Below are 112443 nucleotides of genomic sequence, written 5' to 3' on the forward strand. Positions count from 1 at the left end.
CGGGGCGATCAGCGCCCACGACTCATCCGTCAGTTCATGTCGACGCACCACAACTGGAGTAACGACCCACCGACTTTACGGACACCGCCTAGGACCGGCCCCCACCGCCGTGGGGAGGGTTTGCGTTTTGCGTTCATGAAACGGATGTGCGAACCGGTACGGCTCACGAGGCCCTTTTACCATCTGTTGTGACTTGAGTCACAGAGCGCGATATTTGTTGACCCTGTGTACCGGGTGCACAGCTCACTGTGATTCAGTGGCCGTGACACTGCAGTAAGTACGTCAAGTGCGTCGATATGACATCTGGAGTGCTGTCGAGGTCTCGGGGAGTGCGAGCAATGGAGGCCGAGTCGGAGCCGTACGTCCGTCTTGCGACGATGCGGCAGCTGCACCAGGTCGTGACCGATCTCAACACGGCACGGAGCCTGGCCGACACGCTGCAGACCGTGGCCGACGGAATCGTCGCCGGTCTCGGATACGAGCTTGCCTGCGTCAACCTCGTCCGCCCCGACGGGGATCTCGTCGTCGCCGCCTTCGCGGGCAACGCCGCCGCCGAGGCCCTGATCACCGGCCGCGTCGGCTCCCGCGCCTCCTGGGAGCGCCGGCTGGCCATGGGCGAGGTCTGGGACGAACTGCGGTTCATCCCCCACACCGACGGCTGGGTGCTCCTGGACGACGACGTCCCGCAGTGGCACACCGAGGGCCCCGAACCCCGCTTCGAGGACGAGTGGCACCCCCAGGACCGGCTCTACGCCCCGATGTACGCCACGGGCAGCGGCGTGGACCTCCTGGGCGTCATATCCGTCGACCGCCCCCGCAACGGACGACGCCCCGGAGCCTGGGGCCGCGAGGCCCTCCAGATGTACGCGTCCCAGTCCGCCATTGCGATCAGCAACGCCAAGCTCCGAGCAAACATGCAGCGCGCCCTGGTCCGCCTGGAGCGCGAACAGCAGGCGCTGCGGGCCAGCGAGGAATCCTTCCGCCAGGCCTTCGAGTACGCCCCCAGCGGCATGGCCATCGCCGAACTCGGCGGCGACCAGCACGGCCGGCTGCTGCGCACCAACGACGCCCTGTGCCGGCTGCTGGGCCGCCCCGCCTCCGTACTGCGGCGCTACTCCTTCGCCGATCTGGTCCACCCCGAGGACATCGGCACCCTGCTCCGCACCTCCGCCGAGGGCGGCCGGGCCGAACTGCGGCTGGGCCGCCGGGACGGCACCTACCTGTGGGTCTCGCTGCGCAACTCGGTGGTCGCGGACACGGCGGACGGGCCGCGCTTCCTGCTCACGCACGTCGAGGACATCGAGGAGCGCAAGCGCCACGAGCTGAACCTCGCCCACCGGGCCTCGCACGACGCCCTGACCGGGCTGCCCAACAGCGCGGAGCTGCGGTCCCGGCTCGGCGCCCGGCTCTGCGAGCGCCCGCACGCGTCGATGTCCTCGGACGTGGAGGCGCTGGACGCCGCGTACGGGGACGTGGACGAGGCCCGCGCGCACGGCTTCCCGTCCGACGGTTTCGACCCGGCCCGGGGCGTGGCCCCCTACGACCACCATGTGCACACCGTCGCGCCCGACCCGGACCACGACGACGGGGCCAAGGGGCTCGCGGTGCTCTTCTGCGATCTGGACGGCTTCAAGTCGATCAACGACCGGTTCGGGCACCACACGGGTGACGCGGTTCTCATCGAGGTCGCCCGCCGGCTGACCACCTGTGTCCGCGACGGCGACACCGTCGCCCGGCTGGGGGGTGACGAATTCGTCGTTCTCGCGGACGGGCTGGGGTCGGCGGACGCCGCCGACCTGGCCGTTCGGCTGCGGAACGCCATCATTCCGCCCATTCGGGTCGACGGCCGCGCGGTCCGGGTCGGGGCGAGTTTCGGGATCGGCTGGGCGGCCTGCGGGATGACCGCCGAAGAGGTGCTGCGCTCCGCCGACCAGCGGATGTACGTGGAGAAGCGGTCCCGGTCGAAGGTTCACCGGAGGGCCGGCTGACGTTCGCCGGGGCGTCGGTCGCGGCCATGGGGCCGCACCCTCCGGCAATTCTTGACGTGGGCCGTTCGAGGTAGGCTCGGCCGGTCGGCGACGGCTGGCGAGATTCGGCGACGGCTGGCGACATGGTGAGGAGTGACCCAGGGATGGCCGGGAACAACGGCGCGAGCACACCCGAGGACGACGATCCGTTCGGCTACCTCTACGAGGACGGCCAGGCGGCCGGCGCACAGCCGCCGGGCGGCCAGGGCGGCTACGGCTACCCCGGGCCCGCCGCGCAGCCGGGACGGCCCCGGACCTCGTACAACCAGGTCCGGACCGTCGGTGAGCGCCAGTACGGCCAGGTGCCGCAGCAGCAGGCGTACGGGCAGCAGCAGGCGTACGGCCAGCCTCAGCAGCCCTACGGCCAGCCGAATCCGCAGTACGCGGCCCCGGAGACGTACGCCGGCGGCGGCACGCAGGGCCCACGCCAGGGCGGCGGACACGGCGGTCCCGGCGGCAAGGGCGGTCCGAACACCAAGGGTCTGCTGATCGGCGCGGTCGCCGTGGTCGCGGTCGTGCTCATCGGCATCGGCGCGGCGCTGATGACGGACGACGGCGACAAGGGCAAGAAGGACGAGGCGGGGTCCTCGTCCACGGAGGGGCCGGCCGGTGAGGTCGAGGAGTCCCCGACGCCCGAGGCGAGCACCAGCTCCTCCGCCCCGCCGGAGCTGCCGAAGCAGGACGCGGCGGCGCTGAAGCTCGGCGGCGACGCGGCGCTGGACAACTCGGTCAAGGGCGCCAAGAGCAACAACGGGCAGTACATCAACCTCAACGCGGTGGGCCGTTCGGCGACCTGGTCCGTGGACGTGCCGGAGGCCGGCGAGTACACGCTGTTCGTGACCTACGGCGTGCCGGGCAAGGACGCCAAGACGTCCCTGACGGTCAACGCCGAGGAGCCGCGCTCCATCAACATGAAGAACTTCGCCAACGCCCCCGAGGGCGATCTGGAGAAGGGGTGGACGACGACCTACGCGTACGTCAACCTCACCAAGGGTCCGAACACCCTGATGATCTCCTGCAACGAGGGCGACCAGTGCGACGCCAACCTGGACCAGCTGTCGCTGAAGGCCGGTCACCAGACGCGCTGATCCGCGCCGGTACGTACGCCGACGGCCCCCGCACCTCCCGAGGAGGGTGCGGGGGCCGTCGGCGTTCCGGCGCGGGGTCTCAGCCCATCAGGGCGAGGAAGCCGGCGACCGTGGCGGCCATGGCCTCGCGGCCGGGGGCGAGGTAGCCGCGGGGGTCGACCGCGGTGGTGTGCTCGGCGAGGTGGGCGCGGACGGCCGCGGTGAACGCGGTGTTCAGCGCGGTGCCGACGTTGACCTTGACCATGCCGGAGGAGGCGACGGCCCGGCGGATCTCGTCGTCCGGGACGCCGCTGGAGCCGTGCAGGACGAGCGGGACGGGGACGGCGGCGCGCAGCCGGCCGATCAGCTCGTGGTCGAGCGCGGCGGTGCGCTCGGTCATGGCGTGGGAGGAGCCGACGGCGACGGCCAGCGCGTCGACCCCGGTGGCCGCGACGTACGCGGCGGCCTCGTCCGGGTCGGTGCGGACGCCGGGGGCGTGGGCGTCGAGCGGGGCATCGCCCTCCTTGCCGCCGACCCGGCCCAGCTCGGCCTCGATCCAGATGCCGTGGTCGTGGCCCCAGGCGACGGCGGCGGCGGTGGCCCGTACGTTCTCCTCGTAGCCGAGCTTCGAGGCGTCGAACATCACCGAGCCGAAGCCCGTCTCGTGGGCCCGGTGGAGCAGTTCCACGGATTCGACGTGGTCGAGGTGGAGGGCGAGCGGGGCGGTGGAGGCGCGGGCGACGGCGGCGGCCGCGGCGGCGACGGGGGCGAGCCGGCCGCCGTGGAACTTCACGGCGTTCTCGGAGATCTGGAGGACGGCCGGGGCCCCGGCGCGCTCGGCCCCGGTGGCGATGGCCTCCGCGTGCTCCAGCGTGATGACGTTGAAGGCGGCGATCCCGTGGCCCCGTGCCTGGGCGGCGGAGACGAGTTCACCGGTGCTGACGAGCGGCATGCTGGACCTCTGTGTTTTTCTCCGGGCCCGGGGGCCCGGCGCGGCGTTCAGGCGGCTCCTGGTGCGTGCCGCTCGACGGTGACGCGCGGCAGCAGCTCCTCGTACGCCGCGCGGTCGAAGTCGCCGGCGGCGGGGGCGAGCACGGTCGCCGTCGACAGTGCCACCGCCCTGCGCAGCCGGTCGGGCCAGGCCAGTCCCTCGACGAGTCCGGACAGCAGTCCGGCCACCGCGGAATCGCCGGCCCCGGTCGGGTTGCCCTTGACGGGGGCGGGCGGGGACGCCTGCCAGCCGCCGTCCGGGGTGACCGCCAGCAGGCCCTCGGGGCCCAGCGAGGCGATCACGGTGTGCGCGCCCCGGCGGCGGGCGTCCCGGGTGGCGCGCAGGGGTTCGCGGGAGCCGGTGAGCTGGGCCAGCTCGTCGGCGTTGGGCTTGATCAGGTCGGGGCGGGCGGCGATGCCCCGGCGGAGCGGTTCGCCGCTGGTGTCCAGCAGGGCCGGGACGCCGGCGGCGCGGGCGAGCCGGACCAGTTCGGCGTAGGCGCCGACGTGGATGCCGGGCGGCAGGCTGCCGCAGAGCGCGACGGCGTCGGCGCCGGCCAGCAGCTCGCGGTAGGTGCCCAGGAAGGCGGTCCACTCCTCGACGGTGATGTGCGGTCCGGGCTCGTTGAACTGGGTGGTGTCCCCGGTGGCGCGGTCGACGACGGCCAGGGTGCGGCGGGTGTCGCCGGAGACGGGGACGAGGGCGTCGGTGAGGGTCGCGCGGGGCGCGGGGGGCCCGGTGGTCGTTCCGGGGGCCGCGTCCGGTGCGGTGGCGGCGAGGCGTTCGCGCAGGACGGCTCCGGTGCGGCCGCCGGCGAAGCCGGTGACGACGGTGTCGTGGCCGAGGGCGGCGAGCACCCGGGCGACGTTGACGCCCTTGCCGCCGGGGCGTTCGGCGGGGGCGGTGACGCGGTGGGTGGTGTGCGGGACGAGGGCCGGTACGGCGTAGGTCAGGTCGAGTGCCGTGTTCAGCGTGACCGTGAGGATCACCTCGGCCGCCCCCTCCCGATTCCTTGCCGGAACGCGCTTTCCCCCGCTCGTTTCCCAGGCGGGCCCGTCTTCCGGGTGATCATGCCAAAGGGAAGGCGGTTTCTGGGTGATCATGCCAAAGGGAAGGCGGTCGGCCCAGTCCCGCAGGCCAACCGCCGTCTCTTCGTTACGTACGCCCGTCCGCGCGCCCGGGTGTCAGGCGTTCTTGGGCCGGACGATCCACTCGCCCTTGCGCATGACTCCGGCGAGGCGGAACTCTTCGTCGAGCACGACGAGGTCGGCGTCCTTGCCGGGCTCCAGGGAGCCGACGCGGTCGTAGACGCCGAGGAGCCGGGCGGGGTTGGCGGAGATGGACTGCACCACGTCGCCGACCGGAATCCGGTCGACGGTGACGGCCCGGTGGAAGGCGGTGTCCAGGGTGAGGGTGGAACCGGCGATGGAGCCGCCCTCGACGAGCCGGGCCACGCCATCCTTGACCTCGACGGCGAGCGGGCCGAGCTGGTACTGGCCGTCCCCGAAGCCGGCCGCGTCCATGGCGTCGGTGATGAGGGCGACGCGGTGGGCGCCCGCGTGGTGGTAGGCGAGCTCCAGCGCGGCGGGGTGCAGATGCGTCCCGTCGTTGATCAGCTCGACCGTGATCCGCTCGTCCTCCAGGAGCGCGGCGATCGGGCCGGGCGCGCGGTGGCCGAGGCCGGGCATCGCGTTGTAGAGGTGCGTGGCGACGGTGGCGCCCGCGTCGATGGCCTCGACGGTCTGCTCGTACGTGGCGTCGGTGTGGCCGATGGCCGCGATGACGCCGTGCTCGGCGAGCAGCCGTACGGAGTCGATGCCGCCGGGCAGTTCGGTGGCGAGGGTGAACATCCTGGCGGTGCCGCGCGCGGCGTCCATCAGCTTGCGGACCTCGGCGGGGTCCGGGTGGCGCAGCAGGCCCTCGCTGTGGGCGCCCTTGCGGCACGGCGAGATGAAGGGGCCCTCGAAGTGGATGCCGGCCAGGTCGCCCTGTTCGACGAGTTCGGAGAGGATCCCGGCCCGTTCGGCGAGGAAGTCCATCTCGCCCGTGACGGTGGAGGCGACCAGGGTGGTGGTGCCGTGCTCGCGGTGGGTGCGGACACCGGTGAGGACCTCGTCCACGGTGCCGGAGGTGAAGGAGGCCCCGCCGCCGCCGTGGTTGTGCATGTCCACGAAGCCGGGGACGATCCAGTGGCCCGACAGGTCGACACGGGGTGCGTCGTCCGCGACGCTGCCGGCGATGCGGGTGCCCTCGACGATCACCCGGCCGTTGTCGACGGTGCCGGTGGGCAGTACCACCCGGGCACCGGCGAGAACGGTGCTGTCTGCGCGTCCGGCCATCAGGCGGATACCTCCGTGGAGAGAAGATCCCAGGCGAGCAGCCCTGCGCCCAGGCATCCGGCGGTGTCCCCGAGGGCCGCCGGGACGATGTGGGGCAGCTTCTGGAACGAGACGCGTTCCTCGACGGCCGCACGGAGTGGTGTGAACAAGGTTTCCCCGGCCTCGGCGAGCCCGCCACCGATGATGATCGTGCGGGGGTCCAGCAGGGTGAGGGCGGTGACCAGCCCCGCGGAGAGCGCGTCGACGGCGTCGAGCCAGACCGCGACGGCCTTCGGGTCGCCGGATTCGACGGCCTTGGCGCAGTCGGCGGCGTCGGCCTCGGGATCGCCGGACGCCGCGGCCCAGGCCCGGCTGACGGCGGACGCGGAGGCCAGGGTCTCCAGGCAGCCGCGCTGGCCGCAGGCGCAGTCCGGGCCGTCCGGCCGGACCACGACGTGGCCGATCTCGCCCGCGTAGCCGTGGGCGCCCTCCTCGATGGTGTCGCCGATCCCGATGGCGCCGGCGATGCCGGTGCCCAGGGGGACGAAGAGGAAGCGGTCGGCGCCCTTGCCCGCGCCGATCCGGCCCTCGGCGAGTCCGCCGCTCCTGACGTCGTGGCCGAGGGCGACGGGAACGTCACCGAGCCGTTCGCCGAGCAGCCGGCGGAGGGGGACGTCGCGCCAGCCCAGGTTGGCGGCGTAGACGGCGATGCCGTTGGCCGCGTCCACGATGCCGGGGACGGCGACGCCCGCCGCGAGGGCGCTCTGGCCGAAGTGCTCCTGGCCGTAGGCGCGCAGATCCGCGGCGAAGGTGAGGATGGACTCGACCACGGCGTCGGCGCCGCGCTTTCTGCCGGTCGCCCGCCGTGCCTCGTGGAGCAGGGCGCCGTCGGCCCCGACCAGTGCGGCCTTCATTCCGGTGCCGCCCACATCGAGGGCGATGACGTGTTTCACGGGAAACAGTTTCGCCCGAGGGACCCCAAAAGGTCTAGTCCACTAGCGCTGTTTGTTGCGCGTCCATACAAAACAGTCGCGTCACCCGCTGTGATCACCCCATGTGAGCGCCCGTGCGTGGGCGTGTGCGGCTCGGGCCGGCCGGGACCCCGTTTGCGGAAGCGAGACCCAAGTGGTGTAGACCTCCTGGGGCGGGGTGGTGCAAAATCGCAGCTCATCCGGAGGGCCCCACGACGACGTGGATGCCGCGGGTGGCGTGATCCCGTGGGATGGCGCGAACAATGAGGACGGACTGAGCTGTGCAGCGGCGTTATACGGGACTGACGGCGGCGGTCGCCGCACTGGGGATGGCGGCCACCCTGACGAGCTGCTCCGGCGGCGGCGGTGGGGACGGGGACGTCACGCTGAAGGTGGTCGCGGCCGACTACGGCACCGGCGAGGCGGACAAGTCCGATACGTACTGGAACGGCGTCGCCCGGAGCTTCGAGGCGTCCCACCCCGGCATCAAGGTCCAGGTGACCGTCCTGCCGTGGACGGACATCGACCGCAAGGTGTCCGAGATGGTGGCGTCCGGCCAGGCCCCCGACATCGCCCAGATCGGCGCGTACGCCGACTACGCCAAGGCCGGGAAGCTCTACTCCGCCGACCAGATGCTCTCCATCCCCACCCAGGCGAACTTCCTGCCCAAGCTCGCCGACGCCGGCCGGGTCGACCGCGTCCAGTACGGACTGCCGTTCGTCGCCAGCACCCGGCTGCTCTTCTACAACAAGGACCTCTTCTCCCAGGCCGGGCTGACCGCCCCGAAGACCTGGGGCGACATCGCCGCCGACGCCGCCGCGCTCAAGCAGCGCGGGGTGCGCTACCCCTTCGCCCTGCCGCTCGGCCCGGAGGAGTCTCAGGCCGAGACCTTGCAGTGGATGCTCAGCGGCGGCGGTGGCTACACCGACGACGTCGGCACGTACACCCTCGACTCGCCGGAGAACGTCCGCACCTTCACCTGGCTGAAGGACAGCCTGGTCGACAAGGGCCTCACCGGCCCCGTCGCCCCCCGCAAGCTCAACCGCGCCAAGGCGTTCGAAGCCTTCGGCAAGGGCCAGGTCGGCATGCTCAACGGCCACCCCACGCTGATGGAGGACGCCGAGAGGAAGGGCGTGCACGTCGGCATGGTGAGGCTGCCCGGCGCCAACGGGCCCACCAAGACCTCGATGGGCGTCGCCGACTGGATCATGGGGTTCAAGCAGAACGACCACCGGGTCGAGATCGGGAAGTTCTTCGACTACCTGTTCACCGACAGGAACGTCATCGAGTTCGCGGACACGTACGACATGCTGCCGGTCACCGACAGCGCCTCGGCCGCGATGGAGGACGACCCCCGGTACAAGCCGCTGCACCAGTTCCTGGCCACGCTGTCCAGCGCCGAGTTCTACCCCTTCGGCAAGACGTCCTGGGCGAAGGCCAGCGAGTCCATCAAGGAGAACATCGGCAAGGCGGTGGACCCCGGAGCCACCCCCGGACTGGTTCTCGAACACATCGCGCAGGAGGCGACCGCCGCCGAGAAGGCGGAGTAGGCGGAGCGGGAAGGCGGAGCAGAGGTTCCTTCCGGCCCCCTTCCGAACCCCTCCGGCCGCCGTGGCGGTGTCCGTGCCGCGCAATATATTGGCTGATATGACCGCTCTCCCCCCGAACGGCCCCGACGAGCCCGCGGACGCGCTCTCCGACCGCGAGCGCGCGGTGCTCGCGGTCGAGCGGCGCTCCTGGGCGGGGCCGGGGGCCAAGGAGCGGGCGATCAGGGAGCAGCTCGGCATCTCCCCGACCCGCTACTACCAACTGCTCAACGCGCTCCTGGACGACCGCCGCGCCCTGGAGGCCGACCCGGTGACGGTGAACCGGCTGCGCCGGGTCCGCGAGGCCCGCCGCGGACGCCGCTGACGACACCGCACCCGAGGGTGCGCGTCGGACAGCACCCGACGGCATCCGGCTCCCCTCCGGCGACCGCCACGTGCCCGCCCGGGAACGGCCCCCGCCGCGCACCCCACCGGGGACGGCCCCCGCCGCGCACCCCGCCCGCACACAGGTCCCGAACCCCGGCACCCGGGCCCTCCCAGGCCCTAAGCTCGAAGCATGGGCAGCCACCCGCACACCCCGCCTCTGCCGACCCCCGTCACCGCCGCCGGGCAGGAGGGCCTCGACGCGCTCCTGGCCCGGCCCGACCGCGCGGTCGTCGCGCTCGACTTCGACGGCACGCTCGCGGACATCGTCCCGGACCCGGAACAGGCCCGCGCCCACCCCGGCGCCGTCGAGGCCCTGGTCGCGCTCTCCCCGCTGGTCGCCTCCGTCGCCGTGATCACCGGCCGGCAGGCCGGCATCGCGGTCCGGCGCGGCGGCTTCGCCGGGGTCCCCGGGCTGGACCACCTCGTGGTCCTCGGCCACTACGGCGCCGAACGCTGGGACGCCGCCACCGGCACCGTCACCACCCCGGCCCCGCACCCCGGCGTCGCCGCCGCACGGGCCGAACTCCCCGGCGTGCTCGACCGGTTCGACGCCTGGCACGGCACTTGGACCGAGGAGAAGGGCCAGGCCGTCGCCGTCCACACCCGCCGCGCCGCCGACCCGCAGGGCGCCTTCGAGGCGCTGCGCGGCCCGCTGGGCGAACTCGCCGCCCGGCACGGCCTGATCGTCGAACCGGGCCGCCTCGTCCTGGAGCTGCGCCCGCCCGGCATGGACAAGGGCGTCGCCCTCACCCGCTACCTGCGCGAGGTGGGCGCCGAGTCCGTGCTCTACGCCGGCGACGACCTCGGCGACCTCGCCGCGTACGCCGCCGTGGAGAAGCTCCGCGCCGGCGGCCCCGACGGCGGCACCCCCGGTCTCCTGATCTGCAGCGGCAGCACCGAGGTCACCGAACTGGCCGAGCGCGCCGACCTGTCGCTGCCCGGCCCGGAGGCGGTCGTGGGCTTCCTGCGGGCGCTCGCGGGCCAACTGGCAGCGAATTCAGGCTGATTGGCGATATCGCCCTTCGTCGCCACGCGCCCCTGTGGCACCCTGTCCCCACGCGGCCGAGGACAGGGGGAATCCGTGCGTGAGGGTGAGCACCCGACGGCGGGCGACGGACTCGATCTGACGGAGGCCGTACGGCTGCTGCGCAGGCAGCTGACCGCGGCCCAGCGCGAAGCCGACGGCTCCGATGTCCGCTTCAAGGTCGGCGAGGTCACCGTCGAACTCGCGGTCGAGCTGACCCGTGCCGCCTCGGCCGGCGGCGGCCTCCGCTTCGGCGTGGCCGCGGTCGACGCCAAGCGCGACCGCACCCGGCACACCACCCACCGCATCCAGCTCACCCTGCACCCCCGCGACGGTTCGGGCGGGGACCTGGAGATCGGCGACCGGGACGACTGAGCGGGAGCGACGGCCCCGGGGAGCCCCCCGGCGCGGGGGTGACGGGTGAATCTCAGACGTGTGGTGCAGGTGCGCGGCCGCGACGGGACGGGCTCGGACGCGTTCGGAACGGGGTATCTGATCGGCCCCGGGCTGGTCCTCACCGCCGGGCACGTGCTGGAGACGGAGGACGGCCGCCGCCGCGTTCCGTCCGTCCGGTTCCCCGCCGAGACCGCCGACCAGGGCCCCTGGCGGGCCCGGGTGCTGTGGCTCCGGCACGACGACGTGGTGGACGCCGCCCTGCTCCGGGTCGACGGCCCCGTCGCCGAACGCGCGGCGGGCACCGCGCCGCAGCGCTGGGGCGACCTGGTCACCGGCGTCGCCCGCCACCGGGTCGTCTCCTGCGGCTACCCGAGGAGCCAGCGTGCCGAGCGGGCGGGGGAGCGCCCGCTCCGGTCCGAGGAACACCTCGCCGGACACATCAGCCCCGGCACGGGCGCGTCCGCGCGCCGCTGGGAGGTGCTGAGCCGGGACCCGCTGCCCGCCGTCGACCCGCACGCGGCGGCGTGGTCCGGGATGTCCGGTGCCTGCGTGTTCGGCGGGAAACTCCTCCTGGGCGTGATCCGCAAGGACCGGCGCGCGGCGTCCGGCAGCCGGCTCACGGCCACCCGCGCCGCGGAGATCCTCGCCGACCGCGACTTCCGCACGGCCCTGCGCGCGGCGACCGGCCGCCGCACCCCCGTCGCCGAGCCCGCCGAACTGGCCCCGCTCCTCGACCCGGCGACCCGCGCCCATGAGCTGCGCTCCCCGGCGATGCTGCTGCGCGCCGACGTGGAGGCCATCGCGTTCCGGGGCCGGGCCAGGATCTGGGAAGACCTGTGGGACTGGTGCACCGGCCCGGCGGGTCCACTCGCGCGTACCGCCGCACCCGCCGGCAACCTGGCCCTCCGGGTGCTCACCGGACTCGGCGGCCAGGGCAAGAGCCGGCTGGCCCGCCGCCTGGTCGAGGTCGTCGGCCGGCGGCCGGGCTGGGTCGCGGGTCTGTTCCACGGCGAACTCGCCGACGGCGAATGGACCGCCGACGAGAACGCCGCGCTGCACGCCCTCGGCGACTGCGCGCGCGATCTGCTGCTCGTCGTCGACTACGCCGAGACCCGCCCGCGCTCGATCCGCCACCTGATCGACCGGGCCCGCGAAGCGGCGGCCTCGGGGCAGACCGTGCGGGTGCTGCTGGTCGCGCGCTCCTCCGGCGGCTGGCAGCACGACGCCTACGGCAGCGGCGCCGCCACCCACGATCTGCTGGCCGAAGCCCCCGTCACCGAACTCGGCCCGCTGGACGCCACGTCGGACGACCGCCGCGAGACCTTCGCCGCGGCGCTGCGCGGACTGGCCGGGCACCTGCAACGGACCGAGGGCTACGAGCACCACGACTGGAGTGCCGTGGCGGCGGGGCTGTCCGCCCCGGCCGACATGTCCGGAAGCCGCTACGCCACCGCCCTCAACGTCCAGATGGAGGCCCTGGTCACCCTGCTCCAGGCCGGGCCCTCCCCGCAGGCCGCCGACGACGGCGAGGCGGTGGAGAAGACACTGCTGCGCCACGAGGAGCGCTACTGGGACCGCACCCTCGCCACCGCCGTCGACCGGCCGCCGGCGATGCCCCTGGTACGCCGGGTGGTCGCCGCCGCGACCCTCTGCGGGGCCGCCGACGAGGGCGAGGCGATGGCCGTCGTCGCCCGTGTCCCGGCGCTCGCCGCCGGCCGGGAGTGGGAGCTGGCCACGGCCATCCGCACGCTGTACCCCGGCGTCGGCGAGACCTACTGGGGCGCGCTCCAGCCCGACCGCGTCGCCGAGTTCCAGGCATCAAGCCTGGTGGTCGAAACGGCCGGCCTGCTGCCCGCGCTGCTCAAGGGCGCCACGCCCGCCCAGCAGACCCAGGCGCTCACCGTTCTCACCCGCTCCGTGGTCGCGCACGCGAACGCGGGGCGGACGGGCGAGCGCGACAAGGTGCTGGGACAGCTCGACGCCCTGCTGGCCGCCGGCCCGCTCCCCACCGAGGTCCTGCGCGCCGCCGTCGCCGCGCTGCCGGAGGCATCCGACGCACTCATCCGGTTCGGGGCGCGGCTCACCCGGCTGCTCGTCGAGCGGTACCGGGAGTCCGGAGCCGGGGAGACGGACCCTGAGGGTCTCGCGTGGGCCCTGGGGGAGTGGGCCAAGCGCGCGGCGCGGGCGGGGGACTGGCGGACCGCCGTGGAGGCGGGGGAGGCGGCGGTGGGCGTGCGGCGGGCGCGGCCGGACCAGCGGAGAGCACTCGCCGGGGCGGTCATCCACCTGGCCGCGTACCAGTGGAACGCGGACCGCCGGAGCGTTTCCCTCACCCTCGCCGAGGAGGCCGTCACGCTGTGCCGCGAGGGGGAGCGTACGGGCGCGGAGCCGGACCCGGAGCTGCTGGCCGAGGCACTGAACTCCCTCGCCGTGTCCTACGAGGAGGCCGTCCGGCTGGACGAGGCGGTGGCGGCGGCCGAGGAGTCGGTGGCGATCCGGGCGGAACTGGCCGCACGCGATCCCGCCGGAGCGGCGGCCCACGCCGTCTCCCTGCGCAGCCTGGCCAGTTGCCGCTCGGAGGCGGGCGACACGGAGGAGGGCGTCCGCCTCATGGAGGAGGCGCTGCGCATCGAGCGCAGGCTGGCCGCCCAGAACCCCGACGCCCATCACGACACCCTGTCGGACACGCTCAACTCGCTTTCCTGGGCCTACTGGCGCGCGGGAGGAGACCCGGACCGCATCCGGGCCGTCAGCGAGGAGGCGGTCGCCCTGCGCCGTCGGCTGGCCGCCGACAACCCGGACCGGTACAAGGCCCGCCTCGCGCTGTCGCTGGTCAACATGTCCACCGAGCAGCCGTACGACCAGGCCCTGGAGACCCTGACCGAGGCCCGCGGGCTCTACGACGCGCTCGCCGGGAGTCCGCCTCTGGTCCGGTCGGAACGCCTGCGGCTGCCGCTCAGCAACCGGGCCTGGATCCTCGGCGAGCTCCAGCGGGCCGACGAGGCCGTCGCGACGATCGAAGAGGCACTCGTCCACTCCCGGCGGCTCTACCGCGACAACCGGGTGGCGAACGGCACCGACCTGGCCAACGACCTGTCCAAAGCGGCCCGGCTCCACCGGAAAGCCGGGGACGAGGACACCGCGCTCGCCCGCACCGAGGAGGAGATCGAGGTGTGGCGCACCCTGGCCCGGCTGCGGACCGGACCGCACGACGACCGGCTGGCCGAAACCCTGCACGACTACGCGTCGGCGCTCGTACGCGTCGAACGGAACGAGGAGGCGCTGGCCGCGGGCGACGAGGCGCTGGAGCTGTACGAACGGCGTCTGCGTGAGCATCCGCACCGGAGAGAGGAGGCGTCGGCGTGTGCGCGCGGCAACAGCCTGGTGGCCTGGCTGCGGGGCACCACCGGGGTCGGCGACCCGGTGCCGTTCAGAAAACGGGCGGTCGAGCTGTTGAGGCCCGTGGCCGGTGACCACGTCTCGGACCGGACGCTGCTGGCCGAGGAGCTGGTGCGACTGGCCGAGCACGCCGCCGGACCGGGCTCCATGCGTGTCCTGCTGCGCGCGCTCCCCCTCGCCGGCGAGGCCACCGGGCACTACGCGTCGCTGTGCGCGCGCCGGCCGTCGCCGAGCGCCGAACTGACGAGCACCGCGGCCTCCTGGGCGCGGCTGCTGGAACGGTGCGGGCGCCGTGGCGAGGCGCTTGAGGTGCGCCGTCGCTACGGGCTGTCGCCGCACTGAGGACCGACTCCACGCAACCGAGAGGAAGGGCGGCCGGATGTCGCGAGAGCAGGAAGTGCCGGACACCCCCGACGGGACGGCGGACGGCGCGGACGCCGTGGTCCGGGGCGAGGCACCGCCGATGGAGACCGACGACGGCTCCGGGCTGGTCTTCAGGTCACTGGAGGCCTTCTACACCGATTACCTGTCCGTGGTGGTGCGGCGCCGGGTCGACGGCACCCATCTGGCCTGGTGCCCCGACTGGTGGACCCACCCCGAGGCCATCGCCCGGCTGGCCTCCCTGTGGCGCGCCTTCGAGTACCTGCGCACGGACGAGTCGTTCGGGCTGTCGAACTGGTGGCTGCATCACGCCGATCCGCACCTCGCCGCGCTGATGGACCCGCGCACCGGTCCGTTCGCGCTCTGCGCCGGACCCGGGGGCCACAGCGACGGGATCGGCCCGCTGCCGAGCAATCCGGTACCGCCCGGCCTGCTCCACGACCCGGCGTTCTCGCTCGACGCGGCGGAGGAGGCCGAGGCGGCAGCGGCGGACGCCGAGGGCCGCGCTCGGGCCACCTGAACGCCCCCGGCCCCTACTCCTGCCGCAGCGCCTCCAGCTGGTCCAGGAACCAGCGCTGCGGCGGGAGTGCCGTGCCCGCCTCGGCGAGTCGGCGGGTGCGCTCCGCGCGGTCGTCGTCGGCCATGGTCAGGGCCGCGTGGAGGGCGTCGGCCGTGGCGGAGACGTCGTACGGGTTGACCACGAGGGCGTCCTCGCCCAGCTCCTCGTACGCGCCCGCTTCCCGGGACAGGACCAGCGCGCAGCCCTCGTCGGAGACGACCGGGACCTCCTTGGCGACCAGGTTCATGCCGTCCCGGATCGGGTTGACGAGGGCCACGTCGGCCAGCCGGTACGCGGCGAGGGAGCGGGCGAAGTCGTCCTTGACGTGCAGGACGACCGGCGTCCAGTCCGCCGTGCCGTACGCCTCGTTGACGGCGTCGGCGACGCGGCGCACCTCCTCGGTGTACTCCCGGTAGACGGCCAGGTCCTGGCGGGAGGGGTAGGCGAACGCGATGTGCACGACCCGGCCGCGCCATTCGGGCCGGGTGTCGAGCAGGGCGCGGTAGGCGTGGAGCCCGCGGACGATGTTCTTCGACAGTTCCGTGCGGTCCACGCGGACGATCGTCTTCCGGTCGGGGCCCACCTGTTCGCGCAGGGCCGCCATCCGTTCGTCCACGTCCGGTTCGTGCGCGCGGCGGCGCAGGAAGTCGCCGTCGGCGCCCAGCCCGTGCACCCCGACGCGGGTGTGGCCGGTGCCGCCCAGCAGGTCCGTGCAGCAGGCGAGGAACGCGTCGGCCCAGCGGCGGGTCAGGAACGCCGCCCGGTCGGCCCCGAGGATGCCGCGCAGCACCTGTTCGGCGATGTCGTCGGGCAGCAGCCGGAAGTAGTCGACGGGGGCCCACGGGGTGTGCGAGAAGTGCCCGATCCGCAGATCGGGGCGGAGCGCCCGGAGCATCCCGGGCACCAGGGCCAGGTGGTAGTCCTGCACGAGGACCGCCGCGCCGTTCCCGGCCTCCTCGGCGAGGGCGTCGGCGAAAGCCTGGTTGTAGCGCTCGTAGGACGCCCACTGCCGCCGGAACTCCGCGTCGAAGACGGGCTCGACGGGGGTCTGGTAGAGCAGGTGGTGGATGAACCAGAGGACCGAGTTGGCGATGCCGTTGTACGCGTCGGCGTGCACGTCCGCGTCGATGTCGAGCATCCGGACGCCCGGCTCCGACACCCCTCTGCGGACCGCCTCGCGGTCGCCGTCGCCCAGCGCGGCGCAGACCCAGATCTTGTCGTCGACGGCGCTCAGCCCGGAGACCAGCCCGCCGCCGCCGCGCTTGGCGTCGAGCGTGCCGTCGTCACGGAGCGTGTACGAGACCGGGCCGCGGTTGGACGCGACGAGGACCTGGGCAGCGGGCTGCGGGGCGTGCTCGGAGACCATGTTGCGGAATCTAGCCCGATCACGAACCGCCCAAACGTGCGATGTCAGGCCGCGCGGCCTGAAACGTACTCCTCGATCTCGCGCATCGGCGGACGCTCCTCGGTGTCCACCGGGTAGGTGTGCGGGACGAAGCCGTGCTCGCCGCGTTCGAACTGGGTCAGATGGGGGCGGACCAGATGGCCCCGGGAGAGCCGCAGCTGCGCGGTGCGGTAGATCGCGGCCGCCATCCGGCCGAGCGCCTGGCCGTCCTGGTGGCGGTGGCGGCGGACCCCGACGTCCACCTGCGCGAGGGCGTCCAGGCCCACGGTGTGCAGGGCGTCGACCAGCAGGCCCAGCTCCACTCCGTAACCGACCGGGAACGGCAGCCGCTCCAGCAGCGAGCGGCGCACCGCGTACTCGCCGCCCAGCGGCTGGACGAAGCCGGCCAGCTGCGGCCAGTGCAGATTGAGCAGCGGGCGCGCCACCATCTCGGTGACCCGGCCGCCCTGGCTCGCGGTGCCGCCGAACGGGCGGTCGTACATCGCCTTGACGAACTGCACCGAGGGGTCGGTCAGCAGCGGTCCCACGATGCCCGAGACGAAGTCCGCGGAGAACTCCCTCAGGTCCGCGTCCACGAAGCAGACGATGTCCCCGCCGGTCACCAGGAGTGACCGCCACAGCACCTCGCCCTTGCCGGGGACGGCGGGCAGCCGGGGCAGGATCGCGTCCCGGTGGATCACCCGGGCGCCCGCCCGGCGGGCCACCTCGGCGGTGTCGTCCGTCGAACCGGAGTCGATCACCACCAGCTCGTCGACCAGCTCGACCTTCTCCATCAGCTCGCGCCGGACCGTCGCGACGATGTCGCCGACGGTCTCCGCCTCGTTCAGCGCCGGCAGCACCACGCTCACGCTGCCGCCGTGCGGGTCCCCGGCCCCCAGGCCGGCCCTGGCGGCCAGCAGACGGTCCAGCGGACGGTCGGCGGCCGACCAGGAACGCCTGGTCAGCCAGCGTTCGACCTCTTCCAGCACGGTCGGCACTCCCTGTATGTGATCCATCTCGCGGACCGGACGACTATCTCAACCCTCCGGTGCTTCGGTTACAGTCTTGAACAACGCAGATGGCCATCGCATGCCGGGGTCCGTCCGCCGATAAACGCCCGGATCCATGGCGCGCCCATGATCCGGTGCCACAGCGCTCATCCAGAGGGACAGAGGGAACGGCCCGTTGAAGTCCCGGCAACCCTCCTGCCGACCGCGAGGTTCGGTGGGGAAGGTGCCAATTCCGTCTCGTGGCGAAACGCGCCATGAGGAAGATGAGGAGAAAGGGCCTCGCCATCATGGCTGTTGAGACTGTCGCAGTTCACACCGATTCCTCCCCCGACCTGGGACCCGCCGCCGCGCTTTCCTGCCGCGAATGCGGCGAGCGATTCGCCCTCGGCCCGATCTTCGCCTGCGCGTCGTGTTTCGGGCCGCTCGAAGTGGCGTACGACCTCCCGAGCGGCTCTCCCGAGGAGCTGAAGAAGCGCATCGAGGCCGGTCCGGACAACATCTGGCGTTACGCGCCGCTGCTGCCGGTCCCCGCCGACGTCGCCGAGAAGCCCAACCTCAACCCCGGCTTCACCAAGCTGGTCAAGGCCGACAACCTCGCCCGCGAACTGGGCGTCACCGGCGGCCTGTACGTCAAGGACGACTCCGGCAACCCGACGCACTCCTTCAAGGACCGCGTCGTCGCGATCGCCGTCGAGGCCGCCCGCGCCTTCGGATTCACCACCCTGTCCTGCTCCTCCACCGGCAACCTGGCCGGCGCCGTCGGCGCCGCCGCCGCCCGCGCCGGCCTGCGCTCCTGCGTCTTCATCCCGCACGACCTGGAGCAGGGCAAGGTCGTCATGGCCGCGGTGTACGGCGGCGAGCTGGTCGGCATCGAGGGCAACTACGACGACGTCAACCGCTTCTGCTCCGAGCTCATCGGCGACCCGCTGGGCGAGGGCTGGGGCTTCGTCAACGTCAACCTGCGCCCGTACTACGGCGAGGGCTCCAAGACCCTGGCGTACGAGATCTGCGAGCAGCTCGGCTGGCGGCTGCCCGACCAGATCGTCATCCCGATCGCGTCCGGCTCCCAGCTCACCAAGATCGACAAGGGGCTGCGCGAGCTGATCAAGCTCGGCCTGGTCGAGGACAAGCCCTACAAGATCTTCGGCGCCCAGGCCGAGGGCTGCTCCCCGGTCTCCGCCGCCTTCAAGGCCGGTCACGACGTGGTCCGCCCGCAGAAGCCGAACACGATCGCCAAGTCCCTCGCGATCGGCAACCCGGCCGACGGCCCGTACGTCCTGGACATCGCCCGCCGCACCGGCGGAGCGGTGGAGGACGTGAACGACGAGCAGATCGTCGACGCGATCAAGCTGCTGGCCCGTACCGAGGGCATCTTCGCCGAGACCGCGGGCGGCGTGACCGTCGGCGTGACGAAGAAGCTCATCGAGGACGGCCTGCTGGACCCGGCGCTCACCACCGTCGTCCTGAACACCGGAGACGGCCTCAAGACGCTGGACGCGGTGGCCGACACCTCGCAGGCGACGGCTACGATCCGGCCGAACCTCGACGCGTTCCGCGCCGCCGGACTCGCCGGTAACTGAGTAGCTTTCGACCACCCGAGACTTCAGGAAGGGCACACCATGAGCGTCAAGGTCCGCATCCCCACCATCCTCCGCACCTACACCGGCGGCCAGGCCGAGGTCCCCGCCGAGGGCGCCGTCCTCTCCGAGGTCATCGCATCCCTGGAGAAGAACCACCCGGGCATCGCCGCCCGCGTCCTGGACGACCAGGGCAAGCTGCGCCGCTTCGTCAACGTGTACGTCAACGACGACGACGTCCGCTTCGAGGGCGGCCTGGACACGGCCACCCCGGACGGCGCCGGCATCTCGATCATCCCGGCCGTCGCCGGCGGCTGCTGAGCCCGGGGCCGCGGTCCGGCCCCGACTCCACCGCGTCACCGGTATTGCCCCCTCCGCGAGAGAAGCGGAGGGGGCAATTCTGCATGGTTGAGCGCGGTAGAGTGTGGGAAGTCCCCTCCGCTGCCCGTGCCGCCCGCATATGAGAATGCGCCCGGCCACGACAAGATGCAGCCAAAGTGTCCGAGCACCTTGCGCCATAAGTCGCCTTTGCCTGGCCCGACTTGCCCAGGATTCTCGTGAATTCCCCCTATTCGGGCGGTCGGGGCCGCTCAGAATTCTCGTCCGATTGACCTGTTGCAGAGGGCAGTTGGGCAGATACATTCAGCCGCGGTCGACGCGTTCCGGCGCACGCACCCTCTCCTGACGGAGGGTGGGTTCTGACCCGGGCCCGCGAAGTGCGGTCCTGTGAAAGGGCCAGTAATAGGGGAGTTAGGCATGGCTCAGGGCACCGTCAAGTGGTTCAACGCGGAGAAGGGGTACGGCTTCATCGCGGTCGACGGTGGTGCGGATGTTTTCGTCCACTACAGCGCGATCCAGATGGACGGCTACCGCACCCTCGAAGAGGGTCAGCGAGTTGAGTTCGAGATCTCGCAGGGCCAGAAGGGGCCGCAGGCGGACATGGTCAAGCTCGCCGTCGGCTGAGCCGGCCGGACACGACGCAGTCGGTCAACGACGCCACTCAGGCACGGAGGGCCCGTATCCCGGGGGACACATCCCGGGTACGGGCCCTCCGCGCGTGTGCGTCCACCCCCGCGGGCGTGCAGTCCCCGTCCCTCCGCGCGTGTGCGTCCGTCCCTCCGGTTGTCCACACTCCGGAGGGAGGCGCTTGCACTCAAGGGGGTCGAGTGCTAATCATTGGGCTTAGCACTCTCCAGGTGAGAGTGACAGAATTTGGACCGGGCCGGTGAGGCCCGCAGGTCCGGTGGGGCAAGGAACCACCGGCACGCAGGCCGTCCGTCGCGGGCGCCACTCGGTCCGGAGCAATCCACCCCTGTCCGGGAGGACCACTTCACATGGCCAAGATCATCGCGTTCGACGAGGAGGCCCGGCGCGGTCTCGAGCGCGGCATGAACCAGCTCGCCGACGCCGTCAAGGTCACCCTTGGCCCCAAGGGTCGCAACGTCGTCCTCGAGAAGAAGTGGGGCGCCCCCACGATCACCAACGATGGTGTCTCCATCGCCAAGGAGATCGAGCTGGAGGACCCGTACGAGAAGATCGGTGCGGAGCTGGTCAAGGAGGTCGCCAAGAAGACGGACGACGTCGCCGGCGACGGTACGACCACCGCCACCGTTCTCGCCCAGGCGCTCGTCCGCGAGGGTCTGCGCAACGTGGCCGCGGGTGCGAACCCGATGGCTCTCAAGCGGGGCATCGAGAAGGCCGTCGAGGCCGTCTCCGCCGCCCTCCTGGAGCAGGCCAAGGACGTGGAGACCAAGGAGCAGATCGCTTCGACCGCCTCCATCTCCGCCGCCGACACCCAGATCGGCGAGCTCATCGCCGAGGCCATGGACAAGGTCGGCAAGGAAGGCGTCATCACCGTCGAGGAGTCCCAGACCTTCGGTCTGGAGCTGGAGCTCACCGAGGGTATGCGCTTCGACAAGGGCTACATCTCGGCGTACTTCGCCACCGACATGGAGCGCATGGAGTCGTCCCTGGACGACCCGTACATCCTGATCGTCAACTCCAAGGTCAGCAACGTGAAGGACCTCCTTCCGCTGCTGGAGAAGGTCATGCAGTCCGGCAAGCCGCTGCTGATCATCGCCGAGGACGTCGAGGGCGAGGCCCTGTCGACCCTGGTCGTCAACAAGATCCGTGGCACCTTCAAGTCCGTCGCCGTCAAGGCCCCGGGCTTCGGTGACCGCCGCAAGGCCATGCTCGGCGACATCGCCATCCTCACCGGTGGCACCGTCATCTCCGAGGAGGTCGGCCTCAAGCTGGAGAACGCCGGTCTCGACCTGCTCGGCCGCGCCCGCAAGGTCGTCATCACCAAGGACGAGACGACGATCGTCGACGGCGCCGGTGACAGCGACCAGGTCCAGGGCCGCGTCAACCAGATCCGTGCCGAGATCGAGAACTCCGACTCGGACTACGACCGCGAGAAGCTCCAGGAGCGTCTGGCGAAGCTGGCCGGCGGCGTGGCCGTCATCAAGGCCGGTGCCGCCACCGAGGTCGAGCTGAAGGAGCGCAAGCACCGCATCGAGGACGCGGTGCGCAACGCCAAGGCCGCCGTCGAGGAGGGCATCGTCGCCGGTGGTGGCGTGGCTCTGCTCCAGGCCTCGGCCGTCTTCGAGAAGCTGGAGCTCTCGGGTGACGAGGCGACCGGCGCCAACGCCGTCAAGCTGGCGCTGGAGGCCCCGCTGAAGCAGATCGCCGTCAACGGTGGTCTCGAGGGCGGCGTCGTCGTCGAAAAGGTGCGCAACCTGGCCGTCGGCCACGGTCTGAACGCCGCGACCGGCGAGTACGTCGACATGATCGCCGAGGGCATTCTCGACCCGGCGAAGGTCACGCGCTCCGCCCTGCAGAACGCCGCGTCCATCGCCGCGCTCTTCCTCACCACCGAGGCCGTCATCGCCGACAAGCCGGAGAAGGCCGCTGCCGCGGGCGCCCCGGGCGGCATGCCGGGCGGTGACATGGACTTCTGATCCCACCAGGGATCGGCAGCTCCTGCACGGCTGTGACGACAGACGGGCACCGGCCCCCGGGGATCACTCCCCGGGGGCCGGTGCCGTCGTGCGTGGCGGAGCCCACGGACACGGCCGGGCACCTCCGGACACGGCCGGATGACCTACGGGCACAGGGGGAGACCATGGTGGCGTTCCACGCGTCGGCGCTGGAGGGGCTCGCGCGCAACCCCGCGCTTCCCCTGCCCCTGCTGCTGCGCGTGCTGGCCTTCGACGACCGGGGCGGTGGACCGCCCCGCCAGGCGCTGCGGCGGCCCGGACTCCCCGGGCCGGCCGTCGCCGTGATCCTGGCCCACCCGGACCCGCGTGTGCGGTCAGGGTTCGCCGGGAGCGACGGCGCGACGCCCGCGCAGCGGGCCCGGCTCGTGGCCGACCCCTCCCCGAAGGTGCGGGCGGCCCTCGCGTACGGGCCCGAGTACCCCGACCCCCGGACGACGGTCGCCCCGCTCCCGGACGAGGTGTGCGCCCGCCTGGCGGACGACGCCGACCCCTCCGTGCGCGCGGCGCTGCTCGAATCGCCGTATCTGACACCGACGTTCGTGGCCTCCCTGGCCGCGCACCCCGCACCGGAGGCCCGCCGGACCGCGGTGCGCGCGTGGACGCTGCTGACGCCGGGGGAACGGGCGGCGCTGGCCGCCGATCCGGATTCCGGCGTACGGCGGGCCGCCGCGCTGTGGCGGTGCCGGGCGGACGCCCGGATCACGGCCGCACTCCTGGACGACTCGGCATCGGCGGCCGAGGCCCGGCGCCGGGGCCTGCTCGACCGCGCCCTGGCCGAACGCTGCCTCGCCGAGGGCGCGCACCTGGCCGCCCTCGCGGCGAACCCCTCGCTGCCCGCCGACCTCGTGGACCGGCTCGCCCACGATCCCGACGAGGCGGTCCGCGTCGAGGTCTCCGTGCGGCCCGAACTGGACGAGGCGCGGCGCGCGGCGATCGACATCACGGTCCCGGACCTCGACCGGCGCGGTGTGGAGTGGGTGGAGGACGGGATCGACCAACCGGACGTGCTGCACCGGGCCGCCACCTCCGCCCACCCGCTGCTCCGCCGGGCCGCCGCGCGCAGCCCCCATCTTCCGCCCGACCTGCTGCGGCTCCTCGCCCGCGACGGCGACCCCGTCGTGGACGCCAACCTGGCCCGAAACCATCCGGACACGCCCGAGGACGTCCTGATGCGGGTGTACGCGCGGCTCGGCGGAACGTTCTCCGCATGGATGGCCGAGACCCACCCCCGCTTCCCCCGCGCGGGCCTGGCCGCGCGGTACGCCGACCACCCCGACGGAACCTATCGGCGGCTGGCCGTCCGCGACCCCGCCGCCACCCCCGCCCTGATCGAGCGGCTCAGCCACGACTCCGAGACATGGACGCGCCAGGCGGCGGCCAGTGACCCGCGCCTTCCGCTCCACCGCCTGTGCGAAGCGCTCCACGAACCGGATCTGGCCTCCAGCGCCGGCGCCAACCCCGCCCTCCCCGAGGCCGAGATGGCCGCCGTCCTGGACCGGGCGGGCGTACCGCTCGGGGCCGCGCCCGGCGAGGAGGCGGGGGCCGATGACGGTGAGGGGGGCGCGGGACGATCACGGTGACGGGGGCTGACCTGCCCGGTGACCGTCGCCCGGCCGGGCAGGAAATAAGGTCGCGTCTCCGGTGGGCCCGGTGGCAGGGTGCGGCGCATGACGCCTCCGTACGAGATTCGGGCCGACTACGACGCGCGGACGATCGTGGTCTACCAGGCGTACGCGCCCGCCGTCGCCGACGCGGCGCTGCGGGCGGGCCGGTTCGTGGAGCCGTTCTCGTTCCGGCGGATGACGTGGATCAAGCCGTCGTTCCTGTGGCTGATGCACCGGAGCAACTGGGCCCGGAAACCGGGGCAGGAGCGGGTGCTCGCGGTGCGGATCACGCGCGAGGGGTGGGAGGAGGCGCTGTCACGGGCCGTGCTGACGACGGGGGACCCGGCGGCGGTGGCCGACGCGCCGGTCCACGTGCAGTGGGACCCGGAACGGTCGCCGCGCGGGGCGGCGCTGAACCACTACAGCATCCAGGTCGGCATCGGTCGCCATCTGATTCGTACGTACGCCGAGGACTGGACCGTCGGTCTCACTGACCTGACCCCGCAGGTCCGCAAGGCCGCAGAGCTGATCCGGGCCGGCCAGGCGGCCAGGGCGCGGCGGCTGTTCCCGGTGGAGCGGGTCTACCCGGTGCCGGACGCGTTGCGCGGGGTCGTCGTTCCGGGCGGATGACGGGGAAGTCCCGCACCCGGACGGGGGAGTTGGTGAGGCGGCGGGTGACGCGGCCGCGCTCACAGGCGCTGGCGTCGCTTCTTCCGGGCCGCCGGGGGTGACCGGCGCACCAGCCCCTCCCGTACGGCGTTCATCCGCTCCCGTACGAGCCGCGCGGGCACGGCGCCCGCCGGGCCGCCGCTCGGGATGTCGGCGTCCACGTCGCCGCGGCACGCCCCGCAGAGCCCGCCGCGAAGGGCTTCGGGGCTGCCGGGGGCGCGGCACTCGCCGCATTCCAGGGCCCGCAGGAGGACGGTGGGGCGGGAGGGGGCGGTGCGGGCGGGCGGGAGCTTGTCGCGGAGGCGAGCGGCGACGAGGTGGAAGGCGCTGTGGACGGGGACGGGCAGGCCCTGGGTGAGCGCGTTCAGGATCTCGGCCTCGGTGGCGCCCCGCTCGAACCATTCGGTCACGCGCGGCTCCAGTGCCGCACAGTGCGCGGAGGACAGCGTGAGGGTGGGAGCGGTGCGGCCGAGTGCGGCCAGCAGGACGAACGCCCGGGAGCGGGTGGGGCGTTGGGGGGTTTCCGGGGGGACGTCGCCCTGGGCGAACGCGGTCCACCACGCGTCATCGCGTGCCGTACGGGAGAAGAACGTACGCGTCACCCACAGGAGCACGCCGTCCGCCTCGACGCACTCGCGGCCCCGCCGCAGATGCCCGGCCTCCTGGAGCCGGTTCAGCGTCGTGCGCAGCGCGCACTGGCCGTACGGCAGCACCTTGGCGAGCGTCTTCACGGAGATGTCGGCCCCGTCGCACAGCCCGTCGATATAGGCGGCGACGGCCGCGTCGCGCGGGCGGAGATGGGCGAAGTCACGGCCGGTGGACCGGAGTTGGCCGGGGGCGGAGTGCTTGCCGTAGCCGGGGTTCGCCATTGGGTGGCGTTCCGGGACGTGCGGGTGGGAGCCGGGCGGGGTCTCCTGCGCGGAGCCGGGCGTGGGGTCCTGCGCGGGGCCGGGCGGCGCGTCTTGCGCGGAGCCGGGCGGTGCGTCCTGCGCGGAGCCGGGCGGGGAGAAGGGGGCAGCACTAAACTCGTCGATAGCCATGAGATCGCTCGATTCGATCAGAACTGGTCAGGCCCCTGCTCGGTGTTTCTGCACCGGTGGGGGCCGTCTTGGTCGAGGCTGACGCTAGAGCGAGATTACGGCAGGTTGCAAGCCGATCGCGGAAAGTCAACCCCCTGGGTGGAGAACGCTCTTCGGGCCGGGCGAGGGCCGTCGGCCACCGGGGGAGGGCGGGAGGGTGGGCACAGGCCCTCCACCCATTCCTCGGAAAGAGCGCCCGTATCTCGCGGCTTGAGCTTCGGACCCTGGCGTACCGAACGCGCCGCCGCGGTGGCCCCTACCGCCTGCGGCCACCCGTGAACGAGGTGACGATCCACACCACCAGGAGCACGAGGAAGACGATGACGATGAGCGTCGGAATGACGGTTCCCATGGCGTGATCCCCCGGGATGCGTAGGCGTGTCGGGCTCAATAAGCCTGTGACGGAAGGGCCTTGAGGGTATGGGGTGACTCGGCCGTGGGGCCATGGCCGAGATGCATCCTGCATCGGATCTTCACCGAAGACGCGTGACGGGTACGGGCCGCAGGGGGAAGGGGCCCGTACCCGTCAGCGGGGGCAACGACCGACGTCAGCAGGTGATGGTGCGCGTGTAGTTACCGATGATGCCGTGGTAGTAGAACATCTTGCTGGTGCCCTTCGACATCACGTAACACGGGCTGTCCGGGGCCAGCGAGACGTCGACCTTCACGGAGACCGTGTAGCCGCACTTGTTCGAGAGCAGCACGTCGAAGCCGTCGGTCGTCTGCGTGACCATGCGGCCGACACAGGACGGTGCCAGCGTCGCCGCCATGGCCGGGGTCGCCGTGACGATCATGGATCCGCCGAGGACGGCTGCGGTCAGAGCGGCCTGCGCGGCTCTCCGGGACATACGCATCGCATTACTCCTAGGTGAGTGCTTGCTCGCAACAAGCGGAACGCTAAGCTGACCAGCGCATATTCTGCGTACAGCGCGCGTACAACGAGGCGTTGGCTCGCGCGGTGAGCCGATGCCCTGCGGTGGGGTGATGGGGAATGCGTTTCGCTCTTCTCGGTTCACTGGCGGCCTACCGCGGTGACATGCGCGTGGAGTTGGGCTCCGTCAAACAGCGACTAGTTCTGGCCACTCTGCTGAGTCGTCCCTCCGAGGCCGTGCCCGCGGCCGTTCTGGACGCGGCGCTGTGGGGAGAGGACCCGCCGCCCTCGGCCGCCGCCAACCGGCGTACGTACGTGAGGGGGCTGCGCAGCGTCCTGGGCGAGGGCCTGGTGCGCGCCCCCGGCGGCTATCTGCTCCTGGTCGGAGCGGGGCAGCGGGACATCGACCTCTTCGACCAGGCCGCCGCGCACGGCAGACGGGCCCTGGCCCAGGGGGACACCGCGCTCGCCTGCCAGGAGCTGAACCTCGCCCTGGAGCTGTGGCGCGGCCCGGTCCTCGACGGACTGCCGGTCCCGGACGTCCTGACCCGCTGGGCGGCCCGGCTGGAGGAGCGCCGCTGCCACGCCGAGGAGGACTTCGCGGCGGCCCTGCTCGCCGAGGACCGCTGTGCGGAGGTGGTCCGCCGCATGCGGGACCTCGTCGAAGCCCATCCGCTGCGGCAGCGGGCCTGGGCCCGGCTGATGCTCGGCCTGCACCGCACCGGCGACCTCTCCGGTGCGCTGGAGGCATACCGCCGGGCGCGCGACGAACTGGTCCGCGAGACGGGCCTCGAACCGGGCCCGGAGCTCAGACGCCTCCACGAGGACATCCTCCGGCAGCGGGGCGGACCGGAGCCCACGGAGTCGCCACAGGCCGGGCAGGCGCGGGGGGTCCCGGAGGGCCTGGGGGGCCCGGAGTCCGCGCAGACCTCGTTGGCCCCGCAGAAAACCCCTTCCTCGGGCACGCCACCGCCCTCGGAACCACCGCCCCCCTCGCAAGCACCACGCCTCTCGGAAGCACCACCCCCCTCCGAAACGCCGTCCGTCGTCCCCCGGCAACTGCCGCCCGTCACCCCCGACTTCGTCGGCCGGGGCGCGGAGCTCTCCGCGCTCGACGCCTGTCTGGCTGCGGGGCCGCCCGACCGCCCGCCCACCGCGACGATCATCGCCGTGACGGGCATGGCAGGGGTCGGGAAGACCACGCTCGTGCTGCACTGGGCGCACCGGATCGCGGACCGCTTCCCCGACGGGCAGCTCCACGTGAACCTGCGCGGGTACGACGAGGAGGGCGCCCTGTCCGCCGCCGACGCGCTCCAGGGGTTCATCGAGGCGCTGGGCGTACCGCAGTCCCGGATTCCGGCCGGGGAGGAGGCCAGGTCGGGGCTGTTCCGGAGCCTGCTGGCCGCGCGGCGGATGCTCGTCGTCCTGGACAACGCGCGGGACTCCGCGCACGTACGGCCGCTGCTGCCCGGCGCCGGGCACAGCGCGGTCGTGGTCACCAGCCGCGAGCGGCTGGGCGGGCTGGTGGCGGGGGAGGGGGCGCGGCCGGTCGGTCTGGGCGTGCTGACGGAGGCGGAGTCCATCGGGGTCCTGGTCCGGCACCTCGGGAACCGGGTGGCGGCCGAGCCGGCGGCCGCGGCGGAGATCGTGGCGGCGACCGGGCGGCTGCCGCTGGCCCTCGCGGTGGTCGCCGGGCGCGTGGCGGGCCATCCGGCGTTCCCCCTGCACGCCTTTGCCGCCGAACTGCGGCCCGCCGGGGCGGTGTTGGACGCGCTGGAGGACGCCGACGCGCGGTGGGCGATGACCTGGTCGTGCCGCGCCCTCACCGACGACGGGGCCCGGCTGTTCCGGCTGCTCGGGCTGCATCCCGGGCCGGAGCTGACCCCGGGCGCGGCGGCCGCGCTGGCGGGCGGCCCGGAACGGGACGTACGGTCGCTGCTGCGGGAGCTGACCCGGCTGCATCTGCTGACGGAGCAGACGCCGGGGCGGTACGTCTTCCACGACCTGGTGCGGGCGCACGCCGCCGAACTCGCCCGTACGCGGGAGACGCGCGAGGAGCGCAACGCCGCCCGCGAACGGCTCTACGACCACCTGCTGCACCGGGCCCACCGCGCGGCCGTCCTCGTACAGCCGCAGTGGAACGCCATCACCCCCGTACCGAGGCTCGGGCACGCCGACGGGGACCAGGCGCGGGAGGCCGATGCCGACGCCGATGCCGCGCTGGCCTGGTTCGCCGCCGAACTCCAGGTGCTGCTGCGGGCGGCGGCCCAGGCGGCGCGGCACGGATTCGAGACGTACTGCTGGCAGCTCGCCTGGGCGATCACCGCCTACCTCGCCCCGCACGGGCTGTGGCAGGACCAGCGCACGGTGCAGGAGACCGCGCTCGCCGCCGCCGAACGGGCGGGCGACCCGGCAGGCCAGGCCATGGCCTGCCGCCTCCTGGCCCGCGCCAACTCCCGCCTCGGCGGCGCCGACGCGGCCGAGGCGCAGCTGCGCCGGGCCCTCGACCTCTACACCGCACTCGACGACACCGCCGGCCGGGCCCAGACCCTCCACAACTACGTCGAACTCTGCTTCATGGGCGGCCGCCCGGCCGAGGCCCTGCGCCACGGCAACGAAGCCCTCCGCCTCCACCGCCTCTCCGGCAACCGCGACGGCGAGGCCCGCACCCTCAACGCCATCGGCTGGCTCCACGCCTCCGAGGGCGACTACGCCCGCGCCATCGTGAGCTGCACGCAGGCCCTCGCCCACCAGCGCCGTACCGGCGACCACAACGGCCAGGCCGCCACCCTCGACAGCCTCGGCTACGCCTACCACCGCCTCGCCCACTACGACCGCGCCCTCGCCAGCTACGACGAGGCCCTCACCCTCTTCCGCGCCACCGCCGACCGCTACCACGAGGCCGAAACCCTCGTCCGCCTCGGCGAGACCTACGAAGCCACCGGCCGCACCCCCGAAGCCCGGCAGGCGTGGCACGCCGCCGCCACCCTCTTCGACGCCCTCCACGACCGGGAGGCCGACGCCGTACGGGAACGGCTGGCGCGGGTCCGGGACGTCTGACTCCCGGCCCGTGCCGTTGTGCTCACCGCCTGAGCAGTTCGGCAAGCAGCGCCGCCGTCGCCTCGTCCGCCGGCAGGAACGCCTCCAGGCGCAGTTCGGCGACCGTGACATCCGTGGCGGTGCCGAAGTGCGTGAGCGTCGTGACGAGGGTGAGTTCCCTGGTGTCGACCGGATCGGGGGTGCGCAGCCGCAGCGGTACGGCGAAGCCGAGGTGGTGCGGTGCCGCGCGCGGCCGGGGCGGCACCAGCTCGGTGAGTTCGTCGGCCAGACGCCGGAGCCGGTCGTCCGGGTTGCGTATGCTCTCGGCCCGTACGTGGTCGATGACGTGCCAGGCCCAGGTGTCGAGGTTGACGATCCGGGGGGCGAGGCCCTGCGGATGCAGGAGCACCCGCGGGACGTTCACCGGGGGCGCGAGCAGGTGCGGGGCGGCGCCGGCGGTGAGGGCGTCGAACGCGGCGTTGGCCGAGACGAGGTCGCCGTACCGGTCCACCGCGACGGCGGGGTAGGGCAGATGGCCGCGCAGGATCTGTTCGAGGGCGGTACGGATCGGTGCGAGCCGGGGGTCGTCCAGCGGGGTCTGCGGGTAGACCGGCGCGAACCCGGCGGTGAGAAGCAGGTCGTTGCGCTCGCGGATCGGCACCTCCAGGGACTCCGCCAGCCGGATGATCATCGCGCGGCCCGGAACGGACCGTCCGCTCTCGATGAAACTGACGTGCCGCTGTGTCGTACCGGCCCGTACGGCGAGTTCCAACTGGCTGACGCGGCGCCGGACGCGCCACTGCCGCAACGCTCCCGCGAGTCCGGCCCCCGCCGATTCACTGATCACCCCTCCTGTGTAGCCGGGCCGGGTGTCCGTGCGCGATTCCCTGCGGGGAATTGCCGGTGGCCGAGGGACGCAAGCAGGGTCGGTGCCGCACACACCGGACACTGCGCAAGCGCCGACGAGGAGCCCCCTCCATGACCGACACCGACACCGACACCGACACCCACGAGCTGGCCGAACGCTACGTCGCCGTATGGAACGAACCCGACGCGGAGCGCCGCCGCGCCGCCGTGCGCGCGCTGTGGGCGGCCGACGCGGTCCATCTGCTCCAGCCGCCCCAGGAGATGCGCCGGAGCGCTCACGCGCTGGGCTTCGACCGTCTCGTCCTGGAGGCGCGCGGGCATCGGGCCCTGGACTTCCGGGTGACGCGGGCGCACGAGGAGTTCGTCGCGCCGGGCACGTACGTCTTCAGGTCGCGCGGCGACGCCGACCGGCTCGACGACGTCGTCAAGTTCACCTGGGAGATGGTGGCCCGCGACGGCGGCGGGGTCGTCGGCGCCGGGCTGGAGATCCTGGTGCTGGGCCCCGACGGCCGTATCGTCCGCGATCACCAGTTCATCGAGGGATGACCACGGCTCACGCGGCCCTCGCAGCACTCGTACGCCGAGGCCGCCGCCCTGCCCTGCGCCGCCGTCACGGCCTGGAACGCCCTCACCGGCGACGGCCGGGGCATCCGGCCCGGACAGACCGTCCTCGTCACCGGCTCCGGCGGCGTGTCCCTCTTCGCGGCGCAGTCCGCCAGGGCCCTGGGGGCGTACGTGATCGCCACCACCGGCCGACCGGAGAAGGAAGGCCCCCTCCGCGCCCTGGGCGCCGACGAGGTCATCAACTACCGCACCACCCCCGACTGGCCCGACCACGCGCGCGCCTTCACCGCCGGACGCGGAGTCGACCGCGTCGTCCACACCGCCGGACCGCTGGAGCAATCCCTCACCTCCCTGACCGTCGACGGCCACCTTGCCCTGGTCGGCTCCGTCACCGGCGACTGGCCACCCCTGGACCCCCGCCTCCTCTTCGCCGGCGCCGCCACCGTCCGCGCCCTCGCCGTCGGTAGCCGGGCCCAGTTCCTCGCCATGAACGACCTCATCACCGCCCACCGCCTCCGCCCGGTCCTCGACCGGACCTTCCCCTTCGAAGAGGCCGTCGCCGCGTACCGGCACTACGAATCGGCCGGCCCGTTCGGCAAGGTCGTCATCGAGATCGGGCCGTAGGGTGCGCCGCCCGAGCGCACGAAGCCAGCGGTCCCGGACGCCGCGACGGACGGGATCAGCCGCCGTCCCCGTCACCTCGCATACGTGCCAACTCCGCCTCCCCCAGCGGCGGATCGAACCCCTCCGGGAACAACAGCATCTTCGGCTGCGGCTCCATGTTCTCCAACCCGTGCTCCTGGCACTCCAGCGCGATGAGGTGTGCCCCATCCCCACACATCCCGCGCCCATAGGCCCGCCCATGCGTCCGGCAGACGTACCCGAACACCCAGCAGTCGTCACCCTCCCCGGGTTCGTAGAACGCCGGATCGCGCACGATCACGGTCACCGGCTCCTGCGGGTCCAAGGGCGGAATGGGCCGGGGGTCACGCCAGACGAGCCGGTCGGGAAGCATGCGGCCAGTGTGCACGGGGGTCGGGGGCCCGGTGCACACACCGCCCGTACGGTCTCCGCGCTACGCGGCGCCGCGTCCGCAGCCGCATCATGGGCGGCACGCGAAGCGATCCTGTGCGGGTGGCCCGTGGGGTACCAAATTCGTGGAAGAGGACCTTCCGCGTTGGTCAGTGGCTACTGTCCACGAGATGACGCATCTAAGGAACATACGGACGCGACGCATGGCAGTGGCGCTGGCCGCTGCGGCAGCCGCAGTGGTACTCGGCGTGGGCGGGGCGATGGCGGCAGCGGACGACGACGGCGGATCGTCCGGCCCGACTCCCGTGCCCACGGAGACCTCCGACACGGGAGGCGCCGTCGGCGGCGGCGACAGTGGCGGCGTGGACAGCGGCGGCGGAGACAGCGGCTCCGTCAGCGGTTCGGGCGGCACCGACGGCGGTGGTTCCGTCGGTGCCGATACGGGTGGAGGGGGCGATCCCGAGTCCCCGTCCCCGACGGACGTGCCCACGTCTCAGCCCACGACCCCCGCAACCCTGGACGAACTGGCGGAACGCATCGACGGCCTGGAGAAGAAGGTGGACCAGCTGCCCACCAAGAAGGAGCTGGCCGATGCGCTCCGGGCCTTCGCGGACACCCTGGATCAGCAGGACTCATCCGGCGGAACCCCCTCCCCGACCCCCGCGCCGTGACCCGGTGACACCGCTCGCATAAGACCGGTCCCCACGGGACCCGACCGTTCCCAGACATGATCAAGGGCCGGTTTCGGATGCCTCCGAAACCGGCCCTTGACGGCGGCGGCGCGGTGTCTCAGGTGCGTCCACGGCGAATCACCCCGGCACGCCGTGTCACGGAGCGCCCAAGGGTTTCGCCCCGCGCGGGAGGTCACGGCTCCACCGATGAGTTCTCCGCTTCCGGACGGTCTGATCAGCGCCCCAACCGTTCCCGACAGGAGACTCCCATGTCCACCATCCAGCCCGTGATCGTGACCGCTCATCTCGACCTCATGCGCGACTTCTACACCCAGCTCTTCGGCGCCGAACAGATCTTCCGCGTGCCCGAGAAGGGCCCCGTCTTCTACCTCGGCCTCCGCATCGGCGACACCGACCTCGGGCTCGTCTCCCCCAAGGAGGACCTCGCCCTCGACGGTGCCGCACCGCGCGTCCTGCTCAGCATCGCCGTGGACGACGTCGACGAGACCGTCGGCCGCGTGGAGGCCCTGGGCGGTACGGTCGGCGGCGCCCCGAACGACATGCCCTGGGGCCAGCGCGTCGCCCACATCAAGGACCCCGACGGGAACGCGGTGAACCTCACCCAGCCGGTGGGGTGAGGGGTGGGCAGGGGAGCTCATGGGAGGAGGGTCATACGGAGACCGTCGGCGTCGTGCCAGTGCCCTTCCGGGCGCCGGTGCTTTCGATGATCTCGGTGAAGTCGAGCTCACCGGCGTCCATGGCGTCGAAGCCCTCCTGCCGCAGCTGACGCTTGAGGGCATCCGCACGGTGAAGCACGGACACCGCGCCGGGATGCGTGTGCTTCAGTGTTGTGACGAACGCCGACCAGGCCCCTGTCCGGAAGACCAGTTCCGGTCCGTCGGTCACCTTGGAGTCGCGGACGGGGACGATGTCGGGGTTGCCGTCGCGGACTTCGAGGCAGTCGCCGCCGCTCGGTCCGCTGTAGGTGGACTTGCGCCAGGTGCCCATCTCGACGCAGTTGCCGCCGTCGCCGCCGCTGTACGAGGACTTGTGCCAAGTGGCCTTGGACAGGTCGAAGTCATAGCTGTTCAGCTTCATGTTCGTAATCCTCCGCCACCGATTCGATCAAGGCCGGGGATGCAATGGGCGACATAGCGCTGGCCATGACCAGATCGTAGGTCCTTTCGTACTCGCGGACGGTGGCCGGATCGTCCTCCAACTTGCCGATGCCCAGGTCGTCCACGTAGGCGAGCGGAGGTGCGTCCGAGAAGGACATCAGCTTGAGGGCGCCGGTGAGCGCGGCATGGGCGCCTTCGGAGAACGGCAGCACCTGAGCGACGATCCGGTGTTCACGGATCAGCCCGGCGACGTGGCGGAGTGCTTCCGCCATCACCCTCGGTCCTGCCACGGCCCGGCGCAGCACGGCCTCGTCCCGGACGACCCACAACAGCGGTGCTGTTGGATCCGAGAGGATCTGGGCGCGTTCCAGTCGGGCCGCCACTAGTTCGTCAATGGCGTGTTCCGTAGCCATGGGTTGGTATGCGCGGAACACCGCCCGCGCATACGCCTCCGTCTGCAACAACCCCGGAATGAGCTGCGGCGCGTACTCCTTGATCTCGGTCGCCCGCGCCTCCGCCTCGGCCGCCTCCGCGAAGTGATCCGGGTACTTCGACTTCTTCAGCGCCCGGCAGTTCCGTACGAAGAAGCCGTCCGCGCCTAACAGTTCGTCGAACTTCACCGCCTGGTCCATCTGCATGCGGCGCACGCCGGATTCCAGTTGGCCGATGAAGGAGCCGCTGACGAAGAGCGGGGCGTCGAGTTCGGCCTGGGAGAGGCCGGCGGCCTCGCGGTGGTGGCGGAGTTCGCCGCCGAGGAGGGCGCGAGGGGAGGAGGCGGGGTCGAGTTTCCTGGGACCCGGCATGACAACTCCTGGTGGCACACGTGCGGTTGTTGGAGCCGTAGTCCTTCCAGGCTATCGAGGAAATGGCCACGCTGGGTATGCGTTGGAACTACTCAGAGTGGAAGGAATGGATCATGACGACTACGGAGCGGCGCAAAGCGGTGTCAGGCACGGTGCGGACGGCGGAGGAGCTGGTGGCGCGGTTGAAGGGCGGGTTCGCGGGGGTCGGGGTCGTGCTGCCGTCCCTGCGGGTGGACCCCGTCTCGTACGCCGTCGAGGAGCCCGTGCCCCTGGTCGACCTGGGGCGCTGCAACCTCGACACGGCGCTGCGGCTGAGTGAGGCGCTGGAAGGGCTGGGGAGGTCCGGTCGTGACGTGTGAACCGGGTGAGGCGGGGGCCGAGGGGGCCGAGGCGGTGGTGCCGGAGCCGGGGGCGTACGTGGTGGACGTCCGGGACGGGCGGATCGGGCGGGTGATGGGGCACGTGGGGCCGGATGTGCAGCTACGGCCGCCCGGGGGCGGGGCCGAGTGGGACTGTCCGCCGGACTGCGTGCGGCCGGCCTCGCGGGGGATGGTGCTGAGAGCGCGGGTGACGGAGGTCAACCGGGAGGGGCAGCTGCCGCGTTGAGGGGTGCGGGCGGTGTGTCGGCAGGTACGCAACCGCCCGCAAGTGATGCAAGCACGGGCCGTTGTTACGCAAGAACATGATGGACTGGCGCATTAGTGCGTCAGGGACATGGAATCTTCTGGCATGGGCCTTGTGGGTGGCGTCGCGCGCGCCCTACTGTCGCTCGTCACCACCCCTCCCCTCGCAGAGAGACGGGCCCCGCCATGCCACGAAGACCCCGCCGGACACGCGGTACGGGGCTGTACGCCTCCGCCGTCGCCGCCCTGACCGCCGCCGCCCTCGGGGCGGGCGTGCTCGCCGCCGCACCGGCCGGGGCGCGGCCCACCGCAACGGCGGCCGGGCCCGTCGTCACCCGGGCCGCGCTCGATCCCGCGCTCGTCGCGGGCCGGGGCGCGAAGGTACCGTTCGTGGAGCAGGAGGCGGAGAACGCGGCCACCACCGGGACCGTCATCGGCCCCGACCGCACCGCCTACACGCTGCCGTCGGAGGCGTCCGGGCGCCGGGCGGTGCGGCTGGAGCCGGGGCAGCACGTGGAGTTCACGCTGCCCGCCGCCGCCAACGCGATCACCGTGCGCTACAGCGTCCCGGACGCGCCGGGAGGCGGCGGGATCACCGCACCGCTGGACGTCGCGGTGAACGGGGCCAAGCGCTCCACGATGACGCTGACCTCGCAGTACTCCTGGCTGTACAACCAGTACCCGTTCTCCAACGACCCGGGCGCCGGGCTGCTCCACCCCGACTGGTGGATCACCGAATGCTCCTGCGTACCCGCCGCCACGACCCCCGCGCCGGAGATCGCGAAGCCCTTCCGGCCCTCCCACTTCTACGACGAGCGGCGGCTGCTCCTGGGTCGTACGTACCGGGCGGGCGACACCGTGCGGCTCACCGTCCCCGCCGGGGCCCGGGGCGGCGTGTCCACCGTCGTGGACCTGCTGGACTCCGAACGCGTCGGCGCGCCGCACGTCGAACTCCTCGCCGCCAACGTCCTCGCCTTCGGCGCCGACCCGACCGGGCGGCGCGACGCGGCCGGGGCGATCGAGAAGGCCATCGCCTTCGCCCGCCGCGCCCACCTCACGGTCTACATCCCGCCGGGCACGTACCGCGTCGACCGCCACATCGTCGTCGACGACGTCACGATCACCGGAGCGGGCAACTGGTACACGAAGATCAAGGGCCGCGAGGTCGCCCTCGACCGACCGGCCGCCGACGGGTCCGTCCACACCGGGGTCGGGTTCTACGGGAAGCCCGCCGCCGAGGGCGGCAGCCGCAACGTCCACCTCTCCGGCTTCGCCATCGAGGGCGATGTCCGCGAACGCGTCGACACCGACCAGGTCAACGCCATCGGCGGCGCCATGAGCGATTCGACCCTCACCGGACTCCACATCAGCCACACCAAGGTCGGCATGTGGTTCGACGGGCCGATGACCAACCTGCGGATCAGCGACAGCGTGATCGTCGACCAGATCGCCGACGCCATCAACTTCCACACCGGCGTGACCGATTCACGGGTGACGAACACGTTCGTCCGCAACTCCGGCGACGACGGACTGGCCATGTGGTCCGAGAAGACCGCGAACGCGCGCAACACCTTCGACCACAACACCGTCCAGACGCCCGTCCTCGCCAACGGCATCGCGATCTACGGCGGCACCGACACCACCGTCTCGCACAACCTCGTCGCCGACCCCGTCCGCGAGGGCAGTGCCCTGCACCTCGGTGCCCGCTTCGGCGCGGAACCGTTCGCGGGGCGGATCGACCTCACCGACAACACGGCCGTCCGCGCCGGTACGTACGAACTGAACTGGAACATCGGCCTCGGCGCCCTCTGGGTCTTCGCCCTCGACCGCACCATCGACGCCGACATCCGCGTCACCGGCGACCACTACCTCGACAGCACCTACAACGCGATCATGCTGGTCTCCGACTGGGCCGTGAAGGACCAGTACGAGATCAAGGGCCTCCGCTTCAAGGACATCCGCGTCGACGGCACCGGCACCTCCGTGCTCAGCGCCCGCGCCGCCGGCGCCGCGAGTTTCGAGAACGTGGACGCCCGCCACGTCGGCGCCGTCGGCGTCAACAACTGCGGCTCCTTCCACTTCCCCGCCACCGGCTCCGAGTTCACCCTCACCGACCTCGGCGGCAACGGCGGCGACTGGCTCGCCCCCTGGCTCCTCCCCAACACGATCACCTGCGCCGACCGCCCGGAGGTGACCCCGCCACCCGCCCCGGGGGCCTGGTGATCGTCCGCACCTGGCGTCTGCCCCGGGGGTCCGCCCCGGGCCCGGTGATCGCCCGCGTCCGCCGATGCGCCGTACTCCCGGCATCCGCTTGCTCCCCGTGGCACGATGCCACCGTGAGCAGCAGAACCGATCCCGCACAGCACCTGAGCGACCTCGCGCGGCTGCGCCGGGTCAAGGACCGGATCGACCGGGAGTACGCGCAGCCGCTCGACGTGGAGGCGCTGGCCCGGGGGGTGCACATGTCGGCCGGGCATCTGAGCCGGGAGTTCCGGCGGGCTTACGGCGAGCCGCCGTACGGCTATCTCATGACGCGGCGCATCGAGCGGGCCATGGCCCTGCTGCGGCGGGGGGACCTGAGCGTCACCGAGGTGTGCTTCGAGGTCGGGTGCGCGTCGCTGGGCACGTTCAGCACCCGGTTCACGGAGCTGGTCGGGGTGTCGCCCGGTGTCTACAAGAAGGAGGCCGACGACAGCCGCGCCGGCCTCCCGTCCTGTGTCGAGAAGCAGGTCTCGCGACCGGTCAGGAATCGAGAAGCGCCCTCCCGGAACCCGGATTAGCGTGACGGACATGGACATCAACATTCACTCCACGTTCCTCCCGCACGACGACCCGGACGCCTCGGTGGCCTTCTACCGCGACGTTCTCGGCTTCGAGGTGCGCAACGACGTCGGGCAGGGCACCATGCGCTGGATCACGGTCGGACCGGTCGGCCGGCCCGAGACGTCGATCGTGCTGGAGCCGCCGTACGCCGACCCGTCCGTCTCCGACGAGGAGCGCGCCACCATCACCGGGATGATGGCCAAGGGCACCTTCGCCCGGGTGCTGCTCGCCACCGACGATCTGGACGCCGCCTTCGAGAAGGCGCAGTCCGGCACCGCCGAGATCGTCCAGGAACCGGCCGACCAGCCGTGGGGCGTCCGCGATTTCGCGCTCCGTGACCCGGCGGGCAACCTGATCCGCGTCCAGGCGCGCTGAAACACCGGGCCGGACCCCACCGGCCGTTCGCGACACCGACGGGGCCGCGGGGGCGGCCCCGCCCACGGATGGAGACTCATGACCAGGGCCACGAGCACGCAGACCCCGGCAGCCGCCGCGCACGCGGGTGACAGCCACGATCTGATCCGGGTGCACGGCGCACGGGTGAACAACCTCAAGGACGTCAGCGTCGACATCCCCAAGCGCCGGCTGACGGTGTTCACCGGGGTCTCCGGCTCCGGGAAGAGCTCCCTGGTCTTCGGCACGATCGCCGCCGAGTCCCAGCGGTTGATCAACGAGACGTATCCCGCGTTCGTGCAGGGCTTCATGCCGACCCTGGCCCGCCCGGACGTGGACGTGCTCGAAGGGATCACCACCGCCATCAGCGTCGACCAGCAGCGCATGGGCTCCGACCCGCGCTCCACGGTCGGCACCGCGACCGACGCCCACGCGATGCTGCGGATCCTCTTCAGCCGGCTCGGCTCACCGCACATCGGCCCGCCCAGCGCGTACTCCTTCAACACCGCGTCCGTGCGCGCGGCCGGTGCGATCACCGTCGAGCGTGGCAGCAAGAAGACGGTGAAGGCGACGTTCAACCGGACCGGCGGCATGTGCACGCGGTGCGAGGGGCGCGGCAAGGTCTCCGACATCGACCTCACCCAGTTGTACGACGACTCCAAGTCGCTTTCGGAGGGCGCGTTCACGATCCCCGGCTGGAAGTCGGACAGCCAGTGGACCGTTCAGGTGTACGCGCAGTCCGGTTTCGTCGACCCGGACAAGCCGATCGCGAAGTACACCAAGAAGGAAATCCAGGCCTTCCTTTACGGGGAGCCGGTCAAGGTCAAGGTGAACGGTGTCAACCTCACCTACGAGGGACTGATCCCGAAGATCCAGAAGTCCTTCCTGTCCAAGGACAAGGAGGCGATGCAGCCGCACATCCGGGCGTTCGTGGAGCGCGCTGTCACGTTCACGGTCTGCCCGGAGTGCGACGGCACCCGCCTCAGCGAGGGGGCCCGCTCCTCCAAGATCAAGGGGGTCTCGATCGCCGACGCCTGCGCCATGGAGATCCGGGACCTGGCCGCATGGGTCGCCGGGCTCGACGAGCCGTCCGTGGGACCGCTGCTCGACGCGCTGCGCCAGACGCTCGACTCGTTCGTGGAGATCGGCCTCGGCTATCTCTCGCTCGACCGGGCCGCGGGCACGCTCTCCGGCGGCGAGGCGCAGCGCGTCAAGATGATCCGCCATCTGGGTTCCTCGCTGACGGACGTCACGTACGTGTTCGACGAGCCGACGATCGGCATGCACCCGCACGACATCGAGCGCATGAACAAGCTGCTGCTGCGGCTGCGCGACAAGGGCAACACCGTGCTCGTGGTCGAGCACAAGCCGGAGACCATCGCGATCGCGGACCATGTGGTGGACCTGGGGCCGGGCGCCGGTACGAGCGGAGGCACGGTCTGCTTCGAGGGCACCGTGGAGGGGCTGAGGGCCGGGGACACCATCACCGGCCGGCACTTCGACGACCGTTCCACCGTCAAGGACACCGTCCGCGAGGCGACCGGGGCGCTGGAGATCCGCGGCGCGTCCGCGAACAACCTGCGCGACGTCGACGTGGACATCCCGCTCGGCGTCCTCACCGTCATCACGGGCGTCGCCGGTTCCGGCAAGAGCTCCCTCGTCCACGGCTCGATCCCGCAGGACGAGGGCGTCGTCTCGGTCGACCAGAGCCCGATCCGCGGTTCCCGGCGCAGCAACCCGGCGACGTACACCGGCCTCCTCGACCCGATCCGGAAGGCCTTCGCGAAGGAGAACGGGGTCAAGCCCGCCCTGTTCTCCGCCAACTCCGAGGGCGCCTGCCCCACCTGCAACGGGGCCGGGGTCATCTACATGGACCTGGCGATGATGGCCGGGGTCTCCACCCCGTGCGAGGACTGCGAGGGCAAGCGGTTCGAGCCCTCCGTACTGGAGTACAAGCTCGGCGGGCGCGACATCAGCGACGTCCTCGCCATGTCCGTGGCCGAGGCCGAGGAGTTCTTCGGCGCGGGCGACGCGAAGCTTCCCGCCGCCCACCGCATCCTGGAACGCCTGGCCGACGTCGGCCTCGGTTATGTGAAGCTCGGCCAGCCGCTCACCACGCTCTCCGGCGGCGAACGCCAGCGCCTCAAGCTCGCCACCCACATGGGGGAGAAGGCCGGCATCTACCTCCTGGACGAGCCCACCACCGGCCTCCACCTCGCGGACGTCGAGCAGCTCCTGGGCCTCCTCGACCGCCTCGTCGACTCCGGCAAGTCCGTCATCGTCGTCGAACACCACCAGGCCGTCATGGCCCACGCCGACTGGATCATCGACCTGGGCCCCGGCGCCGGCCACGACGGCGGCACGATCGTCTTCGAGGGCACCCCGGCCGACCTGGTGAAGAGCCGCGCGACGCTTACGGGGGAGCATCTGGCGGCGTACGTGGGGGCGTGAGACGGCGAGGGCCCCCTCGTTAGCCTGTGGGCATGACAAGCATGAGTGCGGATGTGCCCACAGGCGCCGGTGCCGAGAGCGATGCCGAACTGGCCGTACGCGCCGCCCTCGCCGGTGCCGCCGTGGTCCGGGAGATGTACGGCACCGCGCTGCGGAGGATCGACAAGTCCGGCGGCGACTTCGCGACGAGCGCCGACCTCGCGGCGGAGCGGGCGATCCTCGATGTGCTGCGGGCGGCCCGGCCGGACGACGCGGTGACGGGGGAGGAGGGCGGTGCCACCGGGGCGGCGGGGGCGCGGCGGCGGTGGCTCGTCGATCCGCTGTGCGGGACGCTCAACTACGCGGTGCGGAACATGCTGGTCGCGGTGAACGTGGCGCTGCGGGTGGGCGGCACGACCACCGTCGCCGCGTCCGCCGACCCGTTCAACGACGAGGTGTTCTGGACCGACGGCGTACGGGCCCGGGTCCGCAGGGACGGGGTGGACGAGGAGCTGTCGCCCTCGCCGTCCTCCGCGCTCGTCGACGTCAACCTCGACCCGCCGTTCCCGCACGCCCCGGAGTTCCGCGCCGTGGACCTCCTGGCCGCCCCCGGCTTCGCCGCACGCTTCCGTCCCCGTGTCGTCTCCAGCACCCTGGCCGTCGCCTGGGTCGCCGCCGGCCGCCGTGCCGCGTACGTCACCGACGGCGGCACCGGGCTGCGCGAGAGCGTCCACTTCGCCGCCGGGATCGCGCTGTGCGAGGCCGCCGGCTGCGTCGTCACCGGCATCGACGGCGGCCCCGTCCACACCGGCGCGGGCGGACTGATCGCGGCGGCCGACCTTGAGACGCACGCGGCGCTGCTGGCCCTGGCGGGGACGGCCACGCCGGATGCCGTTCCGGTCGAGGGCTCTGTTCCGGCGGTGGGTGGTGCCGTTCCGGCGGTGGGCTCTGTTCCGGCGGTGGGTGGTGCCGTTCCGGCGGTGGGCGCTGCTCCGGCGGTGGGTGCCGTTCCGGCGGAGGGCGCTGTTCCGGCGGTGGGCGCTGTTCCGGCCGAGGACGCGACCTCGTCCGTCCGCTGACCCCCGGCCCGTTCACCCTCCCGGAAGGCGGCCCCGCGTTGCCGGTCGTTCTCGTGCTGCTGCTCGCCGGCACCTGGCTGCTCTCGGGCGCCCTGGTCACCGGAACGGAACCGCTGACCGTCGCGGTGGGCCGTACGGCCGTGTGCTGCCTGGTCCTGACGGCCGTCGCCGCCTCGTCGGCGGCCGGCCGGGCGGACCTGCGACGGGTCGCGGCGCGACCGGGGAGCGTCTGGCTGCTGGGCCTGCTCGGCTTCGCCGGGTACGCGGCCGGCACGCTCCTGTCCATCGCCCGGGTCGGCACCTCGCTCGCCAACCTCGTCGTCGCCCTCCTGCCCTGTGCGTCGGTCGCCGTCGGCGCGCTGTTCTTCGGCGAACGGGCCGGGCCGCGCGGGACGGCGGGCGCGGCGCTGGCCTGCGCGGCGGGCGTCGGATACGCGGCGCTGGGGGTGGACGCGAGCGACGTGGACCTCGTGGGCCTGCTGCCGGTCGCCGCCGCCACCGTCGCGTTCGCCGTCTACGGCTTCCTCTACCGGCGACGCCTGCCGGAGCTGCCGCCCCTGGCCGTCCTGCCGGTGCTCCTGGGGGCCGCCACCTGTCTGCTCCTCCCGATCTCCCTGCCCGCCCTGATCGCGCACCCGCCCACCTGGGCGGCGGTGGGCGGCATCGTCCTGCTGGGCGGTGTGGTGTACGCCCCCGCCTACCTCGTCCAGCACCGGCTGATCCTCCTCCGGGGCCCCGTCTTCACCGCCGCCGTCCAACTGGCCGTCCCCTTCACCGTCCGCCTCGGCGACTGGGCCCTCCACACCGCCCCCGCCCCCTCCGCCCCCGAACTCCTCCTCCTGGCGGTCTGCTGCGCGGGCATCGCCCTCGTCACCCTCCGCCCGGCGCGGACGACGGAACCGGAACCGGAGCCGTCGGAACGGTGAGCCCCGGGCGGCGATCGGTGCGCGGCTCACACGATCGTGGGACGCTGGTCCGTGCGGCCCCGCGCCGCGCAACCGTCGATCTACGCAACCCCGACAGGCTTCAGACGAAGGGACCCGCGATGACCGCCGCGATGGTCGAGCACCAGCAGGACTCTGAAGGCCGCCCGTGGGACTACCTGCTTCATACCTGGCAGGAACTGGACGTGCCCGAGGGGTGGCGCGCCGAGATCGACGAAGGGCAGATCGTCTTGGTACCGCCGCCGCATGCGCATCACAACGGCATCACCGACAGGGTGCAGCGTTGCCTTTACAAGAACCTGCCCGATGAGCTGGGGATCTACCAGACTCTGGGCCTGCATGTGGCACCGCTCGACAAGCTGTACATTCCTGATCTCGTGGTCATGCCGGCCGCCCTGGTCAACGACACGGACCCCGAGGTGAACAACCCGATGGACGCCGCCGACGCGCTCCTCGTCGCTGAGATCACCTCCCAGGGCAACGCCCGCGACGACCGTACGAAGAAGTACCGCGCCTATGCCCGCGCGGGTGTGCCCGTGTATCTGCTGATCGACCGGTTCGACACTCGGGGCCCGATGTCCACGCTGTTCACGGAGCCCAACGAGGACGGCACGTACAAGCGCTCCGACGCGGTGCCGTTCGGCAAGCCGCTCGTGCTGCCGGGGCCCTTCGACGCCACGCTCGACACGGAGGCGTTCCCCCGCTGAGGACGGCACCGGGCCCGGGGCGGCGATCGCCGGAACGGAGAAACGGCGGCACCCCCCTGACCGGGGATGCCGCCGTTTCGGTGTGCGGGGTGTCCGACGCCGTCAGACGCCGGCGGGGGACTGTGCGGGGGTCGCCGCGGGGGTGTCCGGGGCGGGGTGGGGGCGGGTGTCGGACGGGGCTTCCTGGGAGACGTTGAACTCGGCCAGGAGGTCCTTGCTGAAGCCGAAGAAGTACGTGGCGAGGAAGCCCGCGAGGTAGCCGACGAGGAGGCCGCCCGCGTAGATGGCGATCGTGGCGCCGAGGCCGTGGTTGCCGTCCAGGAGGGGGAACAGGGCCCAGCCGGAGGGGCCGATGGCGGTGGAGCCGACCGCGTCGCCGAGCTGGTTGAAGAAGCCGATGAACGCACCGCCGAAGGCGCCGCCCACGCAGGCGGTGACGAAGGGGCGGCCCAGGGGCAGCGAGACACCGTAGATCAGGGGCTCACCGACGCCGAGGAAACCGGCGGGGAGGGCCGACTTGATGGTCCGGCGGATCGACTCGTTGCGCGGGAGGCGGAAGTAGACCGCGAGGGCCGCGCCGACCTGGCCCGCCCCGGCCATGGCCAGGATGGGGAGGAGCACCGTGTAGCCCTGCTGCTCGATCAGCGTGGTGTGGATCGGGATCAGCGCCTGGTGCAGGCCCAGCATGACCAGCGGGAGGAAGAAGCCGCCCAGGACCAGGCCCGCGCCGGCGCCGCCGTTGGACAGCAGCCAGTCGGCGAAGTCGCCGATCGCGGTGGATACCTCGCCCGCCACGTACATCAGGCCGAAGATCGTCACCAGGCCGGAGATCAGGACCGTCAGCGTCGGTGTGACCAGCACGTCCAGGGCCTCCGGCACCCAGCGCCGGCACCACTTCTCCACGTACACCGCGAGCACCGCGGCGCCCAGCGCGCCGAGGACGCCGCCCTGGCCGGGGGAGAGCTTCTGGCCGAACGCCTCGATGTTCGCGACGCCCGGGAAGACGATGATGGCCGCGACCGCGCCGCCGAGGATCGGCGTGCCGCCGAACTCCTTCGCCGTGTTGTAGCCGACGAAGACCGCGATCAGCGCCATGAAGCCGGAGGCCATCGCGGCGAGGGCCGGGGTGACGGAAGGCAGCCACTCCAGGTTGACCAGCAGCCCGTTGAGACCGGCGATGATGCCGCAGCCGATCAGGGCGGGGATCAGCGGCACGAAGATGTTGGCGATCCTGCGCAGGAACAGCTTGAACGGCGTGGCGTTCTTCGCCTTGCGGGCCGCCTTCATCGCGGCGCCCTGTGCGGCCAGCTCCTCCGCCGTGAGCGGGGCGGCGGGCTCGCCGCCCGCCGGGGCCGGGGCGGGCGCCTCGGCCTTCCCGTCCTCGACGAGCTTCTCGAACTCCGGGGTGACCCGGGCGACCGTGCCGGGGCCGAGCACGATCTGGTACGTGTCGTCCTCGACCACGCCCATCACGGCGGGGACCGCCTTCAGCGCCTCGTCCTGGACGAGCGAGCGGTCGTGCAGCCCGAGCCGGAGCCGGGTCATGCAGTGGGCGATGGAGCGGACGTTCGCGGCGCCACCGACGAGCGGAAGGATCGCGGCGGCGGTGGCGCGGTTCTTGTCTTCTGTAGCCATGGTGCGTGGTGCCTTGCTGTGCGGGAGGTGCGGAGGTGGAGCGGTCAGGTCGTACGGGGGGTGGCGGCGGCGAGCGCGGCGCGCAGATGGCCGTCCGACGCGGTCAGCAGCGTGGCCGCGGTGGGACCGTCGACCTGGCCCAGGATCGTGAGGATGGCGTTCTTCACCTCGCCGTCCGTCGCGGCGAGCGCGGCCTCGATCTCCTCGTCGGAGGCACCGGTGGCCAGGGAGACGATCCGCCGCGAGCGGGCCCGCAGCTTCTCGTTGGAGGCGCGGACGTCGACCATCAGATTCCCGTACGTCTTGCCGAGCCGGATCATCGTGATGGTCGAGAGCATGTTGAGGACGAGCTTCTGGGCCGTGCCCGCCTTGAGCCGGGTCGAACCGGTCAGCAGCTCCGGTCCGACGACGACCTCGACCGGGTGCTCGGCGGCGGCGCCCAGCGCGGAGTCCGCGTTGCAGGACAGGCCGATGGTCAGCGCGCCCTTCGCGCGGGCGTGCTCGACCGCGCCGACCGCGTACGGCGTGCGGCCGGAGGCCGAGATGCCGACCACCGTGTCGTCGGCGGTCAGACCCAGACCTTCGAGGTCGGCGGCGGCCAGCTCCTTGCTGTCCTCCGCACCCTCGACGGCGGTGACCATCGCGGACGGGCCGCCCGCGATCAGCCCGATCACCTCGGCCGGGTCCGTGTTGAACGTGGGCGGGCACTCGCTGGCGTCCAGCACCCCGAGCCGGCCCGCCGTGCCCGCGCCCGCGTAGATCAGCCGGCCGCCCCGGGCCATCCGCTCCGCGACGGCGTCGATCGCCGCGGCGATCTCGGGCAGCCGCTCACCCACGGCGGCGGGCACCGAGCGGTCCTCGCCGTTCATGATCCGGGCGATCTCCGCCGTGCCGAGCCGGTCGATCTCGGCCAGCTCGGGGCGGAACGCCTCGGTGGTGAGGGTGTCGAGCTGGGCGCGCAGCTCGCCGTATGCGTCGGAACCCGGTCCGTCGGAGCCGGACCGGTCGGAGCCGTATCCGTCGGAGGGGGTGGCGCCGGTGTCGGTGAGGGAGGTCATGGAGAGCGGCTCTGCTTTCTTGAACTCGTACGTACGGTTCCGCGGGTGCGGGTGCGGGTGCGGGTGCGGGTGCGGGTGCCGGAGGGCTGGGCTGTGGGTCAGCGGGTGCGCGGGGTGTGGCGGTGTGCCAGGGCCTCGTACGACGCGGCGAGCGCGGGGGCGGCCGTCTCGTACGTCCGCTGGGCGACCCCTATGAAGAGGCAGTCGACCACCAGCAACTGGCTGGTGCGGCTGGACATGGCGGCCGGGCGCAGCTCGCTCTCGCGGGCGGTGGACGTGGTCAGCACGTGGTCGGCGTACTGCGTCACGGGCCCGTCCGGGCGGCCGGTGATCGCGATCGTCGTCGCGCCCCGGTCGAAGGCGACCCGCAGCGGCTCTATGACGTCGCCCGTCGAGCCGGAGTGCGTGATCGCGATGGCCACGTCGCCGGAGCGCAACTGCACGGCGTTGGTCACCGCGAGGTGCGGGTCGGTGTGGGAGTGGGCGATCAGGCCGATGCGGGCGAGCTTCTGCGCGAGGTCCTGGCCGACCAGCGAGGAGGCGCCCACCCCGTAGATGTCGATCCGGCGCGCGGTCGCCGCGGCGGCCACGGCGGCGCCCAACTGCACCGTGTCGAGCCCGGCGGCGGTGTCCGCGAGGGTCTGCTGCTCGTCGTAGGCCAGCTTGGCGACCACGTCGGCGATCGGGTCGTCCACCGCTATGTCCGCCGTGACGGCGGGGGCCCGGCCGGACTGCTGGTGGGCGGCGAGACCGGCCAGCGCGAGGCGCAGATCCCGGTAGCCGGGGTAGCCGAGGAGGCGGGCCGTGCGGACCACGGTGGCCTCGCTCGTGCCCGTCAGCTCGGCGAGACCGGTGACCGTGAGGGCGGCGCAGCCGGCCGGGTCACCGGCGACGGCCTCGGCGACCCGCTGCATCGAACGGGTCATGGACGGTGCGAGGGTCCGCACCTTGGCCGCCAGCGCGGCGGGCGCGGGCGGCGAATCCGGGCTGAAACTTTCCTTCAGGTCATGGGTCACCTTTGAAAGATATTTTCAACCCTCCTGTCCGTCAACCCCCCTTTTCGCCGGGGCGTCCGGGCGCCGGGTGGACAATGGCTGCATGGAGATGAACCCCCTGGAGCAGGCGCTGCACACCGCCCGCGCACTGGTCATGGCCGATCTCGCCGCCGGAGACGTGGCGGAGGCGCAGATCGTCTCGCTGGTCGAGGACGCGGTGACGCACCGGCGCTGGTGGGTCGAGCAGTGGCCGGAAGGGGTGGAGTTCGTCACGGGTCTCATCGCCCAGGACGTCCAGGACGCCCTGCTGGAGCGGTACGGCCGCTGGCCGCTCTGCCCGGTCTGCGACGCGGGCGACCCGCACGCCCTGGACGTCGAGCCCGAGCTGGGCGCCGACCCGCACTGGGTCTGCGCGAAGGCGGCCGTGGCCGTCGCCCCGGTCGGCGGACTGGCGGGGATACCGCGGCCGTGACCGTCTACATCGACCCCCCGGACTGGCCCGGACACGGCCGGTTCTGGTCGCACCTCGTCAGTGACGTGTCCTTCGAGGAGCTGCACGCCTTCGCCGCGTCCATCGGCTGCCCGCCCCGCGCCTTCGAACGCGACCACTACGACGTGCCGGCCGCCCGGTACGAGGACGCGGTGCGGGCCGGTGCCCGCCAGATCGGCTCCAAGGAGCTGGTGCGCCGCATCACCGAGGCCGGACTCCGCCGCCCCAAGGGCCGCCCGGCCCCCGGACCGGGCGCTCCCGGACCGGCCGCTCCCGGACCGGCCGCTCCCGGACCGGCCGCTCCCGGCCGGCTTCCGCCCGCCTGAGCCGCCGCCCCCTCACCCGCCCGACGTGGGCGCGCACACCTCCGCCGTCGTGTCCTTCGACACCGCCGCAGGGGCCCCCGTCACCCGCCGGGACGCCGAGGGGCGGCGGCGCTGGAGCCGTAGCGAGACCACCACCGTGGCCAGGGCCAGGACGGTCATCGCCGCACCCGCCCACGCGGTCGCCGCGTACCCGAAGTCCAGGTCGATCACCGTGCCGCCGAGCCACGGGCCACCGGTGTTGCCGAGGTTGAACGCGGCCGTGGTCGTCGCCCCGGCCAGCGTGGGGGCCGCGCCCGCGACGTTGAACATCCGGGCGTTCAGCGCCGGAGCGGTGTAGAACGCGGAGACGCCCAGCAGGAACGACAGGACGATCACCGCCGCCTGGTTCGCCCCGAACAGGGCCAGCGCCGCCAGGAACACGGTCGACGCCGCGATCCCGCTCAGCAGCACCCCGAAGAGGTGCGCGTCGGCGACCCGGCCGCCGATCGTCGTGCCGACCAGCGCCCCGACGCCGAACAGTCCCAGCACCGTCGGCACCCAGCCCGAGTCCAGCCCCGCCACGTCCGTCAGCAGCGGCGCCAGATAGCTGAACGCGCAGAACACCCCGCCCGCCGCCAGTGCCGTGATCACGATCGACAGCCACACCTGGCGGTCCCGGTAGATCGCCACCTCCCGCCTGAGCTGCGGCTTCTCCTCGGGCAGCGGAATCCTGGGGATCAGCGTCGACACCCCGACGAGGGCCACCGCCGAGGCCGCGCCGACCGCCCAGAACGCCGAGCGCCAGCCCAGGTTCTCGCCCAGGAAGGCGCCCAGCGGCACCCCGAGCACATTGGCGATGGAGAGCCCGCCGATCATCACGGCCATCGCGCGGGCCCGCGCGTTCACCGGCACCATCGCGATGGCGACGGCCGCGCCGACCGCCCAGAACCCGGCGCACGCGAACGCGCTGACCACCCGGGACACGAAGAGCACCTCGTACGTCGGCGCCAGCGCCCCCGCGACCTGGCCCAGGCCGAACACGGAGATCAGCGCGATGAGCGTGGTGCGGCGGGGCAGCCGGAGCGTCGCCACGGCGAGCAGCGGGGCGCCGATCACCATGCCGATCGCGAAGGCGGAGATGAGGAGACCGGCGCGCGGGATCGACACGTCCATGTCGTCGGCGATCGGGGGCAGCAGCCCGGAGAGCATGAACTCGCTCGTGCCGAGTGCGAAGACCGAGAGGCCGAGTATGTATACGGCGAGGGGCATACGGGTGCGGCTGGCGGTGGAGTCGGGCATGACACCTCGCAACAGCGCGACCGTGCCCCGCATTCCCCCGCGCGCCGCCTTCGTGCCCGTACACGTACGGGTACGCGTACGTTTTCAGCCGGCGAGCAGGCCCAGTTCCGTGGCCAGATTGTGGCGGGCCCGGTCCTCCCACCGCGCCGACCCCTCCGGCGTACGGAACAGCCTCGGCAGCCCGAGCAACTGCCGGAGCACCGCCGCCCGGCCCTCCCGGAAGGCGTCCTCCGGCACGAAGCCGTACTCCTCGCGGACCTGCGCCGCGTACCGCGCGTACTCCTCCGGCGACCCCGCCAGGACCGCCAGGTCCGCGTCGCACAGCACCTCGCCGTTGCGGTCGCCGGGGGCCGGGTCGTGGGAGACGGTCAGCCGGACCAGCCGGGCCACCTCGGCCGTCGTCGCCGGGGCCACGCCCGCCTCGGCCAGGGCGCGCTCGGCGAGGACGGCGCTGCGCTCCTCGTTCTCCGAACGGTCGGGCCGGTAGACCGCGTCGTGGAACCAGGCCGCCAGCCGGACCGCGTCCGCGTCCTCGGCGTGGGCGGCCAGGGTGTCGACGTGGTCGAGGACCGCCGCCAGATGAGCGGTGGTGTGGTAGCGGCGCTGGGGCTCGTCCCACCGCGCCAGGAGGTTGTCGGCGTACGGAAGCGGATCGGGCCCCTCCGCGCCGCCCCGGGCGGCGACGAGGGTGTCCTGCCAGCGGACGCGGAGACTCTGCGCGCTCTCGGTCATGACGGCGACTCTAAGGGCTGCCCGCAGCCTCACGTGTCCCTCGTGTCAGTCCGGGCGCTGTCGCCAGGGCCTGCCCGCCGCGTCCCGGCCCCGGTGTCAGTCCGGGGGGCTGTCGCCCGGCCGGTCCACGCAGGACAGGGCCATGACCTCGTCCTCGGTGGGCCGGGCCTCGTCACGGGTCGCCTTGGGGACGGCCGGAAGGTTGTTCCGGAAGTCGTTCTCCCAGGCGGTCGCCTTGCTGAGGTACTGGACGAGCTTGTCGCGCAGCCGGACGCAGTCCTTGCGATGGCCCTTGGCCATCGCGATGCCGTAGTCGTTGGGCTCACCGAACTTGATGCCGTCCACGACCCGCAGCGACGGATTGGCGTCCATGAACCCGTACAGGATGAGCTGGTCCGTGGAGACCGCGTCGACCTCCTTGTTCTTCAGGGCGTTCACGCAGTAGTTCGCGTCCTCCTCGACCCTCTTCACGATCTTGTCGTGGGCCGGTTTGCTCAGCTCGTTCGCCGACGTGGTGCCCTTCCAGACACAGACGACCTTGCCGCTGAGATCGGCCAGCGAGCGGATGCTCCGGTCCGCGTCCCGGATCAGGAAGCCCTGCTGGGTGGAGGCGTACGGACCGACGAAGTCGAGGTCGTCGCCGCCCTTGTCCTTGGGCGCCATCCGGGACGGGGTGATGGAGAAGGTCGCCGCCACCAGTTGCACGTCGCCGTCGTGCAGCAGCTTCGCGCGGTTCTTGGACAGCACGCCACTGAAGCGCGGGGTCTCGTAGCCGAGCATGTTCATGAGCGTGCCGACCACGGCGATGTCGAAGCCGTTGTACTCGCCGTCGTGCGGCGAAAAGCTCGTACCTGGCTGGTCGCTCTTGGCCCCGACCTCCGTGTCGTTGTCGAGGATCGACGGAGGGTCGGAATCGCAGCCGGTCGTGGACATATACAGAACGGCTGCCGCGAGGGCCGCCGCGACGGCCCTCGCCCGGCGGTGCCGGGCTGCTCCTGCCATCTCTCCTGCCTCGTTCCCTGGTTGAGTGGTCCGTCAGTCGTTGTGCATGACGCCCTGCCGGTCCACCAGCCGCAGGGTGCAGCCCTCATCGGTCCGCACCCGCAGTTCGAAGGAGGCCCCGGCCCGGTCGGCGAGGTCACCGAGGGCGAAGTCGGTGGTGGAACGGGCAGGCAGGTCGGAGTGGCGCGGGGTGACTCCCTCGGTGACCGCGGTGAGCAGGACGCGCGTCTTGTGGGAGCAGGCCGGCGCGGCCGGGTCGTCCTCGCCGATCTCCAGGGTCAGCCGGAGCCGGTCCCGCCGGTCGGCCCGGTCCGGCTGCGGCATCGTCAGCGTGAGCACACTTCCCGGCGCGCCGGTCAGCGGCTGCTCCCCGCGCACCTGGATCGCCGTCGTCACCTCGCCGCCGCGCACGACGTTCTGGAACGACCACCAGCTGACCAGCGAGAAGACGAGCGAGGCGATGAGCAGCAGATCCGGCAGCAGGGGCCGCGCGCCCTCCGGGGAAGCCGGCCGCGCCCCGGCACCGGCCCGGCCCCGCTCCGGCGCGCGGATGCCGATGTGGGCGACGGCGGCGAGGAAGGCGAGCAGCAGGAAGACGAAGAAGACGGCGTACTGCCCGCGCGAACCACCGGGCCAGTTCCACACGGCGTACGCGGCGAGGGCGACGGACAGGACGAGGAACAGCCAGCCCGTGACGAAGGAGGCCCGCCGGCTGAAGACCTGCAACAGCACGCCGATCGATCCGACGAGCGTGTTCCCGCTCCCCTCCGACCGGACGTTGATCCCCTGCCCGCCACCGGGGTGCTGACTCATGGCCGGTCGGCTCTCGGAGCCGGATTGACGTTCTCGATCCGGTCGATATGGCCGATCAGCGTGTTGTTGTCGCCGGTCGACGTCATGGTGATGGCCGGCGCGGCGGGGGAGGGGGCAGGGGCGGGCTGCCGGCCGCCCACGAGCGCGACGAGATCGGCTTGGCCATCATCGGCGCCGTCCAGCCAGATGCGCAGCGCCTCGACGAGCCGGGCGCGGTCGGCGGGACCCAGCCCCTCGAAGCCGCGGACCAGCTCGTCGGCGGTCCCGGGCGGGAGCGCGGCCCGGCCGTCGTCGGCCGGTGCGTCCCGCCGGACGAGGCCGCGGAAGAGGTCCTCACCGGCGTCGACCGTCCGGTCGGAGGCGCGCTGAAGGGCACCCTCCGCCACCCGGGAGGCGAAGAAGGAGAAGTGGGGGGCAAGTTGGCCGGCCAGATCGATCAACAGGGACACGACGGCTCCAGGAGTCTCCGGGTGACTGCCAACACTCTTGATACTCAGGGTAATTGAGTATGCGCGTTTCCGGTATCACGGGCGAGTGCCCCGGGGGCCCGGTGATTGGATGGGCGCGTGACTGACACACGTGATCCCGAGCTTCCCGGTCTCCTCCTCCGTACCGAGCGGGACCTCCTCGTTCCGCTGCTCCGGTCCGCCCCGGCCGCCGACTTCGAGCTGCGGACCGCCTGCCCCGGCTGGACGGTGCGCGATCTGCTCGCGCACTGCGGTTCGGCGCTGAACCGGGTGGTGGAGAGCCGGTTCGGACCGGACGTCTTCAGCCCGGAGTGCAACGAGCGGGACATCGCCGAGCGTGCCGACTGGACCCGCGAGCAGGTGATCGACGAGCTGGAGCACGGGATGACCGAGGCCGGTGCGGCGATCGCCGCCGCGGGCGGGGTGCTGGACGCGGTCGCCCTGGGCGAGTGGATCCACGCGGGCGACGTCCGTGCCGCCTGGGGCCTGCCCGGCGCGTACGAGGGACCGGGCCTCCCGTACGCGCTGCGGCTGATCGGACCGCGCGCCCGGCAGGTCAAGGCCGTGCCGTACGTTGCCGAACTCATCGGCTCCGGGGAGGAGCTGAGCGTCGGCGCCGCGCGGGAGGACCGCGAGGCCGGCCGCTACCGGGGCGACGGCGCCACCCTCGTCCGGCTCGTCTCGGGCCGGCCGCTGGTGGGGACGCGGTACGCGTTGGAGGGCGTGCGAGAGGCGGAGATGAACCTCTTCGGCTGAGACACCCGGGCCGCCGGCCCGGCGCGGGCGCTACGGTGCGCCCGTGACGAATCCGACGCAACTCACGGACGGACCGGGCGCCGACGAGCGGCCGGGCCCCGTCGTGGTCATGGACCTCAACGCGGACCTCGGCGAGGGCTTCGGGCGATGGACGCTCACCGACGACGAAGCCCTCCTCGCCTGCGTGACCAGCGCCAATGTCGCCTGCGGATTCCACGCGGGCGACGCGTCCGTGATGCGGCGGGTCTGCGCGGCGGCGGCCGAGCGCGGCGTACGCATCGGCGCCCAGGTCTCCTACCGCGACCTGGCGGGCTTCGGCCGCCGCGCCATGGACGTGCCCGCCGCCGAACTGGCCGCCGAGGTCGCGTACCAGATCGGCGCGTTGCGGGTGTTCGCCGAGGCCGCCGGCTCCCGCGTCTCGTACGTCAAACCGCACGGCGCCCTCTACAACCGCACCGTCCGCGACGACGAGCAGGCCGCCGCCGTGATCGAGGGCGTACGGCTGGCCGGCGGCGGGCTCGCCGTCCTCGGGCTCCCCGGCTCCCGGCTGCTCGCCCGCGCCGCCGACGCCGGACTGCCCGCCGTCGAGGAGGCCTTCGCGGACCGCGCCTACACCCCGCAGGGCACCCTCGTCCCGCGAACTGAACCCGGCGCGGTGGTGCACGACGCGGACGAGGTCGTACGCCGGGGCGTCGCCTTCGCCGTCGAGCGCTCCGTGACCGGGGCCGACGGGGTCCGGATACCGGTCGCCGCCCGCTCCCTGTGCGTCCACGGCGACACCCCCGGCGCGGCGGCCCTCGCCCGGCGCGTGCGGACCGCGCTGGAGGAAGCGGGCGTCGCCGTACGGGCGTTCACGTCATGAGCGCGGGGGAGGAGACCGCGAACGGGCGGAGCGCCACGCCCACCGGGCCCACCGCACCCCGCACCACCCGGCCCGCCGTCCGGCCCGGGAGGCCGCCCACCGCCCTGCCCGGGAGGCCGCCCACCGCCCCGCCCACCGTCCTGCCCGCCGGGCCGGACGCGCTGCTCGTGGAGCTGGCGCACCGGGAGGACGCGGACGCCTTCCACACGGAGGTGCTGCGCCGGCGCGCGGCCGGTGAGCTGCCGCAGGTGCGGGACATCGTGCCCGGTGAGCGGACGGTGCTCCTCGACGGGATCGCCGGGAGCGGCGCCGCCGCGCTCGCCCGGGAGGTGCGGGGCTGGACGGTTCCGCCGCCGCGACCCGGAAGCGGTGCGGTGGTCGAACTCGCGGTCGTCTACGACGGGCCGGACCTGGCCGAGGTGGCGGAGGTCTGGGGCGTGGCGGCCGAGGACGTGGCCCGCATCCACGCCGGTACGGAATTCCGGGTCGCCTTCTGCGGATTCGCCCCCGGCTTCGGCTATCTCACCGGTCTGCCCGGCCACCTCCACCTGCCGCGCCGGGCCACGCCCCGGACCAGGGTCCCGGCGGGCGCGGTGGCGCTGGCCGGCCCGTACACCGGGGTCTACCCGCGCCCGTCCCCGGGCGGCTGGCAGCTCATCGGCCGGCTGCCGGACCCCGGCCCCCTCTGGGACCCGGACCGCGAACCGGCCGCGCTCCTGACCCCCGGGACCCGCGTCCGCTTCGTGGAGGCCGTGCGATGACGCCGTACGGAGGAGAGGCGCCCGGTGCGGTGGAGGGCGGGTACGCGGCGACGCCGTACGAGGGCGAGCGGCGCGGGGCGGTGCTGCCGGCGCCCCGGGACGCGGCGACGGGCGGGGGCGCGGCGACGCCGTACGCGTTCCTCCGCGTCGTCCGGGCCGGTGCGCTGACCAGCGTGCAGGACGAGGGGCGGCCGGGCTTCGCGCATCTGGGCGTCGGACGGGCCGGCGCCCTGGACGCGCCGGCCGCGCGGCTGGCCAACCGGCTGGCCGGAAACCCGGCCGGGGCCGCGCTCCTGGAGACGACCGCCACCGGGTGCGCGGTGCGCCCGGACCGCGCGGTGCGCGTGGTCGTGGGCGGGGCGCCGTGCCGGGTGACGGTGGACGGGCGGCCGGTGGCGTGGGGCGCCCCGGTCCGGGTGCCGGGCGGTGCGGTGCTGGACGTGGGGCACGCGGAGCACGGACTGCGCGGCTATGTGGCGTTCGCGGGCGGCGTCGCCGTGCCCCCGGTGCTCGGCAGCAGGTCGGCGGACCTGCTCTCCGGGCTGGGCCCGGCGCCCCTGCGCGACGGGGACGTCCTGCCCCTCGGGCGGCCGGCGCCGGCCGGTGCCCCGGCGGGCGACGCGTGGCCGTGGGGCGGGGTGCCCGAGGCGCTCGTCCTGCCGCTGCGCCTCGGGCCCCGCCACACCTGGTTCACCCCGGCCGCCCTCCGTACGCTCACCACAGCGCTCTACCGTGTCGGCCCGCAGAGCAACCGCATCGGCCTGCGCACCGAGGGACCGCCCCTCGCGCGCGAGCGGGCGGGCGAGCTGCCCAGCGAGGGCATGGTGCTCGGCGCGGTCCAGGTCCCGCCGGACGGCCGCCCGGTCGTCTTCCTCAACGACCACCCGACGACCGGGGGGTATCCGGTCGTCGGCGTCGTGACCGCACCGGCGCTCGCGGCCGCCGCCCAGGCGGTCCCGGGCACCCCGCTCCGCTTCGTCCGCGCCCCCGGCTGACCGGTCGCCTCACCCGGATCACCCGGATCAGCCGTCCCGCCGCCCGGCCGCCTCAGCCGGGTCAGCGGTCACACAGTCGCGGGCAGCCCGAAGTGGTCGGCGATGAGGCGCAGCGTCAGGGCGCCGTCGGCGTTGAAGGCGGGGTCGGCATACGCCGGGGTCTCCCGGCCGACGATCCCGGCGGCCAGCAGCTCACCGACCAGCAGATCCCCGTGGCGCCGCGACTCCCGGCCCCCGCCGACGTTGAAGTACGTCCGCCCGAAGCCGCCCCGGCTGTTCACGAAGTGGAACGGGTGGTCCGCGCAGTGCTGAATGGAGCGGTTCCGCCCGTTCGGGCAGTCGCAGGCGGGGACACCCGACAGGAACACCGTCTCGACCCGGCCCGGCCCGCCGAAGCGCTCGTCGTAACGGAAGCCGGTCAGGAAGCCCGCCAGATCGGAGACCCCGTCGCCGGGCACGGCCGCCGCGTCCCACGTCACCCAGGCCCAGCCGCCCGCCTCGCCCCGCGTACGGGCCGGGTACCCGGCCTCGGCGCAGACGGCGGTCAGCTCGGCCTCGTCGATGCCCCGGGCGTACAGGGCGTACGTCCCGGGGGCGATGACCGCGTCGGCCTCGCCCGCCGCGCTTATCGGTTGCGCGGCCACGGCGGGCGCGTCGAACGGCGGGGGGTCGAGCGGAGGGGCGTCCAGGGGCGCGGAGGGCAGACCGAAGGCGTCGGCGATGGTCCGCACCAGCCGCATCTCGTCGGCGTCCGCGTGCTCGTAGCAGTCGTGCGCGTCGTTCGTCCTCCACTCCTCGCACTCCGCCGAGGGGCCTATCAGCCCTGCGGCGAACAGCTCGGCCGAGAGGTAGTCGGGGTTGTCGCCCACGCGCTGCTGGCGGAAGTCCTCGAAGCTGAAGAAGAGCGTCGTGCGCCCGTCGCGGTAGTACGTGAAGTGGGGGCCGTGCGCCTTCGCGCTGCACGGCTCGGTGACGAAGACGGCGATCTCCGCGCCCTCCGGGCAGATACGCCCGTAATCCGTCAACTCGTAGTCGTCGTCCTCCTCGTCGATCATGTCGTGCACGGCCCACGCCCAGCCGTCCGCCTCCCCGTGGGCGAGCGGCGGGCGGCCCTGCGCGCGCAGCCCCTCGAAGAAGGTCTCGGCGGGCAGGCCCCGGGTGAAGGCGAGATTCACCTCGTGGCCGGGGAACGTGTCGTGCAGCCAGGTCGTCATGGTCCCGAGCGTAGGCGCGGCCACTGACAACGCCGCAGGCCCAGGGGTGCGTTGAGGGTTCGCTGCCCGCCCAAAACCGCACGACAGGGCCGCGCGGCCTCTGGAAGGCTGCGCACGACATCCCGTACGGCGACTGGGCAGGTGGACGATGGCTTTCGTGTTGGAGGGACCGGTTCTGGAGGGCGGCCGGGTACGCCTGGAACCCCTGGGGCACCACCACATGGAGGATCTGGCGGTCGCCGCGGAAGTGGACCGGAGTTCGTACCGGTTCACGTGGGTGCCCCGCGCCCACGAGGTCGAGGAGTACTTCGAAGCCCAGTTCGTCCGTACCGCCACCGGGAAGCTGTTCCCCTACGCGCAGATCGACCGGGCGTCCGGCCGGGCGGTCGGTGTCACGGCGTACTGGGAGCCCCGGTACTGGCTGGACGAGGACACCCTGAGCGCGATCGAGGTCGGGTTCACCTGGCTCGCCGCCTCCGCTCAGGGCACCGGAATCAATGCCGAAGCCAAGTACCTGCTGTTCCGGCACGCGTTCGAGACCTGGCGGGTGGCCCGGGTCGATCTGAAGACCGACGCCCGCAACAGCCGCTCCCGGGCCGCGATCGAGTCGGTCGGCGGGCGCTTCGAGGGCGTCCTGCGCAACTGGTCGCGCTCCTGGGCGCCCGGCGAGGACGGGCTGCTCCGCGATTCGGCGATCTTCTCGATCACGGCCGAGGAGTGGCCGGAACGCCGCGCCGCCCTCGAAGCGCGCCTCGCGCGGTAGGACGCGGCCCGGTTCCGGCGGACGGCCGGACCGCTCTTCCCGTACACGCCGCACGACGGCCGGGCCCGGCTCCCTCGGAGGAGCCGGGCCCGGCCGTCGTCCGCGGTGACGCGGTCACTCAGGTGCTACGAGCCCGCGCGGAACCCCCGCAGCCGCAGCGAGTTGCCGACGACGAACACCGACGAGAACGCCATCGCGGCCCCGGCGATCATCGGGTTCAGCAGCCCCATCGCGGCCAGCGGCAGCGCGGCCACGTTGTACGCGAAGGCCCAGAACAGGTTCGTACGGATGGTGCCGAGCGTCCGGCGCGAGAGCCGGATCGCGTCCGCGGCGGCCCGCAGGTCCCCGCGTACCAGGGTCAGGTCACCGGCCTCGATGGCCGCGTCGGTGCCGGTGCCCATGGCCAGGCCCAGATCGGCCTGGGCGAGCGCGGCGGCGTCGTTGACGCCGTCCCCGACCATCGCGACCGAGCGGCCCTCCGCCTGGAGGCGCTTGACGACGTCCACCTTGTCCTGCGGCATGACCTCCGCGTACACCTCGTCGATGCCGACCTCGGCGGCGACGGACTCGGCGACCGCCCGGTTGTCCCCGGTCAGCAGGATCGGCTTCAGGCCCAGGCGGCGCAGCCGCCCGATGGCCTCGGCGCTGGTCTCCTTGACCGCGTCGGCCACCTCGACCACCGCGCGCGCCTGGCCGTCCCAGGCGACCGCGATCGCCGTGCGGCCCGCGGCCTCCGCCTCCGCCTTGCGGAGCGCCAGCTCCTCGGGCAGCCGGATCTCCCACTCGGCCAGCAACTGCTCCCGGCCGACGAGGACGGCGTGGCCCTCGACGATGCCCTGGACACCCAGCCCGGGGACGTTCGCGAAGTCCTCGGGGGTGGGGAGCGGGGTTCCGGTGCGTTCGGCGGCTCCGGTGGCGACGGCTTGGGCGATGGGGTGTTCGGAGGCGTGTTCGAGGGCTCCGGCGAGGCGGAGGACGTCGGTTTCGGTGGTGCCGGGGGTGGTGTGGACGGTCTGGAGGGTCATGCGGCCGGTGGTGACGGTGCCGGTCTTGTCGAGGACGATGGTGTCGACGCGGCGGGTGGTCTCCAGGACTTCGGGGCCCTTGATGAGGATGCCGAGCTGGGCGCCGCGTCCGGTGCCGACCATGAGGGCGGTCGGGGTGGCGAGGCCCAGAGCACACGGGCAGGCGATGATCAGGACGGCCACGGCCGCCGTGAACGCGGCCGTCAGGCCCTCCCCGGTGCCCAGCCAGTAGCCGAGCGTGCCCAGCGCCAGTGCGATGACGACGGGGACGAAGACCGCCGAGATCCGGTCGGCCAGCCGCTGCGCGGACGCCTTGCCGTTCTGCGCGTCCTCCACGAGCTGGGCCATCCGGGCGAGCTGGGTGTCGGCGCCGACCCGGGTCGCCTCCACGACGAGCCGGCCGCCCGCGTTCAGCGTCGCTCCGGTCACCTGGTCGCCCACGGCGACCTCGACGGGCACGGACTCGCCGGTCAGCATCGACGCGTCCACCGCCGAACTGCCCTCCACCACCGTGCCGTCCGTGGCGATCTTCTCGCCCGGCCGGACCAGGAAGCGGTCCCCGACCACCAGGTCCGCCGTGTCCACGATGACCTCGCGGCCGTCGCGCAGGACGGTGACCTCCTTCGCACCCAGTTCGAGCAGGGCCTTCAGTGCGGCGCCCGCCTTCCGCTTGGAACGGGCCTCGAAGTAGCGCCCGGCCAGGATGAACGCGGTGACGCCGGCGGCGGCCTCCAGATAGATGTTCCCGGAGCCGTCGCTGCGGCCGATGGTCAGCTCGAAGGGGTGCGTCATGCCGGTCATCCCGGCGGTGCCGAAGAACAGCGCCCACAGCGACCACAGGAACGCGGCCGAGGTGCCGACCGAGATCAGCGTGTCCATGGTGGCCGCGCCGTGCCGGGCGTTGGTCCACGCGGCCCGGTGGAACGGCCAGGCGGCGTAGGTGACGACCGGGGCGGTCAGCGTGAGGGAGAGCCACTGCCAGTTGTCGAACTGGAGCGCCGGGACCATCGACATGGCGATGACCGGCACGGCGAGCAGCACCGCCGTGATGAGCCGCTGCCGCAGCGGGCGCAGTTCGTCGGCCCCCTCCGCGTCCTTCGCGCCCCCGGCCGCCGTCGCGGCGTCGGAGGAGGAAGAGGCGGAGGAGGAGCGGGTGGCCGGGGGAGCGGGCCGGTGCGCGGTGTAGCCGGTCTTCTCGACGGTGGCGATCAGGTCCTCGACGGTGAGGTCCGCGCCCCGGTAGCTGACCTTGGCCTTCTCGGTGGCGTAGTTGACGGTGGCCTCGACCCCGTCCATCCGGTTGAGCTTCTTCTCGATCCGGGCCGCGCACGAGGCACAGGTCATTCCGCCGATGGCGAGTTCGACCTCTGTCGCGACGCCGGTACCTGCGGTGTCACCGGATGCGGTGACGCCGATGGTGTCTGCGGTCTGCGCGGACACGGTGCCTCCTTGCTCGTAGGGACCTTGCCGGCCGGCGGTTCCCGGACCGGGTGTCGTCCCGGTCGTTCCCCTGGTGGCCTTCATACCCCTGGGGGGTATCTCTTACGTCTTCAGGTATACCCCCTCCCCCTATGTAAACGCAAGAGTGATCCGGTACCGAATCCGGGGTCGCGCGCGTGCGGTCGCGGGTCCGCCGGCCCGCCTCGCGTATCTTCACGTTCGCGGTGAGGCTGTGCCCCGGGCCTACCGCCCCGTAGGCTGGCATTGGACTAGACCTATAGCTGCTTCCTGGAAGATTGGGTTCCCATGAGCAACCGTGCAGTCCTGGAGGTGATCGCTCTCGACGCGGAGGACGCGGTCGCCGCCCAGGCGGGTGGTGCTGACCGGCTTGAGCTGGTCACCGACATGGCGGCCGACGGCCTCACCCCGTCCTGTGCCACCTTCGCGGCGATCCGCGCCGCGGTGGACATTCCGCTGCGGGTGATGCTCAGGGTGGCCGACGGCTTCGCGGCCGGCGACATCGACGTCCTCGTGCGCAAGGCCCGCGAGCTGCGGGCGGAGGGCGCGGACGAGTTCGTGCTGGGCTTCCTGGACGCGGAGGGCCGCCCGGACCTGGTGGCCGTGGAGCGGATCGTGGCGGAGCTGGACGGCTGCCACTGGACCTTCCACCGCGCGATCGACCGCGCCGCCGACCGGGACGCGCTGCGCAAGGACCTCGCGGACCTGCCGGGCCTGGACACCTATCTCACCGCCGGTTCGCCCGCCGGGGTCGACGAGGGCATTCCGACACTGGTGGTCGAGGCCGCGCGCATGGGCGAGCCGGGGTACGAACCGCAGATCCTCGTCGGCGGCGGACTGCGCCTGGATCATCTGCCGGAGCTGCTGGACGCCGGCCTCGACGCCTTCCACATCGGCGGCGCCGCCCGCCGCGGCGGCTGGTCGGGGCCGGTCGACACGGCGGCGGTACGCGAATGGCGCGACGTGCTCGACGCGTAGCCCTCCGGGCCGGGGCGGGGTGCGCTGTCTGTCCGGTGGGTGGTGGGTGGGGTCCCTCCGGGGAGACTCCTCAGAAATGGCGTGTGCACCCGGGTAGTAAGGGGACCCGGGTCGTACGCCATTTCCTGCGGGGACTCCCCTGCGCGCCCCCACCCGGCCGTCGTGCGTCTTTCCCCCGGTGGAACCCGAGGCCACGAACGCGCCCCGCCGGTTACCGTCCCCCCCGCCGGCGAATCCCGGGCCGCAGACGCGCGACGGCCGGGTTCGGGGGCGTGCAGGGGCGTCCCCGCAGAACGGCGAACACGGACCGGGACGCCCTTACGAGGTCCCCGCACGTTCGTCGTTCGAGGAGTCGCCCCGGAGGGACCCCGGACCCCGCACGGCGAACACCAGGCGCACCCGGGTCCCGCGAGGCACTCCTGTCATGACCCTGGCGCAACAAACGCCCCGGCGTTCACAATGGCGTCACGGCGGTGTGGGAACGCTCCCACAGTGCCTCCCCGGCGCTGTTCGCATGCCGTGGGAGCGTTCCCACATCGCTGGGTTTGTCGTGTTGCCGGAACGTGCCCCCACCCCTACCGAAAGGCTCCCGGTGAACGCCTCCACACCCCCGCCCCCCACGGGCCGCGCCCGCGCCCGTCGCAGGCGTCGCGTCCTCGCCGCGCTCGCCCTCGCCGCGCTCGCCGGCGGCGCCCTCACCGCCCCCGGGGCGGCCGCCGCGGACGACGATCCGGCGCCCGAACAGATCACCAACGGCGACTTCTCCGCCGGGACCGCCCCGTGGTGGTGGACCGCCAACACCGCCGCCGCCGTCACCGACGGCAGACTCTGCGCCGACGTGCCGGCCGGGACCGCCAACCCGTGGGACGTGATCATCGGCCAGAACGACATCCCGCTCGTCGCGGGGGAGACGTACACCCTCACCTACACGGCCACCTCCACCGCCCCGCTGGCCATCCACACCAACGTCCAGATGGCCACCGAGCCGTACACCACCGACCTTTCCGCGACCGACACCATCGGCACGGAGGCGGTCCCGGTCACCCACGTCTTCACCGCGACGACCGACCGCGACGCCGCCCAGGTCGCCTTCCAGATCGGCGGCGGCCCGGCGGCCACGTTCTGCCTCGACGACGTCTCCCTGCGCGGTGGCGCCGAACCGCCCGTGTACGAGCCGGACACCGGCTCCCCGGTCCGCGTCAACCAGGTCGGCTACCTCCCGCGCGGCCCCAAGAACGGCACCCTCGTCACCGACGCGACCGAGCCCCTGACGTGGACCCTGCGCGCCTCCGACGGCACGGCCGCCGCCACCGGCACCACCGTCCCCGGCGGCACCGACCCCACCTCCCGGCAGAACGTCCACACCTTCGACTTCAGCACCGCCACCACCCCCGGCGACGGCTACACGATCGAGGCGGACGGCCAGGTCAGCGAGCCCTTCTCGATCCGCGCCGACCTCTACGACACGCTGCGCCGCGACTCGCTCGCGTACTTCTACCAGAACCGCAGCGGCATCGAGATCGACGGCGACCTCGTCGGAGAGCAGTACGCCCGCCCGGCCGGACACCTCGGCGTCGCCCCCAACAAGGGCGACACGGACGTGCCCTGCCAGCCCGGCGTCTGCGACTACCGGCTCGACGTGCGCGGCGGCTGGTACGACGCCGGCGACCACGGCAAGTACGTCGTCAACGGCGGCATCGCGGTCGCCGAACTGATGGACACCTACGAGCGCACCCTGACCGCCGACGGGGCCGAGGCCGCCGAACTCGGCGACGGCGCCCTGGCCGTGCCCGAACACGGCAACGGCGTGCCCGACATCCTCGACGAGGCCCGCTGGGAACTCGACTTCCTGCTCCGCATGCAGGTCCCCGCCGGACAGCCCCTCGCCGGCATGGTCCACCACAAGATCCACGACGCCCAGTGGACCGGCCTGCCGATGATGCCCGACCAGGACCCCCAGCAGCGCGAACTCCACCCGCCGTCCACCGCCGCCACCCTCAACCTGGCCGCCACCGCCGCCCAGTGCGCCCGGCTCTACGCGCCGTACGACGCGGCGTTCGCCGCCCGCTGCCGCACCGCCGCCGAAACCGCCTGGGCCGCCGCGAAGGCCCACCCGAACGTGCTCGCCGACCCCGCCGACGGCACCGGCGGCGGCACGTACAGCGACGACAACGTCTCCGACGAGTTCTACTGGGCCGCCGCCGAACTCTTCACCACCACCGGCGCAGAGACCTACCGGCAGGCCCTGCTCGCCTCGCCCCTGCACGGCGACGCCGACGCGGCCTTCCCCGCCGACGGCGGCATGTGGTGGGGCGGAACGGCCGGCCTCGGTGTCCTCACCCTGGCCACCGTCCCCAACGACCTGACGGACGACCAGCTCGCCCGCGTCCGCTCGGTGGTGACCACGGCCGCCGACCGCTACGCCACCCAGACCGAGGACCAGCTGTACGGCGTGCCGTACGCCCCGAACGGCCAGAACTACGCCTGGGGCTCCAACAGCCAGGTCCTCAACAACATGATCGTGATGGCCGCCGCCGCCGACCTCACCGGCAAGGACCGCTACCGCGACGCCGTCCTGCGCGGCACCGACTACCTCTTCGGCCGCAACCCCCTCAACCAGTCCTACGTCACCGGCTACGGCGAACGCAGCTCCCAGAACCAGCACCACCGGGCCTGGGCGCACCAGAGCAACCCCGCCCTGCCGCACCCGCCCGCCGGCTCCCTCGCGGGCGGCCCCAACCTCACCGCCTCCACCTCCGGCGACCCCGAGGCCGCGGCCAAGCTCACGGGCTGCGTCGCCGCGATGTGCTACCTCGACGACAACGGCTCCTACGCCACCAACGAGGTCGCCATCAACTGGAACGCCCCGCTCGCCTACATCGCCTCCTACCTGGACGACGCCGGGGACGGCGCCGGGCCCGTCCGCTCCTGCCGCGTCACGTACGCCTCGCACCCCTGGAGCACCGGCTCGACCACCACGGTCACGGTGAAGAACACCGGAACCGAGGCCGTCACGCCCTGGTCGCTCACCTGGCTGCTCCCCGGTGACCAGCGGCTCAGCCACACCTGGAGCGCCGAACTCACGCAGTACGGGCGGACGGTGACCGCCGGCCCGCTCTCCTGGAACCGCAGCATCGCACCCGGCGCCAGCATCGACTTCGGGTTCAACAGCAGCGTCTCGGGCGCCGCCGCCGACCCGGGCACGGTGAAACTGAACGGGAGGGCCTGCACGTCCGGCTGACCCACCCGAGGGGGCGGGGCCGCGCACACGGCCCCGCCCCCTCGCACTACCCCAACTCGCTCGGCAGCGGCGCCGCGTGAAGGACGATCAGCCCGGACACCGCACGGGTCAGCGCCACGTACAGCCGGCGCAGCCCGGTCCGCTCGTCCGGTTCGCCGTCGACCACGGCCGCCGGCTCGTCCAGCACCACGTAGTCGTACTCCAGACCCTTCGCCAGTGACGCGGGGACCAGCGTCAGCCGGGATTCGGCCGTCGTCTCCTGACCCGGCGAGAGCCAGCGGTGGCCCGCCGCCTCCAACGCCCGCTCCAGCGCCGGAATCCGGGCGTCGGCGGCGATCAGACCCGTCGACCCCTCCTGCTCCAGCGACTCCTCGCAGGCCGCGACGACCGCCGCGTCCAGCGCCCCGTCGCCGCCCGCCACCTCCCGTACGGACAGCGAACCGGGCGACTCGCGCACCGACTCCACCGCCGCCAGCCCCGGCGAGATCACCGGCAGCAGCCGCGAGGCGTACGCGATCACCTCGCGCGGCACACGGAAGCCCGCCGTCAGCTCCTCCACCACCGCGTCCGGCTTCCCCAGGTGGTGCAGCGCCTGCTCCCAGCTCCGCGTCGACCACGGCGTCGTGCCCTGCGCGAGGTCCCCCAGCACCGTGGCCGACCCCGTCGAACAGCGCCGCCCCACCGCCCGGTACTGCATGGGGGAGAGGTCCTGGGCCTCGTCGACCACCACATGGCCCAGCGAGTGCGTGCGCTCCACCAGGTCGGTCGCCTCGTCGATCAGCACCGCGTCGGCCGCCGACCACTTCGCGGACTTCACGCTCCGGGCCGGCTTCGCCCACAGGATCGCCTTCTGCTCGTCCTCGCTCAGCAGCCCCTCCGCGTGCGCGGCCAGGAACTCCGGGTCCGACAGCAGCCGCAGCACCAGCTTCGACGGATCGACCGCCGGCCAGACCGCCTTCACGGCCGCCTTCACCGCCGGGGTCCGCGCCACCGCGTTCTGCACCCGGTCGTCGGGCGCCTCGCCCGCCTCCTCCATCCGCACCAGCACCGCGTGCGCGATGCGCTGCGGCAGCGCCTCGTGCGCCGCCCCGTACCGCATGTCCCGGTCCAGCAGCTCCCGGACCATCTCCTCGATCTCGTACGCCGGAACCCGCCAGCGCCGCGAACCGCGCACCACCATGACCGGCTCGGTGGGCATCGTCACGTGCGAACGCAGCGCCCGGCGCAGCACCTCCGCCATCCGGGCGTCGCCCTTCACGACGGCCGCCGCCGCCTCGTCCGTCCCCCGGACCTCGACCCGCGCCGTCACCAGGTCCTCGACGGTCGCCTGCTTCACCTCCAGCTCACCGAGGGCCGGCAGCACCTGCTCGATGTAGTGCAGGAACGACCGGTTCGGCCCGATGACCAGCGTGCCCGTCCGGGCCAGCCGCTCCCGGTGCGCGTACAGCAGATACGCCACCCGGTGCAGGCCCACGGCCGTCTTCCCGGTGCCGGGACCCCCCTGCACGCACACCGTCCCACCGAGCCCGCTGCGGACGATCTCGTCCTGCTCCGGCTGGATCGTCGCGACGATGTCCCGCATCGGCCCCACGCGCGGCCGCTCGATCTCCGCCTGGAGCAGCCTGCTGGTCTGCGCCGCCTCGGCCGGATCGGTCAGGTGCTCGTCCTCGTACGCGGTCAGCTCGCCGCCCGTGTACCCGAACCGGCGCCGCTGCCGCACGTCCAGCGGGTCCTTGCGGGAAGCCCGGTAGAACGGCTGGGAGACCGGAGCACGCCAGTCGATGACCATCGGGTCGCCGTCGGCGTCGTGGACGTGGCGGCGCCCGATGTAGAACTGCTCGCCCTCCGCGCCCTCCGCCTGCGCCGCCCCGACCACGTGCAGATAGTCGAGCCGTCCGAAGAACAGCGGGGTGTGGGACAGGTCGGCGAGCGCCTTGATGCGATCGGTGATCTGCGCCTGAAGGACGGCGGCGTTCACCCAGTTCGCCGTGACATCGCGGATGTCCAGGGCCTGGGCGTCCTCGCGCATCGCGCGCAGCGCGGCCCGCGAGGCCGCGAGATGGGCGCGTTCGTGCGCGAGGGGGTCGGTGGTCGTGGTGTCGCTCTCGTGGGCGTGCGCGGGCACGGTGTTGCCTCCGGCATTCAACGCAGGACGACGGACCGCAGCCCGTCCCGGCGGATGCGCGGGGCGATGCGGTCCGCTCGGGGATCGATCACGGGTACGCGCGGGTCGCGCGTACGGATGTCGGCCGGTTTCCGTCCGGTCGGCGGCGCTCCCCCGGCTGCCGGCGCATGTCCTCGCGGACGGCCGGTACCACGGTGCGGGAGGCGGGCAGAGCGGCGATTGTAGCGACCACCCGTCCCGGGCGCGACCGGTTTACCGGGGCGACGGCTCCGCCCCGTAGGGGACGGCATGCGACCCCAGGGGTACGGCGCGGCCGTCCCGCTTCCGTCTCGCGGCCGACGCGCCTGTACACCCGTTCGGGGGACCCTGGATCCATGAGCACCGTCACCCTGAACCCCCGCAGGACCGGCCCCGCGCACGGCGCGACGGCGGCCACCGGTCACCCCCGCCGCCACCGCGCCGGAGACGCGGTGCGCGCCCTCACGGTGTACGCCCGCGCCGCGTTCGGCGTCGTCGTCCTCGGCGAGTACGCGGAGGAGGCGGGGGTCCGCCGCCGCGCGTAGCGACGACCGGCCCCGTGAGACCCCCGGGTCTCAGCCCTCCGACAGCAATTCGTCCGCGTCCACGATCCGGTACGCGTAGCCCTGCTCCGCCAGGAAGCGCTGGCGGTGCGCCGCGAAGTCCTGGTCGATCGTGTCCCGCGCGACCACCGAGTAGAACCGCGCCTCGTGCCCGTCCGCCTTCGGCCGCAGCACCCGGCCCAGCCGCTGGGCCTCCTCCTGGCGCGAGCCGAAGGTCCCCGACACCTGGATGGCGACCGTCGCCTCCGGCAGGTCGATGGAGAAGTTCGCCACCTTCGACACCACCAGCACGCTCAGCTCGCCCTGCCGGAACGCCTCGAACAGCTTCTCCCGCTGGGCGTTCGTCGTCTCGCCCTTGATCACCGGGGCGCCCAGATGCTCACCCAGCTCGTCGAGCTGGTCGATGTACTGCCCGATCACCAGCGTCTGCTCGCCCTTGTGCTTGCGCACCAGCGCCTCGGTGACCTTCCGCTTCGTCGCCGTCGTCGCGCAGAACCGGTACTTCTCCTCCGCCTCGGCCGTCGCGTACGCGAGCCGCTCCGAGTCCGTCAGATTGACCCGCACCTCCACGCAGTCGGCCGGCGCGATGTACCCCTGCGCCTCGATCTCCTTCCACGGGGCGTCGAACCGCTTCGGCCCGATCAGCGAGAACACGTCCGACTCGCGGCCGTCCTCCCGCACCAGCGTCGCCGTGAGCCCGAGCCGCCGCCGCGCCTGGAGATCGGCGGTGAACTTGAACACCGGCGCGGGCAGCAGATGCACCTCGTCGTAGATCACCAGCCCCCAGTCACGGGAGTCGAACAGCTCCAGGTGCGGATAGACGCCCTTCCGCCGGGTCGTCAGCACCTGGTACGTCGCGATCGTGACCGGCCGGATCTCCTTACGGGTCCCGCTGTACTCGCCGATCTCGTCCTCGGTCAGCGAGGTCCGCTTCACCAGTTCGTGCTTCCACTGCCGGGCCGACACGGTGTTCGTCACCAGGATCAGCGTCGTCGCCTTGGCCTGCGCCATCGCGCCCGCCCCGACGAGCGTCTTCCCGGCCCCGCAGGGCAGCACCACGACCCCGGAACCGCCGTGCCAGAACCCCTCGACGGCCTGCTTCTGGTACGGCCGCAGCGCCCAGCCGTCCTCGGCCAGATCGATCCGGTGCGCCTCGCCGTCCACGTATCCGGCCAGGTCCTCGGCCGGCCAGCCGAGCTTCAGCAGCGTCTGCTTGACCTGCCCCCGCTCCGAGGGGTGCACCGCCACGGTGTCCGGGTCGATCCGGGCCCCGACCAGCGGCTGCACCTTCTTCGACCGCAGGATCTCCTCCAGCACCGGCCGGTCCGTCGTCGTCAGCACCAGCCCGTGGACCGGGTGCTTGGACAGCGTGAGGCGCCCGTAGCGGTCCATCGTCTCGGCGATGTCGACGAGCAGCGCGTGCGGGACGGGGTAGCGGGAGTACGTCACGAGCGCGTCCACGACCTGCTCGGCGTCGTGGCCCGCGGCGCGGGCGTTCCACAACCCGAGCGGTGTCAGCCGGTACGTGTGAATGTGTTCCGGCGCGCGCTCCAGCTCGGCGAACGGGGCGATCGCCCGGCGGCAGGCGTCGGCCTGCTCGTGGTCGACTTCCAGGAGCAGCGTCTTGTCGCTCTGGACGATGAGGGGTCCGGTCACGCGCTTCGGCCCTTTCTGCGGGGCCGCCGGGGGTGGCGGCGGGGGTGGCCAAACGTCCAGTGTGCCGTACGGGGTGCGGTGTGTGCGGGGTCCCGTGTGTGCGGGGGCCTTGTGCTCGGGGTTCCGTCCTCAATCGCCGGACGGGCTTGTGTGTGCGGGTTCCCCGCGGGGCGCCTGATGTTCGGTGGGTGGGGGTCCGGGGTCCCTCCGGGGCGTCTCCTCGAACGACGAACGTGCGGGCACCACGCGTACGAACCCCGGTCTGTGTTCGTCGTTCTGCGGGGACTCCCCTGCACGCCCCCGGACCCGGCCGTCGCGCGTCTGCGGCCCCGGGAGACGCACGACGGCCGGGTGGGGGCGCGCAGGGGAGTCCCCGCAGGAAATGGCGTACGACCCGGCCCACCTTTCGGACCCGGGTGCACACGCCATTTCTGAGGAGTCTCCCCGGAGGGACCCCGCCCCCACCCACCGGACACAGGCGCACCCGCACCCCGGCCCGCAGCGCACCCTCAGGTCCGTGGACCCCGTGCCCGCGCCAGGAGGTACGCGGCCGAGGCGAGGGCGGCGGCTCGGAGGACCCAGGGGGCGGTGTCGCCGATCGCGGGGCCCATGGCGCCCTCGGCGATGGGCGCGCCCCAGTGGCCGTTGAGACGGCCCCAGAGCCAGACGAGAGCCCCGGCGGCGACGACGCCGGGGAGGCCCATGACGGCCCATTTGGCCTGGGTCTTGGAGAGGGTGCGGGTGATGTAGGCGAGGCCCCAGCCGGCGGCGAGGACGGGGATGGCCTGGCGGATCTCCAGGACCGCGCCGGCGGCGAGGAGGAGGGCGGCGAGGAGGAGGACGGGGTGGGCGAAGCGGCGGCGGGGGGCGTCCTCGCGGGCGCGGCGGAGGCGGGGGAGTCGGCGGCGGCGCCGGACGGCGGGCGCCTCGGGTTCGTCCGGGGCGTCCTCGGCGGCGGGCTCGTCCGGGTCCGGGGCGTCGTCGGGGGCGTCGTCGGGCTCGTCCGGCCGGGGCGGTTTCAGGATCTCGGGGATCTCGAAACCGCCGGTGAAGCCGGGGACGTCGGACCGGGAGCCGGCGTCGCCGAAGTCACCGAAGCGGCCGGGGGCGACGCTCCACCACTCCGGGCCCTCGTCGGAGGAGCCGAGTTCGTCGGTGCCGGCCCGGTGCGGCGAGGAGGCGCCGGGCTCGGCGCGCCGGGGGGCCGGGATGCCGTCCGTACGGGCGGCGGGGGCGGCGGGTTCGTCCGGCGGCGCGCCCGGCAGCGGCGGGGTGCCGTCGGGCGACGCGGCGGCCGCGGCGACGAGTTCGTCGGGGCTGCCGAGCCGGCCGATAATGCGGCGGACCGCGGCCGGCGAGTCTGCGGACTGCTTCACCCGCTGCCGGTCGATCTCGCCCCGGAGGGCCGATACGAGCCTCATCCGGGTGCCCGAGGAAAGCTGTTGCTGCTGGGCCAGGTCGCCGACCCGGCTCAGATAGTCGTAGACCAGCTGGTCGCTCTCGATCCCCACGCGATCGTTCCCCTCTGCCCGCGCCTGCACCGACGGTAGCGCCCTCGGGCCTGTCCGGAGCGACTACCGTGGGACGGATGGGGACGACCACACCACCGCGGACGCTCGCCGAGGCGCTCCGCGCCCGGGACGACGAGTCACTGGCCGGGCTGCTGCGCGCCCGTCCCGATCTCCTCAGCCCCGTGCCGGGGGACATCACACAGCTCGCGACGCGCGCGGGGACGCGGGCGTCGGTCGTGCGGGCGCTGGAGCACCTGGACCGGTTCGCGCTGCAGACGGCGGAGGCCCTGGCGGTGGCCCCGGACCCGGCCCCGTACGGGACGCTGCTCGGGCTGATGACGGGGGACGGCCGGGACGACGGGGAGCACCGGGGGGACGCGGACGCGGCGATCGTCAAGGCGCTGCCGGGGGCCGTGGCGACGCTGCGGGAGCAGGCGCTGGTGTGGGGGGAGGACGACCGGCTGCGGCTGGTGCGGACGGCCCGCGAGCTGCTGGCGCCGTCGCCGCAGCATCCGTCGCCCACCGGGCTCGGGCCGACGGTCGCGGAGGCGACGGCGGGGATGTCGCCGGGCCGGCTCCAGGAGATCCTGGCGGCGGCGGGGCTGCCCGCGACGCATGATCCGGTGTCGGCGGTGAGCGCGCTGGCGGCGCTGTTCACGGACCGGGCGCGGATGGGGGAGCTGCTGGACACGGCGCCCGTGGAAGCGCTGTCGGTGCTGGACCGGCTGGTGTGGGGGCCGCCGTACGGCGAGGTGACGCCGAATCCGACCCCGCCGGTGACGTGGCTGAGGGACCGGGGGCTGCTGCTGCCGGTGTCGACGCGGACGGTGGTGCTGCCGCGCGAGGCGGCGCTGCATCTGCGGGCCGGGCGGGCGCACCGGACGCCGGAGCCGGAACCGCCGGTGGTGGTGGCCGTCGCCGAACGGGATCCACAGGCTGTGGACGGCGCGGCGGCCGGTCAGGCGTTCCTCGCGGTGTCCACGGTGGAGGAACTGCTGAAGAAGTGGAACGGCGGCGGCCCCGCAGTGCTGCGGGCCGGCGGCCTGAGCGTCCGGGAGCTGAAGCGGACGGCCGTCGCGCTGGACGTCTCGGAGCCGGTCGCCGCGTTCTGGGTGGAGCTGGCGTACGCGGCCGGGCTGCTGGCCTCGGACGGCGAGGCGGACGAACGGTACGCCCCGACGCCGGCGTACGACGACTGGGCCGAGCGCCCCGCCGAGGAGCGCTGGGCGGTGCTCGCGGCGGCCTGGCTGGCGGCGACCCGCACGGCCGGGCTGGTCGGCGGGCAGGACGCGAAGGGCCGTGCGCTGTCGGCGCTGGGCCCGGAGCTGGACCGGTCCGCCGCGCCCGAGGTCCGCCTGCGGGTGCTGACCCTGCTGGGCGATCTGCCGCCCGGCACCGCGCCCGATCCGGAGACCGTGCTGGCCCGGCTCCGCTGGGAGCGCCCGCTGCGGGGTGCCGCCCCCCAGGACGGCGCGGATCTGCGGTCCAGGCTGGCCCTGTGGACGCTCAACGAGTCGGAACTCCTCGGCATCACCGGCCGGGGCGCGCTCGCTTCGCCCACCCGGGCCCTGCTCGCCGAGGGGCCGGACGCGGCGGCCGCCCGCCTCGCCCCGCTCCTGCCCGAACCGCTCGACCACATCCTGCTCCAGGCGGACCTGACGGCCGTCGCCCCGGGCCCGCTGGTGCGCCCGCTGGCGGAGGCGCTCGCGGTGCTGGCGGACATCGAGTCCAAGGGCGGCGCCACGGTCTACCGCTTCACGCCGGGCTCGGTGCGCCGGGCCCTGGACGCCGGGCAGTCCGCCGCCGATCTGCACGCCTTCCTCGCCGCGCACAGCCGCACCCCCGTGCCCCAGCCGCTGAGCTACCTGATCGACGACGTCGCCCGCCGCCACGGCCATCTCCGGATCGGGGCCGCCTCCTCGTACGTGCGCTGCGACGACGAGGCCGTCCTCAACGAGATCCTGGCCGACAAGCGCGCGGCCGGACTGCGGCTGCGCCGCCTCGCCCCGACGGTCCTGGCCGCCCAGGTGGACCCGGCCTCCCTGCTCGACGGTCTGCGCGAGATGGGTTACGCCCCCGCCGCCGAGTCCGCCGACGGCAACGTCCTCATCACCCGCGTCGGCGCCCGCCGCACCCCGCCCCGCACCGCCCCCGCCCCCGTCCCGGAGGGCCCGCCCGTCCCGGACGCCACCCTGCTCGGGGCGGCCGTCCGCGCGATCCGCGCCGGGGACACCGCCGCCACGGTCGTCCACAAGGACCCCGCCCCGGCCACCTCGGCCGGCACCCTCCCGCGCACGTCCGCCGCCGAGACCCTGGCCACCGTCCAGGCCGCCGCGATGACCGGCTCCGCCCTCTGGATCGGCTACGTCAACGCGGACGGCGCCGCGAGCCAGCGGGTCATCGCCCCGGTGCGGGTGGAGGGCGGCTTCGTGACCGCGTACGACCACACGGCCGACGAGGTCCGCACCTACCCCCTGCACCGCATCACGGGCGTCGCGGAACTGGCGGACGACCAGACGGTGTGACACCGGGCGCGCTCGCGGGGCGCGCCGCCCCCGTCCGGCACTCGAGGACGGAACCCCGGGCTACGGCCGCCAGGGCGCTCCCGGGACGACCAGGGGGGAGCCCGTCACCGGGTCCGGGACGATGACCGCGTCGAGGCCGAAGACCTCGCGGACGAGGTCGGCGGTGACGATGTCGCCGGGGGCGCCCTCCGCGACGATGCGGCCGGACTTCATGGCGACGAGGTGGTCGGCGTAGCGGGCGGCCTGGTTGAGGTCGTGGAGGACGGTGACGACGGTCCGGCCGCGGGTGCCGTCGGCGGCGGGTGCGGCCAGCCGGCGGACCAGGTCGAGGACCTCCACCTGGTGGGCGATGTCGAGGTAGGTGGTCGGCTCGTCGAGGAGCAGCAGATCGGTGTCCTGGGCGAGGGCCATGGCGATCCAGACGCGCTGGCGCTGCCCGCCGGAGAGCTCGTCGACGGAGCGGGCGCCGAGCCCGGTGATGTCGGTGCGCTCCATGGCCTCGGTGACGGCCCGCTCGTCCTCCTGGGACCACTGCTGCCACCAGTGCTGGTGGGGCTGGCGGCCTCGCGCGACGAGGTCGGAGACGGTGATCGCCTCGGGGGCCACCGGGGTCTGCGGGAGCAGTCCGATGGACTGGGCGATCTTCCGGGTGGGGATCTTGGAGAGTTCGGTGCCGTCGAGGAGGACGGCACCGCCGCGCGGCTTGAGGAGCCGGCCGAGCGCGCGCAGGGTGGTGGACTTGCCGCAGGCGTTCGGCCCGACGATGACGGTGACCCGGCCGTCGGGGACGGTGAGGTCGAGTTCGTGGACGACGGTGCGGTCCTCGTACGCGAGGGTCAGTGCCCGCGCGCCGAGCCGGCTGGTCACGGCGTCCGTCTTCTCGGTCGTGGTCATGCCTTGCCTCCCCTGCGGCCACCGTGACCGCGGATGATCAGCCAGATCAGGTACGGGGCGCCGACCGCCGCCGTCAGGACGCCCACCGGCAGTTCGGTGGGGGAGAAGAGCTTGCGGGCCAGCAGGTCCGCGAGGACGACGATCACCGCGCCCAGGAGGGCCGAGCAGAGCAGCGGGATCTGCGCGGTCCGGGTCATGCGGCGGGCGATCTGCGGGGCCAGCAGGGCGACGAAGTCGACGGGCCCGGCCGTGCCGGTGGCGACGGACGCCAGGATCACGCCGAGGGCGACGAGCCCGAGCCGTACCCGGCCGAGCCGGACGCCGAGCGCGGTCGCCGTGTCGTCGTCCATGGAGACGGTGCGCTGGGCGCGGGCCGCCCACAGGACGGCGGGCAGCAGGACGAGCAGCGTCCAGCCGATGGGCGCGGCCTCGGGGTAGCCGCGCCCGTTGAGCGAGCCGGTCATCCAGATCTGGGCCTGCTGGGCGACGAGGTAGTCGCCCTTGGTGAGAAAGAGCGTGGTCACCGAGCGCAGGGCGATGGCGAAGCCGATGCCGATGAGGACGAAGCGGGTGGCGTGCAGTCCGCCGCGCCAGGCGAAGGCGTAGACGAGGGCGGCGGCGGCGACCCCGCCGATCACCGAGAGGTACGGCAGCACGGTGTACGAGGTGATGCCGAAGGTCATCGCGCCGACGGTGAGCGCGCCCGCGCCCTGGCTGATGCCGATGATGTCGGGGCTGGCGAGCGGATTGCGGGCGACGGTCTGGATGAGCGCACCGGCGATGCCGAAGGCAAGCCCGACGAGGAGTCCGACGGTCATCCGGGGCAGCCGCAGCGTGCCGACGACGAGTTCGTCGGGGGAGGGGCGGCCGAGGACGACGTTCAGGACCTCGGAGGGGGCGACGAAGCTCTCGCCGACGCAGAGGTAGGCGACGCAGACGGCGGCGAGGACGACGAGGAGTCCGGCGGCGACGACGGTGGCCCTGCGGTGCAGCAGGAACCGTCCGCGCGAACCGACGCGGACGAGGGCGTACCCGGCGGGCCGCACGGCGGCGGGGGCGGTGTCGACGGGGGCGTTCACGCGGGCACCGCCTTGCGGCGGACCAGCGTGACCAGGAACGGCACGCCGATCAGGGCGGTCATGACCCCGGCGGGGACCTCGCTCGGCGGGAACAGGATCCGGCCGATCACATCGGAGACGAGCAGCATCACGGGTCCGATCAGGGCGGCCATCGGCAGCACCCAGCGGTGGTCGCCGCCGACGATCGCGCGGGCGATGTGCGGGACGGCCAGGCCGATGAAGGCGATCGGCCCGGCGGCGGCGACCCCGATGCCGGTGAGGACGGTGGCGCCGACGCCGCCGACGATCCGTACGGTCGCGACCTTCTGACCGAGCCCCTTGGCCATGTCCTCGCCGAGGGCGAGAGCGTCCAGGCCGCGGGCGACGCTGAGTACGAGCACCGTTCCGACGAGCAGGAAGGGCCAGATCTGCTGGGCGACGTCCGCCTCGCGGCCGGCGATGGAGCCGACCTGCCAGAAGCGGAACTCGTCGAGGGCGGACGCCTTCGTCGTCAGGACGGCCATGGTCACGGAGACCAGCAGCGCGTTGATCGCGGCGCCGCCGAGCGCGAGCTTGACCGGGGTGGCTCCGCCGCGCCCGCTGGAGGCGATGGCGTACACCGCGACGGAGGCGATCGCGGCGCCCGCGAAGCCGAACCAGACGTATCCGGTGAGCGTGTGGACGCCCGCGTACGCGATGGCCAGGACGACGCCGACGGAGGCGCCCTGGCTGATGCCGAGGATGCCGGGGTCGGCGATGGGGTTGCGGGTGATGCCCTGGAGGACGGTCCCGGCGAGGGCGAGCGCGGCGCCGACCATCAGACCGATGAGGGTGCGGGGCACCCGCATGTTCCGGATGACCTCGGCGGCGTCGGAGTGGCCGCCGTGCAGCAGGGCGTCCAGGACCTCGGACGGGGGTATGGAACGCGCCCCCACGGCCAGGCTGAGCAGGACGGCTATCAGCAGCGCCACGACGGCCGCCGCCGTCGCGAGAGCGCGTCTGGAGCGGCGTGGTGCGGCGGCTGACATCGGACCTCATCGGCGAACGGTGAAAAGTTAGGCTTGGCTAGCCTATGCGCACCCCATCCGTCGTGGACCGGCGGTATGTACCCGAGACCGCCGCGCCCGGCTCGGCACAATGGTCCGTATGGCTTCGCACGCGCTGACGGTCGGCTTCGACCTGGACATGACGCTCATCGACTCCCGGCCCGGCATCAAGGCCGTCTACCTGCGGCTTGTCGCCGAGACCGGGGCCGCCATCGATGTCGATCTGGTGGTGAGCCGGCTGGGACCGCCGCTGGAGGACGAGCTGGCGAACTGGTTCCCGGCGGCCGAGGTGCCCGCGATGGTGGCCCGCTACCGGGAGATGTATCCCACATACGCGATAGTCCCGTCGCTCGCGATGCCCGGCGCCCGTGAGTCCGTCGAGGCGGTCCGCGCCCTGGGCGGCCGGACGATGGTCGTCAGCGCGAAGCACGAGCCGAGCGTGAAGCACCACCTCGCGCACCTGGGCATCGAGCCCGACGTGATCGTGGGCGGGCTGTGGGCCGAGGCGAAGGCGGAGGCGCTGCGGGAGCACGGGGCGTCGGTGTACGTCGGCGACCACACCGGCGACGTGCGGGGCGCGCGGGCCGCGCGGGCCCTGTCGGTCGCGGTGACGACGGGCCCGTGCGACGCGGCCGAACTGCGCACGGCGGGCGCGGACGTGGTGCTGCCGTCGCTGACGGAGTTCCCCGCGTGGGTCCGGGACCACGCTGCCCTCTAGGGAGTTATCGCGCCCTGTTCGCCAGCGCCGAGCGGACCACGCCCGCCGCGGCGATGAGGAAGCCGACGCCCATCAGCATGCACACGGCGTACGCGACGGACGGGAACGGGTCGGTGCCCAGGAACAGCGGGGCGACCGTGACCAGCGTGGCCACGGCCCCGACGAAGAAGACGATCGCGCCGACCCGGACGAGGAGGTCGCCCGCTCCCGCGGGGGAGGACTCGGCAGTGGGAGAAGTACTCATCCGGCCAGGGTAGTTCTTTCAGGACACCAGTCCGGATGACCAGGCTTGACGGCGGGTACTTCACCTGTGGAGGCTTCTGCCAGCAGGGGAGCACGACCACAGGACGGCCTGACCTGCTGAGGCTTTGTTCCGGCATACGGGTTGAGATGGGGTGCGTGCTTTGCCGACTGGCAAGGTCAAGTGGTTCAACAGCGAGAAGGGCTTCGGCTTCCTCTCCCGCGACGACGGCAGCGATGTCTTCGTCCACTCGTCCGTGCTTCCCGACGGAGTCGACGCACTCAAGCCCGGCCAGCGCGTGGAGTTCGGCGTTGTCGCCGGACAACGCGGTGACCAGGCACTTTCCGTGGCGATCCTCGATCCCACGCCGTCCGTCGCGGCCGCCCAGCGCCGCAAGCCGGACGAGCTGGCGTCGATCGTCCAGGACCTGACGACCGTCCTGGAGAACATCACCCCGATGCTGGAGCGCGGCCGCTACCCCGACAAGGCGGCCGGCACCAAGATCGCCGGCCTGCTGCGGGCGGTGGCGGACCAGCTCGACGTGTGACCGGCCACCCGTTGGGGTGATACGCGGTACGGACGGCCCGGGAGGCGTCCGTACCGCGTCCGCGCGCCCGGGGTCAGGGGAACGACAGCGCGTCCGGCCCCAGCGCCGGGACCAGGCCCTCCGCCGCCGCACGGGTCAGCAGACCGCGGATCGCCGCGTAGCCGTCCTCGCCGAGGTCGGCGGTGAACTCGTTGACGTAGAGGCCGATGTGCTGGTCGGCCACGGCCGGGTCCATCTCCTGGGCGTGCTCCAGGACGTAGGGCCGGGAGGCCGTCGGATCGTCCCAGGCCATGCGGACCGAGGCCCGTACGGATTCGGCCAGCCGCTTCAGGGCGTCCGCGCCCAGCGAGCGCTTGGCGATGATCGCGCCGAGCGGGATCGGCAGCCCGGTGGTGTCCTCCCAGTGCCGGCCCATGTCGGCCAGGTTGTGCAGGCCGTAGTTCTGGTACGTGAAGCGGGCCTCGTGGATGACGAGGCCGGCATCGACCTTGCCGTCCCGTACCGCCGGCATGATCTCGTCGAACGGCATGACGACGATCTCGCCCACCCCGCCCGGCACGACCTCCGCCGCCCAGAGGCGGAAGAGCAGATAGGCCGTGGAGCGCTCGCTGGGCACGGCGACCGTCCGGCCCGTCAGATCGGTGCCCGGCTCACGGGTCAGGACCAGCGGACCGCAGCCCCGGCCCAGCGCCCCTCCGCACGGCAGCAGCGCGTACTCGTCGAGGACGTACGGCAGCACCGCGTACGACACCTTCAGCACGTCCAGCTCACCGCGCTCGGCCATGCCGTTGGTGAGGTCGATGTCCGCGAACGTCACGTCGAGCGCGGGCGCGTCCGGGACCCGGCCGTGCGCCCAGGCGTCGAAGACGAAGGTGTCGTTCGGACAGGGCGAGAAGGCGATCCGCAGCGGGTCAGGAATCGGTTCGGTCATGGTGCGTCCAGCCTTCCAGTACGGGGATGAGCATGCCGAACGCCCCGGTGAGCGCGGTCAGCGCGTCGCCGATGCGCCAGGCGTCGCGGTCGCGCGGACCGACGGCGTTCGAGACGGCCCGCAGCTCCAGCACGGGCAGGTCCAGCCGGGCGGCGGCCTCCGCCACGCCGAAGCCCTCCATGGCCTCGGCCAGTGCGTCGGGGTGCGCGGCGAGCAGACCGGCGGCGCGCTCGGCGCTGCCGGTGACGGTGGAGACGGTGAGGACGTCCCCGGTCGCCGCGCCGCTCGCGGCGGCCACCGCCCGGACCAGGGAGCGCGGCGGGAGGTGGAACGACCGGCCGAAGCCCAGCTCCGTGACCGGCAGGAAACCCTCGGGCGTCTCGGCGCCCAGATCGGCCGCGACGATCCGCGAGGCCACCACGAGGGAGCCGACGGGCGCGGCCGGGGCGAACCCGCCGCCGATCCCCGCCGAGACCACCAGGTCGTACCGCTCGGCCGCCAGGGCGAACGCGGCCGAGGCCGCGGCCGCCGCCGGACCCGCCTCGCCCGCCAGGACGTCCCAGGGCCCCGCCCGGTGGATCTCCGCCCCGGGTATCCGGTGGACGGCCGTCTCCGCACCGCCCCGGAACGCACGCGTGACCGCGTCCCGTTCCACCGGGACAGCGGTCACGACGAGCACACGCACGGGGGGGATCCTCCGAGGTCAGGAGGGGGTCAGTCGGTCTTTTCGAGCTTGAAGTGCCAGATGCCGGTGAGCTTCTTGCCCTTGGTCTCGACGATGCTGATCTGCGTCGAGCTCGTGGTCTCGCCGGTCTGGCTGGAGAAGAAGGCGCTGCCCGGGATGGAGCGGTAGGTCTTCTTGTACGGCTCCTGCTCGGCCTGCTGGCCGTTGATGAACAGGGTCCAGCCGTTGTCCGCGATCTCCGGGTCGACGCCGAAGCGGACCTTGTCGTCCATCGCGACCTTGACGGTCTTCTCGGCCTTCTTGTTCAGACAGCCCTGGATCAGCGACTCCTTCAGGGCGTCGCCGTCGTTGTAGCAGGCGGCCTCGGAACTCACCGAGTTGTCGCCGACCGTCACGGTGGCGAGCGGCGTCGGCTTGTCGCAGGCGGAGAGGACAAGGAGTCCCGCGGACACGGCACCAAGAGCGACGCCGATTCGACGGCCCTTACCGGAGAAGAACGCAACGGTCATGGGCCGAAGGCTATCGGTCGCCCCGGCTCATGCCACGCGGGGGTGCGGCGAGCCGCCCCGCGCGGCGCCCAGCAGACCCCGTACGGACGCCGCCGCGCCCAGCGCGAGGATGCCCGCGGCGACCGACATGCCCAGTACGCCGTTGAGGGGGAGGGAGATGCCGATCGCCCCGCCCACCACCCATGACATCTGGAGCAGCGTCTCGGACCGGGCGAAGGCGGAGGTCCGCACCTCCTCCGGCACATCGCGCTGGATCATCGCGTCCAGCGACAGCTTGGACAGCGCCTGGGTGAACCCGGCCGTGGCGGCCAGCGCGGCGACCAGGGCCGTGCTGAAGAACGCCGCCGCCAGCACCGCGACGGTCAGCGCCAGCCCCAGCACCGAGGCGACGATGACCTCGGGGCCGCGCGCCCGCAGCCAGGAGCCGACCGCCGTCCCCAGCGCGTTCCCGATCCCGGCCGCCACGCCGACGATGCCCAGCGAGATCGCGGCGCTCTGCCCGGAGAGCGGATGCTCGCGCAGCAGGAACGCCAAAAAGAAGATCAGGAAGCCGGAGAGCGCCCGGTGCGCGGCGTTGGCCTGGAGCCCGTGCAGGACCGACGGGCCGACGGTCCGCAGCCCAGGCCGCTTCTCGCCGTTCTTCTTCTCCTTGCCCTTCTTCTCCTTGGACCGGCCGGCCTCCGCTTTACGGACCGGGCCGGGCCGGCGCGTCAGGCTGTGCGGCAGCACCAGCCGGGCCCGGCGCTCGCCCTTCGCCGAGTCCACCTTGGGCGGCAGCGTGAACGCCAGGGCGGCGCCCCCGACGAAGATCGCGCACGCCCCGTACAGCGGCCACGGCGGCCCGATGGTCTGGAGCCCCGCCCCGATCGGGGCCGCCGCCCCGGTGGCCAGCAGACCGGCGAGCGTGACCCGGGAGTTCGCCTTCACCAGCGAGAAGCGGGGTGGCAGCAGGCGGGGGACGACGGCGCTGCGCACCACCCCGTACGCCTTGGAGCAGACGAGCACGCCCAGCGCCGCCGGATACAGCTCCAGGCCGCCGGTCGCCACCGCGCCCGACATCGTGATCGCCAGGACCGCGCGGGCCAGCATGGAGCCCGCCATGGCGGCCCGCCGGCCGTGCGGCAGATGGTCCAGGAGCGGCCCGATCACCGGGGCGAGCAGGATGAACGGCGCCATCGTGACCGCCAGATACAGCGCCACCCGGCCGCGCGCCTGGTCCGTCGGTACGGAGAAGAACACCGTGGACGCGAGCGCGACCGTGATCATCACATCGCCCGCGCCGTTCACCGCGTGCAGCTCGATCAGCTTGCCCAGGCCGGATTCGCCCGCCCCGTGCGCGTGCGTCGCCCGCCGGATGGAGCGCGCGGTCCGGGTGAACGGGGCCTTCAGGGCACGCCCGACCGCCCGCCCCGCACTGCGGAGCGGACCGGAGTCGTCGTGCGACCTGGCGGAAGCCACCTGGTCATAGTGCCCCAGTCCCCGGCATCACGAACCGGGATCACTACGGAGCGCGGCGCGGATGGCCCCGTCGGATCGGCGACCGCGCAGGTGGCGGGGGGTGCGGCCGGTTGCGGCGGGGCGGCGCGGCGGGGGTGGCGGCGGGGGCACGGGGGGCGGATACGGCGTCGTTTGGGACGGGCAGGTGGGCGGGGAGCGGCGGAGAGGGTAGCGTGCGTAGCGCGCCACCGGCGGTTTCCTCCCGGCCGCGCGCCTCTCGGCGATCCCGCAGAATGGATCGCGGAAGACGCGCCCGGGTCAGGCACCTCGGATGCGGACGTCGACGCGGCCCCCAGGTCCGCTCCGCCCGCAGCCGTACGGCCGAGATCGATGGATGTGCTGGCGCGCTCGTGAGACTGGCGTAGGAGAGAAGCGAGACCTGTGAGTGCTGCGACGACGCGAAGCCGTACGGCCCGTACCCCCGTCCCCGACCGGCTGTGCGCGGAGGCGGTAGACCTCGCCCGCGCCTCGGCCGAGGAGGCCGCGGCGCCGGGGGTGGTGGGCGAGCATGTGGCCGTGGTCTCCGAGGGGGACCGGGTCGTCACGCACTATTTCGAGTGCACCGACCCCGGCTACCGGGGCTGGCGCTGGGCGGTGACGGTCGCCCGCGCCTCCCGCGCGAAGAACGTCACGCTCGACGAAACGGTGCTGCTCCCGGGCGGTGACGCCCTGCTGGCGCCGGAGTGGGTGCCGTGGAGCGAGCGGCTGCGGCCGGGCGACATGGGGCCGGGCGATCTGCTGCCCACCGAGGCGGAGGACCTGCGGCTGGAGCCCGGGTACACGGGCGAGGACGAGCCCCCGCCGAACTCCGCGGTCTCCGAGGAGATGGCCGACCGGGTCGACGCGGAGGACGCCGAGCTGACCTCGCGTCCCGCCGGGACCAGCCGCGGTTCGATCGCCGCCGTCGCCGAGGAACTGGGCATGCGGCGGGCCAGGGTGCTGTCCCGGTACGGGCTGCACGCGGCGGCCGACCGCTGGGACGAGGCGTTCGGCCCGAAGACACCGATGGCGCAGGCGGCCCCGGCGTCCTGTGTGAGCTGCGCGTTCCTGGTGCCGCTCGCCGGTTCGCTGCGGCAGGCCTTCGGGGTGTGCGCCAACGAGTTCGGTCCGGCGGACGGGCACGTGGTGTCCCTCTCCTACGGCTGCGGCGGGCACTCGGAGGCCGCGGTCATGCCGAAGCCGCCTGTGCCGGCGCCGCACGCGCTGGACACCATGCAGGTCGACGTCTACCCGCTCCACCCGGAGCGGGACGCCGGTTCCGTCCCGGCGGAGGACGACCCCGAGGCGGACCTCGGCCACTCCTGATCGACGGGGCGGGGGCCCCGTCCTCGGGGTTCCGTCCTCAAGCGCCGGACGGGCTTGTGCGTGCGGGTTCCCCGCGGGGCGCCCGGTGTCCGGTGGGTGGGGGTCCGGGGTCCCTCCGGGGCGTCTCCTCGAACGACGAACGTGCGGGCCCGACGTATACGTACCCGGGTCTGTGTTCGTCGTTCTGCGGGGACTCCCCTGCACGCCCCCGGACCCGGCCGGTTCTGCGTCTGCGGCCCGGGATTCGCCGGAGGGGGGCCGTAACCGGCGTTCGTGGCCTCGGTTCCACCGGGGGTGAGACGCTCCACCGGCCGGGTGGGGGCGCGCAGGGGAGTCCCCGCAGGAAATGGCGTACGACCCGGTCCCTTTACGTACCCGGGTGCACACGCCATTTCCGAGGAGTCTCCCCGGAGGGGCACCACCCACCACCCACCGGACAGAGGCGCACCCCCACCCCCCGGAGGGCATCGCACAATCAGGGCCTCCAGGAAGCGCACACTGGGCAGCGCGGGGTACGCGCAACCGGAGCACGAACGACGGACGAGGGAGTCACAGCGTGGGCATCATGGTGACCGAGGGGGCCGACCCGTTCGGAACGGTACGGCTGCGGCGCGGCGTGCTCGACGCCTGGGGCGCCGGGCCGGCCCGCTTCCGGGAGGACGCCAACGCGGAGGAGGACCTGGCGCTCGGGGGGTACCGCGACCGGCTGGTGGTGGAGCTGGCGCAGAACGCGGCGGACGCCGCGGCCCGTGCGAAGGTGCCCGGCCGGCTCCGGCTGACGCTGCACCAGGCGACGGACGGGACCCCGCCCGTTCTCGCCGCCGCGAACACGGGCGCTCCGCTGGACGCCGCCGGGGTGGAGTCGCTGTCGACGCTGCGCGCGTCCGCGAAGCGGGAGGGCCACGAGGGCGCGGTCGGCCGGTTCGGCGTCGGCTTCGCCGCGGTGCTCGCGGTGAGCGACGAGCCGGCGGTCGTCGGCCGGCACGGCGGGGTGCGCTGGTCGCTCGCGGAGGCCCGCGACCTGGCCCGGGAGGCGGCCGTGGGCAGCCCCGGGCTCGGTGACGAACTGCGCCGCCGCGACGGCCACGTACCGCTGCTGCGGCTTCCGCTGCCCGCCGAGGGCTCCGCGCCCGACGGCTACGACACGGTGGTCATCCTGCCGTTGCGCGACGCCGCCGCCGAGGACCTGGTGGACCGGCTGCTCGCGGCCGTGGACGACGCCCTGCTGCTGACGCTCGGCGGCCTGGACGAGATCGTCGTGGAGACCCCGGAGTCCGTACGGACGCTGCGACGTTCGCAGCACGGCGCGTACACGCACGTCGAGGACTCCGCGCACGGCACGACCCGCTGGCGGACGGTCACCCGCCAGGGCGCGATCGAGCCCGCGCTGCTCGCGGACCGGCCGCTGGAGGAGCGGCTGCGTCCGCACTGGACGGTGACCTGGGCGGTACCGGTGGACGAGGACGGCGCCCCGGTCCACCCCCGCACCGCCCCCGTGGTGCACGCCCCGACGCCCACCGACGAACCTCTCGGCGTGCCCGCGCTGCTCATCGCCTCGCTGCCGCTGGACACCACCCGGCGCCACCCCGCGCCCGGACCGCTGACCGACTTCCTGGTGGAGCGTGCGGCCGACGCGTACGCCGAACTGCTCGCCGACTGGCAGCCGGTGTCGGTGGCGACGATCGGCCTGGTGCCGGGCCCGCTGGGGAAGGGCGAACTGGACGGCGCGCTGCGCGCGGCCGTGCTGGAGCGGCTGCCGAGGGTCGCGTTCCTGGCCGCAGCGGCCCCGCGCGACCCGGCCGCCGAACCGGACCGCTGGGACGGCTGGGACGCCCCGGAGGCCGCGCCCGGGGTGACGGCCGCGCTGCGGCCCCTGGAGGCGGAGGTCCTGGAGGGGGTCGGCGCGCAGACGGTCGCCGTGCTCGCCGAGGTGCTGCCGTGTCTTCTTCCGGCCGGGCTGGAGCGCCGCGTGGAACTGCGCACGCTCGGGGTGGCCCGGGTGCCGCTGACCGAGGCGATCGACCGGCTGGCCGGGCTGGAACGCGAACCGGACTGGTGGCGGCGGCTGTACGACAGCCTGACGGGCATCGACCCCGACCGGCTCACCGGCCTTCCGGTGCCGCTGGCCGGGACGGCGTCCGAGGGGCCGGACCCGGACGTGCCGGCGGTGCCCCGGACGACGATCGGCCCCCGGCAGGTCCTTCTGCCGCTGCCGGACGCGCTGACGGGGCCCGTGCTGGAGCGGCTGGGCCGGCTGGGCCTGAAGGTCGCCCACCCGGACGCCGCGCATCCGTTGCTGGAGAAGCTGGGGGCCCTGCCCGCCACCCCGCGCGCCGTGCTGACGACCCCGCAGGTGCGGGCCGCCGTCGCCGGTTCGCTGGACGCGGACGAGATCTGGGACGAGGACGCGCTGGACGGCGACGAACTCGTGGAGACCGTGCTGACGTTGGTCAGGGACGCCGGTCTGGAGCCCGGTGACGAACCGTGGCTGGGCGCGCTCGCCCTCCCCGACGAGGACGGCGAACCGGCCCCGGCCGGTGAGCTGGTGCTGCCCGGCAGCCCGTTCGCCGCCGTGACGCGCGAGGGCGAACTCGCCCTGTGCGACGAGGAACTGGCCGCCCGCTGGGGCGAGCAGCCGCTCACCGCATGCGGGGTGCTCGCCACGTTCGCCCTGGTCCGGGCCACCGATGTGGTGCTCGACCCGGACGAACTCGATCCGCGGGAGGGCGATTTCGCGGAACCGGACGACGCCGGGCTGCTCGACGCCGTCGACGTGTGGTGCGAGGACGTCCTGGACCGGCTTCCGGACGCGCCGGTCCCGCCCGTCGCCACGGAACTCGTCGCCGTCCGCGACCTCGACCTGGTCGATGACGACGCCTGGCCGCAGGCGCTCGCCCTGCTCGCCCGGCCGCCGCTGCGCGACGCGCTGACGCAGCCGGTCCGGGTGCTGCTCCCGGACGGCACGACGGAGTCGGTGCGCCCGTACACCGCGTGGTGGCTGCGCGGCCATCCGGTGCTGGACGGCCGCCGTCCGGCGGGGCTGCGGGCCCGGGGCGGCGATCCGCTGCTGGCCGGTCTGTACGACTCCGTGGACGCCACCGGCTTCGAGGACGCCCAGGTGCTGCGGGCGCTGGGGGTGCGGACCTCGGTGGCCGCGCTGCTCGACGAGCCCGGCGGGGCGGCCGAACTCCTGGGCCGGCTCGCGGACCCGGACCGCCCGGTCGGTCCCGTACAACTGCACGCCCTGTACACGGCGCTGGCCGCGCTCGATCCGGAGCAGGTGACGCTCCCGGACGAGCTGCGGGCGGTGGTGGACGGGGAGGTGCGGGTCGTGGACGCGGCGGACGCGGTGATCGCGGACGCCCCGGACCTGCTGCCGCTGACCGCCGGGCTGCCGCTCCTGCCGGTCGCCCCGGCGTGCGCGGCGGACCTGGCGGACCTGCTCCAGGTGCGGCGGCTCGGCGAGGCCGTCGAGGCCGAGGTGACCACGGAGGGCGAGGAGCACCGGGTCCCGGACTCCGTCCGTGTCCTGCTGGGTCCGGCCACCCCGGAGACGTACCTCGAACACGCCGAACTCCGCGCGGGCGGAGTCGAACTGGACTGGCGCCGCACCCCCGACGGCACCGTCCACGCCGCCACCCTGGAGGGCGTCGCCGCCGGACTGGCCTGGGCGGCCGGGCAGTGGCCGCGCCGCTTCGAGGTCGCGGCCCTGCTGGAGGACCCCTCCCGTACGGGTGAACTGGCCCGGGACCGCTGGTTCGACTGATCCGGCTCCGGCGCCCGCCGCTCGTGCCCAGGAGGTGTGACGCGGCGTCGAGTTCACCGGCGGTCTTCGCGAAATCTCCATAGTCGTGTACAACCCTTCACGTGCGTGCCCGGTCTGCTGGGGTGGGTCATCCCGACCCGACAGACCGGCCGGCCCGGGTGCTCCGCTTGCGGACCGGGCCCCTGCGTACGGGAATCACACATGCGCATACGCACATCCGCCGCCGTTTCCGTGGGCGTCCTCGCCCTGAGCGCGCTGGCGGTGCCGTCCGCCCAGGCCGACGGCCGCTACGGCGACACGGCGATCACCAAGGTGACGGTCAACGGCGGCAAGAACGTGATCGTCGGCACGAGCCTCGTCAAGAAGTTCACCGTGGTCGTGACGGCCAAGGACGACTCCGGGATCAAGGAGGCCGACATCGTCCTCCACGGCCCGGGGTTCGGCTTCCTCGACGCGAGCGGTGTCCGCTGCTCGGGCGGCACCTGCACGGCGAGCTTCCTCGTCGACCCGAAGGTCGATCTGCCGTACTCGAACGATTACGCGGGCACCTGGTACGTGGACGCCTGGGTGGACGCCAAGGACGGCGACTACGTCTGGAAGGAGAAGGCGGGCTCGTTCAAGTTCCAGCGGGCGGCCACGCTGAGCGTCAACGCCTCGCCCGAGCCGGTGAAGAAGGGCAGGACGCTCACGGTCACCGGCAAACTGGCGCGGGCCAGCTGGGACGACTTCACGTACCACGGCTACAGCGGTCAGTCGGTCAGGCTGCAGTTCTGCAAGAAGGGCAGCAAGACCTACACCACGGTGAAGACCGTCCGGACGAGCTCCACCGGCGCGCTGAAGACCACGGTCAAGGCGGCGGCGGACGGCTACTGGCGCTACAGCTTCGCCGGTACGTCCACGACCCCGGCCGTCGTCTCCTCGGGCGACTTCGTCGACGTGAAGTAGCGGCCCCGGTGCGGGCGGCGCCGTCCTACGACGGCCAGCGCCGCCCCACCAGCCGCCAGGCGTACTCCAGGGCGACCGAGGCGATCACGGCGATGCCGACGGCCGTCCACGGCATCGCCGTGCCGACCAGTTTCAGGGCGAAGAAGTCCTGGAGCCAGGGGACGGCGAGGACGACGAGGAAGGCGGCGCCCATGGCGAGGACGAGGCAGATCCGCCACCAGGTGTAGGGGCGGGCGATGATCGCGAGGACCCACATCGAGACGAGGAACAGGGTGAGGGTGGCGGTGCTCGTCTCGGCGTCCAGGGCGCCGGTGCCGGCGTAGTGGGAGCGGGCGATCAGATACGTCACGAAGGTGGCGGCGGCCGCGATGACGCCGGAGGGGATGGCGTACCGCATGACGCGGCGCACGAAGTGGGGGTGGGCGCGTTCCTTGTTGGGGGCCAGGGCGAGGAAGAACGCGGGGACGCCGATGGTGAGGGTGGACAGCAGGGTGAGGTGGCGGGGCAGGAACGGGTACTCGACCTGGAAACAGACGACGAGGACGGCGAGCAGCACGGAGTAGACGGTCTTCGTCAGGAACAGGGTGGCGACGCGGGTGATGTTGCCGATGACGCGGCGGCCCTCGGCGACGACGGACGGGAGCGTCGCGAAGCTGTTGTTGAGCAGGACGATCTGGGCGACGGCCCGGGTGGCCTCGGAGCCGGAGCCCATGGAGACGCCGATGTCGGCGTCCTTGAGCGCGAGGACGTCGTTGACGCCGTCGCCGGTCATGGCGACGGTGTGGCCGCGTGACTGGAGGGCGGCGACCATGTCGCGCTTCTGCTGGGGGGTGACGCGGCCGAAGACCGCGTTCTCCTCCATGGCGGTGGCCATCTCGTCCGGGTCGGTGGGCATCCGGCGGGCGTCCAGGGTGTGTTCGGCGCCGGGCAGCCCGAGCTTGGCGGCGACGGCGCCGACGGAGACGGCGTTGTCGCCGGAGATGACCTTGGCGGCGACGCGCTGGTCGGCGAAGTAGGCGAGGGTCTCTCCCGCGTCGGGCCGCAGCCGCTGTTCCAGCACGATCAGGGCGCTGGGCACGGCCCCGTCGGCGGGGGACGGATCGTCCAGTTCGCCCTTGACCCGGGCCAGCAGCAGCACGCGCAGCCCCTGTTCGTTGAGCCGCTCGATCTCGGTGAGGGCGGCGTCGTTCTCGGGGAGGAGGACGTCGGGGGCGCCGAGCAGCCAGGCGGAGGTCCGCTCCCCGTTCTCGTCGAAGGCGGCGCCGCTGTACTTGCGGGCGGAGGAGAAGGGCAGGGTGCCGGTGACGGTCCAGGGCCGGTCCGGGTCCGCCGGGTAGGCGTCGACGATGGCCTGGAGGCTGGCGTTGGGGTGCGGGTCGGAGGTGCCGAGGGCGCCGAGCACCCGGCGGAGGTAGGGCTCCTCGGTGCCGTTGAGCGGGCGGACCTCGGTGACGTCCATGCCGCCCTCGGTGAGGGTGCCGGTCTTGTCGAGGCAGACGACGTCGACCCGGGCCAGTCCCTCGATCGCGGGCAGCTCCTGGACGAGGCACTGTTTGCGTCCCAGCCGTACGACGCCGATCGCGAAGGCGACGGAGGTGAGCAGGACCAGGCCCTCGGGGATCATCGGGACGATGCCGCCGACGGTCCGGGCGACGGAGTCCTTGATGTTGTTGTCCTTGACGACCAGCTGGCTGATGATCAGGCCGATCGCGGTCGGGACCATCATCCAGGTGACGTACTTGAGGATGGTGGAGATGCCGCTGCGCAGCTCGGACTGGACGAGCGTGAAGCGGGACGCCTCTTCGGCGAGCTGGGCGGCGTAGGCCTCGCGGCCGACCTTGGTGGCGGCGAAGGCGCCGCCGCCCGCGACGACGAAGCTGCCGGACATGACGGGGTCGCCGGCCCGTTTGAGCACGGGGTCGGCCTCGCCGGTGAGCAGGGACTCGTCGATCTCCAGGTTGTCGGCCTCGGCGACCGTGCCGTCCACGACGACCTTGTCACCGGGTCCGAGTTCGATCACGTCCCCGAGGACGATCTCGGAGGTGGAGATCTCGGCGGCCACCCCGTCGCGCCGGACCGTGGGTCTGGCCTCCCCGATCACGGCGAGGCTGTCGAGGGTCTTCTTGGCCCGCCACTCCTGCACGATGCCGATGCCGGTGTTGGCGATGATCACGAAGCCGAAGAGGCTGTCCTGGATCGGCGCGACGATCAGCATGATCAGCCAGAGCACGCCGATGATCAGGTTGAACCGGGTGAAGACATTGGCCCGGACGATTTCGGTCAGGGAGCGGGAGGAGCGCACGGGGACGTCGTTGACCTCGCCGCGGGCGATCCGTTCGGCGACCTCGGCGGCGGTGAGTCCGTTCCGTACGGCGGCCGGGCCGGGCGGCTGCGACGGGTCGACGGGCTCCGGCCCGGGTCCGGCGTCGGTCCTGACCGGCCGTTCGGCGGAGCCGGTGCCGGAGGGTTCGGAGGTGCCGTCCGGCAGGTCGCCGGGGGGTTCGGGTGCCCGCTGAGTCATGGTTCCGACGGTACGGGCGGATCGTCCGCTTCACCCGTCAGGGGGTCCGAAGATCAGACCGGGGGAGGAGGGGAATGGTCCCCTGGTCGTACGCGCACGGTCCCGGGCGGGGCCGCCGGGCCCGAGAGTCGGACGGTCGTCTGTCAGGCGGAGGCGCCGGGCGCGTCCGCCCCGTCACCGGAGGCGCGGGCGGCGGCGGCCCGCTTGATCGCCGCGTCGCGGCCCCGTACGTACCAGATGCCGATCAGGCCGAGGCCGGCCCCGGCCAGGCAGGTCCACACCCACCACAGATGGCCGTGGTCGTCGAACCAGCCGTAGAACGGGATCTGGACCAGGAAGAGGACGAACCAGAGGATCGTGCCGCCGGTGATCGTCGCGACGACCGGGCCCTCCAGGGGCTCCGGCGCCTCGTGCTTCGCAGTCCACTTCGCCATGCCGCCAGTGTAAGCGGCGGGTACATAAAGGCCGTCGGGCCAGTCGGCCCAAGGGTCTACGCGCGGAGATAGCGATCTTCGCCTTATGTATTCATACTGAATCTGCTTACGGCTGGCTCGATTTATTCGTGTGAATGTCCAAAGCTGACCACTTTTTACCTCCTTCTACGTACGACTGAGGTCACCCATGTCCCCCTCGGCCACCGCTCCGGTCGACCCCAAGACGCCCCCGCCGCCGTCGTCCGCAGGCGGCCTGGACCGCTTCTTCAAGATCTCCGAGCGGGGGTCGACGATCGGTCGCGAGATCCGCGGCGGTTTCGCCACGTTCTTCGCGATGGCCTACATCATCGTGCTCAACCCGATCATCCTCGGCAGCGCGAAGGACATGTACGGCCACCAGCTCGACGGCGGCCAGCTGGTCACCGCCACGGTGCTGACCGCCGCGTTCTCCACCCTGCTCATGGGCGTCATCGGCAACGTCCCGATCGCGCTCGCCGCCGGCCTCGGCGTCAACACCGTGGTCGCCCTCCAGCTCGCCCCCCGGATGAGCTGGCCCGACGCCATGGGCATGGTCGTCCTCGCGGGCATCGTCGTGATGCTCCTGGTCGCCACCGGCCTGCGCGAACGCGTCATGAACGCCGTACCGACCTCGCTCCGCAAGGGCATCGCGATCGGCATCGGCATGTTCATCCTGCTGATCGGCCTGGTCGACTCGGGCTTCGTCTCCCGCATCCCGGACGCCGCGCACACCACCGTGCCGCTCCAGCTCGGCAGCGACGGCCACCTCAACGGCTGGCCGGTGCTCGTCTTCGTCCTCGGCGCGCTGCTCACCCTCGCGCTGATCGTCCGCAAGGTGCCGGGCGCGATCCTGATCTCCATCGTCGCCATGACCGTCGTCGCGCTGATCATCGACGCGATCGCGGACCTGCCGGGCGAGGCGTGGGGCCTGACCGTGCCGAAGTGGCCGGGCAACCCGGTCGACACCCCGGACTTCGGGCTGATCGGTCACGCGAGCCTGTTCGGCGGCTTCGACAAGGTCGGCGTGCTGACGGGCATCCTGTTCGTCTTCACCGTGCTGCTGTCCTGCTTCTTCGACGCCATGGGCACCATCCTCGGCGTCGGCGACGAGGCCAAGCTGACCGACGAGAACGGCAACTTCCCCGGCATCAACAAGGTGCTGTTCGTCGACGGCATCGCGGTCGCCGCGGGCGGTGGCACCTCCTCGTCCGCCTCGACCTGCTTCGTGGAGTCCACCGCGGGTGTCGGTGAGGGCGCGCGGACCGGTTTCGCGAGCATCGTCACGGGTCTGCTGTTCACGGCGGCGCTGTTCCTCACGCCGCTGGCGACCATGGTCCCCTCGCAGGCGGCCACTCCGGCGCTGCTGGCGGTCGGCTTCCTGATCATCGCGGGCTCGGTGAGGGACATCGACTGGAGCGACTACACGCTCGCGATCCCGGCCTTCCTGGCCATGGTCATGATGCCGTTCACGTACTCGATCACCAACGGCATCGGCATCGGCTTCATCGCCTTCTGCGTGCTGCGGCTGGCCGCCGGACGCGGTCGCGAGGTGCCCGTGGCCATGTACGCGGTGTCGGCGGTCTTCGTCTTCTACTACGCGATGCCGGCGCTCGGCCTCACGTGATCCCTGGGGCGGGGGCTCAGGTGACCTCTTCGGCCCTGGCCCCCTCCGCCCCGTAGAACTTCTCCGTCTCCTCGACGGCCGACTGGAAGCGTTCGTCGAAGTCGTCGCGAATGAGCGTCCGGACCACATAGTCCTGGACGCTCATTCCGCGTTTCGCGGCGTGCTGCTTGAGCCGGTCGAGCAGCTCACCGTCTATCCGCAGGCTGAGCACTGTCGATCCCATGCCAAGCAGGGTTACGTCCCGCGGGGCCGAAGTGCGTGACTTTCCGGAAGCGACTCACTCGTTTGGGTGATCGATTGGTAAACCCGCACGCGCGCGGATACCACCGAGTGGTCTTTAGGGTAGGTAATGAGTTACTCTAACAAACATGCCTGACCTGATCCACGACGGCGACAGTGCCGCCGTGAACTCCCTTCGCTCCGCCGTCATGCTGCTGGGCCGGCGCCTCAAGCACCAGCGCGTCGACGAGTCGCTGAGCCCCACCGAGATGTCGGTGCTCGGCACGCTCGCCCGCTGCGGTTCCGCCACCCCCGGTGAGCTGGCCCGCAAGGAGCACGTGCAGCCGCCGTCGATGACCCGCATCGTCGCGCTGCTGGAAGCCAAGGGACTTGTCAGACTGGAACCGCACCCCGATGACCGCCGTCAGAAGATGGTCAGCCAGACCGAGCAGGCCGAGGCCATGCTCGCCGAGAGCCGCGACAAGCGGAACGCCTGGCTGACCACCCTGGCCGAAGGTCTGGACGAGGACGAGTGGGAGACGCTGCGCACCGCGGCGCCCGTGCTCGAAAAGCTGGCCCACCTGTAGCGGGGCGGGCCGCGCCGGACCGGGTCCGGCGCCCGCCCCCGCCGAGGCGTCCCCGTCAGTCAGCCCAGTGTCCACGCCCGAGGAGGCGAACCCTTTTGAGTACGGGATCCGGAGCAGACTCCGCCCCCGCACCGACTTCCACCCACGAGAGCAGGACCGGCGGGACCTTCTCGTCGCTGAAGATACGCAACTACCGCCTGTTCGCCACGGGCGCCGTGATCTCCAACACCGGTACCTGGATGTCCCGCATCACGCAGGACTGGCTCGTCCTGAGCCTGACCGGGTCCGCCGCCGCCGTCGGTATCACCACGGCCCTCCAGTTCCTCCCGATGCTGCTCTTCGGCCTGTACGGCGGCGTCATCGCCGACCGCCTCCCGAAGCGCAAGCTCCTTCTCGTCAGCCAGGCCGCCCTCGGGCTCTGCGGGATCGCGCTCGCGGTCCTCACGCTCTCCGGCGTGGTCCAGGTGTGGCACGTCTATCTGATCGCGTTCCTGCTCGGCATGGTCACGGTCGTGGACAACCCGGCGCGCCAGTCGTTCGTCTCCGAGATGGTCGGCCCCGCGCAGCTGCGCAACGCCGTCAGCCTGAACTCGGCGAACTTCCAGTCCGCCCGGCTCATCGGCCCCGCCGTCGCGGGCGTGCTGATCACCACGGTCGGCAGCGGCTGGGCGTTCATGTTCAACGGGCTGTCGTTCGCCGCCCCGCTGATCGGCCTGCTGATGATGCGGACGAGCGAACTGCACAAGGCCACCGTCGTGCCCCGGGCCAAGGGCCAGCTCCGCGAGGGGCTGCGGTACGTCTCCGGCCGCCCCGAGCTGATCTGGCCGATCGTCCTGGTCGGCTTCGTCGGTACGTTCGGCTTCAACTTCCCGATCTGGCTGACGGCCTTCGCGGACGAGATCTTCCACGGCGGCGCCGGGATGTACTCGTTCTTCAACATCCTCATGGCGGCCGGCTCCCTCGCCGGCGCGCTCCTGGCCGCCCGCCGCCGCTCCTCGCGGCTGCGGATGCTGGTCGCCGCCGGTACGGCCTTCGGCCTGCTGGAGATCATCGCCTCGCTGTCGCCGTCCGTCTGGCTCTTCGCGATCCTGCTGGTCCCGATCGGCATGATCGGCCTCACGACCAACATCAGCGCCAACACCAGCGTCCAGATGGCCGCCGACCCGGCCATGCGCGGCCGGGTGATGAGCCTGTACATGATGGTCTTCGCCGGGGGTACGCCGGTGGGCGCCCCCATCGTCGGCTGGATTAGCGACACGTACGGCGTCCGTACCGGCATGGCGGTCGGCGGCGCGTTCTCCCTGCTCGCCGCGCTCGGCGTCGGCTTCATGCTCGCCCGCGTCGGCGGTCTGCGGCTGAAGGTGGACCTCCGTCCGGGCCGCCCGCACGTCCGCTTCGTCCCCCGCGAACGGCTGGCGACCGCGGCCTGACCGCCCCGCCCGTACGCGACACGGCCCCGCACCGGCCCGACCGGTGCGGGGCCGTCGTGCGTGCGGCGGCGCCCGGAGCCCGGAACGGGCCCCGGGCTGCCAGACTCGCCGTATGAGACTCTTCGCCGCCGTGCTGCCGCCGGAGCCCGCCGTGGAGGAGTTGCGGGGCGCGGTGGCGCCCCTGCGGCGTCTGCCGGGGGCCGAGGGGCTGCGGTGGACGGAACCGGCCGGATGGCACTACACGCTCGCGTTCCTCGGGGAGGTCGACGAGGAGGTCCTGCCGGAGCTGTACCGGCGGACGGAGCGGGCCGCCCACCGGACGGAGCCCTTCGGGCTGCGGATGCACGGGGCCGGGCGGTTCGACGGGCGGGCGCTGTGGACGGGCGCCGCCGGGGCGCTGGACGCGTTGCGGCTGCTGGCCGAGCGGGCGGACGCGGCGGCCCGGCGGTCCGGGGTGCCCATGGAGGAGCACCGCCGCTACGTCCCGCACCTCACGCTGGCCCGCAGCCGGGTCCCGGCCGATCTCGTCCCCTTTACCTCCGCGCTGGAAGATTTCGAGGGGCGGCACTGGGAGGTGCGTGAGCTGAGTCTCGTCCGCAGCAGCCTGCCGGTGAGCGGGGTGCCGGGGGAGCGGCCTAGGTACGAGGTGGTGCGGGCCTGGCCGCTGGGCGGGTGAGCCGGTCGGGTTAGGCTCGTCGGGTGGACCCGAAGACCAGAAACCGCATCATGGCGGCCGTGCTCGTGCTGATGTTCGCCGTCGTCGCCGTGGCGGCCGCCCTCGGCTGATCCCGCACCCGCCGCCCCGGCCACTGGTCCGGCCCGGTCCCGGCCATTCGGGGCGGCGGGCAGGAGAACGCTTGCTTCGAGCGGACTCGAAGGCGTTGGCTGGGTGACCATGAAGTACACACATCTGGGACGCACCGGACTCGAAGTCAGCCGTCTCGTGCTCGGCACGATGAACTTCGGCCCGCAGACCGACGAGGCCGACAGCCACACCATCATGGACACCGCGCTCGACGCGGGCGTCAACTTCTTCGACACTGCCAACGTCTACGGCTGGGGCGAGAACAAGGGCCGCACCGAGGAGATCATCGGCAGTTGGTTCGACCGCGGCGGCGACCGCCGGGACAAGGTCGTCCTCGCCACCAAGGTGTACGGGAACATGGGCTCCGACGGCGAGGCATGGCCCAACCACCACAAGCTCTCCGCGGTGAACATCCGCCGTGCCGTGGACGCCAGCCTCAAGCGGCTGCGGACGGACCGCATCGACGTCTACCAGTTCCACCACATCGACCGGGACACCCCGGTGGACGAGATCTGGCAGGCCATCGACGTCCTGGTCCAGCAGGGCAAGATCCTCTACGCCGGCTCCTCCAACTTCCCCGGCTGGAAGATCGCCCAGATGAACGAGACCGCCCGGAGCCGCGGTTCGTACGGGCTCGTCAGCGAGCAGTGCCTCTACAACCTCGCGGAGCGCCGCGCGGAGATGGAGGTCATCCCGGCCGCGCAGGAATACGGCCTCGGCGTCATCCCCTGGTCCCCGCTGCACGGCGGTCTCCTCGGCGGCGCGATCCGCAAGGAGAGCGCGGGCGGCTCCGCCCGTTCGGCCTCCGGCCGGGCCGCGGAGACGCTCGCCGACCCGGCGGCCCGCGCGCGGATCCAGGCGTACGAGGACCTGCTGGACAAGCACGGTCTGGAGCCCGGCGAGGTGGGCCTGGCCTGGCTGCTGACGCGTCCCGGTGTCACGGGCCCGATCACCGGCCCGCGCACCCTGGCGCAGTTGGAGTCCGCGCTGCGCGCGGTCGAGCTGGAGCTGTCGGACGAGGTGCTGGCCGGCCTCGACGAGATCTTCCCGGGGCCGGGTCCCTCGCCGGAGTCGTTCGCCTGGTAGGGGCGTGCCGTTCCGGAGCCGGCCGGGCGGTCCGGGCGCCGCGTGCGCTCAGGCCGTCCGGCCGCCCGCGTTCGTGCCGCCGGGGTTCGCCCCGCCGGGGTTCGTTCCGCCCGGAGGCGGTCCGCCCGGGTTCGTCGAGGGTGACAGGACCCAGCCCAGTCCCGCCGCCGTGCCCAGCCAGACCGCGCAGCCGACCGGCACGGCCCAGACGGGTCCGAGGGCGGAGACGTAGGCGAGCATCCCCCAGGTGACGAGCCCGTTGATCCATCCGCTCATGGAGAGGATCAGGGCCGCGCGGGACGGGAGCCGCAGCCGGACGGCGAGCTGGTCCGCGATCACCACGCCCACGGTCAGTGCGGCGAGGCAGGCGCCGCCCGCGAACACGACATAGCGTCCGGAGATCTTGTCCGTCACCGCGTTGTCGATGGCGGCCCCGCCGGCCCCCAGCGGGACGGCGAGCAGCAGCGCGGACAGGATGCGGTCGAAGAGCTTGCGCTCGTGCGGGTTGAAGACGTTGGTGAACCCGTGTGCGGCGGCCATGCCGGCCAGCCCGGCGAAGCCGCCGAGGATGAGCACGTTCCCGGCCCGGGTGGTCACGCACAACAGCAGGAGGACGCCCGTGACGAGCGCGGTTCCGCCGCCGGCCAGCCAGGTCGCGGCCACCGTGCGCGTGGACACCGAGCCGATCCGGGGCGACCGTCCGCCGATCCGGAGCCGTTCCTGGGAGGGCGGCATCGGGGGCGAGTACCTGGGGGGCTGCGCGTCCGCCGGGAACTGCGGGACCGGTGGCAGGGCGGCCGTATGAGCGACGGATCCCAGGGTGGTGGGGGTGCTGTCCGGCTCGGGGGAGGGCGTGCGGGTCGGTTCCGGTTCCGGTACGGGGTCCGGTGGGACCGGTGCCGGTGCCGCTACGGCTTCGGCCGCTCCGGCGGTCCCCGCGGTCCCGGCCGCGCGGGCGGCCTTCAGCAGGGCGGACACCTCCGCCGCGTCCGCCGGGCGCTCGTCCGGTTCCTTGGCGAGCAGCCGCAGGACGAGCGCGTCGAGTCCGTCGTACGCGGACAGCTCCGCGCGCCGTTCGCTCGGCGGCCGGGGGGTGTTCCTGAGGTGCTGGGCCAGAACGGCCGTGCCCGTGCCGGTGAAGGGCGGTTCGCCCGTGAGCAGGGTGTGGAGGAGGCAGCCGAGGGAGTAGAGGTCGCTGCGGCTGTCGATGGTGTCGGGCGTCAGGATCTGTTCGGGCGACATGTACAGCGGGGTGCCGATCACGAACCCCGTCGCCGTCAGATCGGTGCGGGTCAGGGGGCCGGCCGTGGACAGCATCCGCGCGATCCCGAAGTCCAGGATCTTGATGGTGCCCTCGGAGGTGAGCAGGACATTGGCCGGTTTGATGTCGCGGTGGACGACGTCCGCCCGGTGCGCGGTCTGCAGACCGGCGCAGATGGCGACCGCCCAGTCGAGCACGTCGGAGACCGGTACGGGGTCCGGCTTCCGTTTCTCCAGGACGGCCCCGAGGTCCCGCCCCCGCAGGTGTTCCATGACGAGGTACAGCACCCGTTCGTCGGCCACCCGCGCCTCGCCGAAGTCGTGCAGGGTCACGATGTGCGGGCTGGACAGGCCGCCGACCACCCGGGCTTCGCGTGTGAAGCGGCTGACGGCGGTGGCCTCGTCGGGCTGGCCGAGGACCTTGACCGCGACCGTGCGGCCGATGCGCTCGTCCTCGGCGAGCCAGACCCGGCCCATTCCGCCGGAGCCCACCGGCTCCTTCAGCCGGTACCGCTCATCGAGTAACACCCCGCGCATCGGCCGCCCCCGCTCAACTCGTCTGACCCGCCCGGTCCATGATGACCCGACAGCTCACCCCTGGCCCAGGGTGCGCCGTGTTCCGATGTGATCTCGGCCAGAGCCGGAGCCGGAGCCGGACCCGGGGGGCAGGGACGGGGGAGGGGGCAGCGCGGGCGGTCAGGTCAGGTTGCCCACCCAGCCGGAGCAGGTGCCCGCGGTGATCGGCTTGGTCGACCAGTGGCCCTTGCCGCCGCGGGTGCGGCAGGTGCTTCCGGCGGGCACCTCACAGGTGGGGCAGTCGAACTGTTCGACGACGGCGGCCGGTTCGGTGAGCTCTGGCAAGTCGCAGAACCTGTCGCGAGGGGCTTTGTGCGAAAGCTGTTCTGCGAGAGGTGAGGAGAACGGAGAGGGGTAAACCGGACACGGTCCGGCGGGAGTCCGTGATCTCTCAGGACTACTCATGTGTGAGAGCCGCGGACTACCGCCAACCCGCCGACCCGGGTCGTGATGCCCGCCGGCCCGCGTCGGGCCGAAGCGAGCACGCTGGCCGGTCGACCGAGGGTGTCGCCCTGCTCCACCTCGATCGCGATCGTCCGCGCCCCTGTCGTGTCGAGCAGGTGGGCGGCCAGGCAGCCGGTGCTGTTGGCGTTGGCGACGTCCTCGTCGACACCGATCGCCGGCGCGAACATCCGCGCCGCACCCGGCCGGTCGCCCACCGGCGGTACGTACACGAAACAGCCGAGGAGCCCGTACCGCTGGCACACCGCTGTCAGCCTGCCGAGGTGTGGGCGGACCCGCAGTAGCGCCGACCGGTCGCGGACCGGTACAAGCATGCGTGGTGTGCCGGGCGCGGCGATCCGTGGCGCGTCGGTCGGATGCGGATCGTCCGCGGTGAGCCCGAGCGCGGCGACGATCGCGGCGCGCTCGTCCGGTGCCGGGTGACGCAGCGCGACGAGGCCCTGGTCGAACCACACCTCGATGCCGGCGGGGCGGCGGATCGCGACGGTGTCGAAGGTGCGCCCGCCGGTGTGTTGGCGGTCGTTCAGCTCGCCCAGCGCGGTGCGGGTCAACCGGACGGCCTGCGCGGCAACGGTGCCGTGGCCGCAGCCGGACAGTTCGGCGGTGGCGGTGAAGAACCGGACAGGCCGGCCACCGTCCGTCGACCGCCCCGGGCCGAGGAACGCCGCGTGCGAGGTGCCGGCCGCAGCGGCGACCGCACGCCGGTCAGCGTCCGTCGCCGCCGGGTCGTCGTCGGTGACGGCCGTGGGGCTGCCGCCCCGGCCGTCGCGCCGCACGCACGCATCAACCACCGTCAGATCCGGCCAGGACATCGGCCCCCCTTTGATCCTCAACGCACCGGCAACCGCGAACGGCGTTGCGGAGATGGCCGGGACCCGGCCGCAACGGCACGCTCCGAACGCGTCCAGGAGCGTCCCGGCCTGCCTCAGCCGGTGCCGTCCTGCACCGGATAGTCGATGACGACCACACCGCCGGTGGCGTAGTTGGCGACATCGGCGGCCAGCCGTCGGCCTTGTGGCGACGACCGCGCCGCGGCCAGGGCGGCGGCGTCAGCGAAGTCGGCCTCGAAGACCGCGAAGTACGGCGCTTCTCCGCTGGTCGCCGCCACGTCGAAGCTGTAGCGCCACGCAAGCAGGCCGGGCCAGTCCATGACCAACGGAAGGTGGTTGTTCACGTAGTAGTCGCGGAAGTGGTCGGGGTCGGCGGGCTTGGGATAGAGGACCACCGTCTTATGCATGACGGCCTCCGTCCGGATCGGGGTCGGCGGGCTTGGAACACAGGACCAACCACTTAGGCATGACGACCTGTCGCGCCTCGGGGCGCTCCCGGGCAGTGCTCATCGGTTGGTCCCGGTCGTGAGGGGGAGGAAGTCGGCGAAGCGAGGTGCGCCGGGCTCGTGCGGCACGCGCGTGGCGCGCGCGGCGAAGCTGACGGCGTGGTACCAGCCGCACAGCAGAAGCAGATCGAGCAGCTGGAGCTCATCGAAGACCGACACCAGCCGTGTCCACAGCGCGTCATCGATGTCGGAACGCTCGTGCAGCGCATCGGCAGCGAGGATGAGCAGCCGTTCCCTCTCGGACGTCCAGCACTCGTCGGCGGGGGCGCCGTGCACCAGGGATGCCGCCTGCTCGCGGGTGAGTCCGACCCGCTCGGCGAACGTCATCATGTGCACGCCCCACTCGTACTCGCAGCCGCACAGCGCGCACGTCCGGTCGATGACGATCTCGCGTTCCCGCATGGTCAGGGTCAGCTGTCTGCCCAACTCGTAGCGGCCCCACCCGTGCATGGCGTCGGCCATGGGGATGTTTCTGGCGAACATCCGGAACAGCCCGATCGGCGGGGCGTCCCCGGGCATCATGCGCGCGAGCAGTGCACCGGCCTGGTCGGTGTACGGCGGGTCCAGCAGGGCTATCCGCGACATCGGCTCTCCCATCGAGTTCGTTTCGAAATCAGAAACGCCGAGTGGATGCTAGTGTTTCGAATAACGAAACGCAAGGACGAGGAGGGGCATGCCGACACCGCGCCCAGGAACACCGGTTCGTGGATCGACGACCGGCCGTCCCCTCATGGCCGCGATGGACCTGTTCGGCCGTCGGTGGGCGCTGCGCATCCTCTGGGAACTGCGTGCGGGCCCGCTCGGCGCCCGCGCGCTGCTGGCACGGTGCGAAGGGCTGTCGTCCAGCGTCCTCTACCAGCGGCTCCGTGAACTCGCGTCGAGCGGGATCGTCGCCCCCTCGGCCGATGGCTACGAGCTGACTCGGCTGGGGACAGCACTCCGTGATGCCCTCCGTCCGCTCGACGCATGGGCGATCACCTGGGCGCAGGAGCAAGAGCACAACGATCAGGAGCCCGACCAGGTGGAGCGGTGATCTGACGATGTGCACGTACTCGGTGGTCTTGACGCCTGGGAGATGTCCAGGCGGGCGTGCGCGTTGACCAGGTCGGCGATCGCCTCGTTCAGCAGCACGATCGAGAAGTGCCGGTTCGCCACGTACGCCAGTTCGTGGCCGGAGACGCCGGGGATGTGCCGGGCGGCCCGGTGCCGCATCGCGTGCGCGAGCGCGTCCCGTACCCGCCGGTCCTCGGACGTGGTTCGGCTCAGGCCCCCGCGAACCGGTCCAGCGCCGCCAGGATCGCGCGGCTCGTCGCCGCTCCGCCCAGATGGCCCGCGTCCTCGATCACCGTCAACTCGGCGTCCGGCCACGCCCCGGCCAGTTCCCAGGCGGTGGAGAGGGGGCCGCCCAGGTCGAGCCGGCCGTGGATCAGCACCCCCGGGATGCCCGCCAGCCGCCCGGCGTCCCGGATCAACTGCCCCTCCTCCAGCCAGGCACCGTGGGAGAAGTAGCGGGCGCAGATCCGGACGAGCGCGTGTTGCGCCGGGCCGGGCCGGCCGCTGTACGGCGGCGGGCCGCTGTGCGCCTCCATGGAGAGGACGGTGTCCTCCCAGGCGCACCAGTCGGCGGTGGCGCGGGCCCGTACCTCCGGATCGGGGCTCTCGGTGCGCGCGGCGTACGCGGCGAGCACGTCGGGGGTCGCCTCGCTCGCCGCTTCCGGGACCCCGGCCCGGAACCGGTCCAGGGCCTCCGGGAAGAAGCGCCCCGCGCCCCGGTACAGCCAGTCGATCTCGGAGCGCCGGGTCGTGGTGACGGCCGGGATCACGATCGCCTCGACCCGCTCCGGGTGGCGCTCGGCGTACGCGAGGATCAGCGTGGAGCCCCATGAACCCCCGTACAGCAGCCAGCGGTCCACGCCCAGGTGGGTGCGGAGCCGCTCCATGTCGGCGATCAGGTGGTCCGTGGTGTTGGCGCGCAGATCGGTGGCGGGGTCGCTCGCGTGCGGGGTGGAGCGGCCGCAGTTGCGCTGGTCGAAGAGGATCACGCGGTAGCGCGCGGGGTCGAAGAACCGGCGTGCGCCCGGAGTGCATCCGGAACCGGGGCCGCCGTGCACCACGAGGGCCGGCTTCCCCTCGGGGTTGCCGCAGACCTCCCAGTACACGAGGTTTCCGTCCCCGACGTCCAGCATCCCGTGGTCGTACGGCTCGATCGGCGGGTACCGGTCGTCGGGGATGCGCGGCGCGGAGGTCATCAGCGGAGGCTACAAGCGACCTCCGGGACGGTCCACCGGAATTCCCGGCGCGAGCACCCGCCCGGGGCCTCGCACGCGGGCGTAGCCTGGACGCCGTGAACGCCACTCCTGAGGTCCTGGCCGTACTCGGTGACCTGCTCTCCGCCGCTGATGCCGACGCCCGTGGAGCGCTCTGGCAACTGGACCGGCAGGGACGGGAGTTGGACGCCAACCTGGTACGGCTGCCGCCGGGCGGCGAGGTCGGTGAGCACCAGGAGAACGTGCTCGACGTGCTCCTCGTGGTCCTGGAGGGCGGCGGCCGGCTCACCCCCGGCGACGGCGGCGAGCCCCTCGCACTGGCTCCCGGCACGGTGACGTGGCTGCCGCGCACCTCGCGCCGTTCGCTCACCGCCGGACCCGGGGGCCTGGCCTATCTCACCGTGCACCGCCGCCGCCCCGGCCTCGCGATCACCCGCGCGCCCGCGCCCGTGGCGTACGAGGGGGGCGAGGCGCCGTGCGCGCTGGACCGGGTCTGCCCCGAGTGCGGCCGGATGGCGATGGAGTCGGCGCCGGTGTTCTGCAGCGCGTGCGGGGAGCGGTTTCCGGGGCGGTGACCCCGGGGTGGGTGACCCCGGGGCCGGTCGCTACGGGGCGGCTTCAGTGGCGCGGCCGACGGCGGCGTCCGGACAGGAAGACCCCGGCGGCGACGAGGAGCAGGGCCCCTGCGGCGGCGTACAGCGTCGTGGTCGTACCGGTGTCGGCGAGTCCGCCGCCAGGCGGGCGGTGGTGAGGGCCGCCGCCGTCCCCGCCCGGCGGCCGGTGGCCACCGCCGCCCCCGCCCGGCCACTGCGGGGACGAGTGCGACGGGAGCGCCGTGTGCGCGCTGGGGGTCGGCTCGGGCGCGCTCGCGGTCGGGGTGGGTTCGCCGGGTGACGGCGTCGGCGTCGGCTCGCTCGGTGACGGCGTCGGCAGCGCGGTGTGCGCGCTGGGGGTCGGCTCGGGCGCGCTCGCGGTCGGGGTGGGTTCGCTCGGTGACGGCGTCGGCGTCGGTGTCGGTTCGCTGGGTGACGGCGTCGGTTCGCTCGGACTGGGGCTCGGGTTCGGCTCGCCCGTCGAGGACGAGGGCGACGGCGACGGAGAGGGCGACGGGCCCTCACCGCAGGAGATGGCGGCCTCGAACGGGAACTCGTGGATCTCGCCCGCGTCCACGGCCGACGCACCCCCCTCGGTCAGCGGCCCCTCCGTCAACTGCCGTGCCACGACGGTGCCTTCGATGTTGGAGGCGTCGATGTCCGTGAGGTGCGCCCGGGGTGCGTAGAAGGTGCCTTCGAGGGAGTCGCCGGAGGCCATCGTGATGTCGGTGGCGTCGGAGAAGTTCCACAGCATGTACGGCGCCTGCTCGCCGGACGTGCCGGCGGTGTTCGGCACGTTCCACACGTACGTACCGCCGCTCCCGGTCGTGTCGACGTCGACGACGAAGGGGGCGGACTCCGACGGCGGGGTGTCGAAGACCAGCTCGGAGAGGTTGTCCAGCTGCTCGCCGGTCAGGTGCAGGACATTGGTCCGGCCCTCGGTGAGGGCGACGTGGGCGCTGGTGCCGGCCGGGAAGCCGGTCTGGTCGGGGAGCGGGTTGCCCTCGGCGTCGAGCAGGACGACATTGGTGCCGCAGGTGCCGATGGCGTCCGAACGGTCCCGGAACTGCGCGAACAGGGCGTCCAGGTCCGGAAGTCCGGTGGTGTCCGTGACCGAGGCGGCCGGCTGGCGGCCGGTCTCCTCCACGCGCGGGGTCGAGTTGTACGCCGCGTTCGCGGCGACGATCTGGGTGGCGACGGACGCCCCGTTGGCGTCGGTGTCCAGGACGGACGAGCCGGTCGGGTCACCCACCTTGACGTAGCCGTCGTTGAGGACCTTGAGCACACCCTGCGGCGAACTCCCCGCGTGATCGATCCTGCCGCCCACGAGCAGCGCGGTCGGACTGGCGTCGCCGGGGGCGGTGAAGCTGCCGGGGGTGTGCAGCGCGATGTTGTACCCGGGGCCGTACGTGAGGTTCCCGCCGACGGCGACCGAGCCCTCGGTCTCGGCGCTGCCCAGCGTGGCGTCGTCCTGGACGATGATGCCGAAGCCGTTGGAGCCGGCCAGCGGGTTCCCCGAGTAGTCGGCGGCCGAGGGGAGGGCGGAGGCCAGGCACAGGACACAGGCGGCCGCGGAGGCGGCGGCGGTGCAGACGAGACTGGTGTGCTTCATGCCCGGGAACGTAAATGTGATGGTCGGCCCGGCCGGTGCGGCGGCGCCGCAGCCTCACTCGCACGGCTCCCGTGCTCCATCCATTGGGCGCGCGGAGGGGGCCGGGCGGCGCAGGGGCGGGCGGAGCGGGACTGTGCGGGGTGCGGGTGGAGCGGGACTGTGCGGGGTGCGGGTGGAGCGGGACTGTGCGGGGTGCGGGTGGAGCGGGACCGTGCCGGGTGGGGCTGTGGGGGCCGGATTTATACGGTGATGCCCCGTCAAGCACGTGGCCGCCGGGTCAGACGCCGTCCGTCCACAGTTGCGATGTCGCCTGGGCGTCGCAGGCGGCGGCGGCCGGGGCGGCGGCGTAGCCGACCACGGAGAGGCAGGTGCCCGCGCCCGTGTTCACGAGGTTGTGGCCCCGGGACGTGGAGACGGTGATCTTCCACGACTGGCGGGCGGAGCCGTCGCAGGGGTTGAGGGCGTAGCCCATGTACGTCTGCGGTTCCAGGCATCTGCCGGTGCCGCCGTTGACGAGGGTGAAGGTGTTGCCGGGGCCGGCCTTGTAGGTCCAGGTGTAGTCCATGCGGTAGCCGTTGCGGGAACCGGCGCACTTCTCCGTGGTCGGCTGGGCCTTGCCCCCTCCGAAGGCGTTGACGGCCGAGGCGAGGCAGGTGTTCTTGGCGAGGTTCTTCACGGCGTGCGCGGCGGTGGGCGCGGGCAGGGCGGGGGCCTTGCCGACGCCCCCGCCGCCGGATCCGGAGTCGGTGGTCCCGGAGCCACCGGAGGAGCCGGAGCCACCGGAGGAGCCGGAGCCGCCGGACCCGGTGGAGGACCCGGTTCCGCCTCCGGTTGTTGCGGCGGACCCCCCGGAGCCGGTGGTGCCGCCCGTGCCGCCCGCGTCGCCCGCGGCGTCGCCCGTGTCGCCGTCGCGCGCGCTCGCGGACGCGTTCGGCGTCTTGCCGGAGGGCGAGACGGTGGGCGACGGCGTCCCGGAGGCCGTGGCGGAGGCTCCGCCCGAGGCCGGCGCGGTGGGGGCGCCGGGCGTGTGCGACCCGGAGGCGCCGGGCCGGGCCTCCGCGTCGGGAACCTCGAAGGGGGCGAGCTTGAGGGTCAGGGTGGTCCCGGCGACGATCACGACGGGCACGGCGACGAGAAGGACCCGCCGCCGCCGGGAGGGCCGGGCGGGCTCGGGTGCGGACGCGGGAGCCGGCGCGGACCCCCGTCCGGGACCGGCCCCGTCCCCCGGCTTCGCCCCGTCCTCGGGCTTCGCCGCGCCCTCCGGACCGGCCTTTCCGCCCTCCGAGGGACCGGCGGTGGGAGGCACCCGCTCCGCCCCTTCTCCTTCCCCTTCCGGTTCCGGTTCGGGCGGCGGGGTCCGGTTGGCGAAGGCTTCGCGGGCGGTGATGCGGTCGGTGATGACCGGGGGCCAGGGATTGGAGACCGCGTCCGGGACACGGGCGTCGGCGCGGGCGAAGAGGGTGTCGGTGCCGGGCCGTTCGGCCGGGTCCTTGGCCAGGCAGGCGCCGATCAGCTCGGCCAGCTCCGGATCGGTGCGGGGCAGCCGGCCGAGGTCCGGTTCCTCGTGGACGATGCGGTAGAGCAGGTCCAGGCCGGAGCCGTCCCCGAACGGCGGCCGCCCGTTGGCCGCGTACAGCACCAGACTGGCGAGCGCGAACACATCGGCGGCGGCCGACAGCTTCTGATTGGCGATCGCCTGCTCGGGGGCCATGTAGGCGGGCGTCCCGACGACCATGCCGGTCTTGGTGAGCCGGCTCTGGTCGGCGGCGCGGGCCACCCCGAAGTCGATCAGCGTGAGCCCGTCGAGCGTCAGCATCACATTGGACGGCTTGAGGTCGCGGTGCACGATCCCCGCCGCGTGCACCGTGCGCAGCCCGTCCGCCGCGTCGCGCAGCAGCCGCCACAGCGCGTCGGAGGGCAGCGGCCCGTCGTGCAGCCGCAGGGCCTCGCTCAGGGTGATCCCGGGGATGAAGTCGGTGGCGAACCACGGCGGTTGTGCCTCCCGGTCGCTCGCCAGCAGCCGCGCGTTCGTCCGCCCCGGCAGCCGCCCGAGGTTGTCCAGCTCGTGCCCGAAGTGCCCGAGGAACGCGGTGTCCTCCGCCAGCGCGGGCAGCACCTGCTTGACCGCCGCGTAGTGCCCGGCCGCCCGCCCGGCGCCGCCGGCACGGTCCGGCTCCGTCCCGTCGGGCGCCTCCGGTGGTACGACGCCGAGATAGACCCGCCCCATGCCTCCCGAGCCGAGGACGCCGAGCAGCCGGAACGGGCCGATGCGTCGTGGATCCCGCGACTCCAGGGGCCGGGCCCCGCTGCCGTCCAGATGTGCGTGGTCTTCAGGTCCCCCGAGCATGGGCGACAGGGTAGCCGAGGCGGGCCGTCCGCCGTGGGGGTCGGTTGCCCCAAAGTGTGCATGACGTACGGGTGTTGACGTGGACAGCGCCTGTGTACGAACCGCACTCGTACGTACCGCACCCGTACCGCACCCATAGTGCCCCCACCCACCGACACAGGCGCCCCCGGGAACTGCCCGCCGCGCCCGACCGTCCTGAAAGGCGAGGTCACAGGGGCGGAACGGCAAGGCGGGATCATGCGGGAGCGGACGGACGACGCGGCGGAAACGGACACAGACGCGGGAACGGACACAGACGCGGATACGGCTATGGCTGCGGATACGGCTGCGGCTACGGACAGGGCCTCCGGGTCGGAGGCCGGTGCGGACGTGCGGGACGACGAGGACGGGCAGGACGGCGGGGACGGGGGCGTCACCCGGCGGACCTGGGCGCGTCCCGGGCGGTGGCGGCGGGGAAGGGTTCTCGCCGGGCTGGCCGCTCTGACGGCGCTGCTGCTGGCGTTTCCCCGGGTACTGCCGAACACACCGGGCCGTCTGGGCAGTCTGCTGGAGGCGTTCCTGCCGTGGGTCGGTCTGGCCGTCGTTCCGCTGCTGGTCCTGGCGCTGTGGCGGCGTTCGGTGACCGCGCTGCTGGCCCTGCTGCTGCCGGTGGCGGCCTGGGCGTACGCGTTCGGCGGGCTGTTCCTGCCGGCGTCCGCGCCCAGTGACCGCGACCTCGTGGTGGTGCAGCACAATGTGAGCGATGTGAACGGCGACCCGGCGGGGACCGCCCGCGCGCTGGCGGCGGCCGGGCCCGACGTCATCGCCCTGGAGGAACTCGTTCCGGACGCGCTTCCCGCGTACGAGAAGGCGCTCGCACCGCAGTACCGGTTCCACGCGGTGCGCGGGACCGTGGGGATCTGGTCGAAGCTTCCGCTGTCGGGGACCCGTGCCGTCGACATCAAGCCCAAGGACATCGAAGAGGGCTGGAGCCGGGGCCTGCGCACGGTCGTCCACACCGCCCAGGGCGAGGTCGCGGCCTACGTGGCCCACCTGCCGTCCCTCCGCTTCGGCGTGGGCGGTCTCGGCTCGGCACGCCGGGACGAGAGCGCGCATCTGCTCGGGCGGGCGATAGCCGCCGAGACCGTCGCGAAGGTCGTCGTCCTCGGTGACCTCAACAGCACCGTGGACGACCGGGGCCTCTCCCCCCTCACCTCCCAGCTCCACACTCCGGAACGCGGCGTCGCCTTCAGCTTCCCGGCCTCCTTCCCGCTGGCCCGTATCGACCAGGTCCTCGCCCGTTCGGCGACGGTCGAGCGGATCCGGACGCTCCCGGCGACGGGCAGCGACCACCTGCCGGTGCTGGCGCGGGTGGCGCTGGGGTGAGGGCGGGTGCCACGGGGGTGCGGTGCGCCCCGCTCACAGCCGGCGGGCGTACTCCTGGCGGTCGGCGAAGTTCTCGTAGCCCGCACGCTCGAACGCCTTGACCATGGCGGTGTTGGCGGCGTCGCAGTCGCCCCGGATCTCCTCGGCGCCCGCTTCGACGAGCAGCCGCGTGCCACGGGCCACCACCGCCGTCGCATACCCGTTGCCCCGGCAGGCGGGCGCCACGGCCACGAGGCCGATCACCGCGCTCCCGGGGTTCCGGGCGGGGAGGCTGAGGGCGGCCGGTGTGCCGTCCGGGGCGTAGCCGACCTCCCACCAGTGCGGTTCGTATGCGAACCCCTCCATGTCCGCGAAGAGGCTCTCGGCCGCACTCCGGGCGCCCTGCCGGGCGACCAGGGCGGAGAGGTGGGCGTCGGCGCTGGTGGGCAGGGCCTCGGTGAGGAGGGCCAGGAAGGGTTCCCGGCCCACGTCGGGCAGGGACCGCCAGGTCAACCGCTCGTCGTGCGAGGCCAGTTCTCCCCCCGCCTCGCGGCGGAAGCGGCGCCCGTCACGGGCCAGGTCGAAGCCCGCCAGCCGCAGCAGCTCGGCGCGCCGTTCCGGGTCCGTCTGGAACTGCGGCGCCTGCGCGGGCGAGTCGATGACGTGCCCCAGCTCCGTGGCCCCCAGCGATCCGCCCAGCGCGACCGCCTCGGCCAGCAGCGCCCGGCCGGTGACCAGCCCTGGTTCGTCCCACGGCGCCTCCAGGAGCACCAGGGCCATCGGTACGTCGTTCCCCGGCATGGTCCACAGCGCGGTGGCCGCGGTGAGCCGGCCGCCCTCGTCCTCCGCGACCAGGCACCACTCCGGCCGCGTGCACTTCTTCTCCAGGAGATCGGCGAGGTAGGCGGCCGTTCCGGCGTTGCGCTCGGTCCGGCCCAGGGGTGCGACGAGCGCGGGCAGTTCGTCGGGGCGTGCGATACGTATCGGCATGTACGCGGGTCAACCTGTCTGTCGGTGAGGGCCCGGTGCCGGGCATTCGGTACCGGGTCTGCGCGCCATCGTTCCGCAAACAGAACGTTCTGTAAACAGAACAGCGGGACGAGTCCGTGTGATCCAATGACCGCAGCCCCGGGACCTCGTGAAGGGACACGCGAAACCATGCCGACGGTCATACCCGTGCCGGACGACTGGCAGCAGCTCACCGCCGATTGGGATGAGATCCGGAACGGCTACTACGCCGGGGACAAGGACGAGGCCGTACGCGACTGCGCCCGCCGGCTGGAGGCGACGGCCCCGGCAACGGCGGAACCGGCAAGGACAGCGGGACGGGCGGGGACAGCGGAATCGACCAGAACAACGGGACCGACAGGGGCGGCGGAACCGGCTGGCGATTCCGCGCTGTTCTGGACGCTGGGTCTCCTGATGCTCGCCCCCTACGTCGCCTTCGGCGACCCCGCCCCCGAGGCCGAGGACGCGGCCGTCACCGCACTGAGCAGGGTCGCACGCAAGGGCGACGACCCGCCGTGCGCCCATGCCTGGCATCCGTACGAGGCCGACGTGGACGACGTGCTGGAGCACCTGCCCACCTGCCTGGAGGCCCTCGGCTCCCCTCTCGGGCGGGCCCTCGACGACCTGGTCCCCGAAGACCTGCTCCCCGGACTCCCCCTCGGCGAACCCGGCGAGCAGCCCGAACCCGCCCATCTCACCACCCCCGACCTCCTCGCCCGCTGGCAGTGCCCGCACACCACGGCGGGATTCGCCCGTGCCGCCCTCGACTACCTGGGCGCGAGCGTGGGCTGAGGGCGGCGGTGTCCGTGCGAGGAGACGAACGCGGAGGCGGCGTACGGGACGAGCGCACGCGAATCGGCTGGTATGACTGGGTGCATGCAGGAAGAGACGGCACGCTCCGCGATCGACACCTTCATCTCCGCGTTCAACGCCTCCGACGACACCTATGTGACAGCCCTGCTCTCCCAGGCCCTGACCTCGGACGTGGTCTTCTGGGGGCCGTTGGGGCGCAGCGAGGGAATCGCTGCGGTCGAGCAGTTCGTACGGGACATCCGGAGCCACCCGGCGGGCACCGGCACGATGGTGCGCTGCTCGGCGGTGGACATGCCGGGCGAGTGGGCCCGGTACCAATGGGTCTTCACCACACCCGACGGAGGCCCCCGCCTGGCGGGAACGGACGTCGTCCATCTGCGACGGAGCCTCATCGACCAGGTCATCGTCTTCGCGGGGGAGATCGAGCCCTCGGCCGCCTGAGCCGCCGACGGGCCGCAGGGACCCTCGACCGGATCGGCCGCCACGGCGGATCACGAGCACGCCGCTTCCCTCCACGTCGATCTCGATGAAGCCTCGCGTCCTGCTGCCGCCCACCAGCGTGCCTGTCAGGCGCGCGTCCTCGTCATCCACTTGGGCGGCCCCGTAGCGCACGGCTGCGCCCCAGGGACTGTGCGGCGTCAAGGGCGGCGTCCTCCGCCCCGGCGGCGGAACTCGCGCGGCCGGCCGTGTCACGCGTGCGACTATCGCCCTTCTCTGGCGGACGGCACGGTCGGCGCCGCACTCGATGTGGTGAACCAGGCGCGGATCCGATGATCCTCAGTCACTCTCCGCTTACAGTGATTACGCATAGTCATGATCCCCGTAAGTGCAAGAAAGTGAGGCCCCCCGTGTCCCTTCGCTCCCTCGCCACCACCCTCGGTGCCGCCTGTGGCGCCTTCGCCCTGCTGCTGGCTGTGCCTGGTTCGGCCTCGGCGGCCACCGGACAGTTCCGGTACAGCTACGCCACTGCCGAGGGGTACGAGGCGGTCGGCTTCCTGAACAACCCTCCCAGCGGCGTGTGCCTCAGCCTTGAGGGCCCCGCGTCCGAGCAGGGGTCGTTCAGTTGGGCGCCGAGGAACTTGACCAGGTCGACGGCCACCGTTTTCCGTGACGCGGACTGCGCCGGAGACGACTACGTCTCCCTGCCTCCGGGCGCGGGCGGCGGCGACGAGCTCCTTGTGCGGTCCGTGGTCTTCTCCTGAGCCGAGCCGAGCCGAGCCGAGACGGGGCTAAGCCCAGGCCGGGCCGGGCCGAGTCCGGGGCAGCCGCCGGGGCTATCCTCCGCGCATGGATGGACAGTTCGGCGGCTGGCCGGAGCAGGCCATGGACGTGTTGGCGCAGCTTCAGGGGGAGCCGTCCCGGGAGACCAGGGAGCGGTGCCGGGGGGATCGTGAGCGGCTGGTGCGGCGGCCGATGATCGATCTGCTCAATGACGTCGCGGACGCCGATGCCCGGTACGAGGACTTCTCCGTCTGGCACTACCGGACCGACTCCTGGTGGTGGCAGAACCAGGGGGCGGTGATCCGGATCGGCCGGAAGGTGGAGATCGGGCTCCGGTTCTCGTTGGAGGGTCTGCGGGTTCAGGGGGCGTGGTGGTATCCCGACCCGGGCCAGGTGGAGGCGTACCGCAGGGCCGTCGCCGCCGAGGGCAGCGGGCGGGAGCTGGCCGCCCTGGTCGTGGCCGTGCGGGACAAGGGGTACGACGTCTCGGGCGACCTGATGCAACGGCCGCCGCGCGGCTGTCCGGCGGATCACGCCCGCGCGGAGCTGCTGCGTCACCGGTCGCTGATCGCGGCCCGGCTCCTCGGGGACGGGGAGTGGCTGTACACCCCGGAAGCGGTGGACCGGGTGCTGTCGGCCGCCGCCGATCTGGACCCCCTGCTCACGTGGCTCGCCCACCACGTCACGCGCACGGCATGACGCGCACCCTCCCGTGGACGTACACCCTCCCGTGGACGCGGCCGCGCCTCCTGCGGACGTGGTCGCGGACACGGACGCGGACGTTGGCGGGGCGGCGTCACTCCGCCCCGTAGCTCTCCACGATCCCCCGCGCGTACGCGTTGTCCGGGGCGATGTCCCGGACCGTCCGGTGGGCTTCCGGGACGCGGTCCGTCTCGCACAGCAGCCGGAGGAAGACGTACAGGGCGTCGGGGTCGCCCTGCTCCGCGCGCCCGCGGAGCGCAGGCTCCAACCGCCGGTCGCGTAGGCCCCTGTTGAGCCGCCGGCGGGCATGGGCATCGGTGAGGGCCAGCTCCGCGAGTTCCTGGAAGCGGCCTGCGGCGACGAGGAGGTCCATGTGCCAGAGGTGGTTGCCGTGCAGGGAGTGATCGTCGGAGAAGCACTCGGCGCGGGCACTGACCAGCGTGAGGGCCGTGTCCCAATCCCGTAGCCGCTCGGCCTCCTCGGCCTGTTCGAACCACTGCACAGGAGGAGTATGGCGCGAAGCCCGCGCCGGGGTGGGTCCCGTGCGTGAAGCCCGCTGTCCTGCGGGGGCTTCTGGACGGCGTCGCCCCTCGGGATACTCGGCTCCCGGGCGTCGTTCCACCGGAGGAGTGCCGGGGTGTCGTGGGGACTGATAGAGGTCGGGGTCGTGGGCCTCGCCGTGCTGCTGCGGCTGACGGCCTTCGGCTGGCTCGCCCTCATCGCGATCGCGGTGAGCGCGCTGTCGCTCGGCCTCCTCCCGGCGATCCTGTTCGGGCCGCTCCTCTACGCCGGCTTCGCCGGGCCCCCGGAGGCGTGGCCCCTGCTCGCCGTGGCCGACCGCAGTCCCTGCGGGCCCGCCGCGCCGGCACTCAGCCCCCCCCCACCGGCCCGCGTCGGCCCCCATCGCTCTCCATCGACCGCCGCACCCGAACCGGAAGCCGCACACGACACCTTCACGTCCGCGCGTCCCCGCCCCGGTGCCCGAATCGGATGTTCCCGGATCAACCGGGCCCGAAGTCGGTTGACGCGCCTCCTTGACTCGTACATGATCGCGGCCTGAGTTGGGTGAGAACACTGTCAACAACGGGGAGTTGTCCATGAATTTCCGCAGGTCAGCCATAGTTTCCACGGCTTGCGTCGCGGCGCTCGCAACGGGCGCCGGCGTGGCGATGGCCGGTCAGGACGCCGGTTTCGTCGTGGCGACGTCGTCGGATTGCCACACCGCGGACCACACGGCGGCCGAGGGCCGCTTCTGGAACGAGGGCGACACGTTCACCATCGAGGACATCTGCTCGGACGGCCATCGCGCCGTGCTCCAGGTGGACGCCGGGGCGGCGCAGCCCGGCGAGGGCTACGACTGGAAGATGGAAGCCGCAGGCGGCTGGGGCGACAAGACG

The 112443-nt window shown here is 72.9% G+C and carries 103 protein-coding genes, 2 pseudogenes and 1 riboswitch (1 of these 106 only partly in view); of the genes and pseudogenes, 58 read left to right on the forward strand and 47 right to left on the reverse strand.

Translation table 11 applies throughout. The annotated features are described in order from the left end of the window. The first annotated feature begins 338 nt into the window (after window positions 1–338). Together cdgB and ACWCXC_RS00010 are read left to right on the forward strand one after the other, a co-directional pair. Window positions 339–1988 carry a diguanylate cyclase CdgB gene (cdgB, locus tag ACWCXC_RS00005; protein WP_450682190.1) on the forward strand — a complete coding sequence of 550 codons (1650 nt, stop codon included), beginning with the start codon at window positions 339–341 and terminating at the stop codon, window positions 1986–1988. A 143-nt stretch (window positions 1989–2131) separates the two neighbouring features. Beyond that, on the forward strand, window positions 2132–3115 hold the full coding sequence (locus tag ACWCXC_RS00010) for a carbohydrate-binding protein (protein ID WP_450682191.1): 984 nt from the start codon (window positions 2132–2134) through the stop codon (window positions 3113–3115). 79 nt (window positions 3116–3194) lie between these two features. On the opposite strand, the gene ACWCXC_RS00015 is transcribed toward ACWCXC_RS00010, so the two are convergent. The 4 genes from ACWCXC_RS00015 to ACWCXC_RS00030 form a co-directional block, all read right to left on the reverse strand. Then, the gene (locus ACWCXC_RS00015) at window positions 3195–4046 is read right to left on the reverse strand and encodes a class II fructose-bisphosphate aldolase (RefSeq protein WP_450885590.1); all 852 of its coding nucleotides are present in this window, start codon (window positions 4044–4046) and stop codon (window positions 3195–3197) included. A gap of 47 nt (window positions 4047–4093) precedes the next feature. Beyond that, window positions 4094–5074 (reverse strand): 1-phosphofructokinase family hexose kinase, encoded by a 981-nt coding sequence (locus tag ACWCXC_RS00020; protein ID WP_450682193.1) that lies wholly within the window; start codon window positions 5072–5074, stop codon window positions 4094–4096. A 195-nt stretch (window positions 5075–5269) separates the two neighbouring features. Then, complete coding sequence (gene nagA / locus ACWCXC_RS00025; RefSeq protein ID WP_450885593.1) at window positions 5270–6424, reverse strand: N-acetylglucosamine-6-phosphate deacetylase; 1155 nt, start codon at window positions 6422–6424, stop codon at window positions 5270–5272. Continuing rightward, window positions 6424–7356, reverse strand: coding sequence for an ROK family protein (locus ACWCXC_RS00030; RefSeq protein WP_450682195.1), 933 nt, complete (start codon window positions 7354–7356; stop codon window positions 6424–6426). The genes nagA and ACWCXC_RS00030 overlap by 1 nt, the downstream gene beginning before the upstream one ends. A gap of 299 nt (window positions 7357–7655) precedes the next feature. Between ACWCXC_RS00030 and ACWCXC_RS00035 the strand changes: the two genes are divergently transcribed. The 6 genes from ACWCXC_RS00035 to ACWCXC_RS00060 all read left to right on the forward strand — a co-directional run bounded on the left by ACWCXC_RS00035 (window position 7656) and on the right by ACWCXC_RS00060 (window position 15067). Then, window positions 7656–8924: an ABC transporter substrate-binding protein gene (locus tag ACWCXC_RS00035; RefSeq protein ID WP_450682196.1), complete on the forward strand. Its 1269-nt coding sequence runs from the start codon at window positions 7656–7658 to the stop codon at window positions 8922–8924. Window positions 8925–9021: 97 nt separating this feature from the next. Continuing rightward, window positions 9022–9285 (forward strand): DUF3263 domain-containing protein, encoded by a 264-nt coding sequence (locus ACWCXC_RS00040; RefSeq protein WP_450682197.1) that lies wholly within the window; start codon window positions 9022–9024, stop codon window positions 9283–9285. Between the two features lie 192 nt (window positions 9286–9477). Next, the gene (gene otsB / locus ACWCXC_RS00045) at window positions 9478–10353 is read left to right on the forward strand and encodes a trehalose-phosphatase (protein ID WP_450885596.1); all 876 of its coding nucleotides are present in this window, start codon (window positions 9478–9480) and stop codon (window positions 10351–10353) included. Between the two features lie 75 nt (window positions 10354–10428). Further along, entirely contained in the window at window positions 10429–10746 is a 318-nt protein-coding gene (locus ACWCXC_RS00050) for a trypco2 family protein (protein WP_450682199.1), read from the forward strand. 45 nt (window positions 10747–10791) lie between these two features. Beyond that, the gene (locus ACWCXC_RS00055; protein ID WP_450885598.1) at window positions 10792–14508 is read left to right on the forward strand and encodes a trypsin-like peptidase domain-containing protein; all 3717 of its coding nucleotides are present in this window, start codon (window positions 10792–10794) and stop codon (window positions 14506–14508) included. 37 nt (window positions 14509–14545) lie between these two features. Further along, on the forward strand, window positions 14546–15067 hold the full coding sequence (locus tag ACWCXC_RS00060) for a DUF4913 domain-containing protein (protein WP_450682201.1): 522 nt from the start codon (window positions 14546–14548) through the stop codon (window positions 15065–15067). A 13-nt stretch (window positions 15068–15080) separates the two neighbouring features. Here the strand turns inward: ACWCXC_RS00060 and ACWCXC_RS00065 are convergent, their stop codons facing one another. Both ACWCXC_RS00065 and ACWCXC_RS00070 read right to left on the reverse strand, forming a co-directional pair. Beyond that, window positions 15081–16472, reverse strand: coding sequence for an alpha,alpha-trehalose-phosphate synthase (UDP-forming) (locus ACWCXC_RS00065; protein ID WP_450682202.1), 1392 nt, complete (start codon window positions 16470–16472; stop codon window positions 15081–15083). Between the two features lie 44 nt (window positions 16473–16516). Continuing rightward, a complete protein-coding gene (locus tag ACWCXC_RS00070; protein ID WP_450886366.1) occupies window positions 16517–17479 on the reverse strand; it encodes a glucosyl-3-phosphoglycerate synthase in 963 nt (320 codons plus the stop codon). Between the two features lie 164 nt (window positions 17480–17643). Then, window positions 17644–17770: riboswitch (SAM riboswitch) on the forward strand. 17 nt (window positions 17771–17787) lie between these two features. Here ACWCXC_RS00070 and thrC point away from each other — a divergent pair. From thrC to ACWCXC_RS00100, 6 genes are all read left to right on the forward strand, one after another. Continuing rightward, window positions 17788–19080, forward strand: a complete 1293-nt coding sequence (thrC, locus tag ACWCXC_RS00075; protein ID WP_450682203.1) for a threonine synthase — start codon at window positions 17788–17790, stop codon at window positions 19078–19080. A 39-nt stretch (window positions 19081–19119) separates the two neighbouring features. Next, the gene (locus ACWCXC_RS00080) at window positions 19120–19398 is read left to right on the forward strand and encodes a MoaD/ThiS family protein (protein WP_450682204.1); all 279 of its coding nucleotides are present in this window, start codon (window positions 19120–19122) and stop codon (window positions 19396–19398) included. A 435-nt stretch (window positions 19399–19833) separates the two neighbouring features. Beyond that, complete coding sequence (locus ACWCXC_RS00085; protein ID WP_003967346.1) at window positions 19834–20040, forward strand: cold-shock protein; 207 nt, start codon at window positions 19834–19836, stop codon at window positions 20038–20040. 371 nt (window positions 20041–20411) lie between these two features. Further along, on the forward strand, window positions 20412–22037 hold the full coding sequence (groL, locus tag ACWCXC_RS00090) for a chaperonin GroEL (RefSeq protein ID WP_383651048.1): 1626 nt from the start codon (window positions 20412–20414) through the stop codon (window positions 22035–22037). 164 nt (window positions 22038–22201) lie between these two features. Continuing rightward, a complete protein-coding gene (locus ACWCXC_RS00095) occupies window positions 22202–23656 on the forward strand; it encodes a Mucin-2 (protein ID WP_450885602.1) in 1455 nt (484 codons plus the stop codon). An 87-nt stretch (window positions 23657–23743) separates the two neighbouring features. After that, window positions 23744–24310: a DUF4291 domain-containing protein gene (locus ACWCXC_RS00100; RefSeq protein ID WP_450885604.1), complete on the forward strand. Its 567-nt coding sequence runs from the start codon at window positions 23744–23746 to the stop codon at window positions 24308–24310. A gap of 59 nt (window positions 24311–24369) precedes the next feature. On the opposite strand, the gene ACWCXC_RS00105 is transcribed toward ACWCXC_RS00100, so the two are convergent. Then, entirely contained in the window at window positions 24370–25218 is an 849-nt protein-coding gene (locus ACWCXC_RS00105) for a hypothetical protein (RefSeq protein ID WP_450885606.1), read from the reverse strand. 758 nt (window positions 25219–25976) lie between these two features. Continuing rightward, a complete protein-coding gene (locus ACWCXC_RS00110) occupies window positions 25977–26282 on the reverse strand; it encodes a beta-Ig-H3/fasciclin (RefSeq protein ID WP_450682210.1) in 306 nt (101 codons plus the stop codon). Window positions 26283–26419: 137 nt separating this feature from the next. Between ACWCXC_RS00110 and ACWCXC_RS00115 the strand changes: the two genes are divergently transcribed. Continuing rightward, window positions 26420–29359 (forward strand): AfsR/SARP family transcriptional regulator, encoded by a 2940-nt coding sequence (locus tag ACWCXC_RS00115; RefSeq protein ID WP_450885608.1) that lies wholly within the window; start codon window positions 26420–26422, stop codon window positions 29357–29359. A 22-nt stretch (window positions 29360–29381) separates the two neighbouring features. Here the strand turns inward: ACWCXC_RS00115 and ACWCXC_RS00120 are convergent, their stop codons facing one another. Next, window positions 29382–30185 (reverse strand): helix-turn-helix domain-containing protein, encoded by an 804-nt coding sequence (locus ACWCXC_RS00120; RefSeq protein WP_450885610.1) that lies wholly within the window; start codon window positions 30183–30185, stop codon window positions 29382–29384. Window positions 30186–30316: 131 nt separating this feature from the next. Here ACWCXC_RS00120 and ACWCXC_RS00125 point away from each other — a divergent pair, with 131 nt between their 5' ends. Together ACWCXC_RS00125 and ACWCXC_RS00130 are read left to right on the forward strand one after the other, a co-directional pair. Next, window positions 30317–30751 (forward strand): hypothetical protein, encoded by a 435-nt coding sequence (locus ACWCXC_RS00125; RefSeq protein ID WP_450885612.1) that lies wholly within the window; start codon window positions 30317–30319, stop codon window positions 30749–30751. Window positions 30752–30895: 144 nt separating this feature from the next. Beyond that, window positions 30896–31393, forward strand: a complete 498-nt coding sequence (locus tag ACWCXC_RS00130) for a zinc-binding dehydrogenase (protein ID WP_450885614.1) — start codon at window positions 30896–30898, stop codon at window positions 31391–31393. Window positions 31394–31448: 55 nt separating this feature from the next. On the opposite strand, the gene ACWCXC_RS00135 is transcribed toward ACWCXC_RS00130, so the two are convergent. Beyond that, window positions 31449–31784 (reverse strand): hypothetical protein, encoded by a 336-nt coding sequence (locus ACWCXC_RS00135; protein ID WP_450885616.1) that lies wholly within the window; start codon window positions 31782–31784, stop codon window positions 31449–31451. Window positions 31785–32004: 220 nt separating this feature from the next. Between ACWCXC_RS00135 and ACWCXC_RS00140 the strand changes: the two genes are divergently transcribed. Together ACWCXC_RS00140 and ACWCXC_RS00145 are read left to right on the forward strand one after the other, a co-directional pair. Further along, window positions 32005–32472 carry a hypothetical protein gene (locus ACWCXC_RS00140; RefSeq protein ID WP_450885618.1) on the forward strand — a complete coding sequence of 156 codons (468 nt, stop codon included), beginning with the start codon at window positions 32005–32007 and terminating at the stop codon, window positions 32470–32472. Window positions 32473–32741: 269 nt separating this feature from the next. Beyond that, entirely contained in the window at window positions 32742–33110 is a 369-nt protein-coding gene (locus ACWCXC_RS00145) for a VOC family protein (RefSeq protein ID WP_450885620.1), read from the forward strand. A gap of 199 nt (window positions 33111–33309) precedes the next feature. Here ACWCXC_RS00145 and ACWCXC_RS00150 read toward each other — a convergent pair. Continuing rightward, window positions 33310–33570, reverse strand: a pseudogene (locus ACWCXC_RS00150) (DUF397 domain-containing protein); the annotation flags it as partial. Beyond that, window positions 33551–34393 (reverse strand): helix-turn-helix domain-containing protein, encoded by an 843-nt coding sequence (locus ACWCXC_RS00155; protein ID WP_450885622.1) that lies wholly within the window; start codon window positions 34391–34393, stop codon window positions 33551–33553. The gene ACWCXC_RS00155 and the pseudogene ACWCXC_RS00150, both read right to left, overlap by 20 nt. 113 nt (window positions 34394–34506) lie before the next feature. Here ACWCXC_RS00155 and ACWCXC_RS00160 point away from each other — a divergent pair, with 113 nt between their 5' ends. From ACWCXC_RS00160 to ACWCXC_RS00200, 9 genes and pseudogenes are all read left to right on the forward strand, one after another. Beyond that, window positions 34507–34752, forward strand: coding sequence for a hypothetical protein (locus tag ACWCXC_RS00160; protein ID WP_450885624.1), 246 nt, complete (start codon window positions 34507–34509; stop codon window positions 34750–34752). A 37-nt stretch (window positions 34753–34789) separates the two neighbouring features. Then, window positions 34790–34999 (forward strand): hypothetical protein, encoded by a 210-nt coding sequence (locus tag ACWCXC_RS00165; protein WP_450886368.1) that lies wholly within the window; start codon window positions 34790–34792, stop codon window positions 34997–34999. A 203-nt stretch (window positions 35000–35202) separates the two neighbouring features. Next, on the forward strand, window positions 35203–37239 hold the full coding sequence (locus ACWCXC_RS00170; RefSeq protein WP_450885626.1) for a glycosyl hydrolase family 28-related protein: 2037 nt from the start codon (window positions 35203–35205) through the stop codon (window positions 37237–37239). 113 nt (window positions 37240–37352) lie between these two features. After that, complete coding sequence (locus ACWCXC_RS00175; RefSeq protein WP_450682222.1) at window positions 37353–37796, forward strand: helix-turn-helix transcriptional regulator; 444 nt, start codon at window positions 37353–37355, stop codon at window positions 37794–37796. A gap of 10 nt (window positions 37797–37806) precedes the next feature. After that, window positions 37807–38214, forward strand: coding sequence for a VOC family protein (locus ACWCXC_RS00180; protein WP_450885628.1), 408 nt, complete (start codon window positions 37807–37809; stop codon window positions 38212–38214). Between the two features lie 78 nt (window positions 38215–38292). Continuing rightward, window positions 38293–40683: an ATP-binding cassette domain-containing protein gene (locus tag ACWCXC_RS00185; protein ID WP_450885630.1), complete on the forward strand. Its 2391-nt coding sequence runs from the start codon at window positions 38293–38295 to the stop codon at window positions 40681–40683. Between the two features lie 41 nt (window positions 40684–40724). Next, window positions 40725–41531, forward strand: a pseudogene (locus ACWCXC_RS00190) (inositol monophosphatase family protein); the annotation flags it as partial. A gap of 248 nt (window positions 41532–41779) precedes the next feature. Beyond that, a complete protein-coding gene (locus ACWCXC_RS00195) occupies window positions 41780–42667 on the forward strand; it encodes a DMT family transporter (protein WP_450682225.1) in 888 nt (295 codons plus the stop codon). Between the two features lie 119 nt (window positions 42668–42786). Then, a complete protein-coding gene (locus ACWCXC_RS00200; protein ID WP_450682226.1) occupies window positions 42787–43392 on the forward strand; it encodes a Uma2 family endonuclease in 606 nt (201 codons plus the stop codon). Between the two features lie 102 nt (window positions 43393–43494). Here the strand turns inward: ACWCXC_RS00200 and ACWCXC_RS00205 are convergent, their stop codons facing one another. The 3 genes from ACWCXC_RS00205 to ACWCXC_RS00215 form a co-directional block, all read right to left on the reverse strand. Then, a complete protein-coding gene (locus ACWCXC_RS00205) occupies window positions 43495–45027 on the reverse strand; it encodes a PTS transporter subunit EIIC (protein ID WP_450682227.1) in 1533 nt (510 codons plus the stop codon). A gap of 44 nt (window positions 45028–45071) precedes the next feature. Continuing rightward, the gene (murQ, locus tag ACWCXC_RS00210; RefSeq protein WP_450682228.1) at window positions 45072–46085 is read right to left on the reverse strand and encodes an N-acetylmuramic acid 6-phosphate etherase; all 1014 of its coding nucleotides are present in this window, start codon (window positions 46083–46085) and stop codon (window positions 45072–45074) included. Window positions 46086–46183: 98 nt separating this feature from the next. Next, window positions 46184–47101, reverse strand: coding sequence for a MurR/RpiR family transcriptional regulator (locus ACWCXC_RS00215; RefSeq protein ID WP_383651020.1), 918 nt, complete (start codon window positions 47099–47101; stop codon window positions 46184–46186). An 82-nt stretch (window positions 47102–47183) separates the two neighbouring features. On the opposite strand from ACWCXC_RS00215, the gene ACWCXC_RS00220 reads away from it, so the two are divergent. Continuing rightward, complete coding sequence (locus ACWCXC_RS00220; RefSeq protein ID WP_450682229.1) at window positions 47184–47552, forward strand: hypothetical protein; 369 nt, start codon at window positions 47184–47186, stop codon at window positions 47550–47552. Next, on the forward strand, window positions 47549–47896 hold the full coding sequence (locus tag ACWCXC_RS00225) for a DUF4031 domain-containing protein (RefSeq protein WP_450885634.1): 348 nt from the start codon (window positions 47549–47551) through the stop codon (window positions 47894–47896). The genes ACWCXC_RS00220 and ACWCXC_RS00225 overlap by 4 nt, the downstream gene beginning before the upstream one ends. A 12-nt stretch (window positions 47897–47908) precedes the next feature. Here ACWCXC_RS00225 and ACWCXC_RS00230 read toward each other — a convergent pair whose 3' ends face one another. From ACWCXC_RS00230 to ACWCXC_RS00250, 5 genes are all read right to left on the reverse strand, one after another. Further along, window positions 47909–49144, reverse strand: coding sequence for a Cmx/CmrA family chloramphenicol efflux MFS transporter (locus ACWCXC_RS00230; RefSeq protein WP_450682248.1), 1236 nt, complete (start codon window positions 49142–49144; stop codon window positions 47909–47911). Window positions 49145–49258: 114 nt separating this feature from the next. After that, complete coding sequence (locus tag ACWCXC_RS00235; RefSeq protein ID WP_450682231.1) at window positions 49259–49906, reverse strand: HD domain-containing protein; 648 nt, start codon at window positions 49904–49906, stop codon at window positions 49259–49261. A gap of 96 nt (window positions 49907–50002) precedes the next feature. Further along, window positions 50003–50908, reverse strand: a complete 906-nt coding sequence (locus ACWCXC_RS00240) for a transporter substrate-binding domain-containing protein (RefSeq protein ID WP_450885637.1) — start codon at window positions 50906–50908, stop codon at window positions 50003–50005. Between the two features lie 33 nt (window positions 50909–50941). Further along, on the reverse strand, window positions 50942–51721 hold the full coding sequence (locus ACWCXC_RS00245; protein ID WP_450885639.1) for a hypothetical protein: 780 nt from the start codon (window positions 51719–51721) through the stop codon (window positions 50942–50944). After that, window positions 51718–52170, reverse strand: a complete 453-nt coding sequence (locus ACWCXC_RS00250) for a hypothetical protein (protein ID WP_450682234.1) — start codon at window positions 52168–52170, stop codon at window positions 51718–51720. The genes ACWCXC_RS00245 and ACWCXC_RS00250 overlap by 4 nt, the downstream gene beginning before the upstream one ends. 117 nt (window positions 52171–52287) lie before the next feature. On the opposite strand from ACWCXC_RS00250, the gene ACWCXC_RS00255 reads away from it, so the two are divergent. From ACWCXC_RS00255 to ACWCXC_RS00270, 4 genes are all read left to right on the forward strand, one after another. Continuing rightward, window positions 52288–52944 (forward strand): maleylpyruvate isomerase family mycothiol-dependent enzyme, encoded by a 657-nt coding sequence (locus ACWCXC_RS00255; RefSeq protein WP_450682235.1) that lies wholly within the window; start codon window positions 52288–52290, stop codon window positions 52942–52944. A 109-nt stretch (window positions 52945–53053) separates the two neighbouring features. Further along, window positions 53054–53806: a LamB/YcsF family protein gene (locus ACWCXC_RS00260; protein ID WP_450682249.1), complete on the forward strand. Its 753-nt coding sequence runs from the start codon at window positions 53054–53056 to the stop codon at window positions 53804–53806. Then, on the forward strand, window positions 53803–54567 hold the full coding sequence (locus ACWCXC_RS00265; RefSeq protein ID WP_450885642.1) for a 5-oxoprolinase subunit B family protein: 765 nt from the start codon (window positions 53803–53805) through the stop codon (window positions 54565–54567). The genes ACWCXC_RS00260 and ACWCXC_RS00265 overlap by 4 nt, the downstream gene beginning before the upstream one ends. Next, entirely contained in the window at window positions 54564–55562 is a 999-nt protein-coding gene (locus ACWCXC_RS00270) for a 5-oxoprolinase subunit C family protein (RefSeq protein WP_450885644.1), read from the forward strand. Before ACWCXC_RS00265 ends, ACWCXC_RS00270 begins: the two co-directional genes overlap by 4 nt. A gap of 68 nt (window positions 55563–55630) precedes the next feature. Here ACWCXC_RS00270 and ACWCXC_RS00275 read toward each other — a convergent pair whose 3' ends face one another. Then, window positions 55631–56776 carry a hypothetical protein gene (locus ACWCXC_RS00275; RefSeq protein WP_450885646.1) on the reverse strand — a complete coding sequence of 382 codons (1146 nt, stop codon included), beginning with the start codon at window positions 56774–56776 and terminating at the stop codon, window positions 55631–55633. A gap of 148 nt (window positions 56777–56924) precedes the next feature. Between ACWCXC_RS00275 and ACWCXC_RS00280 the strand changes: the two genes are divergently transcribed. Continuing rightward, window positions 56925–57539, forward strand: coding sequence for a GNAT family N-acetyltransferase (locus ACWCXC_RS00280; RefSeq protein ID WP_450682238.1), 615 nt, complete (start codon window positions 56925–56927; stop codon window positions 57537–57539). Between the two features lie 125 nt (window positions 57540–57664). Here ACWCXC_RS00280 and ACWCXC_RS00285 read toward each other — a convergent pair whose 3' ends face one another. Beyond that, the gene (locus ACWCXC_RS00285; protein WP_450885648.1) at window positions 57665–60004 is read right to left on the reverse strand and encodes a heavy metal translocating P-type ATPase; all 2340 of its coding nucleotides are present in this window, start codon (window positions 60002–60004) and stop codon (window positions 57665–57667) included. Window positions 60005–60310: 306 nt separating this feature from the next. Here ACWCXC_RS00285 and ACWCXC_RS00290 point away from each other — a divergent pair, with 306 nt between their 5' ends. Further along, complete coding sequence (locus tag ACWCXC_RS00290) at window positions 60311–61000, forward strand: copper homeostasis protein CutC (RefSeq protein WP_450885650.1); 690 nt, start codon at window positions 60311–60313, stop codon at window positions 60998–61000. Window positions 61001–61592: 592 nt separating this feature from the next. Continuing rightward, window positions 61593–64241, forward strand: a complete 2649-nt coding sequence (locus tag ACWCXC_RS00295) for a glycoside hydrolase family 9 protein (RefSeq protein ID WP_450682241.1) — start codon at window positions 61593–61595, stop codon at window positions 64239–64241. Between the two features lie 46 nt (window positions 64242–64287). On the opposite strand, the gene ACWCXC_RS00300 is transcribed toward ACWCXC_RS00295, so the two are convergent. Further along, on the reverse strand, window positions 64288–66366 hold the full coding sequence (locus tag ACWCXC_RS00300) for a HelD family protein (RefSeq protein ID WP_450885653.1): 2079 nt from the start codon (window positions 66364–66366) through the stop codon (window positions 64288–64290). Between the two features lie 374 nt (window positions 66367–66740). Here ACWCXC_RS00300 and ACWCXC_RS00305 point away from each other — a divergent pair, with 374 nt between their 5' ends. Continuing rightward, window positions 66741–66929 (forward strand): hypothetical protein, encoded by a 189-nt coding sequence (locus ACWCXC_RS00305; protein ID WP_450885655.1) that lies wholly within the window; start codon window positions 66741–66743, stop codon window positions 66927–66929. Between the two features lie 30 nt (window positions 66930–66959). Here ACWCXC_RS00305 and ACWCXC_RS00310 read toward each other — a convergent pair whose 3' ends face one another. Both ACWCXC_RS00310 and ACWCXC_RS00315 read right to left on the reverse strand, forming a co-directional pair. Further along, window positions 66960–68603, reverse strand: a complete 1644-nt coding sequence (locus ACWCXC_RS00310) for a DNA repair helicase XPB (protein WP_450682244.1) — start codon at window positions 68601–68603, stop codon at window positions 66960–66962. 509 nt (window positions 68604–69112) lie between these two features. After that, entirely contained in the window at window positions 69113–70114 is a 1002-nt protein-coding gene (locus tag ACWCXC_RS00315) for a hypothetical protein (RefSeq protein WP_450885657.1), read from the reverse strand. Between the two features lie 77 nt (window positions 70115–70191). Here ACWCXC_RS00315 and ACWCXC_RS00320 point away from each other — a divergent pair, with 77 nt between their 5' ends. Next, entirely contained in the window at window positions 70192–72639 is a 2448-nt protein-coding gene (locus ACWCXC_RS00320; RefSeq protein WP_450885659.1) for a helicase C-terminal domain-containing protein, read from the forward strand. A 60-nt stretch (window positions 72640–72699) separates the two neighbouring features. On the opposite strand, the gene ACWCXC_RS00325 is transcribed toward ACWCXC_RS00320, so the two are convergent. Genes ACWCXC_RS00325 through ACWCXC_RS00335 form a run of 3 tightly spaced genes read right to left on the reverse strand, consistent with a single transcriptional unit; the run spans window position 72700 to window position 75619 of the window. Beyond that, a complete protein-coding gene (locus ACWCXC_RS00325) occupies window positions 72700–73533 on the reverse strand; it encodes an ABC transporter ATP-binding protein (RefSeq protein WP_450680795.1) in 834 nt (277 codons plus the stop codon). Beyond that, window positions 73530–74612, reverse strand: a complete 1083-nt coding sequence (locus tag ACWCXC_RS00330; RefSeq protein WP_450680796.1) for a FecCD family ABC transporter permease — start codon at window positions 74610–74612, stop codon at window positions 73530–73532. Before ACWCXC_RS00330 ends, ACWCXC_RS00325 begins: the two co-directional genes overlap by 4 nt. Next, a complete protein-coding gene (locus ACWCXC_RS00335) occupies window positions 74609–75619 on the reverse strand; it encodes a FecCD family ABC transporter permease (protein ID WP_450885662.1) in 1011 nt (336 codons plus the stop codon). Before ACWCXC_RS00335 ends, ACWCXC_RS00330 begins: the two co-directional genes overlap by 4 nt. A 118-nt stretch (window positions 75620–75737) precedes the next feature. Between ACWCXC_RS00335 and ACWCXC_RS00340 the strand changes: the two genes are divergently transcribed. After that, window positions 75738–76355 carry an HAD family hydrolase gene (locus ACWCXC_RS00340; RefSeq protein ID WP_450680798.1) on the forward strand — a complete coding sequence of 206 codons (618 nt, stop codon included), beginning with the start codon at window positions 75738–75740 and terminating at the stop codon, window positions 76353–76355. A gap of 4 nt (window positions 76356–76359) precedes the next feature. On the opposite strand, the gene ACWCXC_RS00345 is transcribed toward ACWCXC_RS00340, so the two are convergent. Continuing rightward, entirely contained in the window at window positions 76360–76599 is a 240-nt protein-coding gene (locus tag ACWCXC_RS00345) for a hypothetical protein (RefSeq protein WP_450680799.1), read from the reverse strand. Between the two features lie 160 nt (window positions 76600–76759). Here ACWCXC_RS00345 and ACWCXC_RS00350 point away from each other — a divergent pair, with 160 nt between their 5' ends. Continuing rightward, window positions 76760–77143 carry a cold-shock protein gene (locus ACWCXC_RS00350; protein WP_383642489.1) on the forward strand — a complete coding sequence of 128 codons (384 nt, stop codon included), beginning with the start codon at window positions 76760–76762 and terminating at the stop codon, window positions 77141–77143. Window positions 77144–77216: 73 nt separating this feature from the next. Here ACWCXC_RS00350 and ACWCXC_RS00355 read toward each other — a convergent pair whose 3' ends face one another. From ACWCXC_RS00355 to ACWCXC_RS00370, 4 genes are read right to left on the reverse strand one after another with little or no spacing between them, the layout of a single operon-like run. Beyond that, window positions 77217–78074 (reverse strand): 1,4-dihydroxy-6-naphthoate synthase, encoded by an 858-nt coding sequence (locus ACWCXC_RS00355; protein WP_450680800.1) that lies wholly within the window; start codon window positions 78072–78074, stop codon window positions 77217–77219. After that, on the reverse strand, window positions 78055–78759 hold the full coding sequence (locus ACWCXC_RS00360; RefSeq protein ID WP_450885665.1) for a futalosine hydrolase: 705 nt from the start codon (window positions 78757–78759) through the stop codon (window positions 78055–78057). Before ACWCXC_RS00360 ends, ACWCXC_RS00355 begins: the two co-directional genes overlap by 20 nt. 29 nt (window positions 78760–78788) lie before the next feature. Beyond that, window positions 78789–79268, reverse strand: coding sequence for a DUF2771 domain-containing protein (locus ACWCXC_RS00365; protein ID WP_383642498.1), 480 nt, complete (start codon window positions 79266–79268; stop codon window positions 78789–78791). Window positions 79269–79295: 27 nt separating this feature from the next. Further along, window positions 79296–80726 carry an MFS transporter gene (locus tag ACWCXC_RS00370; protein WP_450885668.1) on the reverse strand — a complete coding sequence of 477 codons (1431 nt, stop codon included), beginning with the start codon at window positions 80724–80726 and terminating at the stop codon, window positions 79296–79298. A gap of 420 nt (window positions 80727–81146) precedes the next feature. Between ACWCXC_RS00370 and ACWCXC_RS00375 the strand changes: the two genes are divergently transcribed. The 3 genes from ACWCXC_RS00375 (at window position 81147) to ACWCXC_RS00385 (ending at window position 86781) form a co-directional block, all read left to right on the forward strand. Then, a complete protein-coding gene (locus tag ACWCXC_RS00375) occupies window positions 81147–82070 on the forward strand; it encodes a DUF3027 domain-containing protein (RefSeq protein ID WP_450885670.1) in 924 nt (307 codons plus the stop codon). Between the two features lie 565 nt (window positions 82071–82635). Further along, a complete protein-coding gene (locus tag ACWCXC_RS00380) occupies window positions 82636–85836 on the forward strand; it encodes a sacsin N-terminal ATP-binding-like domain-containing protein (RefSeq protein WP_450886371.1) in 3201 nt (1066 codons plus the stop codon). A gap of 201 nt (window positions 85837–86037) precedes the next feature. After that, the gene (locus tag ACWCXC_RS00385; RefSeq protein ID WP_450680805.1) at window positions 86038–86781 is read left to right on the forward strand and encodes a calcium-binding protein; all 744 of its coding nucleotides are present in this window, start codon (window positions 86038–86040) and stop codon (window positions 86779–86781) included. Window positions 86782–86806: 25 nt separating this feature from the next. Here the strand turns inward: ACWCXC_RS00385 and ACWCXC_RS00390 are convergent, their stop codons facing one another. Both ACWCXC_RS00390 and ACWCXC_RS00395 read right to left on the reverse strand, forming a co-directional pair. Further along, window positions 86807–89302, reverse strand: coding sequence for a cation-translocating P-type ATPase (locus ACWCXC_RS00390; RefSeq protein WP_450885672.1), 2496 nt, complete (start codon window positions 89300–89302; stop codon window positions 86807–86809). A gap of 143 nt (window positions 89303–89445) precedes the next feature. Beyond that, complete coding sequence (locus tag ACWCXC_RS00395) at window positions 89446–89736, reverse strand: DUF2530 domain-containing protein (protein WP_450680807.1); 291 nt, start codon at window positions 89734–89736, stop codon at window positions 89446–89448. Between the two features lie 187 nt (window positions 89737–89923). Between ACWCXC_RS00395 and ACWCXC_RS00400 the strand changes: the two genes are divergently transcribed. Next, complete coding sequence (locus ACWCXC_RS00400) at window positions 89924–91378, forward strand: NCS2 family permease (RefSeq protein ID WP_450680808.1); 1455 nt, start codon at window positions 89924–89926, stop codon at window positions 91376–91378. Window positions 91379–91394: 16 nt separating this feature from the next. Here the strand turns inward: ACWCXC_RS00400 and ACWCXC_RS00405 are convergent, their stop codons facing one another. Next, complete coding sequence (locus ACWCXC_RS00405; RefSeq protein WP_383642518.1) at window positions 91395–91601, reverse strand: ribbon-helix-helix protein, CopG family; 207 nt, start codon at window positions 91599–91601, stop codon at window positions 91395–91397. A 145-nt stretch (window positions 91602–91746) separates the two neighbouring features. Between ACWCXC_RS00405 and ACWCXC_RS00410 the strand changes: the two genes are divergently transcribed. From ACWCXC_RS00410 to ACWCXC_RS00425, 4 genes are all read left to right on the forward strand, one after another. After that, the gene (locus tag ACWCXC_RS00410) at window positions 91747–92184 is read left to right on the forward strand and encodes a MarR family winged helix-turn-helix transcriptional regulator (RefSeq protein ID WP_450680809.1); all 438 of its coding nucleotides are present in this window, start codon (window positions 91747–91749) and stop codon (window positions 92182–92184) included. A gap of 95 nt (window positions 92185–92279) precedes the next feature. Next, window positions 92280–93614 carry an MFS transporter gene (locus ACWCXC_RS00415; protein ID WP_450680810.1) on the forward strand — a complete coding sequence of 445 codons (1335 nt, stop codon included), beginning with the start codon at window positions 92280–92282 and terminating at the stop codon, window positions 93612–93614. Window positions 93615–93726: 112 nt separating this feature from the next. Continuing rightward, window positions 93727–94290 (forward strand): RNA 2',3'-cyclic phosphodiesterase, encoded by a 564-nt coding sequence (thpR, locus tag ACWCXC_RS00420; RefSeq protein WP_450680811.1) that lies wholly within the window; start codon window positions 93727–93729, stop codon window positions 94288–94290. A gap of 219 nt (window positions 94291–94509) precedes the next feature. After that, the gene (locus ACWCXC_RS00425; RefSeq protein WP_450885676.1) at window positions 94510–95505 is read left to right on the forward strand and encodes an aldo/keto reductase; all 996 of its coding nucleotides are present in this window, start codon (window positions 94510–94512) and stop codon (window positions 95503–95505) included. A 48-nt stretch (window positions 95506–95553) separates the two neighbouring features. On the opposite strand, the gene ACWCXC_RS00430 is transcribed toward ACWCXC_RS00425, so the two are convergent. The 5 genes from ACWCXC_RS00430 to ACWCXC_RS00450 form a co-directional block, all read right to left on the reverse strand. Further along, window positions 95554–97293: a serine/threonine-protein kinase gene (locus ACWCXC_RS00430; protein WP_450680813.1), complete on the reverse strand. Its 1740-nt coding sequence runs from the start codon at window positions 97291–97293 to the stop codon at window positions 95554–95556. Between the two features lie 168 nt (window positions 97294–97461). Continuing rightward, complete coding sequence (locus ACWCXC_RS00435; RefSeq protein WP_450680814.1) at window positions 97462–97626, reverse strand: zinc finger domain-containing protein; 165 nt, start codon at window positions 97624–97626, stop codon at window positions 97462–97464. Window positions 97627–97742: 116 nt separating this feature from the next. Next, window positions 97743–98615 carry a PhzF family phenazine biosynthesis protein gene (locus tag ACWCXC_RS00440; RefSeq protein WP_450885678.1) on the reverse strand — a complete coding sequence of 291 codons (873 nt, stop codon included), beginning with the start codon at window positions 98613–98615 and terminating at the stop codon, window positions 97743–97745. Window positions 98616–98728: 113 nt separating this feature from the next. Further along, a complete protein-coding gene (locus ACWCXC_RS00445; RefSeq protein WP_450680816.1) occupies window positions 98729–99040 on the reverse strand; it encodes an EthD family reductase in 312 nt (103 codons plus the stop codon). Window positions 99041–99139: 99 nt separating this feature from the next. After that, complete coding sequence (locus ACWCXC_RS00450; protein WP_450885680.1) at window positions 99140–99724, reverse strand: carboxymuconolactone decarboxylase family protein; 585 nt, start codon at window positions 99722–99724, stop codon at window positions 99140–99142. Between the two features lie 145 nt (window positions 99725–99869). Between ACWCXC_RS00450 and ACWCXC_RS00455 the strand changes: the two genes are divergently transcribed. Further along, entirely contained in the window at window positions 99870–100172 is a 303-nt protein-coding gene (locus tag ACWCXC_RS00455; RefSeq protein ID WP_450680818.1) for a winged helix-turn-helix transcriptional regulator, read from the forward strand. On the opposite strand, the gene ACWCXC_RS00460 is transcribed toward ACWCXC_RS00455, so the two are convergent. Further along, window positions 100145–100351: a Tn3 family transposase gene (locus tag ACWCXC_RS00460; RefSeq protein ID WP_450680819.1), complete on the reverse strand. Its 207-nt coding sequence runs from the start codon at window positions 100349–100351 to the stop codon at window positions 100145–100147. The genes ACWCXC_RS00455 and ACWCXC_RS00460 overlap by 28 nt on opposite strands. Before the next feature lie 50 nt (window positions 100352–100401). Continuing rightward, a complete protein-coding gene (gene pip / locus ACWCXC_RS00465) occupies window positions 100402–101388 on the reverse strand; it encodes a prolyl aminopeptidase (protein ID WP_450680820.1) in 987 nt (328 codons plus the stop codon). A 95-nt stretch (window positions 101389–101483) separates the two neighbouring features. Here pip and ACWCXC_RS00470 point away from each other — a divergent pair, with 95 nt between their 5' ends. Then, window positions 101484–101981 (forward strand): hypothetical protein, encoded by a 498-nt coding sequence (locus ACWCXC_RS00470; protein WP_450680821.1) that lies wholly within the window; start codon window positions 101484–101486, stop codon window positions 101979–101981. A 43-nt stretch (window positions 101982–102024) separates the two neighbouring features. On the opposite strand, the gene ACWCXC_RS00475 is transcribed toward ACWCXC_RS00470, so the two are convergent. Next, window positions 102025–103611 carry a collagen-binding domain-containing protein gene (locus tag ACWCXC_RS00475; protein WP_450885684.1) on the reverse strand — a complete coding sequence of 529 codons (1587 nt, stop codon included), beginning with the start codon at window positions 103609–103611 and terminating at the stop codon, window positions 102025–102027. A gap of 277 nt (window positions 103612–103888) precedes the next feature. Continuing rightward, window positions 103889–105958, reverse strand: coding sequence for a protein kinase domain-containing protein (locus ACWCXC_RS00480; RefSeq protein ID WP_450885686.1), 2070 nt, complete (start codon window positions 105956–105958; stop codon window positions 103889–103891). Window positions 105959–106327: 369 nt separating this feature from the next. On the opposite strand from ACWCXC_RS00480, the gene ACWCXC_RS00485 reads away from it, so the two are divergent. Then, entirely contained in the window at window positions 106328–107323 is a 996-nt protein-coding gene (locus ACWCXC_RS00485; RefSeq protein ID WP_450680824.1) for an endonuclease/exonuclease/phosphatase family protein, read from the forward strand. A 33-nt stretch (window positions 107324–107356) separates the two neighbouring features. Here the strand turns inward: ACWCXC_RS00485 and ACWCXC_RS00490 are convergent, their stop codons facing one another. Next, window positions 107357–108292 (reverse strand): GNAT family N-acetyltransferase, encoded by a 936-nt coding sequence (locus tag ACWCXC_RS00490; protein WP_450885688.1) that lies wholly within the window; start codon window positions 108290–108292, stop codon window positions 107357–107359. 168 nt (window positions 108293–108460) lie between these two features. Here ACWCXC_RS00490 and ACWCXC_RS00495 point away from each other — a divergent pair, with 168 nt between their 5' ends. The 4 genes from ACWCXC_RS00495 to ACWCXC_RS00510 all read left to right on the forward strand — a co-directional run bounded on the left by ACWCXC_RS00495 (window position 108461) and on the right by ACWCXC_RS00510 (window position 111043). Then, window positions 108461–109102 carry a hypothetical protein gene (locus tag ACWCXC_RS00495; RefSeq protein WP_450885690.1) on the forward strand — a complete coding sequence of 214 codons (642 nt, stop codon included), beginning with the start codon at window positions 108461–108463 and terminating at the stop codon, window positions 109100–109102. 84 nt (window positions 109103–109186) lie between these two features. Continuing rightward, window positions 109187–109564, forward strand: coding sequence for a nuclear transport factor 2 family protein (locus ACWCXC_RS00500; RefSeq protein ID WP_450680827.1), 378 nt, complete (start codon window positions 109187–109189; stop codon window positions 109562–109564). Between the two features lie 407 nt (window positions 109565–109971). Beyond that, complete coding sequence (locus tag ACWCXC_RS00505) at window positions 109972–110325, forward strand: hypothetical protein (protein WP_450885692.1); 354 nt, start codon at window positions 109972–109974, stop codon at window positions 110323–110325. An 85-nt stretch (window positions 110326–110410) separates the two neighbouring features. After that, window positions 110411–111043: a DUF2461 family protein gene (locus ACWCXC_RS00510; RefSeq protein WP_450885694.1), complete on the forward strand. Its 633-nt coding sequence runs from the start codon at window positions 110411–110413 to the stop codon at window positions 111041–111043. Between the two features lie 97 nt (window positions 111044–111140). On the opposite strand, the gene ACWCXC_RS00515 is transcribed toward ACWCXC_RS00510, so the two are convergent. After that, on the reverse strand, window positions 111141–111548 hold the full coding sequence (locus tag ACWCXC_RS00515; RefSeq protein WP_450885696.1) for a hypothetical protein: 408 nt from the start codon (window positions 111546–111548) through the stop codon (window positions 111141–111143). Window positions 111549–111683: 135 nt separating this feature from the next. Here ACWCXC_RS00515 and ACWCXC_RS00520 point away from each other — a divergent pair, with 135 nt between their 5' ends. Both ACWCXC_RS00520 and ACWCXC_RS00525 read left to right on the forward strand, forming a co-directional pair. After that, complete coding sequence (locus ACWCXC_RS00520) at window positions 111684–112106, forward strand: hypothetical protein (protein ID WP_450885698.1); 423 nt, start codon at window positions 111684–111686, stop codon at window positions 112104–112106. A 37-nt stretch (window positions 112107–112143) separates the two neighbouring features. Then, window positions 112144–112443: the 5' portion of a hypothetical protein gene (locus ACWCXC_RS00525; RefSeq protein ID WP_450885700.1), read on the forward strand. 108 nt of this gene lie beyond the right edge of the window; the window shows 300 of its 408 coding nt (coding positions 1–300); the start codon lies at window positions 112144–112146; its stop codon lies beyond the right edge, outside the window.

Source organism: Streptomyces sp. NPDC001515 (genome assembly GCF_053597115.1).

What these genes read in the sequence shown, in the direction of transcription:
- cdgB (WP_450682190.1), top strand. Translation starts at nt 339, where the DNA reads ATGGAGGCCGAGTCGGAGCCGTACGTCCGTCTTGCGACGATGCGGCAG.
- ACWCXC_RS00010 (WP_450682191.1), top strand. Translation starts at nt 2,132, where the DNA reads ATGGCCGGGAACAACGGCGCGAGCACACCCGAGGACGACGATCCGTTC.
- ACWCXC_RS00015 (WP_450885590.1), bottom strand. Translation starts at nt 4,046, where the DNA reads ATGCCGCTCGTCAGCACCGGTGAACTCGTCTCCGCCGCCCAGGCACGG.
- nagA (WP_450885593.1), bottom strand. Translation starts at nt 6,424, where the DNA reads ATGGCCGGACGCGCAGACAGCACCGTTCTCGCCGGTGCCCGGGTGGTA.
- ACWCXC_RS00040 (WP_450682197.1), top strand. Translation starts at nt 9,022, where the DNA reads ATGACCGCTCTCCCCCCGAACGGCCCCGACGAGCCCGCGGACGCGCTC.
- otsB (WP_450885596.1), top strand. Translation starts at nt 9,478, where the DNA reads ATGGGCAGCCACCCGCACACCCCGCCTCTGCCGACCCCCGTCACCGCC.
- ACWCXC_RS00060 (WP_450682201.1), top strand. Translation starts at nt 14,546, where the DNA reads ATGTCGCGAGAGCAGGAAGTGCCGGACACCCCCGACGGGACGGCGGAC.
- ACWCXC_RS00065 (WP_450682202.1), bottom strand. Translation starts at nt 16,472, where the DNA reads ATGGTCTCCGAGCACGCCCCGCAGCCCGCTGCCCAGGTCCTCGTCGCG.
- thrC (WP_450682203.1), top strand. Translation starts at nt 17,788, where the DNA reads ATGGCTGTTGAGACTGTCGCAGTTCACACCGATTCCTCCCCCGACCTG.
- ACWCXC_RS00080 (WP_450682204.1), top strand. Translation starts at nt 19,120, where the DNA reads ATGAGCGTCAAGGTCCGCATCCCCACCATCCTCCGCACCTACACCGGC.
- ACWCXC_RS00085 (WP_003967346.1), top strand. Translation starts at nt 19,834, where the DNA reads ATGGCTCAGGGCACCGTCAAGTGGTTCAACGCGGAGAAGGGGTACGGC.
- groL (WP_383651048.1), top strand. Translation starts at nt 20,412, where the DNA reads ATGGCCAAGATCATCGCGTTCGACGAGGAGGCCCGGCGCGGTCTCGAG.
- ACWCXC_RS00095 (WP_450885602.1), top strand. Translation starts at nt 22,202, where the DNA reads ATGGTGGCGTTCCACGCGTCGGCGCTGGAGGGGCTCGCGCGCAACCCC.
- ACWCXC_RS00100 (WP_450885604.1), top strand. Translation starts at nt 23,744, where the DNA reads ATGACGCCTCCGTACGAGATTCGGGCCGACTACGACGCGCGGACGATC.
- ACWCXC_RS00105 (WP_450885606.1), bottom strand. Translation starts at nt 25,218, where the DNA reads ATGGCGAACCCCGGCTACGGCAAGCACTCCGCCCCCGGCCAACTCCGG.
- ACWCXC_RS00110 (WP_450682210.1), bottom strand. Translation starts at nt 26,282, where the DNA reads ATGCGTATGTCCCGGAGAGCCGCGCAGGCCGCTCTGACCGCAGCCGTC.
- ACWCXC_RS00115 (WP_450885608.1), top strand. Translation starts at nt 26,420, where the DNA reads ATGCGTTTCGCTCTTCTCGGTTCACTGGCGGCCTACCGCGGTGACATG.
- ACWCXC_RS00125 (WP_450885612.1), top strand. Translation starts at nt 30,317, where the DNA reads ATGACCGACACCGACACCGACACCGACACCCACGAGCTGGCCGAACGC.
- ACWCXC_RS00135 (WP_450885616.1), bottom strand. Translation starts at nt 31,784, where the DNA reads ATGCTTCCCGACCGGCTCGTCTGGCGTGACCCCCGGCCCATTCCGCCC.
- ACWCXC_RS00140 (WP_450885618.1), top strand. Translation starts at nt 32,005, where the DNA reads ATGGCAGTGGCGCTGGCCGCTGCGGCAGCCGCAGTGGTACTCGGCGTG.
- ACWCXC_RS00145 (WP_450885620.1), top strand. Translation starts at nt 32,742, where the DNA reads ATGTCCACCATCCAGCCCGTGATCGTGACCGCTCATCTCGACCTCATG.
- ACWCXC_RS00155 (WP_450885622.1), bottom strand. Translation starts at nt 34,393, where the DNA reads ATGCCGGGTCCCAGGAAACTCGACCCCGCCTCCTCCCCTCGCGCCCTC.
- ACWCXC_RS00160 (WP_450885624.1), top strand. Translation starts at nt 34,507, where the DNA reads ATGACGACTACGGAGCGGCGCAAAGCGGTGTCAGGCACGGTGCGGACG.
- ACWCXC_RS00170 (WP_450885626.1), top strand. Translation starts at nt 35,203, where the DNA reads ATGCCACGAAGACCCCGCCGGACACGCGGTACGGGGCTGTACGCCTCC.
- ACWCXC_RS00180 (WP_450885628.1), top strand. Translation starts at nt 37,807, where the DNA reads ATGGACATCAACATTCACTCCACGTTCCTCCCGCACGACGACCCGGAC.
- ACWCXC_RS00185 (WP_450885630.1), top strand. Translation starts at nt 38,293, where the DNA reads ATGACCAGGGCCACGAGCACGCAGACCCCGGCAGCCGCCGCGCACGCG.
- ACWCXC_RS00200 (WP_450682226.1), top strand. Translation starts at nt 42,787, where the DNA reads ATGACCGCCGCGATGGTCGAGCACCAGCAGGACTCTGAAGGCCGCCCG.
- ACWCXC_RS00205 (WP_450682227.1), bottom strand. Translation starts at nt 45,027, where the DNA reads ATGGCTACAGAAGACAAGAACCGCGCCACCGCCGCCGCGATCCTTCCG.
- murQ (WP_450682228.1), bottom strand. Translation starts at nt 46,085, where the DNA reads ATGACCTCCCTCACCGACACCGGCGCCACCCCCTCCGACGGATACGGC.
- ACWCXC_RS00220 (WP_450682229.1), top strand. Translation starts at nt 47,184, where the DNA reads ATGGAGATGAACCCCCTGGAGCAGGCGCTGCACACCGCCCGCGCACTG.
- ACWCXC_RS00230 (WP_450682248.1), bottom strand. Translation starts at nt 49,144, where the DNA reads ATGCCCCTCGCCGTATACATACTCGGCCTCTCGGTCTTCGCACTCGGC.
- ACWCXC_RS00235 (WP_450682231.1), bottom strand. Translation starts at nt 49,906, where the DNA reads ATGACCGAGAGCGCGCAGAGTCTCCGCGTCCGCTGGCAGGACACCCTC.
- ACWCXC_RS00240 (WP_450885637.1), bottom strand. Translation starts at nt 50,908, where the DNA reads ATGGCAGGAGCAGCCCGGCACCGCCGGGCGAGGGCCGTCGCGGCGGCC.
- ACWCXC_RS00245 (WP_450885639.1), bottom strand. Translation starts at nt 51,721, where the DNA reads ATGAGTCAGCACCCCGGTGGCGGGCAGGGGATCAACGTCCGGTCGGAG.
- ACWCXC_RS00260 (WP_450682249.1), top strand. Translation starts at nt 53,054, where the DNA reads ATGGACCTCAACGCGGACCTCGGCGAGGGCTTCGGGCGATGGACGCTC.
- ACWCXC_RS00265 (WP_450885642.1), top strand. Translation starts at nt 53,803, where the DNA reads ATGAGCGCGGGGGAGGAGACCGCGAACGGGCGGAGCGCCACGCCCACC.
- ACWCXC_RS00270 (WP_450885644.1), top strand. Translation starts at nt 54,564, where the DNA reads ATGACGCCGTACGGAGGAGAGGCGCCCGGTGCGGTGGAGGGCGGGTAC.
- ACWCXC_RS00275 (WP_450885646.1), bottom strand. Translation starts at nt 56,776, where the DNA reads ATGACGACCTGGCTGCACGACACGTTCCCCGGCCACGAGGTGAATCTC.
- ACWCXC_RS00280 (WP_450682238.1), top strand. Translation starts at nt 56,925, where the DNA reads ATGGCTTTCGTGTTGGAGGGACCGGTTCTGGAGGGCGGCCGGGTACGC.
- ACWCXC_RS00290 (WP_450885650.1), top strand. Translation starts at nt 60,311, where the DNA reads ATGAGCAACCGTGCAGTCCTGGAGGTGATCGCTCTCGACGCGGAGGAC.
- ACWCXC_RS00305 (WP_450885655.1), top strand. Translation starts at nt 66,741, where the DNA reads ATGAGCACCGTCACCCTGAACCCCCGCAGGACCGGCCCCGCGCACGGC.
- ACWCXC_RS00320 (WP_450885659.1), top strand. Translation starts at nt 70,192, where the DNA reads ATGGGGACGACCACACCACCGCGGACGCTCGCCGAGGCGCTCCGCGCC.
- ACWCXC_RS00325 (WP_450680795.1), bottom strand. Translation starts at nt 73,533, where the DNA reads ATGACCACGACCGAGAAGACGGACGCCGTGACCAGCCGGCTCGGCGCG.
- ACWCXC_RS00335 (WP_450885662.1), bottom strand. Translation starts at nt 75,619, where the DNA reads ATGTCAGCCGCCGCACCACGCCGCTCCAGACGCGCTCTCGCGACGGCG.
- ACWCXC_RS00340 (WP_450680798.1), top strand. Translation starts at nt 75,738, where the DNA reads ATGGCTTCGCACGCGCTGACGGTCGGCTTCGACCTGGACATGACGCTC.
- ACWCXC_RS00345 (WP_450680799.1), bottom strand. Translation starts at nt 76,599, where the DNA reads ATGAGTACTTCTCCCACTGCCGAGTCCTCCCCCGCGGGAGCGGGCGAC.
- ACWCXC_RS00355 (WP_450680800.1), bottom strand. Translation starts at nt 78,074, where the DNA reads ATGACCGAACCGATTCCTGACCCGCTGCGGATCGCCTTCTCGCCCTGT.
- ACWCXC_RS00365 (WP_383642498.1), bottom strand. Translation starts at nt 79,268, where the DNA reads ATGACCGTTGCGTTCTTCTCCGGTAAGGGCCGTCGAATCGGCGTCGCT.
- ACWCXC_RS00380 (WP_450886371.1), top strand. Translation starts at nt 82,636, where the DNA reads ATGGTGACCGAGGGGGCCGACCCGTTCGGAACGGTACGGCTGCGGCGC.
- ACWCXC_RS00385 (WP_450680805.1), top strand. Translation starts at nt 86,038, where the DNA reads ATGCGCATACGCACATCCGCCGCCGTTTCCGTGGGCGTCCTCGCCCTG.
- ACWCXC_RS00390 (WP_450885672.1), bottom strand. Translation starts at nt 89,302, where the DNA reads ATGACTCAGCGGGCACCCGAACCCCCCGGCGACCTGCCGGACGGCACC.
- ACWCXC_RS00395 (WP_450680807.1), bottom strand. Translation starts at nt 89,736, where the DNA reads ATGGCGAAGTGGACTGCGAAGCACGAGGCGCCGGAGCCCCTGGAGGGC.
- ACWCXC_RS00400 (WP_450680808.1), top strand. Translation starts at nt 89,924, where the DNA reads ATGTCCCCCTCGGCCACCGCTCCGGTCGACCCCAAGACGCCCCCGCCG.
- ACWCXC_RS00405 (WP_383642518.1), bottom strand. Translation starts at nt 91,601, where the DNA reads ATGGGATCGACAGTGCTCAGCCTGCGGATAGACGGTGAGCTGCTCGAC.
- ACWCXC_RS00410 (WP_450680809.1), top strand. Translation starts at nt 91,747, where the DNA reads ATGCCTGACCTGATCCACGACGGCGACAGTGCCGCCGTGAACTCCCTT.
- thpR (WP_450680811.1), top strand. Translation starts at nt 93,727, where the DNA reads ATGAGACTCTTCGCCGCCGTGCTGCCGCCGGAGCCCGCCGTGGAGGAG.
- ACWCXC_RS00425 (WP_450885676.1), top strand. Translation starts at nt 94,510, where the DNA reads ATGAAGTACACACATCTGGGACGCACCGGACTCGAAGTCAGCCGTCTC.
- ACWCXC_RS00440 (WP_450885678.1), bottom strand. Translation starts at nt 98,615, where the DNA reads ATGTCCTGGCCGGATCTGACGGTGGTTGATGCGTGCGTGCGGCGCGAC.
- ACWCXC_RS00445 (WP_450680816.1), bottom strand. Translation starts at nt 99,040, where the DNA reads ATGCATAAGACGGTGGTCCTCTATCCCAAGCCCGCCGACCCCGACCAC.
- ACWCXC_RS00450 (WP_450885680.1), bottom strand. Translation starts at nt 99,724, where the DNA reads ATGTCGCGGATAGCCCTGCTGGACCCGCCGTACACCGACCAGGCCGGT.
- ACWCXC_RS00455 (WP_450680818.1), top strand. Translation starts at nt 99,870, where the DNA reads ATGGCCGCGATGGACCTGTTCGGCCGTCGGTGGGCGCTGCGCATCCTC.
- ACWCXC_RS00460 (WP_450680819.1), bottom strand. Translation starts at nt 100,351, where the DNA reads ATGCGGCACCGGGCCGCCCGGCACATCCCCGGCGTCTCCGGCCACGAA.
- pip (WP_450680820.1), bottom strand. Translation starts at nt 101,388, where the DNA reads ATGACCTCCGCGCCGCGCATCCCCGACGACCGGTACCCGCCGATCGAG.
- ACWCXC_RS00475 (WP_450885684.1), bottom strand. Translation starts at nt 103,611, where the DNA reads ATGAAGCACACCAGTCTCGTCTGCACCGCCGCCGCCTCCGCGGCCGCC.
- ACWCXC_RS00480 (WP_450885686.1), bottom strand. Translation starts at nt 105,958, where the DNA reads ATGCTCGGGGGACCTGAAGACCACGCACATCTGGACGGCAGCGGGGCC.
- ACWCXC_RS00490 (WP_450885688.1), bottom strand. Translation starts at nt 108,292, where the DNA reads ATGCCGATACGTATCGCACGCCCCGACGAACTGCCCGCGCTCGTCGCA.
- ACWCXC_RS00495 (WP_450885690.1), top strand. Translation starts at nt 108,461, where the DNA reads ATGCCGACGGTCATACCCGTGCCGGACGACTGGCAGCAGCTCACCGCC.
- ACWCXC_RS00500 (WP_450680827.1), top strand. Translation starts at nt 109,187, where the DNA reads ATGCAGGAAGAGACGGCACGCTCCGCGATCGACACCTTCATCTCCGCG.
- ACWCXC_RS00510 (WP_450885694.1), top strand. Translation starts at nt 110,411, where the DNA reads ATGGATGGACAGTTCGGCGGCTGGCCGGAGCAGGCCATGGACGTGTTG.